This window comes from Streptomyces lincolnensis (genome assembly GCF_021173675.1).
Classification (GTDB): Bacteria; Actinomycetota; Actinomycetes; order Streptomycetales; family Streptomycetaceae; genus Streptomyces; species Streptomyces lincolnensis_B.
Window position 1 is genome coordinate 1 of sequence record NZ_JAIHON010000005.1, and the last position, 115343, is coordinate 115343.

At 69.3% G+C, this 115343-nt stretch carries 91 protein-coding genes and 2 pseudogenes; 46 read left to right on the plus strand and 47 right to left on the minus strand.

The features are described from left to right. Positions 1–147: 147 nt before the first annotated feature. The 5 genes from K4B79_RS14325 (at position 148) to K4B79_RS14345 (ending at position 5416) form a co-directional block, all read left to right on the plus strand. Positions 148–969 carry a heme ABC transporter ATP-binding protein gene (locus K4B79_RS14325; RefSeq protein ID WP_232026947.1) on the plus strand — a complete coding sequence of 274 codons (822 nt, stop codon included), beginning with the start codon at positions 148–150 and terminating at the stop codon, positions 967–969. 140 nt (positions 970–1109) lie between these two features. Then, the gene (efeO, locus tag K4B79_RS14330; protein ID WP_232026948.1) at positions 1110–2258 is read left to right on the plus strand and encodes an iron uptake system protein EfeO; all 1149 of its coding nucleotides are present in this window, start codon (positions 1110–1112) and stop codon (positions 2256–2258) included. A gap of 10 nt (positions 2259–2268) precedes the next feature. Beyond that, positions 2269–3573 carry an iron uptake transporter deferrochelatase/peroxidase subunit gene (gene efeB, locus K4B79_RS14335; protein ID WP_232026949.1) on the plus strand — a complete coding sequence of 435 codons (1305 nt, stop codon included), beginning with the start codon at positions 2269–2271 and terminating at the stop codon, positions 3571–3573. A gap of 6 nt (positions 3574–3579) precedes the next feature. Continuing rightward, positions 3580–4452, plus strand: a complete 873-nt coding sequence (gene efeU / locus K4B79_RS14340) for an iron uptake transporter permease EfeU (RefSeq protein WP_232026950.1) — start codon at positions 3580–3582, stop codon at positions 4450–4452. Next, the gene (locus K4B79_RS14345) at positions 4412–5416 is read left to right on the plus strand and encodes a hypothetical protein (RefSeq protein ID WP_232026951.1); all 1005 of its coding nucleotides are present in this window, start codon (positions 4412–4414) and stop codon (positions 5414–5416) included. Before efeU ends, K4B79_RS14345 begins: the two co-directional genes overlap by 41 nt. A gap of 44 nt (positions 5417–5460) precedes the next feature. Here K4B79_RS14345 and K4B79_RS14350 read toward each other — a convergent pair whose 3' ends face one another. Then, positions 5461–6198: a bifunctional DNA primase/polymerase gene (locus K4B79_RS14350; RefSeq protein WP_232026952.1), complete on the minus strand. Its 738-nt coding sequence runs from the start codon at positions 6196–6198 to the stop codon at positions 5461–5463. Between the two features lie 170 nt (positions 6199–6368). On the opposite strand from K4B79_RS14350, the gene K4B79_RS14355 reads away from it, so the two are divergent. Continuing rightward, the gene (locus tag K4B79_RS14355) at positions 6369–7229 is read left to right on the plus strand and encodes a glycerophosphodiester phosphodiesterase (RefSeq protein WP_232026953.1); all 861 of its coding nucleotides are present in this window, start codon (positions 6369–6371) and stop codon (positions 7227–7229) included. On the opposite strand, the gene K4B79_RS14360 is transcribed toward K4B79_RS14355, so the two are convergent. From K4B79_RS14360 to K4B79_RS14375, 4 genes are all read right to left on the minus strand, one after another. Next, the gene (locus K4B79_RS14360) at positions 7226–7843 is read right to left on the minus strand and encodes a TetR/AcrR family transcriptional regulator (RefSeq protein WP_232026954.1); all 618 of its coding nucleotides are present in this window, start codon (positions 7841–7843) and stop codon (positions 7226–7228) included. The two genes, K4B79_RS14355 and K4B79_RS14360, sit on opposite strands and share 4 nt — an antisense overlap. 273 nt (positions 7844–8116) lie before the next feature. Then, the gene (locus K4B79_RS14365) at positions 8117–9100 is read right to left on the minus strand and encodes a small ribosomal subunit Rsm22 family protein (RefSeq protein WP_232026955.1); all 984 of its coding nucleotides are present in this window, start codon (positions 9098–9100) and stop codon (positions 8117–8119) included. Positions 9101–9433: 333 nt separating this feature from the next. Beyond that, positions 9434–10609: a serine hydrolase domain-containing protein gene (locus tag K4B79_RS14370; protein WP_232026956.1), complete on the minus strand. Its 1176-nt coding sequence runs from the start codon at positions 10607–10609 to the stop codon at positions 9434–9436. Continuing rightward, positions 10561–11877, minus strand: coding sequence for a multidrug effflux MFS transporter (locus K4B79_RS14375; protein ID WP_232026957.1), 1317 nt, complete (start codon positions 11875–11877; stop codon positions 10561–10563). The genes K4B79_RS14370 and K4B79_RS14375 overlap by 49 nt, the downstream gene beginning before the upstream one ends. A gap of 86 nt (positions 11878–11963) precedes the next feature. Between K4B79_RS14375 and K4B79_RS14380 the strand changes: the two genes are divergently transcribed. After that, positions 11964–13022 (plus strand): Gfo/Idh/MocA family protein, encoded by a 1059-nt coding sequence (locus K4B79_RS14380; protein WP_232026958.1) that lies wholly within the window; start codon positions 11964–11966, stop codon positions 13020–13022. On the opposite strand, the gene K4B79_RS14385 is transcribed toward K4B79_RS14380, so the two are convergent. Continuing rightward, on the minus strand, positions 13009–14649 hold the full coding sequence (locus tag K4B79_RS14385; RefSeq protein ID WP_232026959.1) for an alkaline phosphatase D family protein: 1641 nt from the start codon (positions 14647–14649) through the stop codon (positions 13009–13011). The two genes, K4B79_RS14380 and K4B79_RS14385, sit on opposite strands and share 14 nt — an antisense overlap. Positions 14650–14784: 135 nt before the next feature. Between K4B79_RS14385 and K4B79_RS14390 the strand changes: the two genes are divergently transcribed. Further along, complete coding sequence (locus K4B79_RS14390; protein WP_232026960.1) at positions 14785–15555, plus strand: SDR family oxidoreductase; 771 nt, start codon at positions 14785–14787, stop codon at positions 15553–15555. A 301-nt stretch (positions 15556–15856) separates the two neighbouring features. On the opposite strand, the pseudogene K4B79_RS14395 reads toward K4B79_RS14390, so the two are convergent. Then, positions 15857–15979, minus strand: a pseudogene (locus K4B79_RS14395) (aldo/keto reductase); the annotation flags it as partial. A 216-nt stretch (positions 15980–16195) separates the two neighbouring features. Between K4B79_RS14395 and K4B79_RS14400 the strand changes: the two are divergent. Next, on the plus strand, positions 16196–17557 hold the full coding sequence (locus K4B79_RS14400) for a diacylglycerol/lipid kinase family protein (RefSeq protein WP_232026961.1): 1362 nt from the start codon (positions 16196–16198) through the stop codon (positions 17555–17557). A 50-nt stretch (positions 17558–17607) separates the two neighbouring features. Here the strand turns inward: K4B79_RS14400 and K4B79_RS14405 are convergent, their stop codons facing one another. Further along, entirely contained in the window at positions 17608–17934 is a 327-nt protein-coding gene (locus K4B79_RS14405; protein ID WP_232026962.1) for a nuclear transport factor 2 family protein, read from the minus strand. 123 nt (positions 17935–18057) lie between these two features. On the opposite strand from K4B79_RS14405, the gene K4B79_RS14410 reads away from it, so the two are divergent. Both K4B79_RS14410 and K4B79_RS14415 read left to right on the plus strand, forming a co-directional pair. Further along, the gene (locus K4B79_RS14410) at positions 18058–18615 is read left to right on the plus strand and encodes a DoxX family membrane protein (protein ID WP_232026963.1); all 558 of its coding nucleotides are present in this window, start codon (positions 18058–18060) and stop codon (positions 18613–18615) included. A 59-nt stretch (positions 18616–18674) separates the two neighbouring features. Then, positions 18675–19166, plus strand: coding sequence for a MazG-like family protein (locus tag K4B79_RS14415; RefSeq protein ID WP_232026964.1), 492 nt, complete (start codon positions 18675–18677; stop codon positions 19164–19166). A gap of 49 nt (positions 19167–19215) precedes the next feature. Here K4B79_RS14415 and K4B79_RS14420 read toward each other — a convergent pair. The 9 genes and pseudogenes from K4B79_RS14420 to K4B79_RS14460 form a co-directional block, all read right to left on the minus strand. Beyond that, positions 19216–20328 (minus strand): annotated as a pseudogene (locus tag K4B79_RS14420) (ROK family protein); the annotation flags it as partial. A 19-nt stretch (positions 20329–20347) separates the two neighbouring features. Then, complete coding sequence (locus tag K4B79_RS14425) at positions 20348–22924, minus strand: beta-galactosidase (protein ID WP_232026965.1); 2577 nt, start codon at positions 22922–22924, stop codon at positions 20348–20350. Beyond that, the gene (locus K4B79_RS14430; protein ID WP_232026966.1) at positions 22921–23850 is read right to left on the minus strand and encodes a carbohydrate ABC transporter permease; all 930 of its coding nucleotides are present in this window, start codon (positions 23848–23850) and stop codon (positions 22921–22923) included. The genes K4B79_RS14425 and K4B79_RS14430 overlap by 4 nt, the downstream gene beginning before the upstream one ends. Continuing rightward, a complete protein-coding gene (locus tag K4B79_RS14435; RefSeq protein ID WP_232026967.1) occupies positions 23850–24827 on the minus strand; it encodes a carbohydrate ABC transporter permease in 978 nt (325 codons plus the stop codon). The genes K4B79_RS14430 and K4B79_RS14435 overlap by 1 nt, the downstream gene beginning before the upstream one ends. A 6-nt stretch (positions 24828–24833) precedes the next feature. Further along, a complete protein-coding gene (locus tag K4B79_RS14440; protein ID WP_232026968.1) occupies positions 24834–26120 on the minus strand; it encodes an ABC transporter substrate-binding protein in 1287 nt (428 codons plus the stop codon). 204 nt (positions 26121–26324) lie between these two features. After that, entirely contained in the window at positions 26325–27524 is a 1200-nt protein-coding gene (locus tag K4B79_RS14445) for an acyltransferase family protein (RefSeq protein ID WP_232026969.1), read from the minus strand. A 5-nt stretch (positions 27525–27529) separates the two neighbouring features. Next, positions 27530–28594: a quinone oxidoreductase family protein gene (locus K4B79_RS14450; protein ID WP_232026970.1), complete on the minus strand. Its 1065-nt coding sequence runs from the start codon at positions 28592–28594 to the stop codon at positions 27530–27532. Between the two features lie 46 nt (positions 28595–28640). Then, a complete protein-coding gene (locus tag K4B79_RS14455) occupies positions 28641–29390 on the minus strand; it encodes an SDR family oxidoreductase (protein ID WP_232026971.1) in 750 nt (249 codons plus the stop codon). After that, positions 29387–29890, minus strand: a complete 504-nt coding sequence (locus tag K4B79_RS14460) for a cupin domain-containing protein (protein WP_232026972.1) — start codon at positions 29888–29890, stop codon at positions 29387–29389. Before K4B79_RS14460 ends, K4B79_RS14455 begins: the two co-directional genes overlap by 4 nt. Before the next feature lie 100 nt (positions 29891–29990). Here K4B79_RS14460 and K4B79_RS14465 point away from each other — a divergent pair, with 100 nt between their 5' ends. Continuing rightward, positions 29991–30335: an ArsR/SmtB family transcription factor gene (locus tag K4B79_RS14465; RefSeq protein ID WP_232026973.1), complete on the plus strand. Its 345-nt coding sequence runs from the start codon at positions 29991–29993 to the stop codon at positions 30333–30335. 37 nt (positions 30336–30372) lie between these two features. Here the strand turns inward: K4B79_RS14465 and K4B79_RS14470 are convergent, their stop codons facing one another. Beyond that, the gene (locus tag K4B79_RS14470; protein WP_232026974.1) at positions 30373–31497 is read right to left on the minus strand and encodes a hydrolase; all 1125 of its coding nucleotides are present in this window, start codon (positions 31495–31497) and stop codon (positions 30373–30375) included. A gap of 259 nt (positions 31498–31756) precedes the next feature. On the opposite strand from K4B79_RS14470, the gene K4B79_RS14475 reads away from it, so the two are divergent. The 4 genes from K4B79_RS14475 to K4B79_RS14490 all read left to right on the plus strand — a co-directional run bounded on the left by K4B79_RS14475 (position 31757) and on the right by K4B79_RS14490 (position 35612). Beyond that, the gene (locus K4B79_RS14475) at positions 31757–33040 is read left to right on the plus strand and encodes a beta-ketoacyl-[acyl-carrier-protein] synthase family protein (RefSeq protein ID WP_232026975.1); all 1284 of its coding nucleotides are present in this window, start codon (positions 31757–31759) and stop codon (positions 33038–33040) included. After that, positions 33037–34290 carry a ketosynthase chain-length factor gene (locus K4B79_RS14480; protein WP_232026976.1) on the plus strand — a complete coding sequence of 418 codons (1254 nt, stop codon included), beginning with the start codon at positions 33037–33039 and terminating at the stop codon, positions 34288–34290. Before K4B79_RS14475 ends, K4B79_RS14480 begins: the two co-directional genes overlap by 4 nt. Before the next feature lie 70 nt (positions 34291–34360). Next, positions 34361–34618, plus strand: coding sequence for an acyl carrier protein (locus tag K4B79_RS14485; protein WP_232026977.1), 258 nt, complete (start codon positions 34361–34363; stop codon positions 34616–34618). Positions 34619–34643: 25 nt separating this feature from the next. Beyond that, a complete protein-coding gene (locus K4B79_RS14490) occupies positions 34644–35612 on the plus strand; it encodes an aromatase/cyclase (RefSeq protein WP_232026978.1) in 969 nt (322 codons plus the stop codon). Positions 35613–35700: 88 nt separating this feature from the next. Here the strand turns inward: K4B79_RS14490 and K4B79_RS14495 are convergent, their stop codons facing one another. The 3 genes from K4B79_RS14495 to K4B79_RS14505 form a co-directional block, all read right to left on the minus strand. Then, positions 35701–36432, minus strand: coding sequence for an SDR family NAD(P)-dependent oxidoreductase (locus K4B79_RS14495; protein ID WP_232026979.1), 732 nt, complete (start codon positions 36430–36432; stop codon positions 35701–35703). Between the two features lie 240 nt (positions 36433–36672). Further along, positions 36673–37509, minus strand: a complete 837-nt coding sequence (locus K4B79_RS14500; protein WP_232026980.1) for a DUF6081 family protein — start codon at positions 37507–37509, stop codon at positions 36673–36675. Between the two features lie 40 nt (positions 37510–37549). Further along, the gene (locus K4B79_RS14505; protein WP_232026981.1) at positions 37550–38335 is read right to left on the minus strand and encodes an SDR family NAD(P)-dependent oxidoreductase; all 786 of its coding nucleotides are present in this window, start codon (positions 38333–38335) and stop codon (positions 37550–37552) included. A gap of 172 nt (positions 38336–38507) precedes the next feature. On the opposite strand from K4B79_RS14505, the gene K4B79_RS14510 reads away from it, so the two are divergent. The 3 genes from K4B79_RS14510 to K4B79_RS14520 are packed head-to-tail and all read left to right on the plus strand — an operon-like array spanning position 38508 to position 41262. Next, positions 38508–38984 carry a nuclear transport factor 2 family protein gene (locus K4B79_RS14510; protein WP_232026982.1) on the plus strand — a complete coding sequence of 159 codons (477 nt, stop codon included), beginning with the start codon at positions 38508–38510 and terminating at the stop codon, positions 38982–38984. Next, on the plus strand, positions 38984–40381 hold the full coding sequence (locus tag K4B79_RS14515; RefSeq protein WP_232026983.1) for a hypothetical protein: 1398 nt from the start codon (positions 38984–38986) through the stop codon (positions 40379–40381). Before K4B79_RS14510 ends, K4B79_RS14515 begins: the two co-directional genes overlap by 1 nt. Further along, on the plus strand, positions 40378–41262 hold the full coding sequence (locus K4B79_RS14520; protein ID WP_232026984.1) for a 4'-phosphopantetheinyl transferase family protein: 885 nt from the start codon (positions 40378–40380) through the stop codon (positions 41260–41262). The genes K4B79_RS14515 and K4B79_RS14520 overlap by 4 nt, the downstream gene beginning before the upstream one ends. Here the strand turns inward: K4B79_RS14520 and K4B79_RS14525 are convergent. Beyond that, positions 41156–41950 (minus strand): AfsR/SARP family transcriptional regulator, encoded by a 795-nt coding sequence (locus K4B79_RS14525; RefSeq protein ID WP_232026985.1) that lies wholly within the window; start codon positions 41948–41950, stop codon positions 41156–41158. The genes K4B79_RS14520 and K4B79_RS14525 overlap by 107 nt on opposite strands. A 234-nt stretch (positions 41951–42184) precedes the next feature. Between K4B79_RS14525 and K4B79_RS14530 the strand changes: the two genes are divergently transcribed. Further along, positions 42185–42814, plus strand: a complete 630-nt coding sequence (locus K4B79_RS14530; RefSeq protein WP_232026986.1) for a hypothetical protein — start codon at positions 42185–42187, stop codon at positions 42812–42814. Here K4B79_RS14530 and K4B79_RS14535 read toward each other — a convergent pair. After that, entirely contained in the window at positions 42807–43442 is a 636-nt protein-coding gene (locus tag K4B79_RS14535) for a response regulator transcription factor (protein ID WP_232026987.1), read from the minus strand. The genes K4B79_RS14530 and K4B79_RS14535 overlap by 8 nt on opposite strands. A gap of 109 nt (positions 43443–43551) precedes the next feature. Between K4B79_RS14535 and K4B79_RS14540 the strand changes: the two genes are divergently transcribed. Then, positions 43552–44454 (plus strand): MBL fold metallo-hydrolase, encoded by a 903-nt coding sequence (locus tag K4B79_RS14540; protein WP_232026988.1) that lies wholly within the window; start codon positions 43552–43554, stop codon positions 44452–44454. Between the two features lie 65 nt (positions 44455–44519). Here the strand turns inward: K4B79_RS14540 and K4B79_RS14545 are convergent, their stop codons facing one another. The 4 genes from K4B79_RS14545 to K4B79_RS14560 form a co-directional block, all read right to left on the minus strand. Then, positions 44520–45032: a flavin reductase family protein gene (locus K4B79_RS14545; protein ID WP_232026989.1), complete on the minus strand. Its 513-nt coding sequence runs from the start codon at positions 45030–45032 to the stop codon at positions 44520–44522. 143 nt (positions 45033–45175) lie between these two features. Continuing rightward, a complete protein-coding gene (locus tag K4B79_RS48260; RefSeq protein ID WP_232026990.1) occupies positions 45176–46423 on the minus strand; it encodes a sensor histidine kinase in 1248 nt (415 codons plus the stop codon). 92 nt (positions 46424–46515) lie between these two features. Continuing rightward, positions 46516–48948 carry a TOMM precursor leader peptide-binding protein gene (locus tag K4B79_RS14555; RefSeq protein WP_232026991.1) on the minus strand — a complete coding sequence of 811 codons (2433 nt, stop codon included), beginning with the start codon at positions 48946–48948 and terminating at the stop codon, positions 46516–46518. Between the two features lie 7 nt (positions 48949–48955). Beyond that, complete coding sequence (locus K4B79_RS14560; protein ID WP_232026992.1) at positions 48956–49138, minus strand: hypothetical protein; 183 nt, start codon at positions 49136–49138, stop codon at positions 48956–48958. A 281-nt stretch (positions 49139–49419) separates the two neighbouring features. On the opposite strand from K4B79_RS14560, the gene K4B79_RS14565 reads away from it, so the two are divergent. After that, a complete protein-coding gene (locus K4B79_RS14565) occupies positions 49420–50970 on the plus strand; it encodes an MFS transporter (RefSeq protein ID WP_232026993.1) in 1551 nt (516 codons plus the stop codon). A gap of 1 nt (position 50971) precedes the next feature. Further along, a complete protein-coding gene (locus K4B79_RS14570) occupies positions 50972–51973 on the plus strand; it encodes a zinc-binding dehydrogenase (RefSeq protein WP_232026994.1) in 1002 nt (333 codons plus the stop codon). 101 nt (positions 51974–52074) lie between these two features. Here K4B79_RS14570 and K4B79_RS14575 read toward each other — a convergent pair whose 3' ends face one another. Next, entirely contained in the window at positions 52075–53553 is a 1479-nt protein-coding gene (locus K4B79_RS14575) for an FAD-dependent monooxygenase (RefSeq protein WP_232026995.1), read from the minus strand. A 323-nt stretch (positions 53554–53876) separates the two neighbouring features. Here K4B79_RS14575 and K4B79_RS14580 point away from each other — a divergent pair, with 323 nt between their 5' ends. Then, positions 53877–54734, plus strand: a complete 858-nt coding sequence (locus tag K4B79_RS14580) for a hypothetical protein (protein WP_232026996.1) — start codon at positions 53877–53879, stop codon at positions 54732–54734. Here K4B79_RS14580 and K4B79_RS14585 read toward each other — a convergent pair. From K4B79_RS14585 to K4B79_RS14600, 4 genes are all read right to left on the minus strand, one after another. Beyond that, positions 54722–55579, minus strand: coding sequence for an aldo/keto reductase (locus K4B79_RS14585; RefSeq protein ID WP_232026997.1), 858 nt, complete (start codon positions 55577–55579; stop codon positions 54722–54724). The genes K4B79_RS14580 and K4B79_RS14585 overlap by 13 nt on opposite strands. After that, positions 55513–56709 carry a cupin domain-containing protein gene (locus tag K4B79_RS14590; RefSeq protein ID WP_232026998.1) on the minus strand — a complete coding sequence of 399 codons (1197 nt, stop codon included), beginning with the start codon at positions 56707–56709 and terminating at the stop codon, positions 55513–55515. The genes K4B79_RS14585 and K4B79_RS14590 overlap by 67 nt, the downstream gene beginning before the upstream one ends. 77 nt (positions 56710–56786) lie before the next feature. After that, positions 56787–56954: a hypothetical protein gene (locus tag K4B79_RS14595; protein WP_232026999.1), complete on the minus strand. Its 168-nt coding sequence runs from the start codon at positions 56952–56954 to the stop codon at positions 56787–56789. A 172-nt stretch (positions 56955–57126) separates the two neighbouring features. After that, entirely contained in the window at positions 57127–57618 is a 492-nt protein-coding gene (locus K4B79_RS14600; protein ID WP_232027000.1) for an ATP-binding protein, read from the minus strand. 255 nt (positions 57619–57873) lie between these two features. Here K4B79_RS14600 and K4B79_RS14605 point away from each other — a divergent pair, with 255 nt between their 5' ends. Both K4B79_RS14605 and K4B79_RS14610 read left to right on the plus strand, forming a co-directional pair. Further along, on the plus strand, positions 57874–59217 hold the full coding sequence (locus K4B79_RS14605) for a transcriptional regulator (protein WP_232027001.1): 1344 nt from the start codon (positions 57874–57876) through the stop codon (positions 59215–59217). 73 nt (positions 59218–59290) lie between these two features. Then, positions 59291–60463 carry a serine hydrolase domain-containing protein gene (locus tag K4B79_RS14610; protein WP_232027002.1) on the plus strand — a complete coding sequence of 391 codons (1173 nt, stop codon included), beginning with the start codon at positions 59291–59293 and terminating at the stop codon, positions 60461–60463. A 164-nt stretch (positions 60464–60627) separates the two neighbouring features. Here K4B79_RS14610 and K4B79_RS14615 read toward each other — a convergent pair whose 3' ends face one another. Continuing rightward, a complete protein-coding gene (locus K4B79_RS14615; protein WP_232027003.1) occupies positions 60628–60885 on the minus strand; it encodes a hypothetical protein in 258 nt (85 codons plus the stop codon). Between the two features lie 468 nt (positions 60886–61353). Here K4B79_RS14615 and K4B79_RS14620 point away from each other — a divergent pair, with 468 nt between their 5' ends. The 7 genes from K4B79_RS14620 to mads8 all read left to right on the plus strand — a co-directional run bounded on the left by K4B79_RS14620 (position 61354) and on the right by mads8 (position 79224). After that, positions 61354–61629: a GntR family transcriptional regulator gene (locus K4B79_RS14620; protein WP_232027004.1), complete on the plus strand. Its 276-nt coding sequence runs from the start codon at positions 61354–61356 to the stop codon at positions 61627–61629. A 74-nt stretch (positions 61630–61703) separates the two neighbouring features. Continuing rightward, entirely contained in the window at positions 61704–63830 is a 2127-nt protein-coding gene (locus K4B79_RS14625; RefSeq protein ID WP_232027005.1) for an AIPR family protein, read from the plus strand. A 263-nt stretch (positions 63831–64093) separates the two neighbouring features. Then, on the plus strand, positions 64094–66244 hold the full coding sequence (gene mads2, locus K4B79_RS14630; protein WP_232027006.1) for a methylation-associated defense system DNA methyltransferase MAD2: 2151 nt from the start codon (positions 64094–64096) through the stop codon (positions 66242–66244). Further along, on the plus strand, positions 66241–67665 hold the full coding sequence (mads5, locus tag K4B79_RS14635) for a methylation-associated defense system restriction endonuclease subunit S MAD5 (RefSeq protein ID WP_232027007.1): 1425 nt from the start codon (positions 66241–66243) through the stop codon (positions 67663–67665). The genes mads2 and mads5 overlap by 4 nt, the downstream gene beginning before the upstream one ends. After that, on the plus strand, positions 67665–71990 hold the full coding sequence (gene mads6, locus K4B79_RS14640) for a methylation-associated defense system protein kinase MAD6 (RefSeq protein WP_232027008.1): 4326 nt from the start codon (positions 67665–67667) through the stop codon (positions 71988–71990). The genes mads5 and mads6 overlap by 1 nt, the downstream gene beginning before the upstream one ends. Further along, complete coding sequence (mads7, locus tag K4B79_RS14645; protein WP_232027009.1) at positions 71981–73636, plus strand: methylation-associated defense system protein MAD7; 1656 nt, start codon at positions 71981–71983, stop codon at positions 73634–73636. Before mads6 ends, mads7 begins: the two co-directional genes overlap by 10 nt. Continuing rightward, positions 73633–79224, plus strand: coding sequence for a methylation-associated defense system ATP-binding protein MAD8 (gene mads8 / locus K4B79_RS14650; protein WP_232027010.1), 5592 nt, complete (start codon positions 73633–73635; stop codon positions 79222–79224). The genes mads7 and mads8 overlap by 4 nt, the downstream gene beginning before the upstream one ends. Positions 79225–79446: 222 nt before the next feature. Here mads8 and K4B79_RS14655 read toward each other — a convergent pair whose 3' ends face one another. The 3 genes from K4B79_RS14655 to K4B79_RS14665 form a co-directional block, all read right to left on the minus strand. After that, positions 79447–80538, minus strand: coding sequence for a hypothetical protein (locus K4B79_RS14655; protein ID WP_232027011.1), 1092 nt, complete (start codon positions 80536–80538; stop codon positions 79447–79449). Next, the gene (locus K4B79_RS14660) at positions 80535–82937 is read right to left on the minus strand and encodes a hypothetical protein (protein WP_232027012.1); all 2403 of its coding nucleotides are present in this window, start codon (positions 82935–82937) and stop codon (positions 80535–80537) included. The genes K4B79_RS14655 and K4B79_RS14660 overlap by 4 nt, the downstream gene beginning before the upstream one ends. 399 nt (positions 82938–83336) lie before the next feature. Continuing rightward, entirely contained in the window at positions 83337–83645 is a 309-nt protein-coding gene (locus K4B79_RS14665) for a hypothetical protein (protein ID WP_232027013.1), read from the minus strand. A 94-nt stretch (positions 83646–83739) separates the two neighbouring features. Between K4B79_RS14665 and K4B79_RS14670 the strand changes: the two genes are divergently transcribed. The 6 genes from K4B79_RS14670 (at position 83740) to K4B79_RS14695 (ending at position 89559) form a co-directional block, all read left to right on the plus strand. Continuing rightward, positions 83740–84558: an IS5 family transposase gene (locus K4B79_RS14670; protein ID WP_232027014.1), complete on the plus strand. Its 819-nt coding sequence runs from the start codon at positions 83740–83742 to the stop codon at positions 84556–84558. Between the two features lie 1369 nt (positions 84559–85927). After that, positions 85928–87247: a helix-turn-helix domain-containing protein gene (locus K4B79_RS14675; RefSeq protein ID WP_232027015.1), complete on the plus strand. Its 1320-nt coding sequence runs from the start codon at positions 85928–85930 to the stop codon at positions 87245–87247. Then, positions 87244–87816: a helix-turn-helix domain-containing protein gene (locus tag K4B79_RS14680; RefSeq protein WP_232027016.1), complete on the plus strand. Its 573-nt coding sequence runs from the start codon at positions 87244–87246 to the stop codon at positions 87814–87816. Before K4B79_RS14675 ends, K4B79_RS14680 begins: the two co-directional genes overlap by 4 nt. Continuing rightward, complete coding sequence (locus K4B79_RS14685) at positions 87813–88001, plus strand: hypothetical protein (protein ID WP_232027017.1); 189 nt, start codon at positions 87813–87815, stop codon at positions 87999–88001. The genes K4B79_RS14680 and K4B79_RS14685 overlap by 4 nt, the downstream gene beginning before the upstream one ends. Then, positions 87998–88711, plus strand: a complete 714-nt coding sequence (locus tag K4B79_RS14690; RefSeq protein ID WP_232027018.1) for a ParA family protein — start codon at positions 87998–88000, stop codon at positions 88709–88711. Before K4B79_RS14685 ends, K4B79_RS14690 begins: the two co-directional genes overlap by 4 nt. Next, a complete protein-coding gene (locus tag K4B79_RS14695) occupies positions 88708–89559 on the plus strand; it encodes a hypothetical protein (protein WP_232027019.1) in 852 nt (283 codons plus the stop codon). Before K4B79_RS14690 ends, K4B79_RS14695 begins: the two co-directional genes overlap by 4 nt. A gap of 126 nt (positions 89560–89685) precedes the next feature. Here the strand turns inward: K4B79_RS14695 and K4B79_RS14700 are convergent, their stop codons facing one another. Then, on the minus strand, positions 89686–89910 hold the full coding sequence (locus K4B79_RS14700; RefSeq protein ID WP_232027020.1) for a hypothetical protein: 225 nt from the start codon (positions 89908–89910) through the stop codon (positions 89686–89688). A 153-nt stretch (positions 89911–90063) separates the two neighbouring features. Then, a complete protein-coding gene (locus K4B79_RS14705) occupies positions 90064–94581 on the minus strand; it encodes an ATP-binding protein (protein WP_232027021.1) in 4518 nt (1505 codons plus the stop codon). Positions 94582–94919: 338 nt separating this feature from the next. Here K4B79_RS14705 and K4B79_RS14710 point away from each other — a divergent pair, with 338 nt between their 5' ends. Then, a complete protein-coding gene (locus K4B79_RS14710; RefSeq protein ID WP_232027022.1) occupies positions 94920–96038 on the plus strand; it encodes an ImmA/IrrE family metallo-endopeptidase in 1119 nt (372 codons plus the stop codon). Between the two features lie 2 nt (positions 96039–96040). Beyond that, positions 96041–97198, plus strand: coding sequence for a hypothetical protein (locus tag K4B79_RS14715; RefSeq protein WP_232027023.1), 1158 nt, complete (start codon positions 96041–96043; stop codon positions 97196–97198). 6 nt (positions 97199–97204) lie between these two features. On the opposite strand, the gene K4B79_RS14720 is transcribed toward K4B79_RS14715, so the two are convergent. The 4 genes from K4B79_RS14720 to K4B79_RS14735 all read right to left on the minus strand — a co-directional run bounded on the left by K4B79_RS14720 (position 97205) and on the right by K4B79_RS14735 (position 102628). Next, the gene (locus K4B79_RS14720) at positions 97205–97828 is read right to left on the minus strand and encodes a hypothetical protein (RefSeq protein ID WP_232027024.1); all 624 of its coding nucleotides are present in this window, start codon (positions 97826–97828) and stop codon (positions 97205–97207) included. A 387-nt stretch (positions 97829–98215) separates the two neighbouring features. Continuing rightward, complete coding sequence (locus K4B79_RS14725) at positions 98216–100123, minus strand: UvrD-helicase domain-containing protein (RefSeq protein ID WP_232027025.1); 1908 nt, start codon at positions 100121–100123, stop codon at positions 98216–98218. 3 nt (positions 100124–100126) lie between these two features. Next, positions 100127–102007 carry an ATP-dependent nuclease gene (locus K4B79_RS14730; RefSeq protein WP_269463501.1) on the minus strand — a complete coding sequence of 627 codons (1881 nt, stop codon included), beginning with the start codon at positions 102005–102007 and terminating at the stop codon, positions 100127–100129. 393 nt (positions 102008–102400) lie between these two features. After that, entirely contained in the window at positions 102401–102628 is a 228-nt protein-coding gene (locus K4B79_RS14735) for a helix-turn-helix domain-containing protein (RefSeq protein WP_232027573.1), read from the minus strand. A 312-nt stretch (positions 102629–102940) separates the two neighbouring features. On the opposite strand from K4B79_RS14735, the gene K4B79_RS14740 reads away from it, so the two are divergent. The 4 genes from K4B79_RS14740 to K4B79_RS14755 all read left to right on the plus strand — a co-directional run bounded on the left by K4B79_RS14740 (position 102941) and on the right by K4B79_RS14755 (position 110153). After that, entirely contained in the window at positions 102941–104167 is a 1227-nt protein-coding gene (locus K4B79_RS14740) for a tyrosine-type recombinase/integrase (protein WP_232027027.1), read from the plus strand. 331 nt (positions 104168–104498) lie between these two features. After that, positions 104499–105878 (plus strand): hypothetical protein, encoded by a 1380-nt coding sequence (locus K4B79_RS14745; RefSeq protein WP_232027028.1) that lies wholly within the window; start codon positions 104499–104501, stop codon positions 105876–105878. Positions 105879–106008: 130 nt separating this feature from the next. Then, a complete protein-coding gene (locus K4B79_RS14750) occupies positions 106009–106425 on the plus strand; it encodes a hypothetical protein (protein ID WP_232027029.1) in 417 nt (138 codons plus the stop codon). Further along, positions 106422–110153 (plus strand): caspase, EACC1-associated type, encoded by a 3732-nt coding sequence (locus tag K4B79_RS14755; RefSeq protein WP_232027030.1) that lies wholly within the window; start codon positions 106422–106424, stop codon positions 110151–110153. Before K4B79_RS14750 ends, K4B79_RS14755 begins: the two co-directional genes overlap by 4 nt. Positions 110154–110178: 25 nt before the next feature. Here K4B79_RS14755 and K4B79_RS14760 read toward each other — a convergent pair whose 3' ends face one another. The 4 genes from K4B79_RS14760 to K4B79_RS14775 all read right to left on the minus strand — a co-directional run bounded on the left by K4B79_RS14760 (position 110179) and on the right by K4B79_RS14775 (position 113666). After that, positions 110179–110883, minus strand: a complete 705-nt coding sequence (locus tag K4B79_RS14760) for a restriction endonuclease (protein WP_232027031.1) — start codon at positions 110881–110883, stop codon at positions 110179–110181. Between the two features lie 273 nt (positions 110884–111156). Further along, positions 111157–112314, minus strand: a complete 1158-nt coding sequence (locus tag K4B79_RS14765) for a pyridoxal phosphate-dependent aminotransferase (protein ID WP_232027032.1) — start codon at positions 112312–112314, stop codon at positions 111157–111159. Positions 112315–112398: 84 nt separating this feature from the next. Further along, on the minus strand, positions 112399–113160 hold the full coding sequence (locus K4B79_RS14770) for an amino acid ABC transporter ATP-binding protein (RefSeq protein ID WP_269463502.1): 762 nt from the start codon (positions 113158–113160) through the stop codon (positions 112399–112401). Continuing rightward, the gene (locus tag K4B79_RS14775) at positions 113160–113666 is read right to left on the minus strand and encodes an amino acid ABC transporter permease (protein WP_232027033.1); all 507 of its coding nucleotides are present in this window, start codon (positions 113664–113666) and stop codon (positions 113160–113162) included. Before K4B79_RS14775 ends, K4B79_RS14770 begins: the two co-directional genes overlap by 1 nt. A gap of 161 nt (positions 113667–113827) precedes the next feature. Here K4B79_RS14775 and K4B79_RS48610 point away from each other — a divergent pair, with 161 nt between their 5' ends. After that, the gene (locus K4B79_RS48610) at positions 113828–114091 is read left to right on the plus strand and encodes an AMP-binding enzyme (RefSeq protein WP_374208480.1); all 264 of its coding nucleotides are present in this window, start codon (positions 113828–113830) and stop codon (positions 114089–114091) included. Between the two features lie 203 nt (positions 114092–114294). Here the strand turns inward: K4B79_RS48610 and K4B79_RS14780 are convergent, their stop codons facing one another. Then, positions 114295–115119: an SDR family oxidoreductase gene (locus K4B79_RS14780; RefSeq protein WP_232027034.1), complete on the minus strand. Its 825-nt coding sequence runs from the start codon at positions 115117–115119 to the stop codon at positions 114295–114297. Between the last annotated feature and the right edge of the window lie 224 nt (positions 115120–115343).

The following is a 115343-nucleotide window of genomic DNA, read 5'->3' on the forward strand; positions in this document are numbered from 1 at the left end:
AGTACCCCTTGCCGGAACAGTTCCGCCGGACCGAGGACGGACACCCCCCGACCCGGCCCCGACCCACCCCACAACCGTAGGCGCTACGCACGCCCCCACCGGGGCCGCACAGCGCGCCGCAGGCATCCGACCACCAAGGAACCGATCATGAGACTGCTCCGCCCCCGCCCCACACCCCCACCCCCCTCCGCACCGGGAGACGTCCTCGCCGAAGCCGAGGGGCTGTGGCTCCGACTCGGTGCCCGTGACGTGCTGCAAGGCGTCGATGTCACCGCCCGAGCCGGCGAGGTGCTCACGCTGGTCGGGCCGAACGGGGCCGGAAAGTCGACGCTCCTCGGCGCCCTCGCCGCCGATCTCCCACCGGCCGACGGAACCGTTCGCATTCTCGGCCGCCCCGCCACGGAGTGGTCCGCGCCGGAACTCGCCCTGAGGCGAGCGGTGTTGCCGCAGTCGGCCGCCCTGTCGTTCCCTTTCGCGGTGGAGGACGTAGTACGGATGGGCCGCGCCCCCTGGGCAGCGGTGAACCCGGACGGCGACGACCGCGCCGTGGCGGAGGCGATGGCGGCAACCGAGGTGACACGGTTCGCCGCACGCCCCTTCTCCGCGCTCAGCGGCGGCGAGCGCGCCCGGGTCGCCCTCGCACGCGTGCTGGCGCAGCGCGCCCCCCTGCTCCTGCTGGACGAACCGACCGCGGCACTGGACCTCAAGCACCAGGAGCTGGTGCTGAGGGTGTGCCGGGAGCGGGCGCGAGCCGGGGACGCGGTGGTGGTCGTGCTGCACGACCTGGGACTCGCGGCGGCGTACGCGCACCGGGTGGCGATCCTGCACGAGGGACGCGTGGCGGCCGACGGCCCACCGCGGGAGGTGCTGAAGGGACGGCTGCTGTCCGAGGTCTACGACCAGCCCGTAGAGGTACTCCCGCACCCCCGGACAGGCGCCCTCCTGGTAACCCCCGAGCGGAACCTTTGAACCTCCTTTGACCGTCCCTTGGTGTCGTTTTTGAGACATGTACAGGTATGACTCAGGTAAGCCTCAGATAAGTTAGGCCAGCCTTGCCACACCGCGTGATACCCGTCACGCGGCTTTTCAGCCAGTCCCAGGAGACCGACGTGCGCCCCTCCAGATTCACCGTCATCACCGCCACCGCCGCGGTGGCGGCCCTGACCGCACTGACGGGCTGCACCGAGAAGAGCAGCGGCGGAAGCGGCGACCGCGTGATCGACGTGACGGCGACGGACAGCAAGTGCGAGGTCTCCAAGAAGGAGTTCCCGGCAGGCCACGTCGAACTGGCGATCGAGAACAAGGGCTCGAAGGTCACCGAGGTCTACATCCTCTTCCCCGACGACCGGATCGTCACCGAGCGCGAGAACATCGGCCCCGGCACCAAGCAGAAGGTCACCGCCGAGGTGAAGGCCGGCGACTACACGATCGCCTGCAAGCCCGGCATGAAGGGCGACGGCATCCGCCAGTCCGTCAAGGCCACGGGCGGCGGCACGGTGGCCCAGCGCGACCCGCGCCTGGACAAGGCCGTCGCCTCCTACCGGGCGTACGCCCAGACGCAGGCCGACGAGACGCTGCCGAAGGCCGAGGCGTTCGCGAAGGCGGTCAAGGACGGCGACATCGAGGCCGCGAAGAAGGCGTACGCGCCCTCCCGCATCGGCTGGGAGCGCACCGAGCCGGTCGCCGAGTCCTTCGGTGACATCGACCCGAAGGTCGACGTCCGCGCGGACGGCCTGGAGGCCGGCCAGAAGTGGACCGGCTGGCACCGCCTGGAGAAGTCCCTCTGGCAGGACAAGAAGATCACCGCGGAGGACAAGGCCCTCGCCGACCAGCTGATCGCCGACCTCAAGGACTGGCAGAAGCGGGTGGGCAAGGCCGAGATCACCCCGACCTCGATGGCCAACGGCGCCAAGGAGCTCCTGGACGAGGTCGCCACCGGCAAGGTCACGGGCGAGGAGGAGCGCTACTCGCACACCGACCTGGTCGACTTCAAGGCCAACGTCGAGGGCGCGGAGGAGTCATACAACCTCCTCAAGCCGGTCGCCAAGGAGAACGACCCCGCCCTGGTCACCGAGCTGGACAAGCAGTTCGCGGCACTGAACACGCTGCTCGACAAGTACCGCACGGACAAGACGTCGTACGACTTCACGTCCTACGACAAGGTCGGCGACGCGGAGCGCAAGGAGCTGTCGGACGGCGTCAACGCGCTCGCGGAGCCGCTGTCCAAGCTCGCAGCCGCCGTGGCCACGAAGTCCTGAGGCAGAGGCCATGACGGAATCAGCACCGAACCTGGGACCGAACCCAAACCCGGGACCGAACCCCGGACCGCCCCCAAACCCCGATTCACCCCCCTCCCGCCGCACCCTGATCACCTGGGGCGGCGCCGGCCTAGCACTCGGCGCCGCCACAGCCGGCAGCGCCGTGGCGATGACCCGCACCGGCGACGACATCACCCCGACCGCCGCCTCGACAGGCGCCGCGGTCGACTTCCACGGCCCCCACCAGGCAGGCATCGCCACCCCCGTACAGGACAGGCTGCACTTCGCCGCGTTCGACGTGACGACGGACGACCGTGCCGCGTTCGTACGGATGCTGAAGGACTGGACGGCCGCAGCGCGCAGGATGACGGCCGGTGAGACGGTGGGCGAGGGCGCCTACGGCGGGCTCGCCGAGGCACCCCCGGACGACACCGGCGAGGCCCTGGGCCTGAAGCCCTCGCGGCTGACGCTGACGATCGGCTTCGGACCGTCGCTGTTCGAGAAGTTCGACCTCGAGAACAGCCGCCCCGAAGCCCTCGTGGACCTCCCGCAGTTCGCCGGCGACAACCTGGACAGGAACCGCAGCGGCGGCGACCTGTGCGTCCAGGCCTGCGCGGACGACCCGCAGGTCGCGGTGCACGCGATCCGCCAGCTGGCCAGGATCGGCTTCGGCAAGGTCGTCATCAAGTGGTCGCAGCTCGGCTTCGGCAAGACCTCCTCGACGACGCCCGACGCCCAGACCCCGCGCAACCTGATGGGCTTCAAGGACGGCACCCGCAACATCGCGGGCACCGAGACCGACCGCCTGAAGAAGTTCGTGTGGGTGGACGGCAAGGACGGCCCCGACTGGATGACCGGCGGCTCGTACCTCGTCGCCCGCCGCATCCGGATGCACATCGAGACCTGGGACCGCACCTCGCTGAAGGAGCAGGAGGACATCTTCGGCCGCGACAAGGGCGAGGGCGCGCCCGTGGGCAGGGCGAAGGAGCGCGACGAGCCGTTCCTGAAGGCGATGCTGCCCGACGCACACGTCCGGCTCGCACACCCCGACTCCAACCACGGGGCGACCATCCTGCGCCGCGGCTACTCCTTCACCGACGGCACGGACGGCCTCGGCCGCCTGGACGCGGGCCTGTTCTTCCTGGCGTACCAGAGGGACGTACGCGAAGGCTTCATCCGGATCCAGCGCAACCTGGCGCTCGACGCCCTCAACGAATACATCCAGCACGTGGGTTCGGCGGTGTTCGCGATCCCGCCCGGCGTCCGCGACAAGGACGACTGGTGGGGCAGCACACTGTTCGGCAAGGAGGCCTGAGCGACCGTGTTCTCCAACTACCTGATCGGTCTGCGCGAGGGCCTGGAGGCCGGCCTCGTCGTCTGCATCCTCATCGCCTACCTGGTCAAGACCGACCGCCGGGACGCCCTGAAGCCGATCTGGATCGGCATCGGCGTGGCGGTCGCGCTCGCCCTCGGCTTCGGCTGCGCGCTCGAATTCGGCTCCCAGGAGCTGACGTTCGAGGCGCAGGAGGCGCTCGGCGGCTCGCTGTCGATCCTGGCGGTCGGCCTGGTGACGTGGATGGTGTTCTGGATGCGGCGCACCGCCCGGCACCTGAGGTCCGAGCTGCACGGCAAGCTGGACGCGGCGCTCCAGATGGGCACCGGGGCCCTGGTCGCCACCGCCTTCCTCGCGGTGGGCCGCGAGGGCCTGGAGACGGCCCTGTTCGTGTGGGCGTCGGTGCGCGCGGCCGGGGACGGCACCCCGCGCCCGCTGCTCGGCGTCGCCCTGGGCATCGCCACGGCGGTCGTGCTGGGCTGGCTGTTCTACCGCGGGGCGCTGAGGATCAACCTGGCCAAGTTCTTCACCTGGACCGGCGGGATGCTCGTCGTCGTGGCGGCGGGTGTGCTGGCGTACGGCTTCCACGACCTGCAGGAGGCGGACTGGCTGCCGGGCCTGACGAACAAGGCCTTCGACATCAGCGGGACCATCCCGCCGGACAGCTGGTACGGCACGCTCCTCAAGGGTGTGTTCAACTTCCAGCCGGATCCGACGGTCCTCCAGGTCACGGTGTGGCTGCTGTACCTGATCCCGACGCTCGCGCTCTTCCTCGCCCCGGTAGGGTTCGCCTCCGGGAAGGGGAAGGTGAAGGAACCTGATGAGCAGGGATCGCGGCCCTCGAAGGCTCCGCAGTCTTGACCGGAGCGCACTGATAGCGGCTTCACTGACCGCTTTGTCGTTGACGACGAGCGGATGCGTCGTGGTGCACGGAGAGCGGGAGGTGCTGCCCTCGGCCACGAAGGCGGAGGCCGCCGAGGCGCTCCGGCAGTTCACGACCGCGTACAACAAGGCGGACAAGGAGTACGACAGTTCGCTGGACTCCGACCATGTCACCGGCGCCCTCTCCGCCATCGACGCGGCCCGGCTGAAGGCCGGCGCCAAGAACAACCCGGGCGGCAACCCGAACCACACGCCGCTGGAGTTGTCGGACGCGAAGTTCACGATCCCCAAGAAGGCGGGCTGGCCGCGCTGGTTCGTCGCCGACGCGGCCGGCAACAAGGGCGGCAGCGCGCGCTGGCTGCTGGTGTTCACGCGCAACGGCCTGGACGAGCCGTGGGAAGCGGCGTATCTGACGCTGGTGGCGCCGGACAGGATCCCGGAGTTCAAGCAGGACAAGGACGGCTGGGCCGAGGCCGTGCCCGCGAACTCCACGGAACTGTCCGCCACGCCCGGCGGCTTGAGCAAGGACTACACCGCGTATCTGGAGAGCGGCGCCGGGGACGTCTTCGCGGAGGGTGCCCAGACCAGCGTGTGGCGCGCGGACCGGAAGAGGAACGCCAAGAAGCCGGGCCTGGCCACGCAGTACATCGACGAGCCGCTGTCCGGCGGCGACTACGCGCCGCTCGCGGTGCGCACGAAGGACGGCGGGGCGCTGGTGTTCTTCGCCTCACGGCACTTCGTGAAGCAGACGGCCTACCCGGGTTCCTCGCTCCCGGCGCAGACCTCCGACGTGCTCGCCCTGACGACCGGTGAGATCAAGCAGTCGCTCACCATGGAGATCGTCTCCAACCAGGTCGCCCTGGACCCGGCGAAGGGCGCGAGCGACGAGCAGGTGTCGGTGCTGGGACGGATCGAGGGGCTGACGTCGGCGCAGGGCTCGTAAAGGACCTGAACCTGAACCTGAACCTGACGCCTTGACGACGGGCCCTAGCGGCGCAGGGGCCAGGCCGCGTTCGTGTGGTCGGGTTCCTCGCCGGCGTAGCGGGCGCAGGAGTCGGTGAGGACTTCGAGGAGGGTCAGCGGGTCGGGCAGCGGGTGTTCGAGGCCGCGGACCCAGTGCACGCTGTGGCCGTCGTCGCCGGGCAGCCGGGCGGGCGGGACGAGGACGTAGGAGCCGCGGCAGTGCCAGCGCAGGCCCGGGTGCTCGTCCATCGTCTCGGGGTGGCAGTCCAGTTCGCACGGCCACCACTCGTCCTCGTCCTCGGGGGTGCCGCGGGTGAGGGTGAAGAACAGCAGCCGGCCGTCGTCGCTCTCGGCGACCGGGCCGACCTCGATACCGGAGTCGAGCAGCCGCTCCAGGGCCTGGCGGCCGGCCTCCAGGGGGACGTCCAGGACGTCGTGGACCATGCCGGTCGCGGTGATGAAGTTGGCCTGCGGCTGATGCCGGGCCCAGCGCTCGATCTGGGCGCGGTCGGTGGTCGACTGGGTCTGCCAGGCGAACGACACCGGGTGCCGGGCGGGGGTGGGACAGCCGACGCGGTCGCAGGAACAGCCGTAGCCGGGGGCGGGATACGCGGCGGGGGCGAGCGGCAGGCCCGCCTCGGCGGCTGCCAGCAGCAGGGGCTCCCGGCCGCTGTCGTCGGCGGCCTCCTTGGGGCGGCGGCCCCGCAGCCACTGGGAGAGTTTGCCCTGCCGGCCGGTGCGGCCACCGAACTCCGCGCTCATCAATCTCCTCGCCTCGCTGTCGTGCGGAACAGCATGCCCTATGGTCCCACCATCGTGCGCTTCGGGGGGCCGTAGCCGACAACAGGGGTACGTGGGACGCGGGGTGGCGCGCACCGGGATCGAGTGTCATTGCGCGCTTTATCGCGATTTACCGTCCTACCGTTGTCGGCATGGTCACATGGATCGTGTCGACGGGCCTGGCCGCCGCGGCTTTCATGGTCCCGTCGGCTCTCGTGGTCCCGTCGGCCCTCGCGGGGCCGGTCGGACCGATGCCCCTGGAGTGGGGCGGCGGCCCCCTGACGGTGGACGCGCTCCCCCGCGTCACCTACGTCGCCCATCGCGGCGGCGCCCGCGAGGTCCCCGAGAACAGCATGCCGGGCCTGATGGCGGCCTATGCGCGCGGTACGGCGCAGGTGCTGGACGCCGACACCCGCATGCTGCGCGACGGCACGCTGGTGGTGATGCACGATCCGACGCTGAACCGGACGACGTTCGCGGGCGGCGCGGTGGGCGGACTGGACGTGCGGGAGTGGCGGGGGATGCGGCTGCGGCCCCGGGCCTCGCTGCCGGGGAGCTGGCGGTCGGAGCGGCCGCCGACGGTGGCCGAGGTGCTGGATCGTTTCGGCGGGCGGATCGTGCTGATGCTGGAGGCGAAGGACCCGCGGAGCCTGGAGCGGCTGGCGGGGCTGGTCCGGGCCCGGGGGCTGACCCGCTCGGTCTTCGTCAACTCCAACGATCCCGCCGTGGCCCGGCACGCCCACCGGCTGGGCCTGCTCGCCCAGTTGTGGCGCTCGGCGGAGCAGCTGCGCCGGGACCGCCCCGAGCGCTGGCGGACCTTCGTCGACCTGCTCGACGTCGACGTCAACGCCCGGGACGCGGACCTGGTCCGGGCCGTGCGCTCGGGCATCCCCCGGGTGTGGGCGCACACCGTGGTGACACCCCGGCAGCGGGACCGGGCGCTCGCGCTGGGCTGCGACGGCATCATCACGGACGCGCCGGGGCGGCTGGCACGGGGTCCGGGGCAGGACTAGCGGGGCGCGATGCCGTGGAGGGCGTAGTCGACGAGGGTGTCGGTGTACTCGTACGTGATGGGACCCGTGTACTGCAGCCAGCGCTGGGCGAGGGGGGAGACCCAGAGTTCGAGGGCGATGCGGGGGTCGATGTCCTGGCGGACCTGGCCGGCGGCCTGGGCGGCGCGCACGCGGTCGACGTACAGCTGGAGCGAGGGTTCGAGGAGCTTGGTGATCATGACGCGGCCCAGTTGCTCGTTGACCACGCCTTCGGCGGCCAGGGCGCGGGACGGGATCTCGAAGCGGGGGTCCTTGAGCTGGTCGACGGTCAGGCGCAGGACGGCCTTGAGGTCGGCGGCCAGGTCGCCGGTGTCCGGGATCACGAAGTCGTACTCCCCGCCCGCCTCCCGGGACGCCTGCTCGCTCAGGTCGAGGAACGCCTCCAGCAGGACGTCCGCCTTCGACGACCACCAGCGGTAGATCGTCTGTTTGCCGACTCCGGCGCGGGCGGCGATGCCCTCGATGGTCGTCCTGGGGTAGCCGATCTCACCGACGAGGGCGAGGGCGGCGTCGTAGATCGCGCGGCGGGACTTCTCGCTGCGGCGGCTGGCGTCGGGGGTGGGCTGCGTGGCCATGGGTCGACGGTAACAGGGGGGTGAGACGGGGCGTCTCGCGACGGGGCGCCCGGAGACTTCTTTCGCCCCCGCCGCCCCTACCCGTCCCATCCCTGGGGGCTGCGCCCCCAGACCCCCTTGTCGGCCCTGAAGGGGCCTCGTCCTCAAACGCCGGACGGGCTGAGAAACCCAGGGGCGCGGGGCTGTGCTGAATATGCGGCTACCGCCGCGCGGGCGCGACCAGCCCCCACCCACCCACAGATCGGGGTCGAAAGGGCGGAGCCCCTGGCGGCGTCACCGCGGCGGCCAGGGGTCGCCCCAGGTGGCGTCCCTGGCGGCCTTGTAGAGGTCGCCGTGGCGTTTGGTGACCGTACGGCGGGCCAGGCGCTCCTCGGACTCGCACAGGTCCAGGAGTACCTGGCCCTTGCGGATCTGGGGGCGGCGGACGACGCGGGAGGGGGCCGGGTCGGTCGGGAGGCGGGTGGCGGCGACGTAGGCGAACTTCTCGTCCTCGTAGGCGAGGGAGCCGCCCTTGACCTGGCGGTGCAGGGAGGAACGGCTCACCCGGGCCGAGAAGTGGCACCAGTCCTCGCCCGGGACGATCGGGCAGGCCGCGCTGTGCGGGCAGGGGGCGGCGACGCGGAAGCCGGCGGCGATCAGGCGGTCGCGGGCCTCGATGATCCGGGTGTAGCCGTCGGGGGTGCCGGGTTCGACGATCACGACCGTCTGGGCCACGTGGGCGGCGGCGTCCACGACGGCGGTGCGGTCGGGGGGCGTGAGTTCGTTGAGGACGTAGGAGATGGTGACCAGGTCGGTGGGGGCGAGGGTGAGGGCCGTACCGATCCTCTCCCGCCGCCATGTCGCCTTCTTCAGGGCGGGGTTGGCGGTGGCGAGCTCTTTGCCGAGGGCCAGGGCGGGTTCGGCCCAGTCGAGGACCGTGACGCTGCGGGCGTCTCCGGCGTCCGGCCAGGTGGCTGTGGCGGCCCAGGTCGCGGCGCCCGTTCCGCCGCCGATGTCCGTGTGGCTGGTCGGGGTCCAGTCCGGGACGGTCTCCGCGAGCGCCTCCAGGGCGTGGTGGACGGCCTCGAAGGTGGCGGGCATGCGGTAGGCGGCGTACGCGGCGACGTCCGCGCGGTCGCGGAGGATGGGGGTGTGGGTGGGGGTGTTTCCGCGGTAGGTGGCGATCAGGCGGTCCACCGCCTGGGCGGCCTGTTTCGGGGGGAGGCCGTCGAGGAGGGTGGAGAGGCTGTGGCGCAACGTGTCCGCGGGGTCGTTCACCCGCCGATTCTATGGGCTGCGGGTGGGGGTGCGCGTCCTTCGGTTCTCGCCCCCGCCGCCCCTACCCGTCCCATCCCTGGGGGCCGCGCCCCCAGACCCCCTGTCGGCCCTGAAGGGGCCTCGTCCTCAAACGCCGGACGGGCTGGGAGTGCCTGGGCCGGGGTTCATCCTCGAACGCCGGAAGGGCTGAGAAACCTAGGGGCGCGGGGAACTGCGCGACCATCCCCCACCCACCCGCAGATCGGGGTCGAAGGGGCGGAGCCCCTGGGGATGGGACGGGTAGGGGCGGCGGGGGCGAGGAAACAAAGGGACGCGCAACCGGACTCGCGCCCCCTAAATCCCCCGCACCGCCCGCGCCACCCGTGTCCCCGCCGCCGCCCTCGGCCGGTTGTCCGCCGGCCGTCTCCTCGGATGGACCGTGTTGGCCAGCAGGACCAGGAACGTGTCCGTCGCCGGGTCGAGGACGAGGGACGTGCCCGTGAAGCCCGTGTGGCCCGCCGCTCCCCGGCCCGCGAGCTCGCCCATGAACCAGGGCTGGTCCAGGGCGAAGCCCAGCCCCGGTGGGGTGAGGAGGAGGTCGACGAAGTCGGGGCCGAGGATGCGGGCGGGGCCGTAGGAGCCTCCGGCGAGGAGGGTGCGGCAGAAGACGGCGAGGTCGCGGGCGGTGGAGAAGAGGCCGGCGTGGCCGGCGACGCCGCCGAGGGCCCAGGCGTTCTCGTCGTGGACCTCGCCGCGCAGCATGCCGCGGTCGGCCTTGGCCCAGGGCCGGCGCTGGTCCTCGGTGGCGGCGGCGCGGGGGCAGGGGCCGAAGCGGGTGGCGTGCATGCCGAGGGGGCGGGTGATGCCGTCGTGGACGAGGACGTCGAGAGGGCGGCCGGTGACGCGTTCGAGGACGTGTTGGAGGAGGAGAAGGTTGAGGTCGGAGTAGGTGTAGGTGCCGGGCACGCCGACCGGGGGCTCCGCGCGCAGGAGGGCCAGGCGTTCGGCGTCGTCGGCGCAGTCGTAGAGGGGGAGTTCGGGGCGTAGGCCCGAGGTGTGGGTGAGCAGTTCGCGGACCGTGATGCCGTACTCGGCCGCCGCTCGGAAGTCCGGGAGATACGCCCCGACCCTGGCGTCTATGCCCAGCGTGCCCCGCTCGATCTGCTGCACGGCGGCGACCGCCGTGCAGAGTTTGGTCAGGGAGGCCAGGTCGAAAGGGGTGTCGACGGTCATCGGGACACGGTCGGCGGGCGGTAGTTCCACGCCCGCGTCGGCCTCGGGGTCGTAGGCCGCGTACCGGACGGCCCAGCCCGTCGCCTCCTCGACGGCGACGACCGGGCCGCGCCCGGCGACCACCACCGCGCCCGCCGCCCAGGGCCGCTCGCCGTCGGTGAGGGCGCGGACGTCGGCGACGAGGTGGTCGAGCTCGTCGGGGTCGAGTCCGGCCCGTTCCGGTGTGCCGTCGCGCAGTCTCGGTGCGCTCAGCTCCCTGCTCCCTCCGCAGTCGCACGCTTGTTCCAAGGACGGCACATTCCCATGAAACAGGCCACCGCTACCAGTGCCGCCGCCAGTTGGACGACGGCCATCGGGACGGCGGTGCCCTCCCCGGCGACCCCGACCAGCGGGGAGGCGATCGCGCCGATGAGGAAGGAGGACGTCCCGAGCAGGGCGGCCGCGGAGCCGGCGGCGCGCTTGGTGCGCATCAGGGCGAGGGACTGGGCGTTGGGCAGGGCGATGCCCATCGCGGACATCAGCACGAAGAGGGCGGCGGCCATGGGGGCCAGTCCCACCTCGCCGAAGACGCCGGTCGACATCAGCAGCAGCGCGGTCGCGGCGGCGACGACGACGGCGAGCCCCAGGCCGAGGATCTTCTCCAGGCCGACCCGGCCGACCAGCACCTTGCCGTTGATCTGGCCGACGATCACCAGGCCGATGGAGTTCACCCCGAACAGCAGGCTGAAGGTCTGCGGGGAGGCGCCGTAGATCTCCTGGATCACGAAGGGGGAGGCCGCTATGTAGGCGAACAGGGCGGCGAAGGTGAAGCCGCCGGTGAGCATGTAGCCGGTGAAGGGCAGGTCGGCGAGCAGCCCCCGCATCGAGCGCAGGGCCTCGCCGACGCCGCCGGAGTGGCGCTCGGCCGGGGGGAGGGTCTCGGGCAACTTCGTCCACACGACGACGCCCAGCAGGATGCCGACGACCGTGAGGACGACGAACACGCCCCGCCAGTCCGTCACCCGCAGGATCTGCCCGCCGATGAGCGGCGCGACGATCGGGGCGACCCCGGAGATCAGCATCAGGGTGGAGAAGAAGCGGGCCATCGCCAGGCCGTCGTACAGGTCACGGGCCACGGCCCGCGCGATGACGATGGCCGCCGCGCCCGCGAGGCCCTGGAGCAGCCGGAAGGCGACCAGGAGCCCGACGGTGGGGGCGAGGGCGCACAGGACGGTGGCGACGACGTAGACGGCGAGGCCGGCCAGCAGCGGGCGGCGGCGTCCCCACCGGTCGCTCATCGGGCCGACCACCAGCTGGCCGAGCGCCATGCCGAGCAGGCAGGCGGTGAGGGTGAGCTGGACGGTGGCGGCGGGTGCGTGCAGGGAGTCGGTGACCTCGGGGAGCGCGGGGAGGTACATGTCCATGGAGAGCGGCGGCGTGGCGGTGAGGCCGCCGAGGATCAGCGTGACGAGCAGCCCAGTGCGGCGCACGGCTGCCGCCTTCTCGGCCCGGTGCGTCTCCGGTACGACCGTCTGTTCCACGTGCGGTGTCGATGGCCCGTGCGTCGACGCCCCCTGCTCGGGCATGTGCCCCTCCCTCTCCAAGAGATCCGCCCCCTATGCTCTCAGCTCGTACAGAGTGCCGAGGGTCACGTGAGCGAGGATGGGCCGGGATGACGGAGCAGAGCGTGCGCTGGGGGATCCTGGCGACGGGCGGGATCGCGGCCGCGTTCACGGCCGACCTGGTGGACCTTCCGGACGCGGAGGTCGTCGCGGTGGCCTCGCGGACGGAGGAGTCGGCGAAGGCGTTCGCGGAACGGTTCGGGGTGCCCCGGGCGTACGGCGACTGGGCCTCGCTCGCCGCGGACGAGGACATCGATGTCGTCTACGTCGCCACTCCGCACTCGGCGCACCGGGCGGCGGCCGGGCTGTGCCTGGAGGCCGGGCGGAACGTGCTGTGCGAGAAGGCGTTCACGCTGAACGCGCGCGAGGCCGAGGAACTGGTCGCGCTGGCGCGGGGCCGCGGGAGCTTCCTGATGGAGGCCATGTGGATGTACTGCAACCCGGTCGTCCGGCGCCTCAAGGATCTGGTCGACGACGGCGCGATCGGTGAAGTGCGCAGCATCCAGGCCGACTTCGGGCTCGCGGGCCCCTTCCCGCCCACCCACCGGCTGCGCGATCCGCAACAGGGCGGCGGCTCGCTGCTCGACCTCGGCGTGTACCCGGTCTCCTTCGCGCACCTGCTGCTCGGGGAGCCCACGGACGTGCTGGCCCGCGCGGTGCTGTCCGAGGAGGGCGTCGACCTCCAGACGGGCGCCCTGCTCTCCTGGGACAGCGGGGCGCTCGCCTCGGTGCACTGCTCGATCATCGGCGGTACGTCGACCACCGCCTCGGTCACCGGCTCGCAGGGCCGGATCGACATCCCGTACGGCTTCTTCCACACCGACCGGTTCGTGCTGCACCGGGACGGCCGGGACCCGGAGGAGTTCGCGGCCGGTCCGGAGGACGGGCCCCGGGGCAGCCTCAAGCACGAGGCCCGCGAGGTGATGCGGGCCCTGCGGGCCGGGGAGACCGAGTCCCCGCTCGTCCCGCTGGACGGCACCCTCGCGGTGATGCGGACGCTCGACGCGATCCGGGACCGCGTCGGCGTCCGCTACCCCGGCGAGACCGGTAAGACCGGTGAGACCGGTGAGACCGGTGAGACCGGTGAGACGGAGCTCACGCCGGCTTGAGCCCCGGCTCCCCCGCCTCCGTCACGAAGGACGCGGCCGTCGCGATCGGCGCGCCGGGGGTGAGCACGTACGGCACGGTCCTGAAGTCGGCCCGTGCCCGCTCCCGGTCCAGCGCGACGGTCACATAGCCGCGGCGGCCGTTGTAGAACTTCAGGTGCGGGTTGGCCCTCATGTAGGTGTCCCAGTTCGCGGGCCGGTCGGCGCCGTCCCGGCCGCTGGAGATCGAGGTCGCGACGATCTCCGTGCCGACGGTCGGGGAGGAGAGGTCGTCGGCGTCGTCCTTGATGTCGAAGGCGTACGCCGAGTGCACGTCCCCGCTGAGCACCATCAGGTTCTCGACACCGGCCGCCTTCGCCCCGTCCAGGACCCGGCGGCGGGAGGCCGCGTAGCCGTCCCAGGCGTCCATCGACACCCGTGACGGGGTGGTCAGGTCGACGTTCCGGCGCGCGAACAGGACCTGCTGCGGTACGACGTTCCACAGCGCCCGCGAGGCACGCCAGCCGTCGAGCAGCCAGCGCTCCTGGGTGGCGCCGGTCATCGTGCGTGCCGGGTCGTCGGACTCGGGGCCGGGGACGTGCGCGACATCGCCGTAGGCCTGGTTGGAGCGGTACTGGCGGGTGTCGAGGACGTCGAACTGGGCGAGCCGGCCCCAGGTGAGGCGGCGGTAGAGCTGCATGTCGGGTCCGGCGGGGCGCTGGGGGCCGCGCAGTGGCTGGTTCTCCCAGTAGGCGCGGTAGGCGGCGGCGCGGCGGAGCAGGAACTCCTCCGGCGGGACGCTGTTCTCGGGGATGTCGTCGGCGTAGTTGTTCTCGGTCTCGTGGTCGTCCCAGGTGACCACGAAGGGATGCGCCGCGTGGGCGGCCCGCAGGTCGGGGTCGGACTTGAACAGGGCGTAGCGCAGCCGGTAGTCCTCCAGCGTGACCGTCTCGCGGTTGAAGACGGCGGGCAGGGTGCGGTCGGTGTAGTTGCGCTGTCCGCCGACCGCGTTGACCGCGTACTCGTAGAGGTAGTCGCCGAGGTGGAAGACGATGTCGACGTCCTCCTGGGCGAGATGGGCGTACGGCGTGTAGTAGCCGTCGTGGTACGCCTGGCAGGAGACGGCGGCGAGGGTGAGCGCGGTGGAGCGGGTGCCGGTGGCCGGGGCGGTGCGGGTGCGGCCGGTCTCGCTGACCCAACCGCCCACGCGGAAGCGGTAGTGGAAGAGGCGGCCGGAGTCGAGGTGGCCGATGTCGACGTGCACCGCGTGGTGGAACTCGGGGTGGGCGATCGCCGTACCGCGTCTGGCGATGCGGCGGAACCGCTCGTCGTGGGCCAGCTCCCAGTGGACGAGGACGCGTTCGGCCGGGAGCCCGCTGTCGGACTGGTAGGGGGCGGGGGCCAGGCGGGTCCACAGGAGCACCGAGTTCGGCAGCGGGTCGCCGGAGGCCACGCCGAGGGTGAAGGGGTTGTCGGTGATCTTCGCGGCGTCGAGTTCGGCGGCGCTCGCCGTGCCGGCGGCCGGCAGGTTCACCGAGAACGCCAGCGCGGCGGCCGCGCCGGTGACGGTCAGAAAGCGGCGACGGTTCAGGTGGCGTGCGGCGGCGCGGAGTTCGGGGGCGTGCTGTGACTGACGGGCGTCGAGTGTCATCCGGTCCTCCCCTGACTGTTGGATGCCACAGGCAATTGGAGTGGCCGGGGACGACTCCCGATAGTCGTGAACACGACAGTCGGGTGGCGGACGGATGAGTTCCGTATGGCGGGCCCTCCCCTACGCTTCGGGCCCATGAATGCCATGCAAACTGCCAAGGATGCGAAGGTCGCGGTGGTGACCGGCGCGGGGTCCGGCATCGGCCGCGCGGTCGCCGTGGAACTCCTGCGCGCGGGCTGGTCGGTGGCGCTGGCGGGCCGGCGCCCGGAGACGCTGGAGGAGACGGCCGGGCTGGTGCCCGAGGGCGCCTCCCTCGCCGTCCGCACGGACGTGTCGCGACCCGACGACGTGGCCGCCCTGTTCACCGCGACCGTGGAGCGCTTCGGGCGCCTGGACCTGCTGTTCAACAACGCGGGGACGTTCGGTCCCGGCGGGGTGCCGGTCGAGGAACTGCCCTACGAGGCCTGGCGGCACGTGGTGGACACCAACCTCAACGGGGCGTTCCTGTGCGCGCAGGCGGCGTACCGGCTGATGAAGGAGCAGGATCCGCAGGGCGGCCGGATCATCAACAACGGGTCCATCTCCGCGCACACACCCCGGCCGCTGTCCGTCGCCTACACGGCGACCAAGCACGCGCTGACCGGTCTGACCAAGTCGCTGTCGCTGGACGGGCGTCCGTACCGCATCGCCGTCGGACAGATCGACATCGGCAACGCGGCCACCGACATGACCGAGCGGATGCGGACCGGCGCCCTCCAGGCCAACGGCGAGATCGCGCCCGAGCCCGTGATGGACGTCGCCGACGTGGCACGCACGGTGCGGCACATGGCGGAGCTGCCCCTGGAGGCGAATGTGCAGTTCGCGACGGTACTGGCGACGGCGATGCCGTACGTGGGACGCGGCTGAGCCGGATCCCACCGGTCACGGCGGATCGTATACGGCTCAACCTGCACAAGCGGAATTCGATCCTCCGCCGTAAACAGGCCGATGACAGGCTTATGCTCTACATCTCCTCCATAGGAGCTTCACACTTGGAGGAGATCGCCTCCGCGACCACGCCCGAGGGGGGAGGCGGCAGCCGTTCCCTCGCAGCGGGTGGGGGTGGACCTCGCGTGGGACCGCGAGGTACGCACCGGTGCGGGGAACGGCTGCCGCAACCATCGGCACGCGTGGCACATCGTGCTCCGACGGCAGCCCTACGGCCCACTCAGCGCCCCAGGATCCGGTCGACCTCGGTCATCCGGTCGGCGGTGAGCGGGCCCTTCTCCAGTGCGCCCGCGTTCTGTTCGGCCCGGGCGACCGAGCGGCAGCCGGGGATCGGGACCGTCCGCGTCCTGCCACTCTCCCCCGATCGCCCAGCAGCCGAAGCCGGGCGCGCTGACCTCGATGCCCGAGCGTCCCAGTGTGCGTGTGATCTCCATACCGGGGGAGGCTAGGAGGTGGAGTGCGCTCAAGGACAGGAGCACGTGCACGGATCCGGGCCGGCCTGGGAAGACACCACTCGGCGGCGCTCCCTACGATGTGCGCCGACACGTGAAGGAGTTCCATGGGCGTGGACGTGAGGGCATGGGCCCCGGCAGGGCAGCGCTGGGCGGCGCGGGCGTCGCTCGCGTCCGCCGGGCTGGCCGTGCTGCTGCCGGTCGGCTTCGGTGGTGTGACCGGACTGCTGCTGGTCGTCGCCGGACTGGCCGGAGCGGCCGTCACGGCGGCCGCGGTGTGGTGGGCACTGACCAACCGCGGCCCGATACGGGTGGTGGCGGCCGTGGTCGCCGTGGCCGTCCCCGCCGTACTGATCACGCTGTTCGCGGCGACCCTGTGGTGGGTGCTGCTGCTGTCGGGGGCGCTGTGGGCACTCGCCGTGGGGGCCGGGCGGCACGCGCTGCGCAGCACCGGGCTGCGCTCCCCGCGGCAGAAGGAGTACCGCACGCCCGCGCCGCGGCGCCCCTTCCTGCTGATGAACCCGCGCTCGGGCGGCGGGAAGGTCGAGCGCTTCGGACTGAAGGAGAAGGCCGAACGGCTGGGCGCGGAGGTGCTGTTGCTCGACACCGAGGAGCAGCAGGACGTCACCGCGCTGGCCCGGGACGCGGTGGCCCGGGGCGCCGACCTGCTGGGCGTGGCCGGGGGCGACGGCACCCAGGCGCTGGTCGCGGCGGTCGCCGCCGAGCACGGCATCCCGTTCATGGTCGTCACCGCCGGCACCCGCAACCACTTCGCCATGGACCTCGGCCTCGACCGCACCGACCCGGCCGCCTCCCTGGACGCGCTGAGCGACGGGGTGGAGCTGCGGGTCGACCTGGGCTTCGCGGGCGGCCTGCCCTTCGTCAACAACGCCTCGTTCGGCACCTATGCGGCCGTCATCCAGAGCCCCGCCTACCGCGACGCCAAGGTGGGCACGGCGCTGGACCTGCTGCCCGACCTGCTCACCCGCCGGGAGGGCGCCCGGCTCACGGCGTACGTCCGGGACACCGTCCTCACCGACCCGCACGCCGTGCTGATCAGCAACAACCCCTACCGCACCGACGATCCGCTCGGCCTCGGCCGCCGCCACCGGCTGGACTCCGGGGTGCTCGGCGTCCTCGGCCTCCGGGTGGACAGCGCGGCGGAGGCGGCGGTGCTGCTCCTGGACCCGGAGCCGAAGGGACTCACGATCACGACCGCCCGCGAGGTGGTCGTGGCCGCGGACCGCCCGGAGATCGAGGTCGGCCTCGACGGCGAGGCCCTGACCCTGCCCTCCCCGGTCCACTGCCACATCACCCCCGGCGCCCTGCGCGTCCGCGTCCCCCGCGACCGCCCCGGCGTCCCGGAGCCCGCGCCGCGCATGAACTGGCGGCGGCTGCGCAAGCTGGCGGCGTCGGTGGGGCGCACGGCTGTGCCGCGGCGGCCCGGGCGCCGTAAGACCCTTCTGTGATACGGGGCCTGTGACACGGCGCCTGTGATATGGGCCTGTGATACGGGAGTTCAGGCCTGGCCGGTCTCGAAGCGGGAGATCCTGCCGTCGTCCCCGACCGTGAAGTTCCACCGGGTGCGCATCTCGCCCCAGGTGTCGTTGCTGTAGCGGGCGAGGAGGACGCGGCCGCCCTGGGACTCGTTGTCGACCTCCAGGTGGCCGTGGGTGGAGAAGATCTCCCGGTCGGTCCACTCGTCGAGGTCACGGTCACTGCCGTCGTCCGCCATGGTGGCGCCGGGGGCGAGCAGCGCCTGGAAGGCGTCCCGGTCATGGGCGTTGACGGCCGCGACGAAGGCCCGGACGGCCGGGTCGCTGAGTTTGGCGGTCTGAATCGTCATGGCAGCCAGACTCACACCGCCCGCCGGGGCCCGCCACCCGAACGGCGGCGCGCGTGTCCCGGCCGGGTGTGGGGAGTGCGACGGTGGAGACCCGTGAGCTTTCCGTCCTATCCGGGAGTCATCGTGACCTCATACGACCGACGTGATCTGGGCCTGCTGCTGCTCCGGCTGGGCACCGGCGGAGTCCTGGCCGCGCACGGCGCGCAGAAGCTGTTCGGGTGGTTCGGCGGGCACGGCCTTGAGGGCACCGGCCAGTGGTTCGAGTCCGTCGGGTACGCGCCCGGCAAGGAGAGCGCCCTGGCGGCGGGGATGTCGGAGGCCGGCGGCGGGACCCTGCTGGCCCTGGGCCTGGCGACCCCGGCGGCCGGTGCGGCGGCGGCCGGGGCGATGGCGGGCGCCGCCGCGGTGCACGCCCCGAACGGCTTCTTCAACCAGGGCGGCGGCTACGAGTACGCGGCGGCCCTCGGCCTGACCGCGGCCGGCCTCGCCGTCACCGGCCCCGGCCGGCTCTCCCTCGACCACGCCCTCGGCCACGCGGTCGACCGCAACTGGATGGTCCCGGCCGCCTTCGCCGCCACGGGGCTGGTCACCGCCCTGGTCGTGGGCGCCCGCGCCAAGCGGCTGCGCAAGCGGGCGGACGGCGAGCAGGAGGCCCTGTTCGAGGAGACGTTCGACGAGTAGGGGCATACCGCCGGACAGCACCGGGTCGTGCGGGCACGGCGGCATGACAGGCTGCCCGCATGACTGATCGGGCCGCCCTCCCTGACCCTTCCGACACCTCCTCCGACGCCTCCTTCGGCACCTCCTCCGACACCTCCTTCGGTACTCCCCCCGACCTGTGGGGCTCCATCGACGGGCTGTGGGCCTGGCTGGAGGCCAACCGGCCGGCCGGCGACGACGCCCAGAGCCTGCTGATGCGCATGCTGAAGCTGTCGGAGGAGGTCGGCGAGGTCGCTCAGGCGGTGATCGGGGCGACCGGCCGGAACCCGCGCAAGGGCGTCACCCACACCTGGGAGGACGTCGAGAGCGAGCTGTGCGACGTGGTGATCACGGCCCTGGTGGCCCTGCGGACGCTCACCCCGGACACCCATGAGGTCTTCACACGGCATCTGGCCCGGGTGACGGAACGGTCACGGCCCGGCGGCCGAACCCCGCCGGCTCCCGGTCCGGCCGGGGCCGGGTCCTGGCCGGGCTCGCCAGGCCGAGCCGGGTCAGGAACCGCTGGAGGGTGAAGGCGGCCATGCCGAGGGCGACCGCGTTGCCCGGGACCTGGGACGGCTCGACGGTGAGGCCAGGCAGGGAGCCGGGCAGGACGTGGTGGGGCAGTTCGTCGCGCACGGCGGGCACGAGCCGGTCGGCGAGGGCCTCCGAGGCCCAGCCGGTGAGGGTGATGTGCGGGACGTCGAGCAGGTTGACCAGGTCCCCGAGGCCGGCGGCGAGATAGCGCCCGGTGCGCAGGACGAGCGCAGACAGCGCCGGATCCCCCGCGGCGAGGCCCTCGGCGACCGCCTCCACGAAGTCGCGCTGCCGCGGCTGCCGCAGCGTGGGGTGGCCCGGGTCGATCTCGGCGAGGGTCGTGCGCAGGCCGGGGGCACCGACGTACGCCTCGACGCAGCCGCGCCGGCCGCACCGGCACGCCCGGCCGTCCAGTTCCAGGAGCGTGTGCCCCCACTCGCCGGCGTTGTTGGTGATGCCGCGGATCAGCGAGCCGTCGAGGGCGATCCCGGCGCCGACCCCGGTGCCCAGGTTGACGACGGCCATGCTGTCCACGACGTTGCCGACGCCGAACCACATCTCGGACAGGATGACGGCCTTGAGCGGATTGTCGACGTACACCGGGATGGCGAGGCGCTGCTCCAACAGCTCCTCGATGTGGACGTCGTGCCAGTCCCAGTTCGGCGCGAAGACCGAGACACCGGCGTCGGGGTGGACGTGCCCCGGCATGCTCACCCCGACGCCGATGACGCGTTCCCGCTCGCTCTCGTCGGCGCCGAGAGCCCGGTCGACCGCGCGGACGATGCCGTCGACGACGTAGCCCGGGTCGTTCTCCTTCTCGTCCAGCGCGACCTCGGCGTGGCTGAGGACGTCGAGCGCGAGGTCGTGGACGACGGCGTCGACGTAGGTCTCGGCCACGTCGACGCCGACGATGCGGCCGCGGTCCGGGGCGATGGTCAGCCGCTCCTGCGGCCGTCCCCCGGTGTTGCGCTCCACGGCGGCGATGTGCAGGACGCCTCCGGACAGGAACTCGGTGACGAGGGTCGCCACGGTCGCCTGGCTGAGCCCGGTGTGCCGGGCGAGCTCCTGGCGGGTGGACGGCCCGAGTTCGAACAAAGCGTGCAGAACCTCGAACCGGTTCTCGCTACGAAGATCACGGGCCGTGTGCCGCGCCACCATGCTCCTTCAGCGGTCAGGGTCAGCTGTCAGGGGACTCCAGCCGCAGCGTACGGAGTTCCGCGCCCCCTGGCCCGGCGGCCCCCCGCACCAGCAGGGTCAGCCCGGACCAACCCGCGGGGATCCAGAGTACGTTCGAATCCCCGCCGGAGAAGGCCGGCCGGTCGCCGGCCCAGACACGGCCCACGCACTCCCCGCCGGCCCAGCCGGTCACCCGGATCCGCGACCCGTCCAGCCGTACCAGCAGGCCGTCGTGGGAGGGTGGCAGGTCGACGTCGAGCCATGCCTCCTCCCCCGGTTCCAGGGCCAGCGGCAGCCGGACCTCCGGCCCGGCGGCGGGCTCGGTGGCGAACCCGGTGAGCAGGTCGTCGTCCTGCGCGGAGCACGTCCAGCCGGTCACCGGGTCCAGGCCGAGCAGTTCGGCCCGGAGGCCGCCGCCGCTGGGGTGGTGCGGCACGGTGACCGAGATCCGGCGGGTCCCGGCGGGCAGCAGGACCCAGGGGTCCTCGGTGTGGACGGTGTACGGCTCGCCGTCGTCCACGCTCACCCGCACCGGCTCGACCACGCCCTTGAGGTGCAGTGCGCAGGCCGTGTCCGAGCGGATCTCGCGGCTGTAGGTGACGGGCACGCCGACCCGGGTGCTGCTCCAGCCGCCCAGCACGCGCAGGGGCGCCGGCCGGCCCGCCCAGTGGCCGTGCACCGACCACAGGGCGGAGACGTCCGTCGTCTCCCGGACCGTCCACAGCGTGCCGAGTCCGCGCAGCGCGCCGAGACGGAGGGCCGGCAGGCGCGCGTCGTCGAAGTTGGCGTGCCCCCAGATCTCCACGACGGCCTCGATCCCGACCGGCCCGGTCGCCGCGCGGACGTCGATCCGCTCGGCCGCCCCGAACCCGGCGATCGTCGGCCGCACTTGCCCGCCGATCGTCAGGTCGACGATGTCCGCCGCCCCGACGAGCAGCAGTTCGTCGACGCCGGTCAGTTCCGCCGTCGCCCGGTAGGTGCCGCGCCCCCGGTACACACCGAGCGACTCCAGCGTCGGCGGCAACTCGTGCCCGCCCGCGGCCTTCTCCGGCGCGGTCCCCGTCCGCCGCCGCATCTCGCGTACGGCGACGGGCGGCCTGGTGGCCCGCGCCGGCTCCGGCTCGTCAAGACGCACCGTGCCGTCCCGGTCCACCCCGTGCAGGCGTACGGCGTCCCCCGGTGCCAGCGCGACGAGGATCAGCCCCTCGACCGTCGCCCGCTCCGGCGCTCCGGGCACCGGTGCCGGGATCTCCACCCCGGTGCCGTCCACGACGACGGTGACCGGCACCTCGGAGGAGAACGTCAGCACGCCCTCCGACGCCGCCACCAGATCCGCGGACGCCAGGGTGAGCGTCCCGTCGTACCCCCAGGGCCGCAGGGGCACGTCCACCAGCATCAGCGGACAGGAGTCGGCGGCGACGGCGACGGGCACGCCGTTCACGACCGCCGTACCGGCCTCCTTGCCGAGATGCGGTACGGCGACGAGCTGACCGCCCTCGTCGAGGTCGAGGGCCGACGGTGACGAGCTGGTCGGGAAGTCGGCGGTGATCCCCACGCGCGGCAGGGCCGAGGTGGCGAGCGCGAGGCGCGGCCCGAGGACGTCGATGACCCGGGCGAGCAGTTGGCCCTCGGCGTACTCGGGGCGTTCGGCGCCGGTGGAGGAGACGTAGCCGCCGAAGTCGTAGCCGTGACTCATGAAGTTGCCGGGTCTGCCCCAGTTCCCGGTGGACGGGGTGTACCCGAAGTTCCAGCCGGACGACTGGAGATAGGGCGCGATCAGCGAGGCGCCGCTCGCCAGGAGCCGCCGCAGGGTGCGGTGGCGGCGGTTGGTCTCGGTGACCAGCAGGGGCAGGTCGCGCTCGGCCAACAGCTCGGCGTAGCGCCGTACTTCGGGTTCGATGTCCGGGGAGTCGTCGTCCGGGTAGAAGTTGGCCGCCGGGACGACACCCGGGACGTCGCCGGTGGCTCCTTCCAGGTCGCCCTGTCCGGAGCAGGCGATCAGCGGCACGGTGATGCCGTGGCCGAGGGCCTGGTCGCGCAGGGCGGTCACATAGGCCGTGCGGTCCTCGCAGTCGAAGAAGTCCAGCTCGTTCTCCAACTGCACCATGATCACAGGGCCGTTCGCCGGGTACTGGCGCTCGGCGAGGAGCGGCAGCACCTGGTCGAACCAGGCGGTGACCTGCGCGAGGAAGCGCGGCTCGTGCTGGCGCACCCGCAGGTCGGGATCGAGTCCCAGCCAGGCCGGCAGGGCGCCGCCGTCCCACTCGGAGCAGATGTAGGGACCCGGCCGTGCGATGACGTACAGCCCGGCTTCCCGTGCGAGGTCCAGGAAGGCGGCGACATCGCGGCGGCCCTCGAAGTCCCAGCGCCCCGGGGCCGTCTCGTGGAAGTTCCACGGGAGGTAGACGTCGACGCAGGTGTAGCCGGAGGCCCGTACCTGTGCGAGCCGGGCCCGCCACTGCTCCCTGGGGAGGCGGAAGTAGAACAGCGACGCGCACAGCAGGGTGCGCGGCCGGCCGTCGACCCACACCGACCCGCCGTCGAGCCGGACGGCTTCGATGGTCTGCGTACGGTTCACTTCACTCCCGCGCTTCCGCCGCTGATGTCCATTTCGTACAGGTACTTCTGGCCGATGTAGTAGACGATGATCATCGGCAGGGCGAGCAGGATCGAGCCGACCATCACCAGGTTCCAGGGCGGGGCCTGGCCGGCCTGCGAGGTGGCGGTGATGTACTGCACGCCCAGGGCGAGCGGCATCTTCGACTCGTCGTTGAGGTAGATCAGGGGGCCCATGAAGTCGCCCCAGGTATGGGTGAGTGTGAAGATGCCGATGGCGATCAGGACGGGCCTGAGCATCGGGAACATGATCCGCCGGTAGATGCCGAAGAAGCCCAGGCCGTCCATCATGGCGGCCTCGTCGAGCTGGCTGGGCAGCCGGGAGACGAACTGCCGTACCAGGAAGACGTTGAAGGCGTTGGAGAAGAAGTTCGGCACGATCAGCGGCAGGAAGGTGTTCACCCAGCCCAGGTCCCTGAAGAGGATGAACTGGGGGATCATCGTGATCTGCGTCGGGATCATCATCGTCGCGATGACGATCAGGAACATCGTGTTCTTGCCCGGTGCCCTCAGCCGGGCGAAGGCGTAGCCGACCAGGCCGCTGGACAGGACCTGCCCCGCCACCGAGAACAGCGAGATGAGCACCGAGTTGAGCAGGAAGGTGCCCACCGGCAGCTCGGTGCCGAACACCCGGGAGAAGTTGTCCCAGTGGAACTCGCGCGGGATGACGGTGAACGCGCCGTTGTTCACGGTGGCGTCGCTGGACAGGGCGATCGAACCGACGAAGACCAGCGGGGTGGTCAGGATCGCGGCGACGATCAGCAGGGTGCCGTAGGTGAAGGGGGTCGCGCGGAACGCCCGTACGGCGGGGGCGTCTTGGCGCTTCCTGCTCCGGCGCTCCTTGCCCGGTTGCTTCTCGCTGACAGGGGTCGCCAGGGTGGCCACCATCACTTCACCTCGGTCTCGTAGAACACCCAGCGCCGGGTGGTGCGGAAGGCGATCACCGTGAAGACCAGGATCACCAGGAACAGCAGCCAGGAGATCGCCGAGGCGTAGCCCATGTGGTAGTAGCTGAACGCCTGGTCGAAGAGGAACGGCACCATCGTCTGGGCCGCGTCGTAACCGGCGGGGTTCTTGCCCTTCGCTACGAGGATGTAGACCTGCGAGAAGACCTGGAACGCGGCGATCAGACCCATGATCAGGTTGAAGAAGATGATGGGTGTCAGATGCGGCAGCGTGATGCTCCAGAACTGCCGCATCCCGCTCGCGCCGTCGACCTCGGCCGCCTCGTACAGCTCACGCGGGATCCCCTTCATCGCGGCGAGCAGCAGCACGGTCGCGGCGCCCGCGCCCCATGTCGACATCAGGATCAGGGCGGGCTTGACCCAGGGGCCGTCGTACAGCCAGTTGGGGCCGGAGACGCCGAACAGGCCGAGGAAGTCGTTGATCGGGCCGTTCGGCGCGAGCACCATCCGGAAGATCATCGCGGTGGCGACCAGCGGGATCAGCGTCGGCAGGTAGATCAGGGTGCGGAACAGCTTGCGGGCACGGACCTGCTTGTTGAGCAGGTTCGCCAGCCACAGGCCGATCACCAGGCCCAGCGGGACCGAGATCGCCGCGTAGTAGAGGGTGTTCCACAGGGCCGTCCAGAACACCGGGTCGTCCGTGAGGAGCTTGGTGTAGTTCTCGAAGCCGACCCACCGGGGCGGGGTGAAGGAGTCCCAGTCGGTCAGGGAGTAGTAGATCGACGCGATCATCGGCCCGAGCAGGAAGACCAGGAAGCCGATGATCCAGGGCGAGATGAACAGGTAGAAGGAGAGGGCCTCACGGCGGCGCCGCTTGGAGAGCTTCTGCTTTCCGGGCTTGGGTGAGGCGGTCTTCTCCGCGGCCGCCGGGGCGGCCTTCGGGGCGGTCGAGGTTGCCATCGCCGGTCATGCCCCGGACTTGATGAGGGCCTCAAGGTCCTTCTGTACGGCGGTCAGCGCCTTCTTGGCACTGCGCTCCTTGCCGAGCCAGAAGTCGGCGAGCCCGTTGGAGATGGTGTCGATCATCTCGTTCCACTCGGGGATGAACGGCGCCCGGAAGACGAACTCGCTCGACTCGGCGAACACGCCCATGTCGACGTCGGTCTTCATCCAGGACGGCTTGAGGAACGCCTGGCTCTTCTGCACCTCCAGGTTGGCCGGCACGTCCTGGCCGGTGGCGATGATCACCTGCTGCGCCTCGGCGGAGGTGAGGAAGTCGATCGCCTTGAAGGCGTTGTCGCGCTGCTTGCAGGTGCGGGAGATCGCCAGTCCGCTGCCGAACGCCGACACGGCCTGCTTCTTGCCGCGCCACATGGGCGCGATGTCCCAGCCGAAGTCCACCTTCGTCAGACCCGACATGACCCAGAAGCCGTTGGCGTGGGTGGCCACCTTCTGGTTGGGGAACGCCTGGTCGCCGCCGATGTCGGGGCCCATGTCGGCGTAGTCCGCCTTGCTCGGCACCACCTTGTGCTTGAAGACCAGGTCGCCCGCCCACTGGAGCGCCTCGACGACCTCGTCGCTGTCGATCGCGGGCCGGCCCTGGGCGTCGATGATGGTGCCGCCGTTCTGGTACGCCAGGCTCCACCACTGCGGCCACCACTCGGCACCGCTGTATCCCCACACCTTCCCGGGGACCGTCAGCTCCTTGAACGCGTCGAGGGCGTCGTCCCAGGTCCACTCCGCGGTGGGGGCCTTGATGCCCTTCTTGTCGAACATGTCCTTGTTGTAGAACACGGTGACCGCGCCGGAACGGTCCGGTATCGCGTACGTCTTGTCCTGGTAGGTGTAGAGCGAGCCGACCGGCCCGAACCGCTGCCCGGCGTCGAGCTTCGCCGCCTTGGCCAGGTCGTCCAGGGGCAGCAACTGGTTCTTGCTGGAGTACGTGTTGACGCTCTCGGCGACCTGCATGATGTCCGGCCCGCTGCCGCCGGCGATCATCGTCTGGACCTTCTGCGGGTACGAGTCGTTCGGGATCAGCTGCAGCTTGACCTTCAGGTCCGGGTACTTCTTGACCAGCAGGTCGATGCGGGCCTGGTACGTCTTGCGGTCGGGGTCGCCGCCCCACACCGTCATCAGCAGCGGAGCGTCACTGGCCCCGCTCCCGGAGCCGCACGCCGTCAGCGTGATGACCCCCGCCGCGACTCCGAGACCCAGAAAACCCCGACGAGAAAACTGCGCTTTGTCAAGCGTCATGGCACTGTCCTTCTTCTTTGAAGCATGCACACGCCGTGGAGGTCGCCCGGGTGATCAGGCCGGACTTCGAATGGCGGTTAAAATAACCGTCGTTTTAAGACAGCGACAAGACCTTGTTTCCCACGGGTTTCAGTTGTTACCTGGGTGCGGCCAGCGCAAAAGTGGTCATCGTTACGATCGTTGCAGGTGGGACCCTCGGGGTCGTCACCCGGCATCCGGGCCGGGTGACGGGACGTTGCCCGGAGCCGCGACGGGCTTGCCGTAGGTGACGGTCGGCAGGGCGTCCGTGCCAGGAGTCGGGGCCGTCCTGGGGCGGGGGCGGGCGAAGCGGCGCATGGCGGGGACCTCGACGAGGACGTGCAGGAGCCAGGCCAGGCCCCAGGAGACGACGTACGCGGTGAGTCCCAGGGCGACGGCGACGGGAGTGCTCCACTGCCGGTGCTCTCCCAGCGCCACATGGCCGAAGTCGAGGATCTGCCAGTGCACCAGGTAGAAGGCGAAGGAGAGTTCGCCCAGCCGCACCACCGGTCGGCTGCGGAACGGTGAGGACAGGCCCTTCATGTCGGCCGTGGCGGCGGCGGCCACGACCAGGGCGATGGGGGCGCCGGTGGCCGCGACGAAGCTCCACGGCTCGGGCACGTTCGAGGCGAGGAGGTAGCCGCAGAACAACAGCCCGAGCGCCGGGTAGAGCCCGAGCCGGATCCACTTGCCCTCCAGGACGATCCGGGCCATCACCATGCCGAGCACGAAGTCCAGGGCGCGCACCGGCGGGAACATCTGGATGAACCACACCTGCCGGGCCGGGATCGTGTAGTACAGCGGCTTCGCCGGGAGGAGTTCGGCGACGAAGGGCACCGCCCACATCGCGGCCGCGACGCCCGCCGCCCACCACCACAGGTGCCGCGGGCGGATCCGGCCCACCAGCTTGTACAGCAGCGGGAAGCAGAGGTAGAAGAGCACCTCGCAGGCCATGGACCAGCTGACGAAGTCCATGCTGAAGGTGATGTCCATCGGCGGGAACCACGGATGGATCAGGAACAGGTTCGGGACCGCGCTGCGTGCCGCGATCGGGATGCCGAGTGCCAGCATGGCGAGGGCGGCGAGGGCCCAGGCGACCAGGTGGTTGGGGTAGATCTTCACGGTGCGGCGGCGGTAGAAGCGCCGCAGGGGCTCGTCCGGCTTGGCGACCATCGTCAGGATGAAGCCGCTGAGCACGAAGAAGAAACCCACCTGCATGGGGCCGGCGCGGCCCACGACCTTGTTGTACAGCTCGCCCACCTCGGTGTCCCCGAAGGGGAACTGGTAGGCGAAGTGGAAGAGGAAGACGATCGAGGCGGCGACGAAGCGCATGCCGTCGAGGGCGGGCAGCCACAGGGTGCGCGGGCCACTGCGCGAGAAGGCCATCGGGATCAGCTCCGTTCGAGGGCGGGTTGCGGGGTGGGCGCGGGCTCCGGAGCGGGCGTGGCAGGCGGGACGAGGACGACCCGGCCCTGGTGCAGCCGGTCCTCGATCAGCCGATGCCCGGCGGCCGCCTGGTCGAGGGGGAGGCGGGCGTGCACCGCGGGTCGCAGGGTGCCGTCGCGGAGCCGGCGGGTGAGTTCGGCGATTCCGTCGCGGTACTGGTGGGGCCGGGCGGCACGCCATGCGGAGAGGGAGAAGCCGGTGACGGCCTTGAGGGCGATGAGGTCCATGACGGACACCCGGGGGATGTCGGTGCCGCCGCCTGCCGAGCCGTAGAACACCAGGCGCCCGGCGGGGGCCAGGGCTCCCACACCGGCCAGCAGGGTGGCGCCGCCGATGCTGTCGAGGATCACGTCGACGCCACGACCGCCGGTCTCCTCGCGGACCGTGTCGGGCCAGTCGGGCCGGGTGGGGTCGATGACGGCGTCGGCGCCGAGGCCGGCGGCGAACTCCCGCTTGGCGGGCGTGCTCGCGGCGGCGAGGATCCGTCCCGCGCCGGCGGCCCTGGCCAGTTGGACGACGAGGTGGCCGATGCCGCCCGCGGCCGCGTGCACCAGGACGCTCTCGCCCGGGCGCAGGCCCGCGGTGGCCAGCACGCCCACCGCGATGGGCCCGGCGCCGGGCAGGACGGTCGCCTCCGCGGCGTCGAGTCCGGCGGGCACGGGGACGAGCGTGTCGGCCCGGGCCACCATGTGGTCGGCGTAGGCACCCTCCATGAGGAAGGCGCCCACCCGGTCGCCGACGCGCACGCCCGTGGTGCCGGGCCCGAGGGCGGCCACCGTGCCGACGACGTCCCCGCCGAGCAGCAGGGGCAGGGTGGGGTGCCACATGGGGGCGGGGAAGGCGTCGGCGCGCATCTGGGTCTGGGCGAAGCCGACGCCGACGGCCTCGGCGGCGACGAGGACCTCGCCGGGTCCGGGTACGGGCGTGGGCAGTTCGCGGGGACGCAGGACGTCGGGGCCGCCGTACGCGTCGATCGGAACGGCGAGCATCCTGCTGGGTACGGCGGTCATGGTGTGTCTCCGTGTGTCTCCGTGTGTCTCCGGGACGGGGGTGTGGTCACCAGGGAACGGGGCCCTGTGCCGACTGGAAGGTGCCGGTCGGGCCGTCGTCGGGCAGCAGTGCCAGACGCAGTACGGCCTCGGCGGCCTCGGCGGGAGAGCCCGGACCCGAGTGGCCGTTGAGGTCGGTGGCGACATAGCCGGGTTCGACGGCGTTGACCTTGATGCCGTCGGGGCGCAGGGCGTGGGCGTACTGGAGGGTGACGGCGTTCAGCGCTGCCTTGGAGGTGCCGTACGCCAGGAGTTGGTAGGGCGCCAGGCGTTCGGGCTGCCGGTCGTTGACGGTCTGGGAGCCGAGGCTGCTGGAGAGGTTGACGATCCGGGGCGCCGGCGAGCGGCGCAGCAGCGGGAGCAGGGCGGTGGTGACGGTGACCACGCCGAAGACGTTCACCTCGTAGGTGCGCCGCAGGTGGTCGGCGGTGGCTTCCGGGACCGGGACGCCCGCGTCGAGGAGGACGCCCGCGTTGTTGACGAGGAGGTCGAGTCGGCCGGACGTCTCCTCGACGGTGGCCGCGGCGGCCTTCGCGGAGTCCGGGTCGGTGACGTCGAGGTGGACGTACCGGATGTCGGCGCCCTCGGCCGGTTCGGCGGCGAGTGCGGCGGCCGCGGCGCGGCCGCGTTCCTCGTCGCGGGCGGCGAGGAAGACCGTGGTGCCGAGGGCGCCGAGCCGGCGGGCCGTGTGCAGGCCGATGCCCTTGTTGGCGCCGGTGACCAGGGCGACGGTCGGGATGCGGGCGGGCGCGGTCATCGGGTTCCCCCGATCCGGGTGGCGGGGGGCTGTTCGGTGTAGACGGTGTCGTGGGCCTCGACGAGTTCGGCGATGCGGGCGCGGTCGGTGGGGCCGGGGGCCGCGAGCAGTTCGGCCAGGCCCTCGAACATCAGCTCCGCGCCGCCGGGCGTGGTCACGAAGAGCATCCGGCCCTCGGTGTCGCCGACGTTGCGGAAGCCGTGGCCGATGCCGCGGGGGCCGTAGACGACACAGCCGGGGCCGGCCCGGTGGAGGCTGTCGCCGACCTGGATGTCGTAGGCGCCTTCCAGGACGTAGAACACCTTGTCGGTGTGGCGGTGGTAGTGGAAGGGCGGGCCGCTGCCGGCCGGTGTGGTGACCTCGAAGAGGGAGAGGCGGCCGTCGGTGTCGTCGCCGCGCAGCAGGAACCTGCCCCGTTCGACGGTCCACTCGACGGTCTCGGCCTCTTCGGCGGACACGAACTTGGGGGGCGCGGGGGTGGAGGTGTGGATGTCGGTCATGATTCTCCGAGCGATCGGCCGATTCGGTTGCGGTTCGATTGACGTCGAACATTCCGATGATGTTGGAACACCGCGTCGAGGCGGAGTTATGCTCGCGTCCATGAGTGATGTGGTGTTTCATCCGCCGGTCGAGGAGCTGGTGCTGACCAAGGTCCTCGCGGCCTTCGCCGAGCCCGCCCGGCTGGCGATCGTGCGCGCGATCGCCCGCGCCGGGGAGCCCGGGGTGTCCTGCACCCAGGTCCAGCAGGACGCCGGCATCGAGATCGGCAAGTCGACGATGTCCCACCACCAGCGCGTACTGCGCGAGTCCGGTGTCACCCGCACCCGCATCGAGGGCTCCCGCAGGATGCTGACCCTGCGCCGCACCGACCTGGACCGCCGCTTCCCCGGCCTGCTGGACGCGGTGCTCGCCGACAGCGACGCGGTCACGGGGGCGCGGGCCTGAGAGCCGGTGCCCGGCGGGGCCGCGGTCACCGGCCGGGTCACCGTGACTCCAGCTTGAGAGCCGCGTAGCCGCGAGCGGCCGGTTCCCAGCGGAGTACCGCGTGCCCGGCGGCCGCGTGGACGTCCCGCCAGTAGCGCTGCAGGGGATCGGACTCGCTCTGGGCACGGGTGCCGGACGTGCGCAGCAGCCGGTCCACGGCCGTGACCAGGAGGTCGACCGCCAGGGCGTGGTCCCGCTGGGCGCGGGTGGTCCTCGCCCCGTCGGGGCGGCTCTCGTCGGCGTCGGCCGCGGCCCGGGTCAGCAGCAGCCGTGCGGCGTCCGTCTCCCCCGCCGCACGGGCCAGGGCGAGTTCCTCGGTGGCGGCGGTGTCCCCGGACATGCCGAGCCCTCCGGCGCGGGTCGCCCGGCGTGCGGCCGCGTTCGCGGTCCAGGCCGTCAGGGCGCCGTCCAGCGCACCGAGTGCGGGCGCCGCGAACGACAGGCCGCTCACGCTCTTCAGCGGCACCCGGTGGCAGTGCGCCTCCGACGCCTCGGGGCGCCCCGCCAGCAGCACCTCGCGGGCGAAGCTGTGCCCGTGCGGTACGAACACCGGCTCGGGCAGCACCAGCGTGTCGCTGCCGGTGCCGCGCATGCCGACGGTGAACCAGGTGCGCTCGATCTCGTAGGCGGAGCGCGGCACCAGCAGGAACCGGACCTCCCGTCCCCCGCCGGGCACCGGTACGGGGCAGCACAGCAGGGCGTGGTCCGCGTGGTCGATGCCGCTGAGGAAGGCCCAGCGGCCGCTCAGCAGCCAGCCGCCGGCCGCCTCGGTCGCCTCGCCGCCGGGCAGCAGCGCGCCGACGACCAGGGCGTCCGGGTGCTCCGCCCACACCGCGCGCTGTCCGGCGTCCGGCAGGAAGCCGGCCATCCGGCCCAGGGTCGCGGCGATCGACGCCACCCAGGCGGCCGACGGGTCGGCCGCGGCGACCTCGGCCGTGCTGTCGAGGAACCACCGGAACGTGCCCTGCGTGCCGCCCCAGCGGGCCGGCACGAAGTGACGCGCGAAACCGGCGTCGCGAACGGCCTGCGCCACCTCCGGCGTCGGCCGCCGGTCGGCCTCCGCCTTGTCGGCGTGATCCGCGGCGAGAGCGGTGAGTTCCGCCAGTCGGGCCGGGTCGGGCATCGGGACACCTCCTCAGAAGTACGGGCTCGATACGGCGGCCACGCTCGCGCCGACGGCTCGAACCCGCCTCGACGACGGCTAGGGCCCGTCTGGGGTGGGGATCGGGCGGTCCGGCGGTGGCAGGTGCCCCACTCCGTTTCGAGCCGCTCTCAAGGCGGCGGCCGGAGTCTGAGCCGGCCGGGGATCGCCCGGTGCAGGTCAGGCGAAAGGAAGACGACGCGATGCCCTTGTCCGACCTCAGGCGTGCCGGAGGTGTGCGGTGACCAGGCGTGTGGTGCTCACCGGCATCGGGGTGCGCGCTCCGGGCGGCTCCGGAACGAAGGAGTTCTGGGAGCTGCTGACCGCGGGCCGTACGGCCACCCGGCGCATTTCGTTCTTCGACCCGTCCCCGTTCCGTTCCCAGGTCGCCGGTGAAGTCGACTTCGACGCGCAGGCCGAGGGGTTCACGCCCCGCGAGCTGCGCCGCATGGACCGTGCCACCCAGTTCGCGGTCGCCTGTACCCGAGACGCCCTCGCCGACAGCGGTCTGCAGCCGGGGTCGGCGCTGGCCGGCCACCCCGAGCCGCACCGCCTCGGCGTCAGCCTGGGCAGCGCCGTCGCCTCCGCGACCAGCCTGGAGCGCGAGTATCTGGTGATGTCCGGCAGCGGCCGCGAGTGGGTCGTCGACCCCGGCTATCTGTCACCGCACATGTTCGACTATCTGAGCCCCGGCGTGATGCCCGCCGAGATCGCCTGGACGGTGGGCGCGGAGGGGCCGGTGACGATGGTGTCCGACGGCTGCACCTCCGGGCTCGACGCGGTGGGCTACGCGGCGCAGCTGATCCGCGAGGGCAGCGTGGACGCGATGGTGGCCGGCGCCGCCGACACCCCCGTCTCCCCGATCGTCGTGGCCTGCTTCGACGCGATCAAGGCGACCACGACCCGCAACGACGACCCCGAGCACGCCTCTCGCCCCTTCGACGGCTCCCGCAACGGCTTCGTGCTCGCCGAGGGCGCCGCCATGTTCGTACTGGAGGAGTACGGGTCCGCGCTGGCCCGCGGCGCGCACGTCTACGCCGAGCTCACGGGGTACGCGACGCGGTCGAACGCCTACCACATGACCGGTCTGAAGAAGGACGGCCGGGAGCTGGCGGAGGCGATCCGGGTGGCGCTCGGCCAGGCCCGCGCCGACGCCACCGACGTCGACTACGTCAACGCGCACGGCTCCGGCACCAAGCAGAACGACCGGCACGAGACAGCCGCCTTCAAGCGCAGCCTCGGACAGCACGCGTACGACGTGCCGGTCAGCTCCATCAAGTCGATGGTCGGCCACTCGCTGGGTGCCATCGGGTCGATCGAGATCGCGGCCTGCGCGCTGGCGATCGAGCACGGAATCGTCCCGCCGACGGCCAATCTGCACACCGCCGACCCCGAGTGCGACCTCGACTACGTCCCCCTCACGGCACGGGAGCGGCGGCTGAACACGGTGCTGACCGTGGGCAGCGGCTTCGGCGGCTTCCAGAGCGCGATGGTGCTGCAGCGTCCGGAAGGAGCGCGTTCATGACCGCGACGAGCGTCACCACCCCTGCCCCCGCCACCCGTGCCGTCGTCACCGGCATCGGGGTCACGGCCCCCAACGGGCTGGGCACGGAGGCGTACTGGAAGGCCGCGCTGGCCGGGGTCAACGGGATCCGGGAGCTGAGCCGGTTCGACGCCGGCCGCTTCCCGTCCCGGCTGGCCGGCGAGATCACGGACTTCCGGGCCGAGGACCATCTGCCCGGACGGCTGCTCCCGCAGACCGACCTGTCCACCCGGCTGACGCTCGCCGCCTCCGACTGGGCGCTGGCCGACGCGGAGGTGACGCCCGAGACGCTGACCGACTACACCAAGGGCGTCGTCACCTCGAACGCCACCGGCGGGTTCGAGTTCACCCACGGAGAGTTCCGCAAGCTGTGGACCGAGGGGCCCGAACACGTCAGCGTCTACGAGTCGTTCGCCTGGTTCTACGCCGTGAACACAGGGCAGATCTCGATCCGCAACAGCATGCGCGGGCCCAGCGCCGCCCTCGTCGGCGAGCAGGCCGGCGGGCTCGACGCCATCGGGCACGCGCGGCGCACCGTGCGGCAGGGCACCGACCTGATGGTCACCGGTGGTGTCGACTCGGCGCTCGACCCGTGGGGTTACGCCTCGCAGCTGGCGGGCGGCCGGGTCACCACCGTCGCCGACCCGGACCGGGCGTATCTGCCGTTCGACACGCGGGCGTCCGGATACGTGCCGGGCGAGGGCGGGGCCATCCTCGTCGTGGAGAACCCGGACACGGCCCGCGAGCGCGGCGTGCGACGCGTGTACGGCGAGATCGCCGGCTACGCGGCCACGTTCGACCCCGCTCCCGGCTCGGGACGCCCGTCCCGGCTGGGCCGCGCGGCCGAACTCGCCCTCGACGACGCGGGGGTGGCACCCGGCGAGGTCGACGCGGTGTTCGCCGACGCGGCCGGCATCCCCGAGCTGGACCGGGCCGAGGCGGAGGCGATCGCCGGGATCTTCGGTCCCGGCGGCGTCCCCGTCACCGCGCCCAAGGCGCTCACCGGGCGCCTGTACGCCGGCGGCGGCCCGCTCGACGTGGTGGCGGCGCTGCTGGCCATCCGTGACGGGGTGCTGCCCGCGACCGCCGGCACCGGCGAGGTGCCGGAGACCTACGGCCTCGACCTGGTCCTGGGAGAGCCCCGCGAACTGCCCGTTGGGACCGCCCTGGTGCTCGCGCGGGGCCGCTGGGGATTCAACGCGGCGGTCGTGGTCCGCGCGGCGCACCTCTGAGCCGGGCCCCGGCATCCCCCTCGTCCACTTCCTCGGTTCAACCCACCTGGAAAGAAAGCGAGTTCACACCATGAAGACGATGACCCTGGACGACCTGCGCCGCATCCTGCGCGAGTGCGCCGGCTCCGACGAGGGCCTGGAGGCCGGGGAGTCCGCCCTGGACACGGCCTTCGACGACCTGGGCTACGACTCCCTCGCCCTGATGGAGAGCGCCTCGCGGATCCAGAAGGAATTCGGTGTCGCCATCCCCGACGACGAGATCACCGAGGTGGAGACCCCGCGGGCACTCCTCGACCTGGTCAACGGCAGCCTGCCCGCGGCCGCCTGAGCCGGCCGGGGAGGAGAAAGCGCCCATGACCGAGCAACGTCTTCACCACACCGAGCACACCCTGACCGTGGACGCTCCGGCCGCCGAGCTGTACGGCCTGGCGGCCGACGTCACCCGGTGGCCCGCCCTGTTCGGCCCGAGCGTCCACGTGGAACACCAGTTGCGCGAGGAGCGGGCGGAACGGTTCGAGCTGTGGGCCGTCGTCAACGGCGAGGTCGGCAGCTGGGTTTCGCAGCGGGCCCTGGACCCCGACCGGCACCGGGTGACCTTCGCCCAGGTCCGCAGCCGGGCCCCGATCGCCTCGATGCGCGGCGAGTGGCTCTTCCGGGCACTGTCGCCGACGCGCACGGAGATCGTGCTGCGGCACACCTTCAGCGCCGTCGCCGACGACCCCGAGGCCGTGCGGTGGATCCTCGAAGGGCTGGACCGCAACAGCCCCGAGGAACTCTCCGCTCTGGCCCGGCTCGCGCTGTACGGGCACCCGGTGGACGACATCGTGTTCTCCTTCACCGACACGGTCCCGCTCACCGGGGCGGCGGCGGACGCGTACACCTTCGTCCACCGTGCCGACCGGTGGGCCCGGCTGCTGCCGCACGTGGGCCGCGTCCGGCTCACCACGCCCTCGCCGGAGGTGCAGGACCTGGAGATGGACACGGTGACCTCGGACGGCTCGGCGCACACCACACGGTCGCTGCGGGTGTGCAGGTCCGGCGAGTGGATCGCGTACAAACAGCTCGTGACGCCGAAGCTGATGCTGGGGCACAGCGGTCTGTGGACCTTCTCGGACGGGCCCGGGGGCCCGGTGGTGACCGCCCGGCACACCGTGGCCCTGGACCCGGCGGCGGTGCCCGAGGTCCTCGGCGAGCACGCCACGCTCGCCGAGGCCCGGGAGTACGTGCGCGAGGCCCTGGGCCGCAACAGCCGTACGACGATCGAGCACGCCGACGCCTACGCGAGCGCGCGGCGGAAACGACCCGTGGCCCGCACGGCCTGAGCGGCGCCCCCCGCTCGGGCTCGCGGGCACATGGGAAGGCCCGGTGGTCCACGGTGGACCACCGGGCCTTCCCATGTGCCCGGGCCGGTCACAGCAGGTGCGCGCCGCCGTCCACGGAGAGGACCGCGCCCGTGGTGTACCGCGACTCGATGAGTCCGTACACGGACTCGGCGACGTCCTCCGGCAGGCCCACCCGGCGCAGCGGCGTGCTCTCGCGGACGAGTGCGGCGATCGCGGTGAAGTCCTTGGTCCACGGGGTCTCGATGAGTCCGGGCGCGACGGCGTTGACCCGCACCTGCGGTCCGGAGGTGTTGGCCAGCAGCCGTGTCATGTGCTCGATGGCGGCCTTGCTCACGGCGTACGGGATGGAGCTGCCGGCGGGGCGGCTGCCCGCCACGGAGGAGATGTTGACGACCACTCCGTCGCCGGACTCGCGCAGGTGCGGCATGGCGGCCACCGTGGTGGCCCAGGTGCCGATCACGTTCAGGCCGAGGATCTCGCGCCAGACGTCCGCGTCGGCCGCCTCCAGGTCGGGGTGCGGGATCACCTTCGTGGTGCCCGCGTTGTTGACCAGGATGTCGAGCCGCCCGTAGTGGGCGACCGACTCGGCGACCATCCGGCGTGCCTCGTCCTCGCTCGACAGGTCGGCGCGTATGTAGGTCGCGTCGGGCAGCGATCCCGCGAACCGGCGCCCCGCGGCCTCGGAACGCGCCGAGTTGATCACCACGCGGATGCCCGCCGCGGCCAGCCGCACGGCCACCGCGGCGCCGATGCCGGAGGTGGACCCGGTCACGAGGGCCACGCGCTTGTCGTCGGTCATGGTGTGAACTCCTTCGGGTGGACGCCCGGGTGGGTGGTCGGGCGGGTGGTCGGAGGGATGTGCGGGGGGGATGTGCGGGTGGATGTGCCGGGCCCGCCGGGTGGTGGCCGCCATGCCTGAGCGCACCGCCGGACCGGGTCGCGGGCCGGCGGTGCGCTCGGGAGAGGGCCCCCGGGGGTGAGGGGCTCGGGCGGTCGGGCGCCGGGATGGGCGGCCACCGCCGGTCACGGGGACGGAGGTTCAGTGCGTCGTGCTGTGCACGGCGACCCGGCGCACGGTCAGGCGGACGCCCTGGCCGTGCGGGCGGGCCGCCATCGTGGTCAGACCGACGGCGAGTTGCCGCGGGGTCGCCCGGCGCTCCTCGCCGGGCACCTCCCACAGCACGTGGACCCCGTCGTACTGCTGCCGGCCCAGGTCGCCGACGGTCAGCGCGCGGATCCCGTCGACCGCCCAGTGGACGACGCCCGCCGCGGGGTCGTAGGTCAGCGCGCAGTGGTGCGGTCGGCCCGGTCGTACGTCGGCCAGCGGTACGGCGACGGAGAACGCGCGGTCGCCGGTGCCGGGGCGCGGCAGCCTTTCGTAGAGGGCGTACACGGCGCTGCCGGTGAGGCAGAGGTCGAAGACCATGCCGGTCTCCCGGTCGAAGGTCATCAGCGCGCCCGCACCCCGTCGGACGTCCTCGGCCGGATCGGCGGCGGCGCCGGACGCGGGTGCGCCACAGGTGCCGTAGGCACGCACCGCGAGTTCGGCCTCGACGGTCAGGGTCCGGTCCGGGGGCGTGTCGAAGCCGGGGGCACCGGATGACGCGGTGGCCTGGAGGTAGGCGGTCCAGCGCAGGAAGGCATCCGCCGGTTCGGGGCCCTCGGGCAGCGTGAACGCGGGTTCCCCGGTGCGCGGATGGACCCCCTTGGGCACGACCACCAGACCGTCGGCGGTGCGGACGGCGACGCCGTCGCCGCCCGCCCCGATGTGGGTGTCGCGCGGCCGCCAGGTCGCGTCCGGGCGACCGTGGTCCAGTCCGTGGGCGAAGTCGTCGTGGAAGAGCAACTGCCGCTGTGCGCCGGTCTGTACAGTCATCGTGCCGTCCTTCCGTCTCCCGCCGCGACGGGCGCCGGGCTCAGTAGTTCCCCAGGCCGCCGCAGACGTTGAGGGCCTGCGCGGTGACGGCGGCGGCGTCGTCACCGACCAGGTACTCGACCATCGCGGCGACCTCGCGGGTCTCCACGTAGCGGCCGAGCGGGACCCGGTTGGTGATGCGGTCGAACGTCTCCTCCTCGCTGACCTGCCAGATCCCCGCGTAGTGGGTGCGCACCCGTTCGGCCATGGGCGTCTCGACGAAGCCGGGGCAGACGGCGTTGACGGTGATACCGGTGCGGGCGAGTTCCAGGCCGAGCGCCTTGGTGAAGCCGACCACGCCGTGCTTGGAGGCGGAGTAGGGGGCGGCGTGCACGACGCCCTGCTTGCCGCCGGTGGAGGCGATGTTGACGATCCGGCCGCGTTCCCTGCCGAGCATGCCTCCGGTGGTCAGCACCTCCTTCGTCATCAGGAAGACGCTGTTGAGGTTGGTGTTGATCACGTCGAGCCACAGCTCGTCGGGGACCTCGTGGGTGGCTCCCCCGCCGCTGCGGCCGGCGTTGTTGACCAGGATGTCCACCGGGCCGTAGCGCTCCACGGCCGCCCGGACGTAGGAGCGGATCTGCGCGGGGTCGGCCACGTCGCACACCGTGCCGTCGACGTCGTACCCCTTCTCCTGGAGCGACTTGACGGTGTCGGTGAGCTGCTCCTGGTTGCGGGCGCACAGATACACGCGGGCGCCCAGTCCGGCGAGCCGGCTCGCCACCTCCAGGCCGATCCCGCTCGTCGCACCGGTGACCAGGGCCACCGGACGCGCTGACTGGCTCATGCTGCCTCCTCCTCGTGCGGTCCGCGTCTCGCGGTCTGCGTCTCGCAGCCTGCGCGGGAGCTCTCGAAGAGGGCTCGAAGAGTCCTTGACCGCCGGTCCTCCAGCCGGGTTCGAGGGGCGGGGACGAACGTGGGTCGCCGTTCGCGCCCCTCACACCCGCCCAGGAGGAACCATGACCAGCACGGAGACGGCCGTGACCGGCGGCTACACGCCGGCGGACCGCGCCGCACAGGTGACGCCGGAGCTGTACGCGCGCGTCCAGCACTTCTACGCCCACCAGATGCAGGCCCTCGACTCGCTCCGGTTCGAGGACTACGCGGCGACCTTCACCGAGGACGGCACGTTCCAGCACTCGCCGGGCGTGGAGCCGGCGCGCACCCGGCCCGGGATCGTGGCGGAACTGGTCGAGTTCCACCAGCGGTTCGACGGCGACCCGGTGCAGCGCCGGCACTGGTTCGGCCACATCGCCCTGGTCCCCGCACCGGACGGCGCCCTGCTGGCCACGACCTACGCCCTCGTGGTGACGGTCCGCCCCGGCGGCAGGCCGGAGATCGCCCCGAGCTGCGTCGTGCACGACGTCCTGGTGGTGACGTCCGACGGCACGATCCGCACCCGGTCCCGCCGGATCACCCACGACCAGATGTTCTGATGCGGGAGCGAGGGACGGCCCGGGAGACGGCACCGGTGGCACGGGGGCGGGCTTCTGAGACGGTGCTCGGTGCCGGGCGGCCGTCTGCCCGGCTGGGCCGGGAGCTGGTCGCGGTGCGCTCCGGCGGGCGGATGGTACGGCTCGACACGCCCACGCTGCTGGTGCGGGCGGTCGGGCGGCGGGACGTGTCCCTCGCGCTCGCCCACGCCGTGAGCGCGCTCGCCTGCGCCGCCGTGGACCTGCACGGGACGCGGGAGCAACGGACGGCCGCGGCCCGGACCGTCCTCGACGGCGGCCGCCTCGCGCTGCTCCTGCCCGACGCGACGCCGGCCGCGCACCGAACGGACGGCCCCGCCACCGCGACGCGCCTCCCGCCCCGCGGCGAGGAGGCCGACGCCCACGTCACGTTCACCGAGGACATGGCCGACGGCTCGCTCACGGCCGTGATGGCCGGAACCATGCTGGGACCGCCCGGTCAGGGAGCCCGGGTGCTGCTGGACGCCCTGCGATTCGGGTGGCCGTTGCTCGTGTCCGTGGGTGTCGGCGCGGCCGACGCCGTGCTGCGGGGCGTGGTCGGGGCGGCCGGGGTCGCGGGCGTCCGGTCGCTCGGGTCCTCGCTCGCCCGGCGTGCCGTGACGGACGCCTGTGCCGACCTGCTCGTCACGGACTGCCTGGTGACGGTCGCCGTACGCGCGTTGCACCTGGCGCCCGAGCACACGGCTTTCCTGTCGGCCGCCGCCCGGCACCTCGGGCCCCGCCTGCTGCGGGAAGGCGCCGAGGGGCTCCTCCCGGTCCTCGGCCCGCACGCCCACAGCACGCACGGCGAGTTCGGCGCGCTGCACGGCCGCCTGCGGACGCTGACCGCGCCGACGTCGTACGGGCCGGGCGGTCTGGACGTGCTCACGGCCCTTGTGACCCGGCCCGGGCGGCACGCGCCCCCCGTCCCGGACGGCGTCCACGTGCCCGGCGGCCCGCTGCCACCGCCGGTCGCCGTACCGGTCACGGCCACCGCCCGGCCCGGTCTCCGGCTCCACGCCGAGGACGTGTCCGGACCCCTCGGCGCACTCGTACGCCTGCTCGCCCACGAAGCCGCCCTGGTACGCGCGGAGTTCCGCACCGGGCGGGCTGCGGGGTCCGCGCCGGTCTCCCGGGCGGCGGCCGACCGGTACGCCCTGCTGCACGCGGCCGCGTGCTGCCTCGGCGTGGCCCGCACCGCCGACCCGGACTTCCTCGGCACCCCGCACTGGCTGACCGCCGCCCTGTCCCGGGTCGTACGCCGCCTCGGCCTGCCCCTGCCGCAGGGCACCGAGGAATCCGTCGACGCGGTGTACGAGGAGGCCCTGACCCGCTGCCGCGACGGCGTCGCCCTCGACCTGTACGCCGGGCGGTGGCCGTGACCCCCGCCCTCACGCCCGTCCGTGCCACCGGTCCCGACGGACCCTGGCGGCGGGAGACGGGCAGCGCTCTCGACCGGCTCGGCCATGCCGTGGTGTGGGGCCGGCTCGACGACTGGGACGGTGCCGGAACGCCACAAGCCGTGTTGTCCACGGGTGAGATGCGGCGCGCCGCCTCGTTGTCCGGCCGCAGGCGGGCGGCCTTCGTGGCCTCGCGGCTGCTGCTCAGGCATGCCGCGGCGCACGCCCTCGCCGCCGCGCCCGCGGAGATCGACGTGGCGCGTGCGCCCGGGGGACGCCCGTATCTGCGGGGTTTCGACGGGCTGGACGTGAGCGTGAGTCACACCGGGGACCTGGTGGCGGTCGCGCTCAGCCGTGCCGGGCGGATCGGCGTCGACGTCGAGCCGGCGGCGCGGACGGTCCGCCGGCTCGACGAAGGTGTGTTCACCCCGTACGAGTCGGCCGCGTCGGCACGGTGGGCGGGCGCGCGGCGCGCGCGGGCCCTGATCCGGCTGTGGACGCTCAAGGAGGCGTACGGCAAGGCCCTCGGCCTGGGCCTCAGGCTGCCGTTCGGCTCCTTCGGGTTCACCGCGGCCGACACCGACGCCGACGGCCCGGCCCGGCTGGTCCTGCCCGACGGCACCCCGGCCGACCCGGCCGGCTGGCGGTTCCTGAACCGGACCCTGACGCCCGCACCGGCCGGCGCCCACATCCTCGGCCTCGCCCTGCGGTACGAGCCGCCCGCCGGCCTCGACTCCACACTGGGGGCGGTCGTGCTCAGTACGCCGCGGCCAGGGGCAGTTCGAGGGACGGGTCCGCGGACAGCATCGCCCGGTGCAGCCGCTGCGTCCGGGAGGACGGCTCGATCCCGAGTTCGCCGATGAGTGTGCCGCGCAGCTGCTGGTAGGCCTCCAGCGCGCGCCAGGCATTGCCCGAGCGGTACAGGGCGAGCATGAACTGGGCGCACAGACTCTCGTTCATCGGATGTCTGGCCACCAGCATCCGCAGCTCGGACAGGAGCGCGGCGTGCCGCCCGAGCCGCAGATCCGCCTCGATGCGCTGTTCGAGGACCCGCAGTCGGGCCTCCTCCATGCCGATCAGCTCGACGGAGAGCACCTGGCCGGTGGGGACGTCCACGAGTCCCGGCCCGCGCCACAGGTCGAGCGCCCCGGCCAGCAGGAGTGACGCGGCGCCCGCGTCACCGGTCTCCAGCGCCTCACCGCCCCGACCGGCCCGGCGCTCGAACTCGGTGAGGTCGGAGTGGAACGGCGCGGCATCCAGGCGGTAGCCGCCGTAGCAGGTCTTCAGTACGTCCTTGGCGCAGCGGCCGGAGCCGCGCACGAGCGCGGAGGCTATCTTGCGGCGCAGCTGGAGTATGTAGGTCTGCAGGGTGGTGGTGGCGCTGCGGGGCGGCTGTTCGCCCCAGATCTCCTCCATCAGGACCGGGGCGGGCACGACCCGTCCCGCGCGCAGGGCGAGCAGGGCGAGGATCTGGCGGGGCTTGCCGGCGCTGGGAACGATCGACACGCCCTGTTCCTGGACGAGCAGCGGGCCAAGGACCTTGATCTCCACGGGGATTCTCCTCTGTTCTCCTCCGGGACCGGTGGGTCGGGGAGTCCGGGAACCGCATCCATCTGTCCGGGAGCCTCGCACCGACGGACGCGCGGGCCGTAGACCGATCCTCACGTTCTGTGCCGTGAATCGCTCACATGACGAACTCACGCCCGGCCGTTGAGCCGTTCACTACCGCCGTGGCACCGCCTGATCGACACTCGTCGCACCTTGGGCATCCGACGAGGAGATGACATGCCCGACATCGCCGGGACCCGGACGTCGGACTCTGTGACGCTGCATCTGTGGTCGCTGCACGAGGAGGTCGTCGTGGAGGGCCGGGCCGACGGCTCCGTCGTGCTGCGCCACGGCACCCGGGTGTGGAACCTGCACCGGCCCTGCCTCCTGGTGCGCGTCGCGCTCGACCGCATGACCCTGGGTCCGGTGCGGCTCGACAACCTCACCGGAGTGCCGGTGCGGCCGGGCGACAGCGGCGGGTGCGGCGAACTGGCCGAACTGATGTGGTCGTTGCGGTGCATCGCGGAGCTGGTGGTGCACACGCTGGGCCACGACGATCCGCGGGGCCCGCTGCTGTCGGTGTACTGCTCGGCCGGTTCGGCTCCCTTCCGTCCCAAGCGTCCGCCCGACGGGAGCCGGGTACGGCTCGTCCCGGGCGCGGTGAGCGGGCGGGAGGGCGACGAACCGGTGATGGTCGCACCCCGGTCCGCGCATCGCGTGCGGGCGCACCGGCCCGAGGTGACGGACCTGCTGACCGCACTGCACCGGCCCCTGGACGTGCGCAGGGCCGCGGCGGCGGTGTCGCTGCCCGCGGACGTGGCGGCGGAGATCCTCGCGTATCTGGTGGGTGCCGCCCTGGTCAGATGAGCCAGCCGGCGTCCCGGGCGATGCGTACGGCGTCGAGTCGGTTGCGCGCGTTGAGCTTGGTCACCACGGCGGTGACGTAGTTGCGGACCGTGCCCACCGACAGATGGAGCCGGGCCGCGATCTCGGGTGCCTCCGCGCCCTCGGCCACCAGCCGCAGGACCTCCGACTCCCGTGCCGTCAGCGGGTCCTGGGAGGTGCCCCAGGCGGCCAGGGCCAGCTTGGGGTCGATGACCCGGTGCCCCGCGTGCACCCGGCGCACGCCCTCCGCGAGGTCTCTGGGCGGCGCGTCCTTGAGAAGGAATCCGAAGACCTGGGAGTCCAGGGCCCGGCGCAGGGTGCCGGGGCGGCCCAGGCTGGTCAGGATCAGGACCCGGCACTCGGGCAGTACCAGGCGCAGTTCGCGGGCGGCGGTCAGACCGTCGATGCCCGGCAGGTCGATGTCGATGATCGCGACGTCCGGCCGGTGCAGCAGCGCCTGCGGGACGATCTCGTCACCCCGCTCGACTTCGCTGACCAGCTCGAAGTCCTGCTCCAGGCCGAGCAGCGCCGCCAGCGCGCCGCGCACCATGTGCATGTCCTCGGCCAGCAGTATCCGTATCTTGCCCGTCTTCATGATCCCCCTCTTCATGATCACAAGCGTGTCTCGAATACTACTCAAGTCAGTTTTCCGGTCGCTCTCCATTACGGGTCGGCAGGGTTGGGTTTTCCGACATCCGCCCCGTCCCTCTGGAGCTCTCATGGCACTCCCCCGCACGCAAGAGGTCGCCGACCGGGTCTTCGCCCAGGTGCAGCCGGACGGCGGGTGGTGCCTGAACAACGCGGGCATCCTGGCCGGGGACGGCGAGACGGCGCTGGTGGACACCGCGGCGACCGAGCGGCGCTCGCTCGCCCTGCGGGACGCCGTGCGGTCCGTGACACGCCACGCACCGCGCTATGTCGTCAACACCCACTTCCACGGCGACCACACCTTCGGCAACTACGTGTTCACGCCGGGCGCGGTGGTCATCGGCCATGAGCGCACGCGTACGGAGATGACCGAGGCCGGTCTGCATCTGACCGGGCTGTGGCCGGACGTGGAGTGGGGCGCCCTCGTGCTCGACCCGCCCTCGGTGACCTTCCGGGACCGGATGACGCTCCATGTCGGCGGTATCGAGGCCGAGTTGGTGCATCTGGGCCCCGCCCACACCACCAACGACACCGTGGTCTGGCTGCCCGCGCAGCGGGTGCTGTTCACCGGCGACCTGGTGATGTCCGGGGTCACGCCGTTCTGCCCGATGGGCTCGGTGACCGGTTCACTGGACGCCGTCGCACGGTTGCGGGAGTTCGGCGCCGAGACCCTGGTGACCGGGCACGGGCCGGTGTGCGGTCCGGAGGCGCTCGACGTCGCCGAGTCGTATCTGCGCTGGGTGTACGACCTGGCCGCCCAGGGTGTCGCCGCGGGCGTCGACCCGCTGGAGGTGGCACGCGAGACGGATCTGGGCGAGTACGGCGAACTGCTCGACTCCGAGCGCCTGGTACCGAACCTGCACCGCGCCTACGCCGAGGTGCGCGGCGCCGAGCGGGGTGTACCGATGGACATCGGCGCGCTCTTCAAGGAGATGATCGAGTACCACGGCCGGCTGCCGGCCTGCCACGCCTGAGAGCCTGTGTGACATCCCCGGGCGGGGCCCTCGGCGGGCGCCCGGCCGGGGATGTGGCACAGGCCCTATCCGCGTACGGCCGCCAGTTCGGCTCCCTGGCGCCAGACGCTGTAGGCGCCGCGCTGGTAGAGCAGGGGGCGGCGCCGGTGCACCTCGGCCGCCTCCACACGGGCCACCACGATCCAGTGGTCGCCCGCCTCGACGTGCTGCACGACCCGGCACTCGGCGTGGGCGAGGGCGACGTCCTCCAGGACGGGCGCGCCGCCGGCCAGCGCGGCGGGCCGCCAGCGCAGGCCCTCGAACTTGGCCTCGGCCTTGCTCGCGAACAGGTCGGAGGCCGCGCGGCCGTTCTCCGCCAGGACGTGCAGGACGAAGGAGCCCGAGTGCCGCAGCGCCGGCAGGGTCTGCGAGCCCTTGTCCACGCACACCAGGAGCAGCGGCGGGTCGGCGGAGACCGCCGTCATCGCGTTGCAGGTGAAGCCGCGGGGCGAACCGTCCGCGTCCACCGTCGTGATGATGGAGACCGAGGTGGGAAAGGAACCGAAGAGCTCGCGGAAGCGCCGGGTGTCCACCGCCATTCCACTGCACCGCCAATCGGGATCGGGTTGTCTGCGGCCCGGGGTGTCGAGCCCCTGGCAGCGTCCGCTTCCCGGGTGGAGCCCCGCTGGACAGGAACTCGACCGGCCGGGCACCCTCGCGGCCGGGGACGTGACACAGGCTCTCAGTCGCCCGCGCGCTGCGCGGGGAACCCGACCGGACAGGTGGGGACGACGGCCTCCAGGCTGAAGCGTCCGTCGTCCAGCCGGTCCGCCTCCAGCGTGCCGCCCACCAGACCCAACCGCGTGCCGAGGTTGCCGAGGCCGCTGCCGCTGGTCGGCGAGGGGCCGGTGCGGGGCTCGTCGACGCCGTCGTTGAGCACCGACAGCCGCACCGCCCCGTCCGTCATCCGCGCCGCTATCTCGCAGTGGCGCACCTTGCTGTGGCGCAGCACGTTGGTGACGCCCTCCCGCAGCACGGTCGCGAGGACGGTCTCCACCTGCGGGTCGAGCTCGGCGACGGAGACCCGCACGTCCACGCTGACGTCGGCCGCGCCCAGCACCGATCTGGCCGATGCCGCCTCGTCGGCCAGCGAGAGCGTGCGGTAGCCGCTGGCGACCGTGCGGACGTCGGCCAGCGCCTGGCGGGAGATCTCCAGCAGGCTGGAGACCTCGGCCTGGGCCCGCTCCGGATGGGCCGGCACCAGGCGGTGGATGAGCTCGCCCTTCAGCGTGATGGCCGACAGGCTGTAGCCGAGCAGGTCGTGCAGGTCCCGGGCGAAGCGCATCCGCTCCTCGACCACGGCCATGCGCGCGAGTTCCTGACGGGCCCGGTGCATCTTGTCCACGAGTTCGGCGAGGCTCGTCAGGGCGTAGACCACCAGCCCCGTCAGCAGGGTCGACTCGCACAGATAGACGCTGTCGAGCAGGGACCGGCCGACCAGCACCGGCTGGACCAGCATGCTCAGACCGACCGCGCCGTACGCCGCCCAGCCGTACGCGCCGGGCAGCAGGAGCAGCAGCGATCCGGCGAGGAAGCCCGCCATGGAACCCCACTCGGAGGCGTACACCAGCAGCGGCAGATAGGTGACCAGCACCTGCAGGGTCAGTGTCGTCGCCCGGCGCCGGACCGACACCCGCCGGGCGGACGGCGCGGAGTGCACCATCTGGAGCACGAAGACCGCGCCGAGGCCGAGGGCGCTGCCGGCCTTGTCGATCGGGGGAAGGTCCTCACGCAGCACGTTGAGCACGGTGATGAGCAGATACGACAGCAGGACGGCGGCCAGGATGCCACGGGCCAGGCGCGGTGCCGGGATGTCCCCGAAGCTGGTGGGTACGCCCGTGGTCTGCGCTAAGAGCGGATTGCCGGCCGGTAGGGGCAGCCCTCCCGGCGAGTCCGTCTCGGTTCGACCGGGACTGTCCGTGTCGGGCACGGCGCCCCTCCCCTCCGTAGCCGAACAGTTTCACGCCGCAACTATAGGCAGCCTGTGTGACAGGCACGCAACGCGCGCATCCGCAGCGGATGTCAGATGAAAAGGGGGATGGGGTTGAGCTCGTCGTAGGGCGTCGGCGCCGCCAGCCGGCCGAGCGCGACCGGGACGTCGTACAGGCGTCCGGGGCCGAACCTGGCCCAGAAATGGCGCAGTCCGGGCACGACGACCTTGACCACGGGCAGGCCGGTGTCGGGCCGGGTCTGGTCGAGGACGAGCAGTTCCATGCCCCGGGCGGCGACCAGCGCGGCGGCCGCCGCGATGTCGTCGCGCAGATCGGCCCGCGGGGTGTACGCCCAGGAGGCGGGCGTCCGGGGCTCGGCGGCCGGATCGGGCCGCAGGAAGGGCCGGCGCGCGACGGTCGCCGTCCGCCACCAGGTGCGCGGTTCGGGATCGTCGACGGCGTATCCGGTGCCGTCGGACCGCGCCCCCGCCACCGCGGGGAGCAGCTGGCCGAGTTCGGTCAGGGCGCGGCGCAGGGCGACGGCCGGGTCGAAGTGGGCGCCGAAACCGAACACGATGTCCTCGACGGGCCGGTCGGTCCGCCGGGAGACGGCCGCGAGAGCGGGGACGCCGAGGTCGGTGGTGAGGTCGAGCACCCAGGTCTCCCGGTGCATCGCGCGAAACCCGTCGATCAGGCGCCGCACCCAGGGAGCGTCGAACGCGCCCAGGTCGACGGCGGGTTGGCGGGTGCGGTTGTACCACCACAGGGCCACCGCGTCGCGTTCCACCAGTTCCATGAAGCCCTGCAGTACGGCGTCCTCCAGGCTGCCGCCCGCGGCGTTGCCGTTGGAGTCGGCGCGCGGTCCGTCGGCGTCGGCGGCCCGTGGGTCGAAGTAGAGGAGCGAGGTCGGCAGCAGGCGGTGCCGGCCGGCGGTGAGCGACCAGACCGGGGTCCATTCGGTGGGCCGGTCCTCGTCGAAGGGCGCGGGGACGTACTGGAAGTGCGCGGCCCGCGCGTTCCACCCGTCGCGGTCGCGGAACTGCCGCTCGTCGTAGAGCTGGCAGGCGTTGGGGTGGATGGCGTCGGCGCCGAGGGACCGGTAGGTGTCGAGGACGACGGGTTCGTCGCCGTGGCGGGTGGCGCTGTACCGCTCGACGGCCTCGCACAGCGCGCTCACCCGCGCCTCGGCCGGGTCGAGTCCCTTGCCGCCGCTGAGCGCGCGCAGGCCGGCCCGCAGTCCGGCCAGGGTGTGCGCCTCGGTCGCCAGGTTGTGGCCGGACAGATAGCAGTCGAGGAAGCCGGGTGAGCGCGGGTCGCGCCGCAGTTCCTCGACCACGCCGGTGACCGGCCCGACCAGATGGCCGTGGCGCTCCAGCATCTGCTCGGGTGTCAGGACGCGGTGGCCGTTGCCGGCCACGGCCGCCTTGGGGCGGGAGCGGGGCACGTACGGCCGCCGCACCTGACGGGACACCAGGCCGGGGTCCCCGCAGTCGGGGCACTGCGGCCGCCGGCGCACCGGGTGCAGGGTGCTGCGCCGCCGCAGTGTGTCGTACGCGAGGAGACCGGCGCGCTCCGGTCCGCGCAGGCCGGCCAGCCACTGGGCCGCCTCGAGAGCCGCCAGCTGGAAGCCGAGGACACGGGTCGCGGCGAGCGAGGCGCCGGGCCTCGGCACCGGCGCGTCCCCACCGAGCGCGCGTCTGAGGGGTGCCTCGGAGCGGCGGTGGAGGCGCAGGCGTGAGGCTAGGCAGGACCAGCAAGGGCCCGGGTCCGCGGTGGACGCGCTCGGCGTGCTGAGGACGGGGCCGATCCACACCTCGGGACCGTGCACCTTCACGGGCAGCCAGGGCACGCCGGACTCCCGCTGCCGCGCGTCCAGTTCACGCAGCCGGGGGTCCAGGTAGTCCGTGCACAGCACGAGGGTGAGGGCGGGGGCTGGGACTGGGGCGGGGACTGGGGTGAGGGCGGGGACTGGGGCGACAGGGTCGGCCCCGGTGTCGCCGCCGGTGGGTGACGGGCGCAGTCCGGCGGCCTCGCAAGCCGCGAGGAGGGCGGCGCGATCGGCGTCGGCGTGGGTGGCGCGATCGGAGTCGGAGTCGGCGCGCGGTCCGTCGGCGTCGGCGTCCAGCACGATCACCCGCACCGTGTCCCCCGCCAGCCGCTCCTCGGCGGCGGTGGCGTCCAGGCCCGCATGGTCCCAGTACGCCTGGGCGACGGGGTCGAGGCGGGAGGACGGGGCGTGGCCGCAGACGAGTCCGGCCTCGGTGAGGGCGCGGACGGCCTCGGCGCTCAGCTCGGGGGCGAGCTGCGTCGAGGCGGCCCGCTGGAGGGCGGCAAGGGTGCGGGTGCCGTCCAGGAGGGGTGCCACCACCTCGGCCGAAGTGCCGCGCACGGCGAGCACACTCTCGGCGGAGAGCAGGTAGACGGCTTCTCCCGGCACGACCACGCTGCGCAGATGGCGCTTGAACCCGACGATGCCTTCCCCGTCGGCCGCGCGCGCGTGCCGCGCCCTCCACACCTCGGTCATCCGCCGGTCACTCCGTGTGGCTCGCCACGGACGCGCCGTCGGCGGCCGGCAGGGTGCGGACGCACACATAGAAGAGTGCGGCGCCCGACGGGTCGGGACGGTCGAGGTTCTCGACGGTCAGTACGGCGTCCGTTGCCGGGTTCAGGTTCTCGACGACGGCGCCGTGGGGTGTGCGCGGAGAGTGCTGCATGGCTGCTTTCCCTTTCCGACGTGGTGGCCGGCGCCGGCAGGCCGACGCCGTTGACAGGGATTCTGCGAAGCCCGGCCGACGGAGGGCAGTGGTCCCGTCACATGTGGACCGTGAACTTTTCACGTCTTCGCGCCATGCCGGAATCCCGCAGCCGGGACCGGGCGATCCTCGGGAGGGCGACATCCCTCCCTTGCACTTGCGAGGAGGTCGACGACGATCGTACGGTTCGATGGATACCAATCTGATCGATGATCATCGAACTCATTGCTGACATCGAACCCATGACTGTCGAACTCATAACTAACGAGGAGTGCGCGATGTCCACCACGGACACACCCGGAGCCACGGACACACCGGCAGCCACGGACCGGCGGAACTGGCGGATGCTGCCGGTGATCCTGGCCGCCTTCTTCATGTACGGATTCGACGGCAACGTCGTGAACGTGACGATCCCGTCCCTCCAGGCGGACCTGAACGCCGGACAGGCGGCCCTCGAACTGATCGTGGGCGGCTATGTCTTCGCCTACGCGGCCGGGCTGGTGCTCGGCGGACGCCTGGGCGACCTCTTCGGCTACCGGCGGATGTTCCTGGCCGGCATGGCGAGCTTCACCGTCGCCTCGGTGCTCTGCGGTCTCGCGCAGAACCCGACCCAGTTGGTGGTCTTCCGGATGCTCCAGGGACTGACGGCGGCCGGCATGGTCCCGCAGGTGCTCGCCCTGATCACCTCCACCTTCCCGGTCGAACAACGCCCGCGCGCCCTCGCCTGGTTCGGCGTGACCGGTGGCCTGAGCGGCATCTGCGGTCAGGTACTGGGCGGTCTGCTGCTGGTGTCCGACGTGTTCGGTCTCGGCTGGCGCGTGATCTTCTTCGTGAACGTCCCGGTCGGCATCGTCGTCATCGCCCTCGCCCTGCGCCTGCTGCCCACCGCCACGTCCGGCCGGCGGCCCGGGCTGGACGGCATCGGCGTCCTCGGCATCTCCGGCTCGCTCGCCCTCGCCCTGGTCCCGCTGATCCTCGGCCGTGAGCACGGGTGGCCCGTGTGGGCCTGGGTCCTGCTGGTGGCCTCGGTCCCGGCGATGACGGCGGCGCTGTGGTGGGAGCGCCGGGTCGCGCGCACGGGCGGCCAGCCCCTGCTCGACCTCACGCTGTTCCGCAGCAAGGTCTTCAACGCCGGACTCGCCATCAACGCGGCCTTCATGGCCTTCTTCACCAGTTACGTCTTCGTGCTGAGCCTGCTGCTGCAGACCGGCCTCGGCTTCAGCGCCCTGCACGCGGGCCTGATCTTCGCCCCGACCGCGGTGCTCGCCATGGTCGCCTCCCTGAAGGGCAAGGGGCTGGTCGCCAAGTACGGACTGCAGATCCTCACCATCGGCTCGCTGATCACCGCCGTGAGCGTCCTGGTCACCGCGGTCGGCCTGCAGGCCCAGGGCGGCGGCATCACCCAGCCGGTGCTGCTGGTGTCCACGGCCCTGATGGGCATCGGCAACGGCCTCATCCTGCCGTCCCTGATCGGCGCCCCCATGGCGGGCGTCAAGCCCGCGCAGGCCGGTATCGCCTCCGGCATGCTCTCCACCACCCAGCAGTTCGCGAGTGTGACCGGCGTGGCCGTCCTGGGCGCGATCTTCTTCGCGAAGCTCGGTGACGGAACCGGCGCCGACGCCTACGCCTCCGCCACCGAGCTGGCCGCCTGGGTCGCGCTCGGCGTCATCCTGGTGATGACGGCCCTGGTCACCGTGCTGGCGCGGGCCGCGGCGGCGTCGGCGGCCGAGGCCGCGGAGCAGGCCCGGAGCGACGAGGCGCCCTCCGGGGGCGTGGCCCCCGCGAAGGCCTGACGTGCGCGGCTTCGTCACCGATGCCACAGTGCCCGGCGGGCTCCGGCTGACCGACGGTCTCCCGGAGCCCGCCCCGGCCCCGCACGAGGCCGTCGTAGAGGTCCGGGCCTTCTCCCTCAACCACGACGAGGCCAATCTCATCCGTCGCCGACCCCATGGCTGGCGGCCCGGCCAGGACACCGCCGGCGTCGTGGTGCGCGCCGCCGCCGACGGCACCGGTCCGCGCGAGGGCACGCGCGTCGTGGCGTACATGGACTGGGAAGGCTGGTGCGAGCGCATCCCGATCGCCGGCCACCGCACCGCCGTACTCCCCGACGAGGTCTCCTTCGAACAGGCCGCGACCCTCCCGGTGGCGGGACTCACCGCGCTGCGGGCCCTCCGGGTGGGCGGCGCGCTGCTCGGCCGGAACGTACTGGTCACCGGGGCGAGCGGAGGCGTCGGACAGTTCGCCGTACAGCTGGCGGTGGCATCGGGGGCCCGGGTGACCGCCCATGTGACCCGACCGGAGCGGGCGGCGGAGGTGCGCGCGCTGGGCGCTCACCACGTGGTGACGTCACTCGCCGAGAACGCCGAGAACGCCGAGGGCGGCGAGGGCGGCGGTGTGTTCGGGCCGCCCGGACCATCCGAGCCATCCGATTCGTACCGGCCGTCCGGGCCGTTCCACCTCGCCCTCGACGGCATCGGCGGCCCCCTGCTGCCGCAGGTCATGCACCGGATGGCGCCCGGCGCGACCACCGTCCTCTACGGCAACATCGGCGGCCCCGCCGAGGTGCGCATCCTCGACTTCGCGGGATACGCCCCGAACAGCAGGCTGATGGGTCTGGTCAGCCCGATCCCCGACGAGACGAAGGGCGAGGACCTGGCGATCCTCGTCGCCCTGATCGCCGACGGGCGTCTGACCCCCCGCATCGGCCTGCGCGACACCTGGGACCGCACGCCCGAAGCCTTCGCCGCCCTGGCGGCACGCGCCTTCCGGGGCAAGGCGGTCCTGGTCCTGCCGTAGCCCCGCACGCTCTCCTCCGCACGCGGGCGGGGCGCCCGATCCCCCGGGGCGCCCCGTCCGTTCATGTCCGATGGGCCTGCTTTTTATGGCCTGGTTGTTCTTTACGGCCTGGCCGCGGGCTCACCGAACCACTTCGTCAAGGTCGGCTCCAGCCCGTCCCCGGTGGTGTCGCCGGCCGGTGCCGCCCAGGCGACGTAACCGTCGGGCCGGATCAGCAGGGCGCTCGCGGCGAGGTCGTCGGCGCGGGCGCGCACCGTGTCGACCAGGGGCCGGCGCGCACCGCCCGCGAAGGCGGGGGCGCCGTCGGAGAGGTCGAGGAGGACGCCGTGGCCGCGGTGCAGGAGGTCGTAGACGCGACGTTCGCCGTGGTCGGTCTTCAGCACCGCGTCGGGGATCCGCCGCCCCGAGAGGGGATGGTCGCCGGCGGCCGGTTGCACGACGTCGAGGCCGTTGATCATGCCGGTGAGGAAGTCCCGTACGTCGTCGAAGTCCAGCAGGAGGTCGAACAACTCCCGCAGCGCGCTGACCTTGTCGCCCGGTTCCATCAGGGCGACCTGGGCACGGGTGTTGTGCAGCACGGCGGCGGCGACCGGGTGGCGTTCCTCCTGGTAGGTGTCCAGGATCTCCGCGCCCACCCACCCTTTGAGGACGGCCGCCAGCTTCCAGCCGAGGTTCGCCGCGTCCTGGATGCCGAGGTTGAGCCCCTGCCCGCTGGCCGGGAAGTGGATGTGGGCGGCGTCCCCGGCCAACAGGACCCGGCCCACCCGGTACCTCTCGGCCTCCCGTGTCGCGTCTCCGAACCGCGACAGCCAACGGGCCCCGCGCATCCCGTAGTCGGTACCCGCGATCGACCGGTACGCGGTACGCAGCACGTCGATGTCGAGCGGGGCGTCCCGGTCGGTGACCTTGTCGAACTCGACGGTGACCACGCGGTACAGCCCCGGCGTGAGCGGGAACTGCATGGCGACGCCCTTGGTGTGCCGGGGCATGGAGCCGGTCACCGGCTGGTCCAGACCCGGCAGTTCCACGTCGCCGACCATCGCGGTGAGCGTGGTGGGCGTACCGGGGAAGCCGACGCCGAGAAGCTCGCGCACGGTGCTGTGCCCGCCGTCGCAGCCCACCGCGTACGCCGCCCGCACCTCGTACGTCCCCTCACCCGCCTCGCCCGCCTCGACCGTGAGCGCCACGCCGGCCGCGTCCTGCTCAAGTCCGGTGACGCGGGCACCGAAACGGAGTTCGACACCGAGCTCCAGGGCCCACTGCTCCAGCAGCCGCTCGGTGTCCGCCTGCGGAATACGCAGCATGTACGAGTACTCACCCGCGAAACGCTCGAAGTCGAGCTTCCGGATCCCCGCGAAATGCCCGACCGGCACCTTGGGATGCCCCTCCGCCAGGAACCGGTCCACGACCCCGCGCTGCGCCAGAACCTCAAGGGACCGAGCATGCAGACCAAGCGCCTTGGAATGCCCGGTGCGCTCCGGCAGCGCTTCGACTACAACCACCTCCGCACCCCCCAGCCGCAGTTCGCACGCCAACATGAGCCCCGTCGGCCCACCGCCCACGATCACCACGTCCGCCATCCGTCACCCTCCCAAAGCCGGCCACCCACCGACACCCGGCCACTGATCGGAACCATCCTTCGCACTTCACCCGCCAGCCTCCGATCTCCCACTGGAGACTGACTTGAGGCGGGGGGGCTTGACGGGGTCTGTGTTTCGCGCAACTCACCGAGCACGGACATCAATTGCTCCGACGCGACTGCCCTGACCCCCGAGAAACTCATCCGCCGACCGGGCCCGGCGGGCGACGTAGTGACCTCCTGCCGCAGCGCATCACAGCGACAGCAAACGCTCGCGGCGCTCTCGGGCGGCCCCTCCCGCCCACCACTGCTACGGTCGCTTGCATGAAGCTCTCGGTCTCCAGGGGTCGGGCTGTTGATCTACGGGTGCAGCCGGTCGACGAGGTTCTTGACCGTGTCCAGCGATCTCTTGGCGTCCGCTTGCTCCCGAACACGATGGTGCGGAAGCGTCGATCTGTGGGGGCCAGAACAGACCGACACACCTGGGTGCGGGTCGAGCGGCGCGTGCTCGACAAGATCCCTGATCAGGGGTGGAACGGCACGGAAAGTGCCGCGTGCTTGCAAGGCGTCGCCCAGCCCGAATGGCTCGGCTGTGTGGTCTGGCGGGATACGGACGAGCCGGCGATGTGGCGAGCCGACGAGACCGAACTCCTGCCGGGGGCTCCCGTCGGCAACGCCATCTTGGGTGAAGCCCCGGAGCTGGCGGACCCCTGGTGGGAGGCGTTGAACGCCTCTTTGGACGCTCTGGCAGCACAGCAAACCGGACGGGTGGCCACGCCGGACACGGTCACCGTCACCCAGGACCTCGTCACCGACTCCATCCGCGGTGTCTTCTCCGACGACGTGGACACGACCGTGGAGCGCTGGGTGCCGGCCCACGCGGACCTGAACTGGGCCAACATGACCGCCCCGACCTTCAGCCTCTTCGACTGGGAAGACTGGGGCAACGCGCCGCAGGGCCTGGACTCGGCCTCGCTGTGGGCGAGTTCCCTTGCTGTCCCGGCCCTGGCCGATCGCGTACGGCACGAGCGCCGGTCCGACTTCGAGAGCCGAGACGGCAAGGTGATGACGTTGTTCGCCTGCGCGAAGATCCTCGGCCCGCACGCACACCCGGAGGACCCTCGGCTAGAACCCGCCCGGGCCATGGCCGAGCAGGTCATCAAGGAACTTCAGACGAGCTGACCGCTCAAGCCGTCCCGAAGCAGACTCCGATACTCCTGGACGGTCCGCTCCTCGACGTCGTCCGCCAGGGCACCCACGAGTTCTCCCAGATGGGCGGGCTCATCGGTGCCCACCGCGACGGAACTGACTCGCGGGAGATGATAGGCAGTCCTGAACGCCGCCTGCCTGCAGGTGAGTTGGCTGCCGTCCCGGAGAAAAACGCGTGGGTCTATCTTGTCCCACACCGGAGTGCTGGCACTGCCTCCGAAGGGGCTCATCCCCCACACCTCGCCACCGTCCAGGCCCCACGCCTTGGCGAGAGCCTCCGCGGTATCCAGCACCCTGGCCCCGACCAACAAGCCGGCCCGGACCATGAGGACCGCCGGCCTGGGGCCAGTTCTGTCGAGGAGGCTCAGCATCGGTGCCGGGTCCCAGGAGGCAACGCCCCAAGCGGCGCACATCCCCTTGGCCGCAGCGTGGTCGAGGGCCGCACACGCCTGCATCAAGACGTCCTGGTCGCGACGGGTGCTATCACGGAGCGACTGTTCCGGGTTGTGCAGGAACACCAGGTCCGGCTCCCGCCCGAGCTCCTTGGCCGCCTGTTCCACAGCCGCTTGTAGCCGTACGGGATCCAGGGAGTGCTCAGCCCCACCCGGCTTCGGGAAGTAGCCGACCTTCGTCGAGACGGTGAACTTCGGCAGCAGATCACCGGCTGTCCGGGCCAGGACCTGATGGGAGCGGAAGCCGAGATAGTTGGTGCTGGTGTCGAGTGCGGTGACACCGAGGTCCAGCGCTCCAGTCAGGAGACGGCGTTCGTGACGAGACCGGTGTAGCCCGAGGACAACTCGGGGGTCAGTACCGCGCACAACTCCTCCTTCACCAGGATCTCGGCGACCTCCACGACGTCGGCCCCGACAACGGCCGCTGCCTGCTCCAGCTGGACCGGCCTGCCGCTCAGCAGCAGACGCAGTGCGGGCAGAGCCTTGGACGCGAGGGTGAGCTTCTTCCCCGAGGCCACGACGTCGACGGTCTCCCCGCCTTCCTGGATCCGGGGCCGGAAGCGGGTCGTACAGACCACAGCGTCGAGCGGCCCCAGTACGTCAAGGAACGGCACATGCCGAGGCAGCGATGTCTCCTGCTCGTACGCGGCCAGGAAGTCGGCCGGGGAGCGTTCGCCGACGAGCTCGGTGGCGGCCGCGGTCAGGGCATCGCCGCCGGTGCCGTGCCAACGATCGAGGTCGTGCCGGAAGACCTCCTGCTCACGGCACCAGTCGGCCAGCCACGCGAGCCAGCTCGCTCCCGTGCGCTTGGTAATACCGAAGGTGACATGAAGGCTCTTACCTGAACCGCTGCCCGCTCTGGTCGCCTGGTGCCAATGGCCTCGGGGGATGTGCATGACGTCACCGGTCCGCATGACGCCGGACCAGATGATCTCGTCGCTCGGAGTGCTGTTGGGGTCGGAGTCCCGGTACATCGGAACCTTGCGAGAGGTCGCGCGTACTTCCCACTCCTTCTCCCCCGCGAGCTGGACGATGACGACATCGTGGTCGTCCCAGTGCAGGGGGAAGCCGGCGGCGGCGTTCGTCGTGAGGTACGCGTTGACCTGGACTCGCTCGTGGGACCACCACTGGAGGGCCCGGCAGGCGACCTCCATCGTCGGATCAAAGACGTTGGCCTGGTCCATGATCATGGTCGCACCTTCGCCCAGGAGCCTGCCCAGGCTGCGCATGTTGACCATGGGGATGCTCTGGCCCCGCGGACTGACGCTGTCGGTGTAGTAGATGGCCGGGTGAACCTCCTCGCCCTTCTGGAAGCACCGGAACTGCGGGCGGTTCAGGCTCCGGCGCATCGCGATGTCGAGCAGGCGGTTCGGTGTCATGATCCGGGAGACGAGTCCAGGATCGTCGATGGTCCCGCGTACGAAGTCATTGCCGAGTTCCTCCGCTCCGTTCCATCCGAGCGCTGTCTCGACGGCGCTGATCAACCGATGTTCCATCGCTACGTCCTCCATGGTTCGGCTTTGTGGTGGGGACACGGTGGGGGCCGTCAAGGCCGACCCCCACCGCTTGGTGCCTACTCGCCGTCGTGCAGGTTGCCGTCGCCACCGGGCCAAGGCGCATCGCCGGAGCTTCCCTGGTTGTCGGACCGGAGACTGTCGTACCGGTCGTGGACGGCGGTCAGCTCTTCGACCACCACCAGGAGGCCACCTCGGGCCGGAGGCGCTGCCGTGTGCTCTGCCACTTCGTGCTCCTTCCTCTTCGGTTCTCCCGCCGGAGCTCCGGCGGGAAGTCATGGCCGTCCCACTGCGCGTCCTCGGTGGACTCCCGTGTGCTGGGTTCGATGTCGCGACGGGCAGGCCGGAAGACCACGCCAGGACCAGGTGGCGGTACCACTCGCAACACGCGCCGTCCCATCACGTGACCGCCCGAGTGAACGACTCCTGCTCGCTCGCGACTCGGTGCTTCGGTCGTAGTGCAAGCAGCTTGCGCAGAACGGAGGTTCGGACGATGGATGCCGCAGCGGGGAGCATGATCTCGGCCCATACACGTTTCCCGCAGCCGGAGGGCTCCCAGGCACAACGCGAAGCGAGAAGACCCACCAGCGCGAGACCGCGCCCGCTCTCTTCGTCGTTCTGAGCACAACTCATGTGCGGAGCAGCAGAGTTGAAGTCGACGACCTCGATCACCAGGCGGCCTGCTGTGTAATTCAGCGTGACGACGACGGGTCCCGTCCCATGGATCACAGCGTTGGTGATGAGCTCGGAAGCGACAAGACGGACAGCATCGGCGATCTCGTCGTCCATCGTTACGCCCCATGCACGGACCTGGTCGATGACCTTGCGCCGGGCGAACGGCACATCCTCCGCCGTACCTGCGAGGACGAATCGATGGGAGAGCGTGGACATGGGGGATGCCTCCGAAGAGCCGGAAAGCAGCCCCGCCCCCGACGAGGGACGCTGGGGCGGAACCGCCGATCTGAGGAACCGTTCCGGAAGCGGACACTTCAGCGGGCTCTGCGGGACGGCTGATACTCAGTCAACGGCCCTCACCGGCAAGGCGGAACGTTTCTAGGGGGTTCCTCATGGGGACGCCCTCCCCGTACACGGCCCCACGCGCAGTAGCCTCCCCATTACGCCGTGAGGGATGACGGGAGTGATGACATGCCTGGTGAGCCGTTGGCGGTCCACCCGCTGAGCTTCCTCCGCCAGACGCGCGGATGGGGCAAGTCCGAGTTCGCCCGCATCATGCAGGCGCACGGGAGGTCACTCGGAATCCCGCTCGCCACCAACCGCACCACCGTGTGGAAGTGGGAGCAGGGCCAGGAGCCGGACGCCGACGCCCAGCGCGTTCTCGCAGACTTACTGCGCGTCCCGCACGAGAAGGCGCGGGAGGAAGGTTGGCCCCGATGGCTCCCAGTCTGGGAGGTCACGGGACTCACCGCCCCGTGGACCGAGGCCGGTACCGTTGAGGCGTTGACCGAACTCGTCGGGAGTGGCCGCATGGACCGCCGGGGCTTTCTCACCATCACCGGCGCCGCCCTGACGGGCCTCGCGGCAAGCTGGGTGGACGCGCCGACCGCCTTCGCCTCGGCCCTGGGCGGGGACCAGGTCACGGACACGATGGTCTCGACGATCGAGCAGCGCATCAGCACGCTCCGCACCCTCGACGACCAACTCGGCGGCGCCACGCTCCTGGAGCAGGCACGCGGCGATCTCGCCCTCGTCACCGGCCTCTTGAGCACCGGCTGGTACACGGAGAACATCCGAATCCGCCTCTACGCCCTGGCGGCCCGGGTGTCGCACCTGACCGGTTGGATGGCCTACGACGCTGGCCTGCGGTCCGCCGGCCAGCGCTACTACGTCGGGGCTCTACGCAGCGCCCGCACCGCCGGCGACGACGCGTTCGGTGCCTTCATCCTCGCGGAGATGGGAGTTCACGTCTCCGAGTCCGGACGCACCGCGGAGCGCGTAGCCCTCATCTCGACTGCCATCGACAACGCCCCTCGCACGCTGTCGCCGTACACCCAGTCGTTCCTTTACCTGCACAAGGCCGAGGCACTGTCCCGCGACGGCGACCACCGGAACGCCGGAACAGCGCTCAACCGTGCCGTGTCCCACTGGGAGCGCCACACCACGGAGGAAAACCCGGACTGGCTCACCTGGTTCGGTGAGGCTCAACTGAAGTCGACCGAGGGCAAGGTCCTACTTCGGGCTGGTCAGGTGGAGCGCGCTACAGGCTCCTTGGAGGCCTCCGTGAGGAGTGCGGCTCCTCGGGACAAGGCCGTACGCTCCAGCCGCCTGGCCGAGGCCCGGCTCGCCGGCGGCGACCTGGAAGGGGCGCTGGACGCCGCGAACTACGGCACCGAGCTCCTGGAAAGCAGCGTCAGCTCCGTACGGGCCGTGGACCGCTTGAAGGAATTCTCGGCACGACTCGAACCGCGCAAATCCGTCCCCGCTGTCCGTGAGTTCCGCGAGCGCCTCCAGGCGCTGCCCATCGCAGCCTGACAGCCGCCGTCCCGGGCTCCGGAGGTGGTCCCGCGCCCATGGAGCAGACGGTCGCGATGCCAGGATGGACGGCATGACGACGATCGACGGTGAGGTCGCAGCTGGGTTCGAGCCGGTGCGCGAGGCGTTCGCGGCGAACTTCTCCGAGCATGGAGACATCGGCGCGGCGGTGTGCGTGTACCAGTACGGCAAACCGGTGGTGGACCTGTGGGGAGGCGTCGCCGATCCCACAACCGGTCGTCCGTGGACCCGGGACACGCTGCAACTCGTCTACTCGGCCACCAAGGGAGCGACCGCGACCGCGGCACACCTGCTGGCCGAGCGCGGCGCCTTGAACCTGGACGCGCCGGTGGCGAAGTACTGGCCGGAGTTCGCCGCGAACGGCAAGGCGAACATCCCGGTGCGCTGGCTGTTGTCCCACCAGGCCGGCCTGATCACACTCGACCAACCCGTCCCGCTGAACGAGGCGTTGACCTGGCACCCGATGACGGCCGCGCTGGCCGCTCAGCGCCCCCAGTGGACTCCGGGCACGGCACACGGATACCACGGCCGGACCTGGGGCTGGCTCGTCGGCGAGGTGATCCGCCGGGTATCCGGCCAGACGCCGGGCCGCTTCTTCGCCGACGAGATCGCCGCCCCGCTCGGGCTGGACTTCTTCATCGGACTGCCGGCGCGCGAACGCGCCCGAGTCAGCCGCATGATGTACCAGCGACCGGCCGTCGACCTCACCACCGTGCCCGCCGAGTCGGTCCCCGAGGACCTCCGCGAGCAGGTTGCCGCGTGGCGGGATCCGACGTCGTTCAGCAACAGGGCGTACGTGGTCACCGATCCCGCCGAGATCGACTTCGACTCACCCGAGGTACAGGCCGCGGAACTCCCGGCCTCCAACGGCATCGGCACCGCACGCGCACTGGCACGGATGTATGCCGCGCTGATCGGCGAGGTGGACGGTGTGCGCCTGCTCGCCCCGGAAACCCTCGCGTCGGCGACCAAGGAACAGGCCGGAGGAAAGGACCAGGTCATGCTGATCCCAAGCCGGTTCAGCTCCGGCTACACGCTGCCCACCGAGACCAATCCCATGATCGGGCCGAACTCCTTCGGCCACACGGGCCGAGGCGGCTCACTCGGTTTTGCCGACCCGGAGCACGGCATCGCGTTCGGCTATGCGATGAACAACATCATCGGGGGCTCCGACGACGTCCGTGCGCTGTCGCTGGTCGATGCGGTGCGTCGGTCTCTGGCGTAACGGCTTCCTTCGTGTTTGGCCTTCCCGCGCCGTCACGCACGGGCCGGGTACAGCATCGGCGGTGGGGGTGGGCTGGGTGCGACTTGGCTCAGAAAGGCTTCTGGGGCCTTCCCCTACGAGGTCACACCCAACCAGCAGCACCCCGACTGGATGCCTCTACGCCATCAGTTCCTGTCAGCCGCCATGATGCTGACGCATTCTTCGAGCGCTGCATGCAACGACGGTACGAAAGCGGCGAGTTCGGCGTCCGACGACTTGCCTCCCTCCAGAACGGCGCCGACGACCGCCGCCAGGACTGCGGCGGCCTTCAGGGTCTGCATGTCGGCCAGCTCGTCGAACCAACCGCCGGGACGTGCGACTACCAACGCCTCTTTGCCGGTGGCCGGGTCAACGCCGAGACTGCGCAAGCGCCCTGCGCTCATGCGGCAACCTCCGACGGGATGTAGTCCTGACCCAAGGTTGCGAGCACTGCCGCCCGACGCCGCTCTTGCTGGAGGCGCCGGTGGTCTCGTTCATCCCGTTCGCGTTCCCATACGGCGAGGTAGGGCCTGACCAGGGGCAGGCCGTCGACAAGGACAGTGTCCGCCGGGTAGGGCCGCGTCCGGCGGCCAGAGGAGGTCTGGCACTCGGACGCGAGCGGGGAGGCCGTGAAGGGTGATGACGTATAGGCGACGCGATGCCTAGCGCGAGGCGGCAGGAAGAGGCTCAGGAACACGGCCAGTAGTCTGCGCATAGGTCGACTCCTATTCAGTCGGCTCAGCCCCGGCACGGAAGCTCTCACCCTTCCCGCCGGGGCGTTTCGTTTCCCTCCATAGTACCTACTTGTATCGCCTCGTATCGAGACGTATCTCAAAGAGCGTGCATCACCCTCCTTGCTTAGCGTCGACTCCATGAACCCTGACGCAGAGATCGATCACGGCGCCCCACTGACCCCGTACCGGCAACTGGCCGAGATCCTGCGTGCGCAGATCCGGCGTGGTGACTGGCCGCCCGGCCGGATGCTCCCGAGTGAGGCCCAGCTTGTGCAGCGGTACGGGATCGCGCGGACAACCGTGCGGCGGGGGCTTGGCCTGCTGGTGGACGAAGGGTGGGTCTACGCCGTTCCACAACGGGGGTGGTTCGTCAGCGACCCTCTGCCGCCTACCCCTCAAAGCCCCGCTCAGTGACAACGGGAACACCTTGAGGTCGATCTTCACCCTATACGCTTGTTCTATAAGAGAGTTACGGAACAGGGGCGGCCATGAGCAAGCTGCACATCGAGTACATCCGCAACGCCATCGACGAGCGGTACACCAGTCTGCTGGACCTGACGGACCTGCCGAAGTCAGCTGGGGAGAATGGGCGGCGGCAGGCGTTTCTCAGTCGCGGGATCGCGGCGCTCGCTGTGCAGAACGAGCACCAGGTCGGTCCGCGGGCTGCCGCTGCCTGCGTCTTCGACGGTGCTGACGACCGAGGGATAGACGCGATATCGGTGGAGCTCAGCGCCCCGCAGCCGCGTATCTGTCTGGTGCAAGCAAAGTGGAGCGACGCCGGCAAAGGCGGGTTCGACGAGGAGGCGGTGCACAAGCTGTTCCGCGGCCTCGACCTGCTTTTCGACCGGGCTTACTCGAAGTTCAACAGTCGCTTCCAGCCACTGGTGCCGGATCTTCAGCAGGCTTTCGACCTGGGTCTGCCGAAGGTCACCATCGTTCTGGCCCTGATGCGGACCGCTCCCCTCGACCCCAAGGTGCGTGAGCTTCTTGAGGAGAAGGTCGCCGCGCAAAATGAGGTCGACGAGATCGTCGACTACAAGGTTCTCGATCTGCGTGATTTCCACCGGGCAATCTTGGGTGACGCGGCGACACCCAAGATCGACGCCACGGTCAGGCTCGACGGGTTCGTACAGGAGTCGACACCGTACAAGGCGCTCTACGGCACTATGACTGTCCCCGAGTTAGCGGACCTATACAGCGAGCACCGGCGGGGACTCTTCGCCCGTAACATCCGTGATTCCCTCGACCTGACCGACGTCAACGTCAAGATCCAGAACACACTGCTCGAGCAGCCGGAGCACTTCTGGTACTTCAGTAACGGCATCACCATGCTGTGCGAGACGATCAAGCCTGTCGGGCGGGCCGTCCCCGGCAAGGTCGGCGACTTCAAGCTGACCGGCATCAGCGTGGTCAACGGCGCACAGACCGTGAGCGCCCTGCACCGGGCCTTCGTCAAGGACCCCGACACGGCGCAGATCGGCAGAGTCACAGTGCGGCTGATCTCGCTGGAGGACTGCCCGGAGGGGTTCGGTGACCAGGTCACCACCACGACGAACACGCAGAACCCGATTGAGGAGCGGGACTTCAAATCCCTCGATCAAGGGCAGATCCAGCTGCGCGACGACTTCGCCCTGTTGCTGCACCGCAGCTATGTCATCAAGCGCGGAGAGCGCCTGCCAGACCCGCAGCACGGCTGCTCTCTCACCGAAGCAGCCGAGGCCCTGGCCGCCGTCCACCCCAATGCCCAGCTCGCGGCGGTCGCCAAGCGTGATCAGAATCTCGCGGGGCTCTGGGAGGACAGCGTCTACGAACAAATCTTCGGCGCGACTCCAAACGTTTACCGGGTCTGGCGCTCGGTCGAACTGCTGCGCGCGGTCCGTGCGGAGCTCCAGGCGCTCCGCGACGGCCTGCTCTGGCGCGCCGACGCCGCCGCCTCGCACGGCGATCTCCTCGTCACCCACATCGTGTTCCGGCGACTGAGTACCACCGCCATCGAGAGCCCGGACTTCGACTGGGCGGGGGAACTCGCCAAGGTGCCTCAGCTGGTACGGGACACCTTCGCGTGGGTGTTGCGCGCGATCGACGACGAGTACGGCAAGAGCAGCCACATCATCGCCGCGGTCCGAAACGCCGAACGCATGCAGCGTGTGGTGCGGGCTGCAATGCGCGGCCTCGACTCCGACAAGACCGCACCCGCACTGCAGGATGGCTACCAGGTCGCCGGTGCCGAGCAGCGTGGACGACAAGTCAACGCCGTCACCACTCTCATCTCGGCCGACCGCATCCCGGAGGGCACGGACCTCGAGTTCCGCCCCTACTCCCGGCCGGAGCGGCGAGAGATGACCGAGTGGCTGACCGCGAATCCGGATCGTGCCCGCGCGACCTGGTCGAACGAGCGGGGCACCAGGAACCCGCTGCGCTGGGCCGCGGACGGAAAGTGGTATTCGCCCAGCGGCCTGGCACGCAAGATGCGTGCCGAGGCCTCCGGGGTGGACACCTCGACACAGGGCACGATCCGGTGGTTCGTACCCGACCAGGGCTCGCTCGAAGAGCTGGCGTACGAGGTGCGGCAGAGCGAGGGAACCGACACGGACACCGGTCCCACCGAGCAGTAGCCGGCAAGGAACCACGGGCGCGCGACAGACCGTCGCAACCCGCTGATTGTCAGTGCTCGGCGGTACGGTCGACGCGCTCGCGGGACCGGTCGTGATCCTTCAAGGAAGCCCTCGGAAGGCTCCCTCGAAGCTCCGACCGGTCGGCTCCAGGGCCGTAAGATCGCAGGTGCCTGCCTTTACCGGAGGGGCCTGTGAAACGGACACGGCCCGAGAGCAGCGGGCATCGCACGCACCACCGAGCACTGGGAAGAAGTCGTACGCCGATGGAGGAACTGACCTTGGACCTGGGCATCCCACAGCAGTCGGAAGACGGTGCGGGCCGGGCAGCCACGGCGGAGGAAACTCAGCCCCAGGTCACGGCCCTGGAAGAGGGGCAGATCGTCGACTACATCACCGGCGAGGCGATCAAGGAGACCGAGAAGGAGAAGGTCCGCCAGCGCACCGCCCGCGCCCTGGTCCACGAGCACGGGATCGACCCCGCCGACATGGCGCGTGACTTCCGCGTCACCGTCAGCGAAGAGGGTGCCAAGCGCAAGCGGACCAAGACGGCCGACATCGCGATCTTCGAGTCCGGTGCCGTACACATCACTGCCAATCTGCGCCGGGTGGTGATCTGTAAGCCGGAGCCCAAGGGCAGGGGCAAGAATGTCGTCAAGATCCGTGAACCGGCCCAAGCGGAGAAGGACCTCGAAGCCCTCCAGGAGCTGATGGGCAACGAGGACCGTCCACTGTGCGCGGACGGGATGTGGACGGACGGAGTCGACTACTTCTTCCTCAAGAAGGTGGTCAGCGACTTCGGCGCGGACTTCGAGGACCGCAGCGACTGGGCCGTCGCCGACGGTACTCTTGGCAGCCGCACCGTCGCCTCGCACCAGCGGCTGCGCCGGGCAGAGCCGGAGCGCCTCAAGATTGCGTTCCGCCGTTGCCACAACTACATCCACGGCAACGAGGGCATGCCGAAGGATGCCGCTTTCTGGCAGTTCCTCTACCTACTCTTCGCCAAGATGTACGACGAGCGGGTCAGCCGGGGTACCGGTCACGGCCGGTTTCACACCGGCCTGAAGGAGATGTTCGATCCGGATGGCCGGGCAGCGATCAGCGCCCGCGTCCGGGAGCTCTTCGAGGACGTCAAGCGCGAGTACAAGGACGTCTTCAAGCCCACGGACGAGATCACCTTGTCCGATCGGGCGCTGGCCTTCATCGTCAGCGAGATCGCCTCGTACGACCTGAGCGGCACCGACGTCGACGCCAAGGGCATCGCGTATCAGGAGCTTGTCGGCACCAATCTGCGCGGCGACCGCGGCCAGTACTTCACCCCGCGCGGGGCGGTCAATCTGATGGTCGAGATCCTCGACCCGAAGGACTACGAGACCGTCCTCGACCCGACCTGCGGCACCGGCGGCTTCCTCCAGGCCACGCTCAAGCATCTGCGCGACACGTGGAAGAAGGAAGCCGGCACATACGGCTTCCCGGACAACGACGAGGAGCGCGAGCGCTACCGGGACAAGCTCAAGGAGTACGCGGAGAAGCACCTGATGGGCGCGGACTTCGACCCCTTTCTGGTCCGCGCCACCACCATGGCGATCATGACGCTCGCGGAGACCACCGGGAACATCTTCCACATGGACTCCCTCGGCTTTCCTCGCGGGCACCTCTCGGGCGTCGAGGAGGCGAAGAAGAAGATCCCGCTCGGCAAGACCGTGGACGTCCTACTCACCAACCCTCCGTTCGGCGCGGACATCCCGGTCAGCGACGAGTCGGTCCTGGGCTCCTTCCGTGACGGCATCGCCAAGTCCTGGGGCCGCAATAAGGAGACCGGCGAGATCGAGGAGAGCCTCACCAGTCGGCCGGGCAGCATGGCCCCCGAGCAGTTGTTCATCCAGCGCGCCATCGAATGGGTCAAGCCCGGTGGCCGTATCGGCATCGTCCTCCCCAACGGCATCCTGTCGAACCCTGGACCGACCGACGAGGCGATCCGCCGCTACATCCTGGAGCACTGCTGGGTCCTCGCGAGCGTCGAGCTCCCGGTGGAGACCTTCGTCGTCGACGCAAACGTCAACATTCTCACCACGCTGCTCTTCCTCAAGCGCAAGACGGACCAGGAGATCCGCAACCACCGGCTCCGCACGGAGAAGGACTATCCGGTCTTCATGGCGGTCGCCGAGAAGGTCGGCTTCGACCGGCGCGGGAACGACCTGTTCAAGCGAGAGCCTGACGGAAAGATCGTGGTGGAGACCTCGGTCGAGCAGGAGCGCCTGCGCATCCGTGGCAAGGAAGTCGTACGTCCGCTGCGCCGTAGCAAGCCGGTCATCGACAACGATCTACCGGTGATCGCGGAGAAGTACCGGGAGTTCCGGGCCAAGTACTCGGAGCCGGGTGCCGACCCGCGCCAGGGCACGGAGGCAGGCACGTGAAGATCGCCGAGCTGTCGAACCCGGTGACGTCCGCCTGGTTCCGAGATCAGGGCCTCCGGCTCGATGCCTCGCCGTACGTCTCGGGCGCGCTAAAGGTGAAGAAGCTGTTGGAACGGCTTCCGGAGACAGTGCCCTTGGCAAGCCTGACAGTCGGGCACAACGGGGGAATCTTCAACGGCCCCATGTTCCGCCGGGTCTATCTCACCGACCCCAAGCACAGCGTGCCATTCCTCGGGACTAAGGACATGATGGCCGCCGACCTGACTGGTTTGCCTCGGCTACGGAAGGCCGATGCCGAATCAGCGGCGCTCGCATATCTGAAACTCAAGCCGGGGATGACACTGATCTCGTGCTCAGGCTTCAATGCCGGAAGGCGGGCGTACGTCCGCCCGGACATGGCTGGCGTCTGGTCTTCGCAGGACACGCTCAAGGTCGAACCGGACCCGGAGAAGATCAAGTCGGGGTACCTGTATGCGTTCCTGCTCAGCCAGTTCGGCGAAGCACTCGTACGTGGCTCGGTGTATGGCTCGGCCGTCAAGCACATCGAGCCACACCACATCACGGGACTTCCGGTGCCGCGATTCAGTGAGCGGGTGGAGACCGAAATCCATGAACTGGTAGAGAAGAGCGCGGCCCTGCGCGCTCGGCATCAGGCCGAACTCGTCGCCGCGACGAAAGACTTCTTCGACAGCACGGGGCTGTCCGAGCTGAACGAGCTGCAGTGGCATCAGCAGGAACGAGATCTCGGGTTCGAGGTCGCGAACCTGAGCTCATTTTCCCTGCGAGCGTTGAACTTTGCGCCGAGGGCTCAGCGGTTGATTGAGATGTTGGGGTCGGTACCCGGCCAACGGCTCGGGGAGATCTGCCTGGGCGGCCATCTCGGGTCAGGCGTCCGGTTCAAGCGCGTCGATAGCGACCCGGAGAACGGCGTACAGCTTGTGGGCCAGAGACAAGGGTTCTGGCTGCGTCCCGAGGGACGGTGGATCAGCCCTTCCCACGCCCCGCGTGGCATCTTCGCTGAAGACGAGACTGTAATGATCGCAGCACAGGGCACGCTCGGTGAGAACGAGGTGTTCTGTCGACCGATCTTTGTCACAGGTGAGTGGCTGAACTACGCGTACACGCAGCACTTCCTCCGCGTCGTCAGCGGCACCCCCGACATCCCCGGCGCCTACCTCTTCGCCTTTTTCCGTTCTGAGGCCGCGTTCCGCGTCCTGCGATCGCTCAGCGTCGGCGGCAAACAACAAGACATCCACGAGGCCCTGCGCGCGGCGATCCCGATCCCGATCGCACCCCCCGAAGACCGCGACCGCATCGCCACCACAGTCCGCTCCGCCTACCAATGCCGCGACCGAGCCGATGTTCTTGAGGACAAGGCGCTCGCGCTGCTCACCAAAGCCGTCGAGGAGGCCGCTGGCTGATGGGTGCCAGGATCGTTGCTGTTGGGGAGGCCGTCAACGATGCCGAGCGGCGTGTGATCGCGCACCTGCGAGATCACGCGCCGGACGACTGGACGGTCCTGCACTCCGTCGAAATCCCACACGGGAACCGCCTGTTCGAGGTCGACCTCGTCGTAGTAACCGGGCACGCGGTGTACGTCATCGACGTCAAGGGCACCCGTGGCCGTATCGAGGCCGACGGCAGCCGCTGGTATCCGGCGCGGCGGGCTCCGTTCCGCAGCCCGGTGCCCAAGTTGCAGAGCCACGCCAAGCAGCTCAAGACGACCCTGGAATCCGCGCATCTGCCGCTGTCCCGTCTCTGGACCCACGCCCTGGTCGTCCTCCCGGCCCCAGACGCGGTTCTGCTGGACAACACACCCGCTCAGCGTGACGCGAAGGCGACCATCAACCTGCCCGACCTGATCGGTCGGTTGGCGGACATCACCCAAATCCCAGTGTCGTCTCGGCGGTTCGACACTGACATCTCCGCCCATCACGCAGCGATCGTGAACACGGTGCGAGGCTCTTCCCGCGCCCCCTCCGGGCCACTGAGGTTCGGCAGCTGGGAGGTGATTGAGCGGCTCAGCGAGTCCCAGTACGCCGACGGTGCCGACGTACTGGACGAGTACCGGGCGAAGAACGCCCTGGCCGTGCAGGGTTCGGGCACCGTGCGGCTTCAGGTGCGCCAGGCAGACCCGTACGCCCCGGAGGCGGAGCGACTGCGGCAGCAGAAACGGATCGGGATCGCCTACGAGGCACTGGGAAAGCTGCCCGCGCACCCGAACGTCGTGGGGGTGCGGGACTTCTTCGCCGTCGAGGACCGGGGCGTGTACGTCACCGTCTTCGACGATGCCCCTGGGCATGCGCTGAAGTTGCATCTGACCGGGGCCGCCGACCCGCTGACCGCCGACGCCAAGCTGCGTACCGTACGGCATGTCCTGCAGGGACTCGCGCACGCCCACAGTCGGCGAATCGCGCACCGCGAACTGAATCCGGCAACGGTCCTGATCGCGCAGGACGGCCGGGCGATGCTGACCGGCTTCGAGTACGCCAAGACCGCGCAGCGTCGCGGGCACACGGTGTTGGAGGAGGCGTGGCAGGTCGCCGACCCGGCGTATCTCGCTCCGGAATGCCAGGCCGACGCGTCCACCATGGGGATGGCCTCGGATGTGTACGCGGTCGGTGTCATCGGCTATCAACTGCTCACCGGCGAGCTGCCGTTCGGTTCGGTGACCGAGCAGGCCGAGGCCGGCGGCCGACTGCCGGACGACGGGCTTGAACAGGCCGGAGTCAGGGTGGAGTTGGCGCATTGGCTCCGCACGCTGTGCGCGAGTGATCCCGCCGCCAGACCCAGTGCCTTGGAGGCACTGCGCCGCCTTGACCTAGCGATCGGCGCACGCCAGGCCCCAGCCCGGCGAATCGGATCCTCTGCTGCTCGCCCCGCACAGCAGCCCGCCGCCGATCGACTCGGCGGCTCGGACGAACCACGCGGGGCGGACTTCTTCAAGACCCTGCCCCCTGATTTCCAGCTCGGCACCAAGTACCTGGTACGCCATCGGCTGGGCCGCCCCGGCGGATTCGGCGTGGCCTACCGGGTGTACGACACCATAAGGAGCGTCGACCGAGCAGTGAAGCTGGTCCTCAGGGACCGTGACTCCGTCCTTGAGCGGCTCAAGCGCGAAGCTGACGTACTGCAGCGGCTGCAGAGCGCACCGCACCCCAATGTGGTGTCCATGGTGGACGCGGACCGGCTGCCTGCCCCTGACCCGTATCCATATCTGGTCTTCGAGTTCGTCGACGGCAAGGACGTCGCCGAGGTGATCCGCGGCGGCCGCATGGGCGCGGCGGACGTGCTGCGGCTGGCCGTCGATACCGCGCGCGGGCTGCGGCACATTCACGATCTCGGGGTGTGGCACTGCGACATCAAACCGAGCAACCTGCTGTGGACCGACGACGGCGTCAAACTGATCGACTTCGGCATCGCCAAGACCGCCGACTCCTCGGAAGGCCACACCTACACCAGCGCCCGCTACAGTCCGCCCGATCTGGACCAGGTGCCGGCCAACGCCTCCGGGTACGTCGACCGTGATCTGTTCGGGCTCGGGGTCACCTTGTACGAGGCGCTCACCGGCGGGCAGTACCCGTGGGACGCGAGGTCTCCGCTCCCCGGTGTCCCGCCGATCGATCCCCGGGTCGCTTACAGCGGCTTCGGCGATCTCGCCCCCGGGTTCGCCGAAATCCTGCTCAGGTTGATCTCTCCGTACCGCGGTGAGCGGTTCACGACCGCCGAGGAACTACTTGAGGCGCTGCGGACGTTGGAGTCGGCGCGGGATGTGCCGGTGCCCCCTCCCCTACCCGAGCTACCGGTTATGCCTCCCTCGCCGCCATCCGGGGGCGGCTCCGAGGAACCTCCCTCGCCTGAACCCAATACCAACCCGTTCGTCACCCATTTGCAGACCCTGTACAGCCAGAGTCGGCGCAGCAACCGCGGCACGCGGGGCCTCGACCCGCATGCCATGTCGGTGTACGTCGAGACCGCCTTGGACAGTGATCTCGTGCCCGCGCTGCGGCGGGGGGAACACGCGCTGGTCATCGTCACCGGGAACGCCGGTGACGGAAAGACCGCGTTCCTGGAGCGGTTCGAACGCCAAGCCCGTGAGCTGGGCGCCGACTTCGAGCCCCGGCGGTCCAACGGCAGCGACTTCACGCTGGACGGCCGCCGGTTCCGTACTAACCACGACGGCAGCCAGGACGAGGGCGAAGTGGGCGGGGACGACGTCCTGGAGGAATTCTTCGCGCCGTTCGCCGGACCGGACGAGTCCGGTTGGGCAGGCATCGGGGGCGAGACGCGACTGATTGCCGTCAACGAAGGGCGGTTGATCGATTTCCTCAGCCACCACCACGACCGCTTTCCGCACCTCGCCAGACTCGTCAACCTGGGCCTGGACGGGCGGGACACGGGGCAGTCGGTCGCCGTGGTCAACCTGAACGCCCGTGATGTGACGGCCCGACCGAAGGTCGGTGGCGGCGCTCCGCAGGACGGTGAATCGCTGCTCGAGCGGATGCTCACACGGATGACGCACGAGAGGTTCTGGGAGGACTGCGCATCCTGTGACCTCGCCGCCACCTGCTACGCCCGGCACAACGCGCAGACGTTCCAACACCCCTCCGCCGGCCCCCAGGTGATGCGGCGGCTGCGTCGGCTCTACGAACTCACGCAGTTGCGTGGCAAATTGCACATCACTCTGCGCGACCTGCGCTCGGCGCTGGCGTACACCCTCACCTCGGGCCGCGACTGCAGCGCAATCCACCAGCTGTACGCCGCCGGTGACGCCCGAAGCATCCTGGACAGCTTCTACTTCTCCGCGCACCTCGGCACTCCCCCGGCCGAGGACGGCAGTCCGAGGGAACGTGACCGGCTGCTGTCCCTGCTGAGGGCGGCCGATGTCGCCGCCATACCGCAGCCGCGCCTTGATCGCCGCCTTGACTATGCCGGGCTGCTGGAGGACGGTGCGCTGGTCACCGTGGATGGGCGCGGAAGCCGGGACCGGGTGCTGCTGGAACAGCAATTCGCCGAGCTCGGCCGGTCGAGCCAGGGGGGTCAAAAACAGACGGGACAGGGGTCCGGCCACCGCAGCTACCTCAACGCGGCGCGCCGTCTGCTGTACTTCGAGCTCCACGACGAGGAGCGGGCCCAGCGGATGCTGCCGTACACGTCGGTGCTGCGTTTCGTGGAACTGCTGAGTACCGATGTCGCCGTCGACGTCGAGCGCAACATGGTGCTGCGTGCCTTCAACCGGGGCGAAGGGCTGACAGCTCCTGACCGGATCGGGGAGGGTCTGGCTCTGAAGGTCCGTGAGGTGACGGGCGGCCTCATCCGCAGCTACCGGCACTTCCCCGCGCAGGGGTTCCAGCTGAAGCCTGCGGATCCACCCGCCCCCGCGTATGTCGAATCCGGCCGCACGGCACTACGGCTGAGCTACCAGGATCCCGAGGGCAGACCCGGGGGTACGGCAGAGCTGGATATCCGGCTCGATCTGTTCGAGCTGCTGCAGCGCTTCGGTCAGGGGTACCGGCCCTCGGTGGCCGATATCCAGGGGCAGCAGCTCGCCTTGGCCGTGTTCAAGAACCGGCTGGCCGCGGTCCCGTATCAGGAGGTGCTCCTCACTACGCACGGGCACGATCTGCGCCGTGTCCACCGCACTGAGGACGGCGTCCTACACATGGAAGACCTGGCACCCGTCACGGCGCGCGAGACGGACGACGAGGACCACGCCGACGGGGCGGAGGAGACGGCATGGCGCTGACGGGATCACTCGGCACCTTTCACCACCCGGGTGTCAGCCGGATCGACTACAAGCCGCTGGACATGGACCGGGTACTGACCGCGCTGCTCGCCCGGCTATGGCACCAGGGCATGCCCAGCAAGATCAGCCGTACGTCGACGCTCGACGTCGATGTGTTCGTCAAGCTGTTCCTGGAGCACCCCGAGGTGTTCGCCGGCTTCGACCGAGAGACCACCACCCGCTGGACCGTCACCCACCTCATGGACATGGTCAACCGCGGCAGGGCCGATGAAGCGGTGGCCGCGCCCAGGCCGCTGCACGGCTTCACCTACCGGTTCCGCAACAGCCGCAAATCCCGCCCGTACGGGGCCGATGAGCAGCTGTACGAGATGCTCTGCGCTGATGAGGGCGCGCTGAAGGGACTGCGCGAGTTCTTCTTCTCCGATGTCGACCGGGCCACAGGCACCATCGCCCCGGGGCCGGACACCGACGTGGAGACGCAGGCGCTGCTGCATCTGGTCGAGCTCGCGGGCCGCAAGGTCCGGGACCAGGCGGACACGAGCAAACCCCGGACTCCCTATCCGCCGCTGTGTGCCGAGCCCGCGCAACTGCTCTGCCAAGACGTGATGCGGCTTCTATATCACCAGGACCGTATGCCGCGCACCGTGCTGGTGGACTATCTCAAGACGCTGTTCGCCTTCCACTTGGCGCTGTATCACCTGCGGATGATGAAGTTGCTGCCCGCGGCCGTCTCGACGGCCGCGGTGCCGGCCACCTGCCGGGGCGGCCACGGCTCGCAAGCCGCGGCGGACCGCTGCCCGTACCGAGTGCGACTCTTCCTTGACGCGGACGGCTCGCCCGGCACCGCGTCCGCCGCCCTCGCGGAGCACAGCGCGGACATCTGGTATCGGCGCATCCCTCGCTTCATCCAGGCGACCTACCAGGTGAAGAAACTCGACGACTTCGCCGAGTCCCTGGCCAAGGCGGGCACGTTGAGCCGACCCGCAGGCCGAAACTACTTCACCCCGGAGGAAGCGCTGCGGCTCCTGGACAAGAAGCGCAGCAAGGAGCGCGACGCCTTCTTCCTCCAGCGTGTCAACCGGGTGCGGGATGAGGAGGATGAACTCCCACCCGAGCTCAAGCAGATCATCCAGCTCGGACTCGGCCCGTTCGACGAGTACACCGAAATGCTCATGCACTATCGCGGGCGTTACTACCGGGGCCAGTTCGTGAAATGTCTCGATTCGATGCTGCTTAAGCATCGTCCTGGCGCTCTGCTGGCCCAGCCGCGCGGTGGTGGCGCGGACGCCGCCCGCCGGTTCGTCCTCGACGGTCGGCTTCTTGAAGTGCTCCTGCAGGTGGCGCTCTTGCGTGAAAGCACCGACGGCAGCGGCAATCTGGCCACCGCCCCGATGCGGGTGGACGCGTTCCTCGCCCTGTTGCGTTCCCGGTACGGGTTGTACATCGACCGGCTGCCCGACGGCGACGGCTTCACCGGCGCCCACCTGGACGACCAGGCAGCGCTGCGCGCCAACTCCGCCGCCTTCCTCAACCGGCTGCGCGAGATCGGCTACTACCAGGACATGTCCGATGCCTACCTGACTCAGACCATCACCCCCAGGTATGCCATCGGCGCCACGCCACGGACGGGAGTCACCGCTCGATGACCACCACCCCGGCCGGCACAACGGGCCTGGTCGAGATCACCGCCAAGGACCTGCGAGAGGCTCTCGAAGGTGTTCTCGTACCTCAGTTGACCAAGCTCGTCGGAGAACGCGACGCCGGACACTGCATGCGGGTCACCGAGGTCGAACCCGAGCTCGCCGCCTCTCTGGTGCGCCGGCTGCGCGGCGCGCTTGGCCCCGAGGCCACGGTCTGCTTGCTCTGCCCCGCCGACGACCTCACCCCTGACGGTCCGCTGCACGACGTCGGTGTCAGCAGCACCAAGCTGGTCGAGCTGCGCAATCGCAGCGAGGGCGAAGGTTCCCTGCCCGGCCCGCTCCTGGTCTTCGTGCCGCCCGGTATCCGGGTCAGTGCAGAGGACTCCTTCGGAATCGCCACGTTCGAAGAGATCCCGCTCGGCGACGCTTACACCTCTCTGGTCGACTACCTCCTCGACCAGGTACCCGAGCGGCTGCGTCCTGCCGTCGACGAACTGCTCGCCTCGGTCCGCGACCGTACGGAGGGATGGCGGACGGGCAATCGCGCCCTCGCCCAGTACCTCCTCACCCTGCAGGCCAATGCCTACCGCGACCAGGTCGCCGGTGCCGCGGTCTACCACTTCGGCCTCGTACCGGACTTCGACCTGTTCACCCACCCCTCCCTGGTACGGGAACGGGTCGACAAGAACTACGGCCTGGTACGCAAGCTCACTGACTCACCGCGTTCCGAACGGCAGCGCGTCCTGGACCTCGGCCTGATCGACAGCGTCTTCGCCACCCGGCTCGCCGCCTTCGCCAGCCGGTGCGGCCTGGAAGAGCCCACCTCCTGGACGCGACGCATCGTCGTCGACAAGGAAAACTGGGGTCTGTCGTTCGGCAACTGGCGCATCGATGAGCGACGCCGCGCCACCGTCTCCATCGACGTCCGCGAACTCGGCCTGCCCTCGGCGGGCGACAACCCTCAGCACGTCAAGGACTATCCGGCCCTGGCAGCCATCGCAGGCCAGCCGTACCTGCTCACCGGGGAGAAGGGAGTCCGCGACATCACCGCACGCTTCGCCGTGCAGCCCGACCCCCGCAAGGTGGAAGGGCTGGAGAAGTTCCGTGTGGAGATCGTCTCCGAGAGCGGCGGCCCGATCGGCCGGGCTGCCCACGTCGGCAAAAGCAAGACCGCCAAGCCCGAGTACAAGAAGGCACTGGGACGCCTCAACAGGATTGACTGGGAGGAGGGATGGCACTACATCCGCGTCGTCCCGCTGGACGCGCAGGGTGAGCCTCTCGACGTCACCCCCGGCGCCCATGACTTGCCCGGCGGCGAGAGCGAACGCTTCTACGTCGTCCCGGACGCGGAGGCCGAGGAGCCGCCGGAGCGCAGCGCGGGACGCTTTCCCGGCCTCACTCACGCTCTGCGCTCTCTTCAACTGGACGCGCTCGCGACGGGAGATGACCCGACTCTGGTCGCCGCCACCGATATCCGTTGGAAGGCGTCCAGCGCCCGCAGCCCGCACCGCACACTCAGCGCAAAGGTCCACGCCGCGGGAACCGGTGAGATCCGTTTGTCCCCGCTACTCGTCCAGGCCCAGCAGCACCTCCTTGCCCACCCCGACGACACCGGTCTGCGCCGGATGCTGCTGCACCCGGACGGCAGTGCTCAACTGCACGACGGCAATGACGCGGATCTCGGGCGCACACTGATGGGCCGAGCAAGCGAGGCGTACGACGCTTTCGTCGCCGCACGGCAGACGTATTTCACCGCCATCACCGGCACGGCGACCGGCCCCGCCGAAGCTGCCGAGCTCCTGGTTAGCGAGGCGATCGACTTCGAGCAGGTGCGCTATGAACTCGCCACCTATGCCGAGGCGTACGTCGAACTCGTCGACGCGGCAGCCCTCCAGGTCGAAAGAGCAACGGATACCGCCAGGGCCGGCGCGCTGGAGGCACTCGCCCGAATCCAGCAGATCGACTGCGTGGCGGCGACGCTCAGCGACGGCACAGGCCGACGTGACACCGTTCTGCTCGTCGCCCCCACCCACCCGCTGCGGGCACTGTGGCTGGCCACTTGGTCGGCTCTCGGGCTGGCCTGGACAAGCCGTCTCGCCGCCGGGGACAAAAAGACCGTCCTGTCGGTACGGGAGTCGCTACTCGCCTCGCTGGCACCGCTCGGCTTCCCGTTCACGGTCCCGCGTCAGGACGGACGGCTCATGGCCGCAGCCGACAATCTCACCCCGTACTGGGGCGCGTACCTGCCCAGTGAAACCGCCGATCCCCGCGGACTGCTCGGTCGGCTGGCCACTGCCCTGAATCTGCCGCCCGAAAGCGCTGCCGCCGCAACCAGTGGCGGCGGCGCGTTGTCCGGCGTCGCCCTGGCCGATCGCATAGAGCGATACGTCCGTCTGCACCCGTACGTCACCACCCTCATCATGAACGTCGTCAACGCGGGCCGAGCCGAGATCGTCGCCGATGCCCTGCTCGAACTGCAGCGCCGCTCCGCGACCCGGGACCTCACCTACGACATCCGCCTGTGTGTCACCGACCCCGAGGCGCCCGAGACCGGCGCCGCCCTGACGGATCTGCAGAACGCGCAGAGTCAGATCTCCTCCGCCGAGGCCGAAGCTTTCCTGCACACCATCGGTCCGGCCCGCACGGCCAAACTCGTCCACTCCGTACGCTCAGTGGACGAGTTCACCCGGCGGCCGACAGAGTTCGATGCCCACCTCACCGTTCTCATCGACGCCTTCGGGGGCGAACAACACGCCTCCACACCACGTCGACCCATCACCCACGCGCCGGTCCACGGCTTGGTGCAGGCCACGGCTTCCACGTACGAGGACGACGACCAGCAGATCGTCTGGCGCACCGCCCCACGTCACGGCACGGCCCTCGCCATAGAGGACGCCGAAGACCTCACCAACCTCATGGGCCGCCTGCCCGCCCTGCTGGACACGGCCGCGGCATGCGTGGCCACCGCCGGCCAGGCACTGCGCAGCGTCCCCTGCACCGTCCTGTCCCTCGACACCGATGCCCGCGATCTCCTCTACCGGGCACACCAGTCCGGCGATTGGGTCGTCACCATTGACCGCACGCTGGGGCTGGAGTACTTCGACAACGCCGGACGACACGGCAGGCCCGAGTACGTCATCGACTACGCCCCCGCGCAAGGCAGCTCACTCGCCCACCAGATGATGGTGAGCTCCAACTCGGTCGACGAACTGCGCACCCTTCTCGGGCCGACGGCGCAGCAGCACGGGCTCGATGTCGCGGAACGTCACCTCAATACGTTCTTCGACCAGCTCCGACTGCTGTCGGGCAACCTGGCCTTCAAGCTGGCATCCACCGCCCCCAACCAGCGCACCGAGGTCCTCGGCCTGTCCCTGGCCCGTCTCTATCTTGATTACCAGGGCGTGCTGCACAACCAGATCGTCGTGCCCCTCGACGCCCACCCAGAGCTGTACGCGGAGGCCCGCCGTCAGGCCCGCGAACTGGGCGACGTCCTTTCCTTCCAGCGAAGTGACCTCGCGCTGTTCCACCTCGACGGGATGCAACGGACCGTCACCTGCCGTCTCGTCGAAGTGAAGTGTTACACCGTACTCGACGACGTCGGCGCCTACGAGCGGCTCAAAGTCAAGGTCACCCAACAGCTGGCCCGCAGTCAGTCCGTACTCTCCGAGTCCTTCGACCCGAACCTCACCACCCCCGACCGTGTCGACCGCCCTGTCAAGAACCTCACCCTCGCCTCCATGCTCCGCTTCTACGTGGAGCGCGCCGCCCGCCACGGCACCCTGAACCAAAGCAGCCGCACGGCAGCCCACCGGGTTCTGGACAGCCTCGACGATGGCTACCAACTCCGCTTCACCCAAAGCGGCCTGATCTTCGACCTCGCCCGCCCTGGCACCGACCAGGAGACCGACGGCGAGGTGGAGTTCCACCGCATCGGCCACGACCTCATTACCGAACTCATCGACGCGATCCCGACGGTACGACCGGGCGGACCGGAGTTGCAGGACGACGCCGAGCCCACGGAGGGGGACGCGGATACCTCGGCGCCGGACGACGACGCCACAACCACTCCGACGCTCGCCCGGCTCACACTCTCGGTCCCGCGACTCGCCGACGCGGCCTTCCGCGCGGACGACGCTCAGCCAGTGGCACCGGAGGAAGAACCCGAACCACACTCGGGCAAGGAGCCGGCGTCACCTCAGCCGACTCCTGATCCGCCTATCAGCGCGCAGAACGACCACGGACTGCCCGTGGTGCCCACCGCTTCGGAGCCGGTGGTTCCCGACACACCGCACCCCGAGGCGACCGCACCCAGCCTGCAGGAACTCCGCAACACTCCCGCCATGGACGTTCCGGCCCCCGCTGCTCCACCACCTGGCCCAGACGCCCCCGGCTCCCACCGTCCGGACATCTACCTGGGCGTCGCCCGTCCCTCACCCCAGCACGGCGTCCTTGGGAAAGCCGCCGGCCGAACTGTCTCCCTCGACCTCGACGAAACCCACACCATCAGTCTGTTCGGCGTCCAGGGCGGCGGCAAAAGCTACACGCTGGGCAGCATCATCGAAGCGGCATCGCTCCCGGCCCCGCCCATCAATGTCCTGCCGCACCCGCTGGCCACGGTGATCTTCCACTACAGCAAGTCCCAGGACTACGCGCCCGAGTTCACCTCGATGGTGCACCCCAACGACGACAGCGCCCAACTCGCGGCCCTCAAGGAGCGCTACGGTGCCGAGCCGCACGCCCTGACCGACGTCCTCCTCCTCACGCCGGAGGCCCAGGTCGACGATCGCCGAGCGCAATACCCAGGGATCGAAGTACACCCCCTGGCGTTCTCCTCCGCCGAACTCAAGGCTGAGCACTGGACGTTCCTGCTCGGCGCCGTCGGAAACCAATCCACGTACATCAAGCAGATCGCCAGAACCATCCGCAAGCACCGCAACAACCTGACCCTCGACACAATCCGCCAAGAACTCGCCAGCTCCCGAATGCCGGACCACATCAAGGACCTCGCCGAGGACCGTCTGGACCTGGCGGCGGAGTACATCGACGACAACGTCCAGCTCACCAGCCTCATTCGTCCCGGCCGCCTCGTCATCGTCGACCTGCGCGACAACCTGATCCAAAAGGACGACGCCCTCGGCCTGTTCGTCGTCCTGATGCAGCTCTTCGCCGATGCCCGCGACGGCGACCGCCGCTTCAACAAACTGGTCGTCTTCGATGAAGCGCACAAGTACATCGACAGCCCCGACCTCGTGGCCGGCCTAGTCGAGTCCGTCCGCGAAATGCGTCACAAAGGCATGAGCATCCTGGTTGCGAGCCAAGACCCGCCGTCCGTCCCCGTACAGCTGATCGAGCTCTCCAACCACATCATCCTGCACAAGTTCACCTCCCCGGCCTGGCTCAAGCACCTACAGAAGGCGAATGCAGCCCTGTCCGGCCTCACCGCCGAGAAACTCGCTCAACTCCACCCGGGCGAGGCGTACATCTGGTCGAGCAAGGCCACCGACCCGGCGTTCACGTACGGAGCTGTTCGCATCCAGTGCCGTCCACGAGTGACGAAACACGGAGGGGGGACGCGGACTGCATCCGAGGAGTAAAGGTCCTGCCCCGCGCTGGGGGTCCGCAGCTTTACAGCGGCGCGTGGGAACGCACCGCCGAGGCATGACCAAACCTGCTTTGGTGCGTCTGCGGCGGTCGGGGAATTGACGGGCGGAGGAGGCCTGCAAGCCGCGGTCCGTCGTTCACACCACGCACATATCCCATGTCGTGGCGACTCGCCGTCCGTTCAAACGGCTTGCAGGACGGCGGGGTGGCCCTGGTCAGCCGGTGTAGTGGTCCAAGGCGATGAGGTTTCTCCTCGTACCTGCCAGTCCCTGACGGAGATCGAAGGACATAGACCGGATCAGTGGCACGGGGTAGCTTGGGTACGCGTCTGCGTGTGATGCCGCGGTGATCATCTGGCACGCGGCCCCGATCGTGACCAAGATATTGGTGGCGAAGGCCTGTTGTTCCGGCAGCGGGCCAGAGGACGGCCGGAAGAGTACGGCGACCATGCTGCGGTGCCAAGACGTTTCCACCGACTCCGGAAGCGCCAGCGCCCGTGCGAGAGCCTTTCCAACCTTCCCCAGGCCGTCGGGGGACGTGGCCTGAGCTTTGCCCCAGATCCTGGCCACCAGAGAGCTTCCCTCCCTCACACTGGGCCGGTACGAGGTGGGGTTGTGCACCTCGTGTCGTGTGCGTCGTACACCGTCGAGAAAGTCAGCGAAGGACCCGTGAACCTCCTTGTCTCCCCGGTGTACCTGGTCCCAGAAGCTGTCGGTCTCCGCCTTCTTCATCACACATACCGATTGAAGCCGCTCCAGCAGCGCCCCTTCCAGGTCGAAGAGCAGTTGGCACAGATCCCCGATTGCAGCTCCGGCCACGTTGAGCGGGGATTCGGCGCGCCAGGTGAGGTCCTCGATGATGACCGAGGCCGTCCGACCGCCGAGGCGCGGGAACCATGCCGGGAGAATCACCGGAGAGGAAATCTGAGGAAGTTGCAGGGTATTGCGAGCAAGCAGCACCACCGCGCGCCGCTCGGTGGCAGCATCGCCGACCAGATGTTTCTCGCACACCTCCTGGTTTTCCTCAAGGAGCACGACGAAGTCATCGAGTACGGCGTTGACGTTGTCGAAGGGGGCCCTGCGCACCACCAGGACCACAACGGGGTCGCCGGCCAGATGTTCCTGTAGTTCTCGCGCGTAGTCGCTCCGGTTCCCCAGGACCTGGAACCAGAACCCGCTCAGCTCACTGGCCGACGCGGTAAGCCTGGTTCTGATGGCGGCGGCGAGGCTGTCGGGCGGGATCTGTTCGTCGGCGAAGGCATTGGGGTTCGTGATGCTGGCAGTGCTCTCCTGGTTGGTGGGATTCATGCGTTCACGTCTCCTTGCGTTATCGCCGCGATACGACCAAGCAAGCGGATCTTGGACCACACCCATTCGCCGTCGCTGTCGAGGAAGTTGCTTTGCGTGGCACTGGACAGCAAGCGGTCGGCGCTGATGGCGGCGTACGGCCCGAGCCGCTCAACGATGTCCTCGAAGTCCTTCTTGCTGCACCGCATACTGTTCGGCGACGCGCGCACGATCTCGCTTAGGCAGCAGTAGACGGCGCGCAGCCACGCGGTATCCTGCCCCTCCCCCGCGCCCATGGCCTGCGAGGCAGCTCTTCGGAAAAATTCGTATTCGCGACTGCGGCTGATGTGGCTCGGGATGAGCCGGACTTGGGAGAACTGCATGGCGTCCTCCAGCGTGAAGTGCAGGTCCGACTGGCGCCGTTGCTGTTCGATGAGGAAGGCGCCGAAGTCTCGCAGCAGGTTCACCGTGAGGTACGGGTGCCCCGCTGTCTCCGCGTAGATGGCGTCGACGAAAGCCGCGTCGAGCGACACCTGCGGGCCCAACACCTTCTGCGTGAACTGGGCGAACTCACTTGCCTCTGCGCCTGTTTCGTGTGCGAAGAGGGGGAAGGCGTCCTGCCGTACCAGCGGACTGAGCTGGTTCTGCTCCATCAGGATGAAGTGTGCGTCGGGCTGCTGCCCGAGGAACACCAATAGGTTCTCCCGCGCAAACCGGACCATCTGGTTCAGTAGAGGCTGAACCACTGTGTACCTGATTCCGGGGTCGCGTTGCAGAGCTGACCGAAGCTCCCCGAATAGGCTCTCGTACTCGTCGAGGACGAACACGGTACGTCCACGGTCGGTCGGCGCTCCGTCCGCACAATGATTGACGAGGTCGGCGAAGAACGTAGCGGGGATACGGAGGCCTTCGTCCACCGCAGCGCAGATACGGTCGTAGCAGACGCTGTCGTTAGCCAGTTCCCCAGTCGAGGAACAAGTCTGGCTGACCACGGCCGCGTCCCCCGTCGTGGACGCCAGATCGAAGCCCGCGGTGGTCTTACCGCTGCGCCGTACGCTGCACCAGAGCCGTACACCGTTACGGCTCTCGAACGTCCGAAGGAGGTCGTGCACGCTGTGCCGGTGCACGCGGTAGTACCGCAGATTGAAGGGTTCTTCCAGCGGGAAGTCGTTGGCGAAGTTGTGCTGCAGGGGCCGCCTGCGCACGGAGGTGGTGCCCTGCCTGTAGGAGCGGGCCACGAGCAGCCCAAGCACCTGGTCCCGGGTCTGCGGGACCGACTCGAAGCCGGGCTCCCGCCGGACGGCCACGAGGGTCGCACTCAGCCGCGTGTCCTGCTCGACGAAGGTGCGTAGGTCGGACGGGAGGGGCGTCACTACGGCGGCGACTCCTCGCCGGTAGGCCTCTTCCAGATCACGCTGATTGACATAGCCGTCGTCTAGATAGCACTGAACTTCGATCATCTGCTGATAAGGCGACCGGGTCGACGGCCGCAGTGAAATGTCGAGCCTGTGCTCGGCCACCGAGAACTGAGAGAGGGCCGGCAACGGCACATGCTGACGATTGTCGCCAAGCCGGTCGAAGGCCCAGACGGTGGGCAGGGCACTGCGCAGTAGGCCGTCGACAATGTGATTGCGGCCGATCCGCTTCAGCAGCAGGCGCATGTCGTCCGCGACGAGGAAGGGCAGCGTGTGGAACCAGACCCGCCCGTTCTCCAGGAGAGCTTCCCGGCCTGTACGGCCTCCGAAGGCCACCTGGGCGTACCCCGTGACGATGGCGGACAACATGCAGGAGTTCAGGGCACGTAGGCGGCGGGCGGAGTCGAGGTCGGTGGCCGCTTGCAGGCGAGTGGAATAGAACTCGATGGGGAGGTCCAAGAACCGCTGCAGACCGTTGAGCGACTTCATCAGGCCGTACTGCTCAGACTCGCCTTGCCGAATCTGGTAGTTGAAGCCCCTTTGAAAAATGTCGTCAGCGTGGCGGGACAACGCCGAGAAGATCTTCGGGAGCAGCGTCTTTGCTTCTTCCGGGTCCATCATGCGGTCCAGGAAGGAGGTGAAGTCCTCTGCGAGGCGGTCCCGGTAGTAGGTGGACCACTGGAAGATGTGCCGGTCGCTCAGATCCTGTAGTGCCGCCTCGAACTCCTCCAGCCAGTTGCCCTCCGCCTGCGCGAGCACCTGGGGCGCCGCGACGGACTTGGGTGCGGGGCCGTGCAATTTCTCGTCGAGCAAGGCCAACAGAGCGCTCTTGCGCTTCTTCAAGAAAGCCAGTTCAAAAGCAGTCCGCAGCTGGGGCTCCCGAGCCTCCAGCTCAGCGGCGGCAAGACCCTCCACCAGCTCAGTCGCCAAGGCTTGGGCCTCAGCGGGCTTGACCTCTCTACACAGACGCACGATCTGCTGCAAGGCAGCGTCGACACCGGACATCAATCACCCGTTCTGAAGGTCCGTCAACAAGCCCCTGGCATCTTATTCGAGGACGTTGCGCCGCATATAGAAATACGGCATCCCCCTGCAGGAGCGATGAAGGCGTGGCCTGCGGCTCATACAACTGTCCGCGTACGTGGCAACCGCTCCGGGGAGCGGGATGGTTGACGGTACTCAGGGCAAGTGCTGAGCCCCGGTCTCACGGGCGCGGCCGGGGCGTGACAAGAACGAACGGACAGTGGTTATCCGGTTGCCGCAGGCGCGGAAGACGCCGCGGAACGCGGTGATGCGGGCCTGGACAATCCAGCTGAGCTGGTCGAAACTGCTGGCCCCAGCGCCCTTGGGCCAGCATCGTGGCACCCCGGGTTCCTGGGACCGGACTCGCCCTGTGGTCTCTGCTCACCGCTGGTAAGGCCCGTACCTCCAGCCGTGCAAGAAGGGCTCCAGGTCGCTGGGCCGGGGCTCGGGTACTTCGGGCACGCGGAGCGGGCGGGTGAGCGGATCAAGTGAGCGGATGTGGTTCGTCGCCCAGGACAGCCAGGCTTCGGCCTCGGTGCGGTCAGCGCCGGTCGGCATGGATTCGATCCGCTCACTCGCCGCGGTCAGGTAGGCGGAGAGTCGTGTGGCCTGCCGCCATGCCTTCTCCTGTTGCTCCAGCAGACTGATACGGAAGGCCTCGGCATAGTCGTCACGGACCTGCCGGACCATCGCCTCCCATTGGCGGTGCTTAGGGGTCCTTGCAGAATGATCTTCCTGTGGCACGGTGGAAAGGTACGTGATCCCGTGCTGTGTGGGGGTGACCATGACACGGCGGAAGCCGTGGGAGGTCAGCGACGAACTGTGGGCGGTGATTGAGCCGCTGCTGCCGAAGCATGAGCGGCGGTTCCGGCACCCGGGACGCAAGCGGATCGATGACCGCAAGACGCTGCAGGGCGTGCTGTTCGTCCTCTACACCGGCATCCAGTGGGAGTACCTGCCGCAGGAGTTGGGGTTCGGTTCCGGTCCCACATGCTGGCGGCGGCTGGCCGAATGGCAGGAGGCCGGGGTATGGGAGGAACTCCAGCGGGTGCTGCTGGACCGGTTGCGGGCAACGGACCGTCTGGACTTCTCCCGCGTCACCGTGGATGCCTCGCATGTGCCGGCCAAGCGGGGGCGCAGCAGCCCAAAAGTCGGTCCGAGTCCGGTTGACCGTGCGAGGCCGGGCTCGAAGCATCACGTGCTGACCGACGCGCACGGCACCCCGTTGCGGGTGTCCCTGACCGGCGGACACCGCAACGACGTCACCCAGCTCCTGCCGCTGGTCGACGAGCTGCCCCCGGTGCGGGGGAAACGAGGCCGCCCCCGGCGCAGGCCCCGGACCCTGTATGCCGACCGCGGATACGACCACGACAGCTACCGCCGTCGGCTGCGTGAGCGCGGCATCGTCCCGAAGATTGCCCGGCGCGGCCAACCGCACGGCTCGGGCCTGGGCCGCATCCGCTGGGTCGCCGAGGCCACCATCGCCTGGCTCCACGGACCGCGCCGCTTACGGACCCGCTGGGAAACCCGGGACGACATGCACGACGCTCTCCTCCAGCTCGCCCACTGCATGACCCTCGCCCACAAAACCCCGGCTTTCTGAAAGGACCCCTTAAGCCTGGCCTGTTCCTCTTCTTCGGCGCGCTTGCGTTCGGCGGCCTGTGAGCACAGATCCACTTCCTGCGGAATTTCCGACAGTTGATCTTCCAACCGGCGGTCGACGCTGTCTTTCCAGACCGACTTGCGGTGGGTGATTCCTCCGATGAGCGTGATGGTGAGACGGTCGGAGGGCACGTGGTCGTACTTGGGAATCCTGATCCAGGAGTACCGTTCAGCGTCGGCGAGTTCTTTCCCCGTTGGCACGTGCTCGGTCGTGTCCTGCTCCTGCCCGATGGAGAAACCACACAGCTACCCCTGGGCCGTGACGGTGAACAGACCTTCGTCGTCCGGCCGGCGTGCGCGGCGTCCGTGATGTCCGCCGCGGGCCAGTCGAACCGTGTGCCCGCGATGCTCCGCCTCCGTCACGATCGCCTGCACCAGGCGAAGTGCTCGTGCCTGGACAGACTTGCTCAAGCCCAGCGCGGGTTCCCCGTCTCGCAGCGCGGCCACGATGTCATGCGGCCTGTGAAGCCGATCCGGATCAGGCATCGGCCCCACCACTCTGTGCGTCAGCCGGCTTCGACTCCCAGACTCCCCCGCAGCGCCCCACACCGACCTCCACCAGCCCGCCAGCGCCCTGCTTCAGTGCACAACGCGTGCACACTTCGGCGGGACTTCCGGAACTCCCAGGTAGAAGCGGGATGTGCCCCCACACACGAAAGGGCCCTGACCGGGCCAAAAGCCCAGGTCAGGACCTAAAAAGCAGACGAGTCGGGCTGTACGCCGGGTATTCCTGGGGCACCTTTCTGACCTGCGACTTTGGGGGATCGGACCGGCTGTGACCTGCTAGGACGGGTTGCAGAGGCGATCGGAGGCAGTCAGAGGAAACGGCTCTGATTCGACCCCGATTCGACCCGAGCTGCTCGGAGCCAGTCAGAGGCAATCGCCCTCTGTTCGGCCCCGAGTCGGCCGAGGTCGGGGCGGTGTCGAACGGGTCCGGAAACCTCTGGCGGCGCCCCCAATCGATCTCGGTCGAGCCGCGAAGGGGACGCCTGCCTCCGCTGCGGAGCCAGGCATACGAAGGCCTCCAGGACGGCCATCCTGGAGGCTTCGTCTGGCACCGATTGGAGGTCGGTTCCGGACACCACCCGTGGTTTTAGCGGGCCTGGGTGGCGTCCACGTCCTTGCGAGACGACCCCACAGTGCCACACCACACCCACCAGGCAGACCCATCCCGACGGACATTTCACCCGAGCGAGCGACTGGGGCTTTACAGGCTGTCTCCGGCTGCGGCTGATCTGGTTCTGCTCGGGGACCTCACCGGCCGCTATGCGGCGGGCAGTTACAGCAGGCTCGGCTCCGGCGCCCGGACCGTGATCTTGCGGGCGGACCGGCAGGGCGCGGCCGAGCACGGGCACCGGATCACCGCGGCCATCGCCTGCCACGTCGCCCGCGCCGGCGGAACCGTAAACGAGCTGACCCAGCTGCTGCTCCACCCCGACCACGAAGGTGGTCGGCACGCCCGGCACATTGCGCTGCGCTCCGGGCAGGCGCGTGCCCTGGAGTACATCGGCCGGGTGTGGGCCAGCGCCTCGGCCGCGGTCGCCAGCACGCGAGTCCTGGATTCGCGTCAGCAGGCGCACGAGGTTCTCGCCGCGCTGCGGGACCGGATCGAGACCACACCCTGGCGCGGCGAGCGGGGACGGACCGCACTGCGCGTGCTGCGGGCCCATCTGACCTTCGCCGAGATCGCCAGCGGGCCCCTGCACCACGCCAGTGAGCGGCAGACCGCCGAGGAAGCAGGCGTCTCCCGCACGACGCTGCGGGTCGTCTACGAGACGGTCCTCAAGCCGCAAGGTTGGCTGCGCCGCCTTCGGGTCGGCCATGGTCGGGAGGGCTCCACCTGGTACCTCGCCGACGGCAACGCCCCCGCTTCGCTGTCTCGTTTCCGGACCACTCAGTACCCCCCCGACCCGGCACTTGAGGAGTGGCCCACCCCTGAGACACGGGCGGCGGCCGACATCGACTCCACCGTCATCAGCCGCCTGATGGGCCACGACGCCTTCGCCCACCACGGCCTCGGCAGCTCCGCCCTCATGATCATCGGCGCGCTGCACGCCCGTCCAGCCCAGACCATCGGCGAGCTCATCGGCTCGGCATCCGTGTCCCGGGCCACCGCCTACCGGACCTTGCGCCGCCTGGCCGAACACGGCCTCGTGCACCACAGCGGAGAGACCTGGAGCCTCGCGCCTCGCGCGCTGGAGGGCTTCGGTACCAGCCTGCCGGATGAGGTTCCCCGCCCGACCGCGCACCCGGCACAGGGCTGGGACGCGGTCGCCCAGCAGTACGGCACCACGGGCGTCGCGACCCGGCGCAAGGCGCTGCACGCGGCCGAGCGCGCCGCGTACCGCGAGGCACTGGAGCGGCTTGCGGAGCACCGCAGCAAGGCCATGGTGATCGTCCGCGACGGGTGCCGGGTCCTGATCCCGGCACCCCGCCCCGACGAGATCCCCTCCGCGTGGCACGCCCCTGGTGGGCGCGTCCTCGACCCGGTCACCGGCCGCGCCGCTCCCGACTGGCGGATCGCCACCGATGGACGACTGATCCTCATCACCCCTGCCGACCAGCGCAGTTACGACGAGCTGGCCGCCGCCCATGCCGAAGCCCTCAGCGAATGGGAGTCCGCCGCATGAACCCAGAGCCCCCAGTCACATCCGATGCGAGCGAGGCCGTGACGCCCGAGGCCCTGCGTAAGCAGTACGAGTCCGGTGCCACGGTCGACGAACTCGTCGCTACGAGTGGCCTGTCGTACGGCACGGTTCTCAACCGGCTGCACGAGGCCGGGACCGAGATGCGCACATCGTGGCAGACCCGTCGAATGCGCCAGGACCCTCAGGCACGCCAACGCCTCGCAGCGCATCTTCGCACCTTGTACGAGCAGCACGGCGCCACCCTCACCGAACTCGCTGCGGCTGCGGAAGGGACGAGGCGTGCCGCCCGGCGTCTGCTGATCGAGGCCGGCGGCAGCGTGCGCACCACGCAGCAGACGCTGCGGATGCGCGCCGCAGCTCGGGCTGCTGACCGGCAGGAGCTCACGCTGTCCCTGCGAGCGCGCTATGAGGCTGGCGCCACGGTCCCGGACCTCGCCAAGGAGTGCAACTACTCGGTCGCCACCGTGTACCGGCTCCTGCACCAGGCGGGCACCCGCATGCGGCCCAAGCACAACCACGGCCCGGCCCGCACCCCGAGGAAGAGGTCATGAGCGCGCCCGCAGATGTTCACGGCTGGGCCCCGCAGAACAAGGGACCGACGGTGCGCCATCCCGAACACGGCACGGCAGCACGGGCCCCGCCGCCGTCGGCCGACACCCGCCACCGAACGTCGGCCTTCTCGCCGACGCACATACGACAACGCACCTTCCAGTTTCAGGAGATCAAGCACCCGTGAACGAGAACACCCGTCACAAGACCCTGGCCGCGGCCACAGCCCGCGAATGGGACGCCTTCGTGATCGTCGTCGGCATGCTCAAGGGCGGCACCGGCAAGACCACCTCGGCCTGGTTCATCGCCCTCTACTACGCCGTCGTCCTCGACCTGCCGACGCTGCTGCTGGACGCCGACGCCACCAGCCAGTCCGCCTACGACTGGTTCAAGGTCGCCCAGGCCGAGGGCTTCGAAATCCCGGCCAACCTGGTGGTCGAGCGGTACCCGTTCGACGACATCGCCGAGTACATCCGTGAGAAGCGTGCCGAGTTCGGAGCGATCGTGGTCGACGCCGGCGGCGGCAGCGCCCGCATCTTCCACGAGGCTGTTACCGAGGCAAACCGGCTGATCGTGCCGGTCGCCCCCACCAAGATCGAGCGCCGCAAGCTCGTGGCCACCTTCGACGAGGCCGAGCGCGCCGCCGCCCGCAACGAGCGCGACGTCACCGCCCACGTGGTCCTCGTGAAGGCCGACGACCGCACCAGCCTGCCCCGCACAGCGAAGGACAAGCTGCTGGAACCCGAGAAGGGCGAGGGCATCGGCCCGGACCGCGACGAACCCTTCCCGCTCGCCGAGACGACCATCCACTCCTGGGTGCACTACATGGAGGCCTTCGGCGAGATCCCCACCGAGCTGAGCGAGTACGCCGAACTGATGAAGGAGCTCACGGCATGAGCGAGCGCATGAAGCCCCCCACCCGCCGCACCGGCCGCACCCTCGGCGGCGGGTCCAAGAAGGCGACCCCGCCGCCCCCTCCCCCGGCCGCCGAGCTCACCCCAGAGCAGTACGCCGCCGAACAGGCCGCTGCCCAGGGCGAAGGCCGCCCCACGGCGAGCAAGGCGCAGGTTCAGCCCGCTCCTTCCGCCGTTCCCGCCGAGGCATCGGCACAGGGCCAGACCGGGGCGGTGCCCGAAGTGGCGCAGACCTCAGCCCAGCCGACTGCCGAGGCGCCGAGCGGCCCGGTGCCGGAGCCGGCTGCCAGTCAGCCGACTCACCCGGCCGACTTCGCCCCCGAGGCGGGGACAAGGGGCGGCGGGGTACCGGTGGAACGGCAGATGCCGCCTGTGGCCCCGGCTGCCGAACCCGCAGCACCTGCCCTCCAGCCCACGCAGTCGACCGAACCCATTGCGCAACACGGCTCGTTCGCGGCTCCTGGCGCAGTCTCGGGCGCTGAGGTGGCGCTTCGCCCTGCAACTCCTCCGACGGCAGGCGGCAACGGGTTCCCGGTGAGGGCCGATGTTGCACGGGCTCACCAGGAACAGGAAGCACAATCGCAGGCAGCGCCCAGCGAGGGAACACCATGGGCTCAGGGATCCGGCCGTCCCAAGGACATTCCTGAGACCGCCGTCGTTCTCAACCAGCGCATCATCGCGCGCGAGAGTCTCGACTCGTCGGTCCCCGCCGCACTGAAGCTGAAGAAGCGGATCAAGCGCTTCGCGCTGGACAACGAACTCGATCACCTGCCCATCGGCGACATCGTCTCCGTTGCGCTGGACGAGTGGCTCACCGCCCGCGGGTTCTGATTCTGACTGCAGTGCACGGGGGGGGGCGGCCGCCCCACGCTGGGGTGCGGCCGCCCGTCGCGCCGACTATTCCAATAGCCCAATAGGCGGGTAGCTATCCGCCTAGCCGGACCGACCGGAGCAGCTCTAGTGCCTGATCACTCCCCCTATGCCCGCCGACTGCGGGAAATCGCTGACGCGCTCGACGCCGAGTTCCAGCCAAACGACGACGCTCTTACGCCGCATCCGGACACCCTGAACGTCATCAAAGACCGGCACACCAAACGAGGGCAGCTCAACCACGCCGTCCCTGAAGTTCTTCAGTTCCAGCGCCGGATCCGCCGCTGCAACGCCGACACCGACATCCCTCATGGTGACATCGTCGCTCTCGCCCTTGACGCCTGGCTCCGCGCAAAGGGCTACCCACCGGACCTCAAACCACCAGGGCCAGAAGCCCCTTAACCAGCCGTCTCGTTGCGGAAGCAAGTGTGGCACCGTACTTCACCATGAGGGTGGCTTTGCCAATCACTCCAGGTCTCGTTCTGTCCGCTGCGGGGTACCCTGGCGAACGCTCATGTCCGCCCCTAGCCGGGCGATGACGTTCGATTCGACATAGGGGTGTTGGCCTTGGTGGTAGTCGTCTCGTAGCTGCATTCGCTCGTACCAGTGCCACACAACCAGCTCAAAGTTGTGCTCCACCAGGAATTTCTGCAGCAAGGGCTTTCTCACCAAAAGCGCCCGACTCGCATCCCCAGGTTCCTCGTAGTAGGTGAACATGGGCGCGCCGGCAGTATCGAGCCAGCTCGGGCCTCGCATATCGAAAGTCAGTCCCGCGGCCTGCTGGATGAAGGTCGAGGGCAGGACGGCGGTTGCGGATTCACCGATGGAGCAGTCAAGGATGCTGCCCTCCCAGGTGTACTGCTCGATGGTGGGTACGACCTCCACGACTTTCCCGCCGATCGATACCGAGCGAAGGGCGTCGTGCCGGTGCGGGCAGCTCGGCCCCACCCGTCCTACTTCGCCTACATAGCAGCAGTCGGTGTGACCGTTGGAGCCGACGAGATCGCGGAGGTCGTGACGTGATTCATTTCGCAAGGCGTTCAAGAGGGTGCCGGCAGCATCCGCCTTGACGAGCAGCGTGTCGACGGCGCCCTTCTCCTGAAGGCCGCGCCAGCCCTTGTCGGCCAACGGATCGACCTTCTTCACGAAGCTTTCGAGTACCACCCAGTCATGGCCTTCTCGATCACGGACGAACAAGGAGCTGGCCATGGTCGGTTCGGAGGCGGAATCGGCCAGGAATCGTCTGATGTCTCCGCGGTATCGGCTGAAGTCGAGGCGGCCAGGTGGCCACTCTTCGAGGTTGATCAGCGACGAACTCCATGCCGTTACGCCATTGCCGCCGTCTTCTTCATTGAAGGCGTGGTAGTCGATCGGGGGCAGACTCGGGTCGATCTCTCGGTCGCCGATGATCTGATGCAATCCCTCATACGGTGCACTATCTCCGAAACGCCGCGAACTCTGGTAATTGTCTGCAACCCGGGCCAGTAGTTCGTGGTATGCCATCCACTGATACTTCTTGCCCCAGCGTTCGGCCTTGTGTCCTTCTCTGCCGCGCCCATGGCCGATGCGTCGGTCTTCATCTCCGAAGAGCTTGGGTGTCCAGCCGAGACTGATTGTGCGGCGGAAGATCCAGCGGCAAGCAACGTCCGCCGGGTACTCGTCATCGACCGGCTTGGGATACACAAACGCGGCGTCCCATAGCTCTCTCTGCTCTTCGCTCAGCGGATCCTCTGCATGGTTCAGAAGGAGCTCAAGCGAGCTCAAGGTTTGCTCTTCAGGGGTGCGCAGCTCGTCGGCCAGGGTCACCTTCTGTTCATCGCTTAGGGACGCGACGAACTTCTCCCAACGGCTCTTGATGAACCGCGGTTCCCGGGACCGTCGTTCGGGATAGGTCTGCCCGGTGCGGTAGCGCGAGAAGTGATGGACGCCAGGTTGGACGACGTAGCGGGCGAAGTCACCCATGCCCATCAATGAGAAGTCGATCGACGAATAGCTCTCGTCAGCCGGTTGCCCTTCGCGCCATCCGTACTTGGCCTTGAGCGTCGCCTCCGTCGGTGGCGGGCCAGGCATCGCCAGTCCGTACGGGCGCCGGGACGCATGTAGCGCTGATGCGGGCAGCAGTTGCTGCGCTACGGCCCATCGGACGACACCGCGGGCGGCGTCGAGGAGTAGTTCATCCGGTCGCACGGGTGGGGTGAAGACGAGGTGGTGGACCAGATGGGCCAGGGATTTGGCCTGATCAGCCTGTTTCGGTGAGCTGCGCAGGAGTGCGCCGTAGGCGATCGCGATCACACGTTGCACTACGTAGGGATCGTCGACCGCCCAGAAACGCTCGACGAGTGCGCGCATGACATCGAGGTGCCCACGTAGCAGTTGCACCAGGGCCTTGGTAGTCCAGTCCCGCATAAATCGGTTCGGAGAAGCCAAGAGCCAGCACAATGGGATGCAGGCAAGCTCGACTACTTTGGCGTCGTAAGCGGGATAGGGTCCCCCAGCCGCCCAGCGGGCCAGTCGTGCTGCCGTGCCCGACGCGTCGAACAGCGCGTGATACATCGCAAACCCGAAATCGCTGTCGCGCTCTGGCATCTTCTGCTGAAGGAGATACCGGTGCAGTCCCTCGCCGTTGAGGCGGTTGTTGGGCTGTGGTGCGAGGGCGAACAGCACCCCAAAGAACTCCGAACGGCGCAGATAGGGCTGTGCCTCGTTCAACAGGTCGATCGTCCGCTGTGTGATTGCTTCCGAGGCACGGTACGGCAATGTCTCCACGAGTGACTCGTAGAGTCGGCGGGCGCGTTGATGCTGGTCCCAGGCTGCCCTGTCTTGGTGCCGGTCGGGCGGGTCCGTCATCCTGATGCTCAGCAGGTCCGGCAGCTCCACACCGTAGACCTCCGGGAACAGGATAGTCGCGGCCTCGTTGATCCCCCAGCTACTCTCCTCCGTCAGCCATTGACTCACCGCTTCGTCGTTGAGCGGATCGGCGAACAGTGCAAGCCGACGCCTCAAGAGCAGGAAGTCCGCGAAGGCTTGGAAGACAATGCGGATGCCTTCCCCGGTGTTTCCGTTCCCGAGGTAGAGACGCTCGCGTGTGAGTACTCCCTCTTCCTGCAGGAGGCCCAAGAGCCGGGCAGTGTCGATCCGGGGTTCTTCGAGCGACGACCTGACGGTCTGATGGGCGCTGGCAGCGCTCATGCTCTCGCGGCCGAGCCGGGACAACTCGTCGAGGAGCGCGTCGAGGGCGTCGCGGACGTGAGTCTGCGCTGCCTGCAGTTCGTAGCTTGATGTTGCGTCGGGGCGGAGGCGGCGAGCGACCGTGCCGATCTTTGCGCTGAGGTAGCGCTCAAAGATGGCGATGCGGCCCTCGTGGCCGGTTGGGGCCGCGTGAGTGTCGGCCTCCGAGAGGCTTTCGCAGTACAGGCGGAGGAAGAGCGGCAGCGTGAATTCGGGTGTCAAGAGCGGGATTTTGGGAGCTTCGAGGCCGTAGTGGTCGAAGTAGCGCTGTGTCGCCTCGACTTCTCGCTCTGCGAATCCCGGGTGCGTGCGGTGGACGTAGTGTTTGTCCTCGTTGCCCTCCAGAACGAGATCACGGTAAGTGTCGCGGCAGGAGACGACGAGGGCGATGTGGGGATGTCGGGCCACGGCAGCCCGCAGCTTCGGAAGATGCGTTCGCCAGAAGTCGGCTGGTGTGGTCTCGTTGAGGGCATCGATGAAAATCACGAACCGGCTACCGGCCGTTGCGGCTGCTTCGCCAGCAGCGTCCATGGCACTGAGCAGGACATCGCCGCCGACGGGCTCCAGACCGAGCTGATCAGCGATGCTCGCCCAGAGGTCGCCCCTGCCGAACTGTGCACCGGCTAGGAACACCGCGGGCCGATCGGCGAGCAGAGCGCGGTGGGTGGCATCAAGGAGCAGGTGTGTCTTGCCCGACCCGGCTTGTCCCGTAAGAAAGTAGGCGCGCCGCCGGAAAGCTCGGCCGATCGAAGACTCAAGCCATGAGTGCAGTTCGTTGATCGCTGTGCGCAGGACACCGACGCCGTATCCCTCGGCCCGTTCCGGGGGGCTCTGATTCCGCTTGGGGTCGTCGCTCGGCAGCTCTCGCCACTCGGCCCTCGCCCGTCGCTCATAGTCCCTGGCAGCTTCAATGGCTTCGGCAGTAGCCGATAGCTGATCGGTGAGGTGCACTAGGGGAGTTGGGGGATCCCCTGCTTGTACTGCAAGGGCACTCGCGGTTGCCTTCAAGGCAGCTGCCGTGTCATGGACGGCCTGGTACGGGGCAGCGTCAGGATCATCCTCGTCTTTGACCAGGACATGTAGATCGTTTACGGCGGTGATGACGTCGCGGCGCAGTCGATTGAAATGTGTGAGGACCGACTGGTCGAAGCCGAGCGCGACCAGGTCTTCCTGGATGGGAAGGTCGACCTGCAGGTCGGGCCGGTACTTCTCGCCCGCGGCATCCGCCTGCTCCATATAGCGCTGCTCCAGCCAGTCGCGGCCGAGAACCACGTGATTCCACCAGAACCAGCGCCGGCCACGGTGCTCCGGCTTGGCCAGCTCGTCGAGCAGGTCGCTCTCCTGTACCAGCTCGAACTGAATCTTCTCGGCGCCGGGGATCGTCTTCTTCCAGGTGGAGACCTTGGCTTCGTACTTCTGTCGCTGAGACGTGCGCTCACCGCCGAGCGTGCCGGTGGCGAGGTTCCAGGAGATCGCGAACGTCAGCTTGCGGAGCTGTGGGCGCTCCTTGGCGACGCGCTTCACTGAATCCGTCATGGCGGTCAGGAGCGGGCCGATGCCGTCAACGTGCTTGGCTTGCCAGCCCCACTCCGTGCCGTCCGGCAGGGTGGCGTACCACTCCACGCCGCCGTCAGGGTTGCCGGTCCGGATGGCCTGAATTCCTGGTGGCACGCGGTTCTTGAGCAGCTGATACGACAGCTCTTCGAATGCCCGGCTCTGCTCGCCGTTCCAGGCCCGAAGCGTCTTAAAGCTCAAACCGTCTCCACCCCTCGTGTTCCCTTCCGGCTTGGAGACTCAGATGCGATCGCCCACACGCCTGTCGAAGCCGATGCAGAGTCGCAGGACTAGCGGAGCAGGTGAGGAGCCATGCTAAGTCAGCATTGGTCGCGGCCACTCAGCTTCACCAATGAGCCACGGCCGCATGTCCGGCCCCAAGCGCACGAGACCCAAGCCCGTTCGCCAGGCGATCTTCGCACCAGAAGTAAGTGCACACATCATGTACGGAATATTTTGAGGTATGTTTCTGAGTATACTGCGTTGAGTTGTATGGTGCTGTGCGCTGGAGCGCCTGACCGCGGGAGGTGGGTGTCGTCATGGGTGACGTCGTCGGCTTGGTGGCGCAGCCCGCCATGTTGACACTGGCCCGTGAGTCGCGTGGTTGGACGCAGGCGGACCTGGCACGGGAGATGACTCGCCTCGCGGCCAACGAGACGGTGTCGCAGGGGTATGTCAGCCGGGCCGAAGCCGGTCGCCTGGCAGTGAAGGGCGAGCGTCTCGCCCTGTTCGCCGCAGCTCTCAGATACACGCCGGAGATGCTATGCCGCGCCACTGACAATGGCGGGGTTGGCGTGGGGCTCGTTCACCACCGTAAGCGCGCCTCCATGGGCGCACCGGCGCTCCGACGCGTCCATGCGACGCTGGCAGTTACGCGCCTCCAGGTGGAAACACTGACGACCGCGAGCCACGACGACGAGAAGCATGCCTTCAGACACATCGCGGTCGACGACTTTGATACGCCGGCCGATGCCGCGGAGACGCTGCGGTTGGAATGGGGGCTCCCGTCTGGTCCCGTCCCGAATGTGGTAGAGGTGCTCGAAGCCGCCGGCGCTCTACTCGTGGCTCGCGATCTCCAAGCGCGTGAGCTGGATGCCGTGAGCCAGTGGCCGCACGGTGAACGCCCGCTCGTTCTGCTCAACTCGACTGCCCCTGCGGACCGTTATCGTTTCAGCCTGGCGCACGAGCTCGGGCACATCGTGATGCACACTGAGCCTGGGGACGGACGCTTGCAGGAACAGCAAGCCGATGAATTCGCAGCCGAATTCCTCATGCCGCACGAGGACATCGTGGCCGAGCTTCGGCCGCGTGTGGACTTGCAGCGGTTGGTGGAACTGAAGCGTCGGTGGAGGGTCTCGATGGCAGCAGTCGCCCGCCGAGCCAAGTCACTTGGCGTCCTCACCGAGTGGCAGTACCGCTCGCTCATGGTGGAGATGTCCGCCCTGGGCTACCGAACCACCGAACCCGTTACCTTCGAGTTCGAGACCCCGCGTCACCTTGCCGAGGTCGTGACCCGACTGAGGCAGCAGCACAACCTCGACCTGTCCCAGGCAGCCCACCTAGCCGGCCTGGAACTCGAGGAGTTCACCGAGATCTACTCATGTCCTTCCTCCGCCCCGGTGACCACACGGCCACCGGAATCGCCGACAAGTAGGTGACAATGGCAAACTCGCCGTTCCCCGGCCGCACCCCCGCCCTGCGGGTCCTCGATGCGTCGGTACCGGCCACGCCGCTGCTGCAGGGGCGTGTACTGCTGTATGAGAACGCCCGCTTCGTACCGCAGACGCGGACTCCGCTCGACGATGACCTCGGCGGCGTCGTCATGAGCGGGGAGAAGGCGGGTGAACGCGCCTACCAACTCCGAACCTCCGGCTACACAGGCGCCCTGCTGATCGACACTGCGGCCTACAAGACGCACACGGCGACAGTCGATGAACCCTTTCTGCTGGACGGCAACGAGCTGTTCGACACGGTCGACACCTCGCTTGAGCTACAGAAGGCCCGCGGTGCCAGCGCCGCTCTCACACCGACTGGATACATCCCCCCGGGAGCCTCCAGGGCGCTCAAGGCGGTCATGCGCCAGTCCGAACGCATCGAGCGGGCAGACACAATCGTCAACCTCCCGATCGACATCGCCTGGCTCACCGATGAATTCCTCAGCCAGCTGATCGCCGTCTGCAAGCGCATCCCGCATCCGAAGGCCCTGACGCTGTTCCGGCAGTTCGATCCGATGGAGCAGGCCAAGAGTGTTCCCGCCAACCTGCGCCGCGTTGTAGCCGAGCTGCCTGATGTCGCCCTCCTGCGGACCGATCTGGCCGCACTGGACGTACTCGCCCACGGCGGGCTGTTTGCCGGTATCGGCGCCGACAGCGCCAGTCGGCACAGCATTCCCCCTGGCGAGCGGGCGTTGTTCAACCCCAACGGCGGTGGACCCCAATATCCGTCAGTGCTGATGCCAAGCCTGATGTGCTTCAAGGGCACCCAGTCTCTGGCCCGCCTGTACGCCAATCACCCGCCAGCAACGTGCAGCTGCGACGTCTGTGACGGACGCGGCCTGGACCGATTCAACGACCCGGGCGGCGAAGCGCGGCGAGAGTCGGAAGACCACAACATCAGCACCTGGAGCGCCTGGGTCATCGAGATCACCAGCAGGGAGCCCGGGCTGGAGCGCAAAGCGTGGTGGCGCGACAAGTGTGCCGCCGCCATCGCGCACTACGCCCTGGAAAACCAGCGCCTGGGACTGTCGGCAAATTCGAAGGCGGGCTTTGTAGTCCCTGACCCGCTGGGGGCCTGGGCAACGCTGCCGATCACGCCCTGAGGCGGCTTACCGGGCCGAGAGCTGCTTATACGCCTCTTCCACGAACCTCCAGCCGGCCACAGTGTGCCGACGCCGAACGAAGGGGCGAGGCGGGACAACGACCTCGACGTCATTGCTGATTGCGACGAGTAGCCCAATGCCGTAGAACTCTGCCTCCATTACGGCGTCATCTCGACGCCGCAGAGGTCGGTCGATCAAGACAGCCCGCGCGCAGAAAGGTGTGAACCATTCGGCTTTTTCCTTAGCGGAGGCCCAGCCCTTGCCCGGGACGACGGCCAGATCGACTCGGATGGGGTGGGTTGCTTCGCGAACGACGACGTTGTCATGCCGGGTAACCGTTCCCGCAGGCATCCGCCTCAGCACGCGCTGCTCCGTGTCGCTCAGCGAAGTAACCGGGACAGGCTCGCCCAGTGGAAGGTTCATCAGCAGGTCCAGCGCCCGAGGATTGGTGAGCTCCTGCGTGCCGACGCGAGCACGTCGCTCGATCTCGTCCTCGTTTTCGCTGTATGCAACTACGGTATCGATACCGAACATGTTCAACACGCCAATGTCTGCGCCCTGAGGGAACAGAGTGCCAGGCGCCGCCGCTCCGGAGATCGCTTCCGCCGGACCTCGCGCCGCCACAGCCATGTTGCTACCTCTGCCCTCGCCTCAAGGAGGCTCGCCCTTCACAGACGACCGCCTACTTACCTACCGGTAGGAAACCTTTCACGGAATGGTCTGAACGCGCCAGCACTGCAGGCCGCGGCTGCCGCTTCCCATGACGACCACGCCGCCTACCAGGCACAACTGAGGCGCCGCTGCCCGGGTCACGGGCAAAAGCCCCTGTCTTCAGGTCAGGCTAGTGCTGTCATACCTGCCCCGTCGCCGGAGTGACAGCGATGACCCTAGTGCGAGCCGTCGGCGCTCCACAACGGTCGTCTTGCCATGCAATCCAAACGTTTCCCGCTCTTGATCGATCATACGGAATGCTCGCTCAAGTCGTTCAAGGCCCGCGCACTGATACGAAGATCCGCTCTAGCGCAGGCTGCTGTCGTGGACAGACCAGCCACGGGCCGTCATCGCCTCGACGTACGGTTCGGCTCGTGTGCGGTGCGCGGCGAAGGCAAGCAGGTGAGTGGGGCGGGTGGCGCCCACAAAGACGAGTTGCGCTGCGCGCTGGATCGTGACCAGGGCCTTGGAGGCGTCCTGCTGTCGGCTCAGGAGTCCGAGGACCTCGTGTACGTCGTATTTCTTGCCGCTGCGTTCCAGGCATTCGAGGATGAGTGTGGCCGCGTGGGTTTCGCCCTTGGCGCTCTGGATCGATCCCGCGACCGACGCCACCACACCCTGGTCCGCATCAGCCGACGCATCGGGCACGGGCGCTGGCTGGGCGACGTACGGGATGTGGGCAAGGGGATCCGCGAGGCGCGCGACCCCTTTCAGGGGGCTCTGGGTCAGGTCGGGCAGGAGCCGCAGAAGCCGGCCAGTGAGAACTGCCCATTCGACGTGGCTGTCGAGTGGGCTCGTCAGCATGTCGTGCAGGAGCAGGCGTGCCCGGCCTCCGGCGGTGGCTGGGTCTCGGTCCAGTTGCCTCAGCGGGGGCAGGCCGCCGACGGTGGCAAGTCGGGCTACATCACGGATTGCGTTCCACAGGAATGTGACGGCTGTGTGGTTGTCGCCGGACTGCCGCTGGGCCTGGGCGGCGCGTGTCGCCGTGATGAGACTGCCGGTTGTCTGGACCGACGTGGTGGTGAAGCCGGGTACGTAGCACGAGAGGGATTGTGGATAGGCCTTGGCGCTTCCCCGCGTGAGGCGGGCGCCCAGGACGCGGGGTGGGTTGTCCAGGAGCAACTGGCGGGGGACTGTGGCCGCTGCCATCCGTTCGAAGGTCGGTACGACCTCGGCGACGGTGTCGTCGTCAAAGAGCAGGAGGGCGACGGTCCCGTCGTGGCCGGCGCCGTCGATGCGTTGGCGGCGGTGGACCGTGAGGTCGCTGGCGAGTGCTGCGATCTTGCTGCCGAACCTGCGGCTGACGGGGAGTTGGGCGGCGTGCGGCAGGGGGAACGACGAGGGCTGTGCGGCATCCGGTGCGTCGGCGAAGATGCGCTGGTTGACGTCACCCACACGCTGGACGACCGTGCCCAGCGGGCCGAAGACCTTGTCGAGCAGGCGTTGCTGGAGGTCGCTGGTGTCCTGCATTTCGTCCAGGAGGACGAAGGGGAAGCGGTGGGCGGCGGCCAGCGCGAGCTGGGGGTGATGAAAGAGGTGGTGCTCGGCGAGGGCGAACATGTCGTGGTAGCGGAAGATGCCTCGCTCGGTGAGCGTTTCCTTGAGCGCGGCGAATTGTTGGCCACTGTCACTGGATGCTTTGAAGGGAGGAGTGCCGTCAGGTCCTGTCGCGATCAGGTCTCCGGCGTCGCAGACGTAGCGGGCCTCAGCGACGAGTGAGGGGCCGTTCGTACGGTGCCCGAGTGCGGTGTTGAGTTTCCGGAACCGAGGGTGGCGTTCGAGCAGCCGGAGGGCTTCGCCCGCGTAGGCGTCGTCGTCTACGGTCTTCACTTCAACGCCCCGGGACCGTAGGGCCGGCAGGGCGAAGAAGGTGTTAGTGAAGGCCTGGATCGTGCCGATGAAGTGTGGGTACTGCAGCAGGCGGCGTCCGGCCGGTGTGGCGGTGAGGCGGTGGGCGATCTCGTCCTTGGCCGTGTTGGTGTGGGACAGGACGCAGATGCCGCGTGTGGGCGAGGCCCATGCCTGGCCCAGGAGGGCAAGCTTGAGGCCGATCAGGCTGGTCTTCCCCGAGCCGGGAGCTGCCTGGAGGTCCAGGGATTCCGCGCTCTGGATGAAGTTCCACTGTTCCTGGTGCGGCAGGTCGAGGCCGAGTTGCTGGGCGAGGGCTTCGACCTTGTCCTTGATGAAGGCGTCGGGCGCGTACAGGGGTGTCATCGCTCAGACCTCGCTGCACAGGTACGTGAAGGCGGCCACGAGGTAGTGCGGCAGGTCCTCATCGGTCACGGGCGTGGTCTGCAGGAGCCGTGCGGCGTGCTGCGCTGCGATCGGCTTGTTGGCCCGGCCCATACGCAGGGGCTCGTAGATGTGCAAGGCCGCTTCTTCCAGCGGTACTTCGTCCTCGCGCCACTTCTTGACCTGTTCCTGGGCGGAGCGGTCCAGGTCGGCGAGTTTGTCCGCGGTGGGCCAGGTGGTCTTGGAGGCGACGGCGGCGCGGACGGCCTGGTGCATGAGGGTCGCCATGGTCCAGGAGGCGGCGGCCAGGTCGTACTCCAAGGTCCAGTGGTCGGAGACGAAAGTGCGCACGTGGCCGCTGTCCCTTTCCTTCAGCCCGGCAACGTGCTCGGCGATCTGCTGCTTCGTCATCTCCGCCGAGCACTTGAGCTCCTTGCGCATCTCTGCCGAGGTGCCGGCGGGCACCAGATCCCGGTCCCGGATGCAGGCCACCGCGACCGGGATCTGCTCGCCGTCGCGTTGGAAGATCCGGCTGTAGCGGAAGAGACCGACGCCGCCGACGTTGACGACGCTGACGCCGCATTCGCTGAACGACCGGCCGACCGCCTGGGCGAGGGCGGGCAGGAGAATGGCTTCGGCGTCGCCTTCGACGATGGCGACGCTGCGTGCGAAGAACAGGTTGGCCTTGGTCACGTCGAGGAAGCGGGTGAGGAAGGCGTAGTCGCCCTCGTCGAGCCGGGTCAGCCCCGGGGCCAGGCGGAAGGTAGATCCGCGGGCGACCAGGGTGAGGTGCTCCACCGGGATGGCCGAGGCCAGGTTCGGACTGTGCGTGGTGAGGATGACCTGGACCGGCGGCGTCCCGGACGTTGTGGCGGCCTCGGCACGTTCCCGCAGCAGGTCCATGATGCGGGTCTGCAGCTGCGGGTGGAGGTGGGCTTCGGGTTCCTCGATCAGCAGCAGGGGCGCGAAGGCGCTGTTTCCGAGCAGGAGCAGTTCGGCTGCCATGAACAAGGCGTTGTTGTAGCCCAGGCCGTGCCGGGTCCACTCCCCCGTTCCCGCGAACAGGGTCAGCTCCAGCCGCTCCAGCGCACGGGCCAGGGTGGCGTCGCCGGCGACTCCGATCTCGCCGCGCAGGACGTCGGAGCCGATGGAGAACTTCTGCAGGTAGCCGGTGTTGATGTCGTTCCGGGCCGCCTTCACCGCATCGTTGTCGCTGATGTGGTGCTCCGCGCGGCGCAGGATTCCGACCAGGGTGCTGGCGCTGTCACTCTCCTCGTCGAAGTCGTTCTCGCCCTGGGCGCGCATGGCCGGGTAGCCGGCCAGGATCTGCGACAGCCGCGATCCCCGGCCGGAGCGCAGCTCCGCCTCCGCATCCCGCAACGGACGTAGGTAGGTGGCCTTCAGCAGTTCACGCGCGGCACCGTCCAGGGCCGGCCCCTGCCCCTCGCGGCCGGTGCGCGTGGTCACCGAGACGCGGTGGGGAGGCAGCGGGTCCATCAGCTCCGCCTTGACAGTGACGTAGAGGGCGACGTTGCCTTCGTCGTCGGTAGTGAGCAGTTCCAGGAAGACCGCTTGTTCTTCCGTCGTCAGGTCCTTGAAACCACAGGTGATCTTGAAAGTGTTCGCGCGTCCGTCCGGTGCGACGTGGAAGTCGTCACGGGTGATGCGGTAGAAGTCCGCCGCTGTCGTCAGCAAGCAGAGCCGGATCGCATCGATGATGGCCGTCTTCCCGCTGTCGTTCTCGCCGACGAGGACATTCGTGGCGGGACCGAACTCCAGACACAAGCTGGCGTCCGCGTCGCCATCCTTCCTCGCCATCGAACCGAAGATCCGGAAGTTCTCCGCGTACAGACAAGCCAGGTACAACGACGCCCCCGAGAGCCTGAGGCCCGCGCCCTCGACGACACAGGCGGTTGCAACCGCCTCAAGTTCCCCACCCGCACGCGGTCTTGACGCATCATACGATTGACCCCAACACTTGCGCCCCGCGAATGAAATACATCCCCACTGCTAGAAATGGGCACGTCAAATAACGTCGGCCGCCTCCAGTGTCAGGGCACGACAGTCAGGGCACCCTGGCGCGGCCGGAAGAGGGATCAAAGGGAAGCACCCCACAGTCGGCACGCACGGCAGTGCGTCAAGGGCTCAACACCTCGACGGGCGCCTGCACAACACACGCGCGGGCCTCAGGACGAACCGCCAGAGGGCAAGAACAGGCCACGACCCCACAGGTCTGACGAAATCACGATCCTCGGATTGTCAGCTCGAACCACCAGGGGCAGATTTACCGGTTTCTTCCTGGGTGATGTGATTGACGAGTTCCCCCGGTTCCACATCGAGCCCTGAAGCGATGTCCAAGAGCGTAAGAACGCTGGGGCTGCGCTGTCCGTGCTCGATATAGATGAGGCCGCGGAAGCTCATCCCGCTGCGCCCTGCGAGTTCTTCCAGGCTGTATCCCCGTTCCTCCCTAAGGCGACGGATTTGCATGCCCAGGGACAGGAGTCGCGGGTCCGGTGACGGTTCACGTGCTGGCACACGGCGACTCGACCGTCACACCTTTGCGCACACCATGAACAGCTGTGCATAACTACTGGTTGTAGCGGACAGCATCGCTCTGACGGACAGCAACCAGCCGTCGCGCACGTCCCCTAACCGATGCGAAAGGGTCGGCGACAGATCCAGCACGCAGCTCAGTTCCGTGGGCAGGGCACATTGGGCAAGCCAATCGAGCCGTTCGACCGCTGGCACAAGAGATATCCAAAACCAGAGCGCGGTGACATACCGTGCCGATGCGGCACGGTGCAACAACCTCTGCACCCGTCTGCGGACCACGGCCGAGGCCATCGCTGGCAGGCGCGGTACACCGACGGCTCAGGAAAAGAGAAACGGCCAGCCTTTGCCACCTGGAAGGAAGCCCGCGACTTCCTGGACAACGTGCTCACAGAGACCGAAAGGCAGACGTCGCGAGACAACAATCCGGGCAGCCTTCCGGTCGAATACTTCGCAACCGAGATGATGGAAAGGAGACGCAAGCGGAAAAAGAACACCAACACCTGCGACACTTACGAAAGCCATCTCCGCAACCACATCCTGCCGTTCGCCGGCCACCGCACCGCAAGCAGCCTGCGCCGCCCCGATTCCATGGCCTTCGTCGACTACCTCCTCGACAAGCAAGGCATCGACTCGGCCTGCACCATCGTCCAGATCTTCAAGACCTGGCGCGTCCTCGTGCATTACATGCTGGACGAGGACATCCCGCTCCCTCCCAACATCGTGGCAAGGATCGAACTCCCGGACATCGCCCCCCGCGTCAAGGTCGCGCTGTCACCTGGGCAGGTCGCCGCGGTCGCTGCGGCGATGCGGACGGTCGCGCCGCGCTACGAGGTCCTGATCTGGCTCGGAGCCTGCGCCGGACTACGCCAGGGCGAGGCCTTCGGACTGAAGCGAAGCCAGGTGGCCTGGAAACACGACCTGCTGCACATCGAAGAACAACGGCAGCGTGGTAAGGCCGTACGCCTGAAGACCAAGGCCAGCTACGCGACCTTGCCAGTGGATCGCTTCCTGATCGAGCGGCTGCTACACCACGTGTCACGGTTCTCTGAGCCGGAGCCCGTCTCACCAGGCGCCGAGCGCCGCCGCCGGGCACGCGGCTACGTCGAGCCGCCGGACGAGGGCCTGATCGTCACGAACCGTTATGGCCGAGCCGTACTGATCAGCGACTTCCATCAGAAGTGGCGAAGGGCGGTGAAGCAAGCCGGGCTTCCGGACAGAACCCGCTTCCACGATCTCAAGCACTTCTACACCACCACGCTCGGCTGCTCCGGGAAGCACGACCCGAAAACCGTGCAAGCACTCTCCCGGCACGCCAAATTCTCCGAGACCTGGGATACCTACGCCCACCCGCCCCTCGCCGTGGAGGAGGTCATGGTCACCGTGTTCGGAACCGCGTTCTCACACATCGACGCTCCGACGACGTCGCTGCGGAACGGGTCTACCTTCGTGGCTTGCGCGGCGTCCGCGTCCTGAGCGCCTGCCCCTCCTGCCTCCAACTCCGCGTCCAGGAGCGGCCTCAGCCGCACCTTGCTTCGATGATCGCCTCAGCAGACTGACCGCCCCTCCCTCTGCAGCCCTCACAGGGATCCAGCCAATTCGCAGCGGCACCAGGTCGCCCTGGTTCGAACCTTCGACCGGGGTTCGGCTCCTGGCGAGGCCCTGGCCGCGTCGAGCAGCACGGCAGAAGCTCTGGCGTCCGTTTTCGGACTGTGCGCGGGTATGTCCCCTTGTGTGCGCCCGTCGTATCCGACCTAGCGTCTCGATCTTGTCGTGACGCCACCGATGCGACGTAGGGGGAACAGCCGTGGCAGAAGCAGCACAGGTGCTCAAGGAACTCGTGCAGGCCTGGAATGTGCAGATCGACTCGACCAGCGCGTTGGCGGGGGCCGTTGCCGAGGCCGCCGCGAAGGACGACAAGGAACGACGGGAGGACGGGCGCGAACCGCTTCGGCGGAAGCCGGGGTTGAGGGCGTTGCCTGCCACCGAGGTCGGCCCGTCGTTCAGGCTCACTCCGTGGGATGTGCTGCACGCGCTGGGGCGTGCCGCTGTGCTGTCCCGGCAGGGAGCCGGGCGTGGGCTGGCTGAGCACTGGGGTTGTCTGAAGTACTGCCAGGCACTGGATGGCAGTCCTGGTCGGTATATGGCGCTGTCGGAGGAAGGGTTGAATCCCAGGCGCCACTACAAGACTGTGCAGTCCGGTGAGTTGGGCATCGGATTCGCGCTCGCCGTCGCCGAGCGAGCGCTCAAGAAGCGGTACCCGGACCACTTGATCTCGGTCGTGGACGCGGACATCGCCCTGCAGGCGGGCTGGGCGCTGGTGGGCAAGGACGTCAAGCGACGGGACTGGGTGAAGTTGCGCCCCGACTTCCTCCTGGAGGCGTGGAAGCCCGGCGAGCCGTCGAAGGTCGTCCCTCTTGCGTGCAAGGGGACCCATGCGAAGGGCTCTTACGCGCACACCCAGCTGGCCGCTGCCTCAGCGCAGGTCGAGGCGGTGCACATCGGCCCCTGGGATCAGACGCCGACCCTGGTGACGTCGACGGAGCTGCTCGGGCAGGGCGGCATCATCGTGCATGTGCTGCATGCCCCCGGTGACGGCTCCCTGCCCATACCACCGGACGCTCTGGACGCGGATCGCGAGCTGCAGGACCTGAACATCTACCCCGACGTCCGCGTCCCGGGCACTGACGGCGAGGACGAGCAGCGCGTGAGCGGCTTCCAGGTGATGCCGGACCAGTACTCGTGGTTCCGGAGGTCTCTCGCGCGGGCGGGGGCAGCCGGGCTGATGGGGTTCACCGGCGGCGGTGAGCCGACGGCGCAGTACCTGACGGAGCGGCAGGGGAAGCGCCACTTCAAGGGCTTCACGCATGCCGGTACGGGAATCGTGCAGGACATCGATCACGAGATCGGCGGGATGTCCTTTGTCGGGACGGATCACGTCTTCCGGCTGAACGGCACGCGGGTGGAGGCGTTCTCCGGTCTTGAGGCAAGCCTCTTCGATCACCTGCGCGACGGGCGGGTGGAGGAGTACCGGCGCAACGCACACGCTCTGCGATCGAGGTGGAGGGCTGTCAGCCGCCAGGACGACTGGGACGGACCCGTTTCGCTGCGCGAGGACGGTTCCATCATGGCCATGCGGCTACTGCCCGAGCCGCCCCGCACACGCCGCCGCCTGCGCGCACTCTGAGTCGAGTCGACACGATGCTCAGCTCACGGCTGGCTGAATGGTGCCCCTGCGGATCCTCGTCGAGCTGTTGCCAGGGGCACCTTCATGCAAAAGTCATCCCACGTGATGACCCAATAGCAAGGAGTGGTGCATGCAGGACGGGGGGCGCCGGTGGCAGCTCGTGGTGGCGGCCGGCGGGGATGCGCTGCGGCAGGAACGTCTCACGCGCGATCTGTGCGCGGCCCTGCACGCAACGGAGGGCGTGGTCGCCGGCTTCACCGAAGACGACGCGGCCCTGCAACCGGGCCGCAAGGGTGTCGGCGTCGGCGAGGTGGCACTGTGGGCTGCCACGGCAACCGCGGTCGCCCGGCCCGCTTCGCAGGTCCTGATCACCGCGATCAAGGAATGGTGCGCCAAGGACCGTCACCGCAGGGTCGAGGTCACCTACGACGGGCATTCCGTCTCCATCACGGGCCGCCCGGATGCTGCTCAGGAGCGCGTGGTCCGCGAATTCCTGGACAAGGTGGGTGACGCCCCGGCCAACGGACCAGAAGGTGACGGCGAGTGACCCGGCTTGTCAGGCGCCGCGCCCTGCTGATCGGCAATGAGCACTACGACGACAGCCGCTTCCCGCCGCTGCCCTCCACACGGGCCGACATCTGGGGCATGGAGCAGGTCCTCAGACACCGCAACATCGGCGGGTTCGTCTCCATCACGTCCCGGGAGAACTTGACCGCCGCCGACATGCAGGAGGCCGTCAGTGAGTTTCTGGAGGGCTGTGAGCAGGATGAACTGGCCCTGGTCTATGTGTCCGGACATGGCGCGCGACTCGCGCGGGACGGCGGGGAGTTCCACTTCATCGCCACCGACACCGACTTCGACCGGATCGCGGAAACGGGGGTGAGCGCGGGCTTCGTCAACGAGCAGCTGGAGCAGTGCTGGGCGCCGCAGAAGGTCGTAATGATCGACTGCTGCCGCAGTGGCGGCTTCGCCGTGGGCCTGCGCACCTCCGACCGGCAGCCCGACTCCGTCGCGAAGTCCGCCGAGCAGGAGCAGCCTCTGCTCACCAGCCGCGGCGTGTACGTGCTGTCGTCGTCACGGGCCGGTGAGGATTCGTACGCCGACACGGACAGCAGCGGCGAGGTGCAGCCGTCCGCCTTCACCGCCGAGGTCATCGAAGCCCTGCGCACCGGCAAGGTGAGCAAGGACGGCAAGGGTGACGTGTCGGTGGAGGACCTCTTCCACTACGTCAACCGACGCATGCGCGCCCAGGGTGCCCGCCAGGTGCCGGTCAAGTTCGCGCATGGCGTCGACGACCGTATCGTCATCGCCGACTGCCCGTTCGGCGCGGCTCCGCTGCTCACTCCACTCACCCGTCGCCCCACCCTTTCCTCCGCGCCGCAGGCCCAGGCCCCCACTCGCAAATCCGCCTCGTCTCAGCCAACGTGGCACCAGCTCCTGGACTACTACCGTGAGTGCGTGCTGTCGGACGAGACCGAAACGCCGCTGATGTCGGTCGGCGACCAAGACACTTCGTACGTCTGCCTCTCCGGCTCGGAGCGACTTCTCTCCGGCGACGTCGACGACGACGGCTGCATCCCCGTCCCGACAGAGGCAGGTGGACTGATCGAGTCGGCCGTGGAGCAGGAGGCCGAACTGTGGGCCGGATACCCGGCTGTGGTCCTGACCGGGCCACGCGGCGGCCGCCCCTGGCGGCACCCGAAATTCGCGCCCCTGCTGATCCGCCGCGTGGAGGTCGTCTCCGAAGACGGCCGGGTACGGCTCAAGCCCTACGGTCCCGTCCAGCCGCACCCTCAGCTGGCGCGGGACTGGCTGGGGGACGAAGAGGCCGCCCAGCTCGCCGACACCTTCCAGCCGACCTGGCATCGCGGCCAGCACGACCGCATGGCCGTGGAAGCGAGCAAGCTCCTCAGGGAGGAGTTCGAGATCCCCTGCGTCCAGGAACTCCTTCCGGATCAGCTCGCCGACCGCATCGACATTCACACGCCCGGCGACGGCGCGCGCAACACCGCCGTGCTCTTCACAGCCCTGCCCGAGACCGCCTACACGAAGAAGCTCCTGGACGACTTCTCCGGTATCGCGGAGCAGACGGACCGCATCCAGGCGACAGCGCTCGCCGCCCTCTCGCCCGACCCGGCCGAACGCACCCGCGCCCTGGCCCTGTCGGAACCAGAGCCGACACGTCTGGTCACACCACTGCCCTGCAATGAGGCCCAAGCCGCCGTGCTGCACTCGGCCATGACCCGACGGCTGACCGTCGCCACGGGACCGCCGGGCACCGGAAAGAGCCAGCTCGTGGCCAACCTCGTCGCTACAGCGGTGACGAGCGGCCACACCGTTCTCGTGGCCTCCAACAACAACGAGGCGGTGGACGAGGTCTGGCGCCGCTGCGACACGCTCGTACCCGGCAGTGTCATACGCACCGGCTCGGCCAAGGCCAAGACCGGGAACTACGTCGAAACCGAGGCCAAAGGCCTGGACGCCCTGCGCACCGCGCCGGAACCCGTCCCCAACGTGGCCACGGCCGCCATGGACGTCGACATCGCCCGCGGCCAACTCGCCCGCGTCCGGCAGGATCTCGCCCAGGTCACCACGACCGAAAAGGACCTGCTTCAAGCCGGCCAACTGCGTGAGGAACACGCCGCCCAACTCGGCCGGTCCATAACCGAACTGACCGAGGTCCTGTCACAAGCAAGAAGCCTCGATCAGCTGGAGGGCCGGGCACGGCGGCTGGTCCACGCCCGGTTCTTCGGCACCTGGCGGCGCGCCCGCTTCATGAGCAAGATCGGTCTCAAGACCTTCGAGGGGGACCGGGCAGAAGGCTGCCTCGCTCTGGCCGACTTCGCTGCTGCGGAAGCAGCCTGGCGCAACGGATACGCACAGGTCGCCCACGTCGATGACACCGCGCTGGCTACGACGGTCGGCGCTGCCGAAGCGGGCGTACAGAACGCCTCGCGCACCCTGCTGGAAAGCACCGTACGGAGCAACGCGCGGACCGGCCGTCAGCGCATCCGCAATCTTCTGAGCGCCAGAGACAGCAACCGCACCGACTGGGCCGCCGTGCGCGAAGTGCTCCCTGCCGCACCCGGCTGGGCAGTCACCAGCCTTTCCGCCCGGCGCTTCCCACTCGGTCCCGCCCTGTTCGACCTGGTCGTCATCGACGAGGCCAGCCAGTGCGCCATCCCGCACGTGCTTCCGCTGCTGTTCCGGGCGCGGCGAGCCCTGGTCATCGGGGACGCCATGCAACTTCCGCACATCGCCAAGATCAGCCCCGAACGCGAGGCTCTGATCCGCCGCAAGACCGGCCTGCGCTCCGGCTGGCTGGAGAAGCACCGGCTCGCCCACCGCCGCCACTCCGCATTCCACGCCGCCGAGCGCTCCGCGGGAGGCACCCTCCTCCTCGACGAGCACTTCCGCTGCCACCCGGACATCGCCGCCGTGTCCAACGAACTCTTCTACGACCAGGGGCTGACGGTCCTCACCGACACCCGGGACCGCCCGTCCCTGCCCAGGCAACCGATCTTCTGGTCCCACGTTCCCGGACGGGCCACCCGGCCCCCGTACGGCGGCTCCTGGGTGAACCACGACGAGATCCGGCAGGTGGACAGTTTCGTACGTGCCCTGCTGGAGGAACTCCCCGACGAAGCCACGATCGGCGTGGTCACCCCCTTCACGCCCCAAGCCGACGAACTCCGCGCACAACTGAAGCAATACGGCCGGCAACGCGTGCGCGTGGGCACCGTGCACACCTTCCAGGGCGGTGAGCGCGACGTCATGGTCTTCTCCCTCGTCGCCGGTGAAGGCATGCACGACAGCGCGATCGGCTGGGTCCACCGCCAGCTCAACCTCTGGAACGTCGCCATCACCCGCGCCCGCAGCCACCTCATCTTGGTCGGCGACATGAACCTGTGGCGCAAGTGGGGCGGTGTCGCCAGCGAGCTCCTGAACGCCGCCACCACGACCGGGCCTCGCATCGAAGACCGTGCGGGAGACGACTTGCTGCAGCGCCTCTACCAGGTCATGTCCACACAGCCGGGAACGGCAGCGACGCTCGGCGAGAGCGTCCACGGCCACCCCGTCGACGTCCTGGTACAAACCCAGGACGCTGCCCGTCCACAGGCCGTCCTGCTCGACCGCGGGCCGGACGAAGGCGCTGACGAAGCCCGCCACCTGCGCCTGATGCTGCACCGCCGTCGGCTCGTGGACAACGGCGAAAAGAGCGCTCACGCCTTGCGCTACCCGGCGTGGCGACTGTACGACACGAGCACCCGCTGACCGGTGAACGGCTCTTGGACGCCGGTCACTTCCCGTAGGCCTGCTTCCAGCGCGCCCGGTGACGGGATTCCCCCTGGCCGCGACCGTTCACACGGCTCAGGGCCAAAAGGGACGCTCCGTTGTTCCACAAGCCGAGGTGATCGCGGTGCACAGCGAGAATGCCGTGCTCCACCGCGAACCTCTCGGAAGGACGGCTGAACCTGGTGGTCGTCACAAACACCGCCACGTCGGCTTGGAAGTGGACCTTGGCACCCAGGAGATCACGTAGCTCACGGCTGGCGATGGTGCTGCTGGGCGCGTACCGCTTGCACTGGATCACAAACGTCCGGCCATCCGGCAGACGACCGACGACATCAGCACCGTTGTCGTGCGAACCACCCACCCGCCGGACCTCCGTACACCCGTCCCTGCGGCACAAGTCGGCGACCAACTCCTCGAATTCAGTGCCCGTCATCGCATCCACCTCGGCCAGGGTCCGCCGACCGGCCTTCACCGCCTCGTCCTGGCGCCAACGGCGGTCCCGAGCACGCAACCTCCGGTCGGTGCGCCACAGCCACCAGCCCACGGCTCCGATACCGCCGAGGACTACGCTCCCAACGACGTACGGCCACACCTCCGACCAGAACACCATCAGCACGATGAGCAGGCCGCCTCCGCCGAGCACGATCGGCTTTGCTCTTGTCACCCGCCCGCAACGACGAGCCGGCTTCCGTCCACGCTGAACAGCCATCTCGCCCTCCCCCGAACCTTCCTGAAGCGAGAGTCTCGGCAACGCAGGACAAGCCCGGAAGAGCGCAAGTCAGCCATGACGGATTCCGCTCAGCCGGATCCGGCGGCCGATGCCACCATCCGCTGATTCAGCAGCGTGGCTGTCAGCGCGCTACTCGTAGACAGTCGTGATCGGCGTAGCTGGATCCCGGCCAGCGGCCCGTGCACCGAAGAAGACCGTACAGACCCGCGCCGCCTCGGTCCGCCCACTGCCCCGGATCTCGTCTACGTCGTGTCACTCGACAGTGACGCCGGTGGTGTACAGGTACTCGCTGATCCTGTCCATCGCCTTGTGCAGTACCGGGATGTCCGCAGCGAAGGAGAGGCGGAGGTGGCCCTCGCCGCTCGGCCCGAATTCCGCGCCTGGGCGGACCAGTACTCCTGCCCCGCGCAGCCCGGCAGCGAGTTCAGTGGATGCAATAGGGAGGTCGTAGCGGGCGAACGCGTAGAAGGTTCCCTCGGGCACCGGGGCGGACAGTTCGGCTATGCCCGCCAGGCGGTCGAAGAGGACGTCGCGGCGCTCACGGTAGGCGGCGAGCATGGGCTCGGCGAGCTTCGTCCCGTGTTGGACGGCGGCGAGTGCGGCCCGCTGAACTGCGGCGTTGACCGAGCCGTTGAACGAACGGTGGACGAGGCCGGCGGCAGCGATCACATCGGCGGGGCCGGCCAGGTAGCCGAGTCGCCAGCCGGTCATGGCGTAGCTCTTGGACAGGGTCTGGCAGTAGATCGTGCGCGGGCGCAGTTCCTCGAGGGAAACGGCCGAGGGGAACACGTCGTCCTGGTAGACGATCGCGCTGTATGCCTCGTCGGACAGCACCAGGGTGTCTGTGGCACGCAACGCTGAGGCGAGTGCGTGCAGTTCGTTCCGGGAGTGCACGACGCCGGTGGGGTTGCAGGGGTTGGAGAAGACGACCAGTTTTGCTCCGGGGAGTGCGGCGCGCAGCGCGTCGAGGTCCCAGTGCAGGTCGTCGGCCGGTGGCACGAATACGGGGGCGCCGCCGGCGAGCCGCACCAGGTCGCTGTAGAGGGAGTAGCACGGCTCGGGGATGACGACCTTGTCGCCGTTGTCGACGATCGCGAAGATGGCGGCCGCGAGCGCCGCGGTGGCTCCGTGGGTGACCAGGATCTGGTCGGGCTGATAGGTGTGGGTGGCGAGGGCGGAGACGGTGTCGGCCAGTGCGGAGCGCAGTTCAGGGTCGCCGTGTTGGTCGACGTAGTGAGTGGCGCCGGAGCGCAGTGCCTCCACGGCGGCGGAGACGATGGGGTCGGGGGTGTCGAAGTCCGGCTCCCCGATCGCTACGGAGACCGCACCGGCCGGTGCGGGCCCAAAGGGCGGTCGCAGTGAATGGCGTTGTACGGCGGCGACCGCCGAGGATGCCTGGAAGTTGGGCATGTGGGTCCTTGTGCAGTTTGAGGCAGTGGGACGGTCTGATCGTCGCGGGGCGGTGGTGTACGCATGCTGGGAAGCTGCGGAGGGTCAGTGCACACGTGCCAGGAAGGAGCGGGTGCGTTCGGCCCGCGGGTTGTCGAGCACCTCCTGTGGCAGCCCCTGCTCGACGATCATCCCTCCGTCCATGAAGATGACCCGGTCGGCGACCTCGCGTGCGAAGCCCATTTCGTGGGTCACCACGATCATGGTCATGCCCTCGCGGGCGAGGTCCTTCATCACGGCGAGCACTTCGCCGACGAGCTCCGGGTCGAGCGCGGAGGTGGGCTCGTCGAAGAGCATCACCTTGGGGCGCATCGCGAGGGCTCGGGCGATGGCGACACGCTGCTGCTGGCCGCCGGAGAGGTGGTTGGGGTAGGCATTGACCTTGCCGGCGAGCCCGACACGGTCGAGCAGCTGACGGGCGTGGTCGCGGGCCGTCTCGGGCGGTTCCTTCTTGACCACGCAGGCGCCCTCGATGACGTTGTCCAGGATCGTCCGGTGCGGGAACAGGTTGAAGTTCTGGAACACCATGCCGATGTGGCTGCGTTGCTGGGCGAGTTGTTTGCCATGCAGTTCGTGGAGCTGATCGCCCGAGCGGCGGTAGCCGATGATCTCGCCGTCGACGCTGATCACGCCAGCGTCCGGGCGTTCCAGGTGGTTGACGCACCGCAGGAGGGTGCTCTTGCCCGAGCCCGATGGGCCGAGCATGCACACGACCTCGCCGCGTTCGACGTCGAAGTCGATTCCGTTCAGCACGGTCAGTGACCCGAAGGGCTTCTTGAGCCCGCGAGCTTGCACCATGGCAGCCATCACGTGGCCCCCTTCCGGGTCGCGGGCCCGTAGCCCTGGTCGAGGCGCTTTTCCAGGAAGTGCTGACCCAGAGTGGCCAGCGACACCAGCACCAGGTACCAGATGCTTGCCACGATCAGCAGCGGGATGACCTGGTAGTTGTTGGCGTAGATGTGCTGGACGGAGGAGAGCAGGTCCTGTCCGGAGATGAAGGCGACCAGGGAGGTGGCCTTGAACAGGTTGACGAACTGGTTCATCGACGGCGGCACGATGACCCGGAGGGCTTGCGGAAGCAGCACGCGTCGCAGCGTCTGGCCTCCGGTCATGCCGAGGGAGTGGGCCGCTTCGGTCTGGCCCCGGCCGACGGCGAGAAATCCGCCTCGGACGATCTCCGACATGTGCGCGGCCTCGTGGAGGCCGAAGCCGAGGAGGGCCGCCACGAACCAGTTGATGGCCTGGTTGGTGTCGATGCCGCCGGCGCCGGAGCATTGGGCTGCGGACGGTATGCACCCGACGCCGCCGGTCACGCAGCACTCGCGTCGGCCTGGCTGCGCCTGGTCGCGTGAAGGAACCAGCGGTGTCCGGCTGGACCGGACATCACGTGTGCACACCGGGGAACTGGGCCTGATGGACGGGCCTAGCTACGTAACCGTCACCGGCCGCCCCAAGGACATGATCATCCGAGGTGGTGCTTCGCACCCACCCCCGAGTGCGACAGGCCGCCGTGCTGGGCCTCTCCGACCCGGACTGGGGCAAGCAGGTCGCCGCCGTGATCAACGCCGCAGCCCCGGCCAGCCCGCCCACCGCCACCGAACTCCACGACCATCTGCGGGCCGCCCGGACCCCGCACAAGACACGCGCCACTGGTAGCTGGCCGATGCCATCCCGGCCAGCACCACGGCAAAGATCCAGAAGTTCCTTCTGCGACGGCAGATCAGTGACGGCGGCCTGAAGCCGCTTCCCTGGCGACCCGGACCGTACCGTCGTGAGAGTCCGTCGGCCCGGGCAGGACACGCCCGGTGGCGGCGGGCCGGGCCTCACTCATGCCATGGCCGGCGGGCGTGCGGTCTCCCGTCGAGGGATCGCGCATGCCCGCCGGCCGTTGTCGTGTCTGCGGCGACGAGCGCCGGCTCTGGACGGTGCCTGTCGAAACGGTTACGCCGCGTTGCCCTGGGCCTGGGTGGCCAGGTCGGCCCAGTCCTGCCAGGTCTTCACTCGCTCGGCGTAGACCTGCGGGACGAAGTGGAGCGGGAAGTCGCCGAAGAAGACCCGCAGCGGCGGGTTCTCGGCGTCCACGATCTTCAGCATGGCCGGACCCGCAGCGGCCGGGTCGCCGTTGGGTACGTTGGCGAGATTGGCGGCCACGGCCGCGTGCAGCTCCTCGTAGGCAGGCAGCTGCTCGGCGAAAGCGGCGGACGAGCCGCCCCAGTCGGTGGCGAAGCTGCCGGGCTCCACGAGGGTGACCTTGATCCCGAAACCGGCCACCTCCTGCGCGAGCGAGTCACTGAGCCCTTCCAGAGCCCACTTGGAAGCGTTGTAGCCGCCGACCAGAGGGAAGGTGATGACGCCGCCGACGCTGGAGATCTGCACGATGTGACCACTGCCCTGGGTCCGCATGATGGGCAGGACCGCCTGGGTGACCCACAGGGCACCGAAGAGGTTGGTCTCCATCTGGTCGCGGACGTGGCGCTCGGTGAGCTCCTCGATCGCGCCGAACAGGCCGAAGCCGGCGTTGTTGACGACGACGTCGAGGCGGCCGAAGTGCTCGTGCGCCCGCTTGACGGCCGCGAAGGCGGCGGCCTTGTCGGTGACGTCCAGGGTCAGCGGAAGGATCGCGTCGCCGTGCGCGGCCACCAGGTCCGCCAGGGAGTCGGTGTTGCGGGCGGTCGCCGCGACCTTGTCGCCGCGCTCCAGGGCCGCCTTGGCGAACTGACGGCCGAAGCCGCGCGAGGAACCGGTGATGAACCAGATCTTGCTCATGAGAACACTTCCGTTCGAGATGAAGTCTTGATAGGAGACTCTACATCGAGATGATACTGAGTATCAACTCGTCTTGGAGTCTACGGCTGGCACTGCAGCGAGCTGTCGAGTAGGGCCCGGGCCCCGGCCTGAGGGCGCAGGCGCGCCCACGCACGTCCAGCGGCGGGTTCCCGGTCGGCGGCGCGACGAGCCGGCTCGGTCGGACCGAGGGTGTACGCGTACTA

Coding starts and splice junctions, on each gene's coding strand:
- K4B79_RS14445 (WP_232026969.1), bottom strand. CDS start 27,524: ATGGCCTTCTCGCGCAGTGGCCCGCGCACCCTGTGGCTGCCCGCCCTC.
- K4B79_RS14715 (WP_232027023.1), top strand. CDS start 96,041: ATGGCAAACTCGCCGTTCCCCGGCCGCACCCCCGCCCTGCGGGTCCTC.
- K4B79_RS14590 (WP_232026998.1), bottom strand. CDS start 56,709: ATGGAACATCGGTTGATCAGCGCCGTCGAGACAGCGCTCGGATGGAAC.
- K4B79_RS14480 (WP_232026976.1), top strand. CDS start 33,037: ATGACCGCGACGAGCGTCACCACCCCTGCCCCCGCCACCCGTGCCGTC.
- K4B79_RS14695 (WP_232027019.1), top strand. CDS start 88,708: ATGAGCGAGCGCATGAAGCCCCCCACCCGCCGCACCGGCCGCACCCTC.
- K4B79_RS14455 (WP_232026971.1), bottom strand. CDS start 29,390: ATGACCGCGCCCGCCCGCATCCCGACCGTCGCCCTGGTCACCGGCGCC.
- mads8 (WP_232027010.1), top strand. CDS start 73,633: ATGACCACCACCCCGGCCGGCACAACGGGCCTGGTCGAGATCACCGCC.
- K4B79_RS14580 (WP_232026996.1), top strand. CDS start 53,877: ATGAAGCTCTCGGTCTCCAGGGGTCGGGCTGTTGATCTACGGGTGCAG.
- K4B79_RS14405 (WP_232026962.1), bottom strand. CDS start 17,934: ATGACGATTCAGACCGCCAAACTCAGCGACCCGGCCGTCCGGGCCTTC.
- K4B79_RS14660 (WP_232027012.1), bottom strand. CDS start 82,937: ATGTCCGGTGTCGACGCTGCCTTGCAGCAGATCGTGCGTCTGTGTAGA.
- K4B79_RS14575 (WP_232026995.1), bottom strand. CDS start 53,553: ATGGCGGACGTGGTGATCGTGGGCGGTGGGCCGACGGGGCTCATGTTG.
- K4B79_RS14670 (WP_232027014.1), top strand. CDS start 83,740: ATGACACGGCGGAAGCCGTGGGAGGTCAGCGACGAACTGTGGGCGGTG.
- K4B79_RS14600 (WP_232027000.1), bottom strand. CDS start 57,618: ATGTCCACGCTCTCCCATCGATTCGTCCTCGCAGGTACGGCGGAGGAT.
- K4B79_RS14620 (WP_232027004.1), top strand. CDS start 61,354: ATGAACCCTGACGCAGAGATCGATCACGGCGCCCCACTGACCCCGTAC.
- K4B79_RS14555 (WP_232026991.1), bottom strand. CDS start 48,948: ATGACCGAGGTGTGGAGGGCGCGGCACGCGCGCGCGGCCGACGGGGAA.
- K4B79_RS14770 (WP_269463502.1), bottom strand. CDS start 113,160: ATGGCTGCCATGGTGCAAGCTCGCGGGCTCAAGAAGCCCTTCGGGTCA.
- K4B79_RS14470 (WP_232026974.1), bottom strand. CDS start 31,497: ATGCCCGACCCGGCCCGACTGGCGGAACTCACCGCTCTCGCCGCGGAT.
- K4B79_RS14500 (WP_232026980.1), bottom strand. CDS start 37,509: ATGACTGTACAGACCGGCGCACAGCGGCAGTTGCTCTTCCACGACGAC.
- K4B79_RS14460 (WP_232026972.1), bottom strand. CDS start 29,890: ATGACCGACATCCACACCTCCACCCCCGCGCCCCCCAAGTTCGTGTCC.
- K4B79_RS14450 (WP_232026970.1), bottom strand. CDS start 28,594: ATGACCGCCGTACCCAGCAGGATGCTCGCCGTTCCGATCGACGCGTAC.
- K4B79_RS14540 (WP_232026988.1), top strand. CDS start 43,552: ATGGCACTCCCCCGCACGCAAGAGGTCGCCGACCGGGTCTTCGCCCAG.
- K4B79_RS14490 (WP_232026978.1), top strand. CDS start 34,644: ATGACCGAGCAACGTCTTCACCACACCGAGCACACCCTGACCGTGGAC.
- K4B79_RS14625 (WP_232027005.1), top strand. CDS start 61,704: ATGAGCAAGCTGCACATCGAGTACATCCGCAACGCCATCGACGAGCGG.
- K4B79_RS14685 (WP_232027017.1), top strand. CDS start 87,813: ATGAGCGCGCCCGCAGATGTTCACGGCTGGGCCCCGCAGAACAAGGGA.
- K4B79_RS14400 (WP_232026961.1), top strand. CDS start 16,196: ATGGGCGTGGACGTGAGGGCATGGGCCCCGGCAGGGCAGCGCTGGGCG.
- K4B79_RS14780 (WP_232027034.1), bottom strand. CDS start 115,119: ATGAGCAAGATCTGGTTCATCACCGGTTCCTCGCGCGGCTTCGGCCGT.
- K4B79_RS14710 (WP_232027022.1), top strand. CDS start 94,920: ATGGGTGACGTCGTCGGCTTGGTGGCGCAGCCCGCCATGTTGACACTG.
- K4B79_RS14390 (WP_232026960.1), top strand. CDS start 14,785: ATGAATGCCATGCAAACTGCCAAGGATGCGAAGGTCGCGGTGGTGACC.
- K4B79_RS14495 (WP_232026979.1), bottom strand. CDS start 36,432: ATGACCGACGACAAGCGCGTGGCCCTCGTGACCGGGTCCACCTCCGGC.
- K4B79_RS14560 (WP_232026992.1), bottom strand. CDS start 49,138: ATGCAGCACTCTCCGCGCACACCCCACGGCGCCGTCGTCGAGAACCTG.
- K4B79_RS14515 (WP_232026983.1), top strand. CDS start 38,984: ATGCGGGAGCGAGGGACGGCCCGGGAGACGGCACCGGTGGCACGGGGG.
- K4B79_RS14510 (WP_232026982.1), top strand. CDS start 38,508: ATGACCAGCACGGAGACGGCCGTGACCGGCGGCTACACGCCGGCGGAC.
- K4B79_RS14605 (WP_232027001.1), top strand. CDS start 57,874: ATGCCTGGTGAGCCGTTGGCGGTCCACCCGCTGAGCTTCCTCCGCCAG.
- K4B79_RS14665 (WP_232027013.1), bottom strand. CDS start 83,645: ATGGTCCGGCAGGTCCGTGACGACTATGCCGAGGCCTTCCGTATCAGT.
- K4B79_RS14440 (WP_232026968.1), bottom strand. CDS start 26,120: ATGACGCTTGACAAAGCGCAGTTTTCTCGTCGGGGTTTTCTGGGTCTC.
- K4B79_RS14760 (WP_232027031.1), bottom strand. CDS start 110,883: ATGGCTGTTCAGCGTGGACGGAAGCCGGCTCGTCGTTGCGGGCGGGTG.
- K4B79_RS14545 (WP_232026989.1), bottom strand. CDS start 45,032: ATGGCGGTGGACACCCGGCGCTTCCGCGAGCTCTTCGGTTCCTTTCCC.
- K4B79_RS14615 (WP_232027003.1), bottom strand. CDS start 60,885: ATGAGCGCAGGGCGCTTGCGCAGTCTCGGCGTTGACCCGGCCACCGGC.
- K4B79_RS14430 (WP_232026966.1), bottom strand. CDS start 23,850: ATGGTGGCCACCCTGGCGACCCCTGTCAGCGAGAAGCAACCGGGCAAG.
- K4B79_RS14350 (WP_232026952.1), bottom strand. CDS start 6,198: ATGAGCGCGGAGTTCGGTGGCCGCACCGGCCGGCAGGGCAAACTCTCC.
- K4B79_RS14720 (WP_232027024.1), bottom strand. CDS start 97,828: ATGGCTGTGGCGGCGCGAGGTCCGGCGGAAGCGATCTCCGGAGCGGCG.
- K4B79_RS14355 (WP_232026953.1), top strand. CDS start 6,369: ATGGTCACATGGATCGTGTCGACGGGCCTGGCCGCCGCGGCTTTCATG.
- K4B79_RS14415 (WP_232026964.1), top strand. CDS start 18,675: ATGACTGATCGGGCCGCCCTCCCTGACCCTTCCGACACCTCCTCCGAC.
- K4B79_RS14765 (WP_232027032.1), bottom strand. CDS start 112,314: ATGCCCAACTTCCAGGCATCCTCGGCGGTCGCCGCCGTACAACGCCAT.
- efeB (WP_232026949.1), top strand. CDS start 2,269: ATGACGGAATCAGCACCGAACCTGGGACCGAACCCAAACCCGGGACCG.
- K4B79_RS14485 (WP_232026977.1), top strand. CDS start 34,361: ATGAAGACGATGACCCTGGACGACCTGCGCCGCATCCTGCGCGAGTGC.
- K4B79_RS14465 (WP_232026973.1), top strand. CDS start 29,991: ATGAGTGATGTGGTGTTTCATCCGCCGGTCGAGGAGCTGGTGCTGACC.
- K4B79_RS14610 (WP_232027002.1), top strand. CDS start 59,291: ATGACGACGATCGACGGTGAGGTCGCAGCTGGGTTCGAGCCGGTGCGC.
- K4B79_RS14385 (WP_232026959.1), bottom strand. CDS start 14,649: ATGACACTCGACGCCCGTCAGTCACAGCACGCCCCCGAACTCCGCGCC.
- K4B79_RS14505 (WP_232026981.1), bottom strand. CDS start 38,335: ATGAGCCAGTCAGCGCGTCCGGTGGCCCTGGTCACCGGTGCGACGAGC.
- K4B79_RS14435 (WP_232026967.1), bottom strand. CDS start 24,827: ATGGCAACCTCGACCGCCCCGAAGGCCGCCCCGGCGGCCGCGGAGAAG.
- mads7 (WP_232027009.1), top strand. CDS start 71,981: ATGGCGCTGACGGGATCACTCGGCACCTTTCACCACCCGGGTGTCAGC.
- K4B79_RS14380 (WP_232026958.1), top strand. CDS start 11,964: ATGACGGAGCAGAGCGTGCGCTGGGGGATCCTGGCGACGGGCGGGATC.
- K4B79_RS14360 (WP_232026954.1), bottom strand. CDS start 7,843: ATGGCCACGCAGCCCACCCCCGACGCCAGCCGCCGCAGCGAGAAGTCC.
- mads2 (WP_232027006.1), top strand. CDS start 64,094: ATGGAGGAACTGACCTTGGACCTGGGCATCCCACAGCAGTCGGAAGAC.
- K4B79_RS14700 (WP_232027020.1), bottom strand. CDS start 89,910: ATGAGGGATGTCGGTGTCGGCGTTGCAGCGGCGGATCCGGCGCTGGAA.
- K4B79_RS14750 (WP_232027029.1), top strand. CDS start 106,009: ATGCAGGACGGGGGGCGCCGGTGGCAGCTCGTGGTGGCGGCCGGCGGG.
- K4B79_RS14680 (WP_232027016.1), top strand. CDS start 87,244: ATGAACCCAGAGCCCCCAGTCACATCCGATGCGAGCGAGGCCGTGACG.
- K4B79_RS14375 (WP_232026957.1), bottom strand. CDS start 11,877: ATGCCCGAGCAGGGGGCGTCGACGCACGGGCCATCGACACCGCACGTG.
- K4B79_RS14530 (WP_232026986.1), top strand. CDS start 42,185: ATGCCCGACATCGCCGGGACCCGGACGTCGGACTCTGTGACGCTGCAT.
- K4B79_RS14565 (WP_232026993.1), top strand. CDS start 49,420: ATGACTGTCGAACTCATAACTAACGAGGAGTGCGCGATGTCCACCACG.
- K4B79_RS14735 (WP_232027573.1), bottom strand. CDS start 102,628: ATGCAAATCCGTCGCCTTAGGGAGGAACGGGGATACAGCCTGGAAGAA.
- K4B79_RS14535 (WP_232026987.1), bottom strand. CDS start 43,442: ATGAAGAGGGGGATCATGAAGACGGGCAAGATACGGATACTGCTGGCC.
- K4B79_RS14325 (WP_232026947.1), top strand. CDS start 148: ATGAGACTGCTCCGCCCCCGCCCCACACCCCCACCCCCCTCCGCACCG.
- K4B79_RS14345 (WP_232026951.1), top strand. CDS start 4,412: ATGAGCAGGGATCGCGGCCCTCGAAGGCTCCGCAGTCTTGACCGGAGC.
- K4B79_RS14655 (WP_232027011.1), bottom strand. CDS start 80,538: ATGAATCCCACCAACCAGGAGAGCACTGCCAGCATCACGAACCCCAAT.
- K4B79_RS14725 (WP_232027025.1), bottom strand. CDS start 100,123: ATGACACCCCTGTACGCGCCCGACGCCTTCATCAAGGACAAGGTCGAA.
- mads6 (WP_232027008.1), top strand. CDS start 67,665: ATGGGTGCCAGGATCGTTGCTGTTGGGGAGGCCGTCAACGATGCCGAG.